General features: G+C 43.4%; 84 protein-coding genes and 1 tRNA gene (1 of these 85 running past the window's edge). 68 read left to right on the top strand and 17 right to left on the bottom strand.

Annotated features, from left to right (window positions below; all coding sequences use genetic code 11):
- On the top strand, positions 1–190 hold a 190-nt coding region (locus NPE20_RS22745; RefSeq protein ID WP_256541002.1), incomplete at its 5' end, for a transposase.
- Positions 191–349: 159 nt separating this feature from the next.
- On the opposite strand, the gene NPE20_RS22740 is transcribed toward NPE20_RS22745, so the two are convergent.
- The 3 genes from NPE20_RS22740 to NPE20_RS22730 all read right to left on the bottom strand — a co-directional run bounded on the left by NPE20_RS22740 (position 350) and on the right by NPE20_RS22730 (position 2089).
- Positions 350–760, bottom strand: a complete 411-nt coding sequence (locus tag NPE20_RS22740) for a VOC family protein (protein ID WP_256541001.1) — start codon at positions 758–760, stop codon at positions 350–352.
- A gap of 152 nt (positions 761–912) precedes the next feature.
- Positions 913–1353 carry a hypothetical protein gene (locus NPE20_RS22735; RefSeq protein ID WP_256541000.1) on the bottom strand — a complete coding sequence of 147 codons (441 nt, stop codon included), beginning with the start codon at positions 1351–1353 and terminating at the stop codon, positions 913–915.
- Between the two features lie 7 nt (positions 1354–1360).
- Positions 1361–2089, bottom strand: coding sequence for a hypothetical protein (locus tag NPE20_RS22730; protein ID WP_256540999.1), 729 nt, complete (start codon positions 2087–2089; stop codon positions 1361–1363).
- 220 nt (positions 2090–2309) lie between these two features.
- Here NPE20_RS22730 and NPE20_RS22725 point away from each other — a divergent pair, with 220 nt between their 5' ends.
- Positions 2310–3569, top strand: a complete 1260-nt coding sequence (locus NPE20_RS22725) for a prephenate dehydrogenase (protein WP_256540998.1) — start codon at positions 2310–2312, stop codon at positions 3567–3569.
- A gap of 21 nt (positions 3570–3590) precedes the next feature.
- Here the strand turns inward: NPE20_RS22725 and NPE20_RS22720 are convergent, their stop codons facing one another.
- Positions 3591–5123 (bottom strand): rhomboid family intramembrane serine protease, encoded by a 1533-nt coding sequence (locus tag NPE20_RS22720; protein ID WP_256540997.1) that lies wholly within the window; start codon positions 5121–5123, stop codon positions 3591–3593.
- 235 nt (positions 5124–5358) lie between these two features.
- Between NPE20_RS22720 and rplC the strand changes: the two genes are divergently transcribed.
- The 29 genes from rplC (at position 5359) to rplQ (ending at position 20601) form a co-directional block, all read left to right on the top strand.
- Positions 5359–5976, top strand: a complete 618-nt coding sequence (gene rplC / locus NPE20_RS22715) for a 50S ribosomal protein L3 (protein WP_129876531.1) — start codon at positions 5359–5361, stop codon at positions 5974–5976.
- A gap of 1 nt (position 5977) precedes the next feature.
- Positions 5978–6610 carry a 50S ribosomal protein L4 gene (gene rplD, locus NPE20_RS22710; RefSeq protein WP_256540996.1) on the top strand — a complete coding sequence of 211 codons (633 nt, stop codon included), beginning with the start codon at positions 5978–5980 and terminating at the stop codon, positions 6608–6610.
- Positions 6611–6612: 2 nt separating this feature from the next.
- The gene (rplW, locus tag NPE20_RS22705; RefSeq protein WP_121245911.1) at positions 6613–6903 is read left to right on the top strand and encodes a 50S ribosomal protein L23; all 291 of its coding nucleotides are present in this window, start codon (positions 6613–6615) and stop codon (positions 6901–6903) included.
- An 8-nt stretch (positions 6904–6911) separates the two neighbouring features.
- On the top strand, positions 6912–7739 hold the full coding sequence (gene rplB / locus NPE20_RS22700; protein WP_256540995.1) for a 50S ribosomal protein L2: 828 nt from the start codon (positions 6912–6914) through the stop codon (positions 7737–7739).
- Positions 7740–7741: 2 nt separating this feature from the next.
- On the top strand, positions 7742–8008 hold the full coding sequence (rpsS, locus tag NPE20_RS22695) for a 30S ribosomal protein S19 (RefSeq protein WP_067059750.1): 267 nt from the start codon (positions 7742–7744) through the stop codon (positions 8006–8008).
- Between the two features lie 3 nt (positions 8009–8011).
- Positions 8012–8440: a 50S ribosomal protein L22 gene (rplV, locus tag NPE20_RS22690; protein WP_256540994.1), complete on the top strand. Its 429-nt coding sequence runs from the start codon at positions 8012–8014 to the stop codon at positions 8438–8440.
- 6 nt (positions 8441–8446) lie between these two features.
- The gene (rpsC, locus tag NPE20_RS22685) at positions 8447–9337 is read left to right on the top strand and encodes a 30S ribosomal protein S3 (protein ID WP_256540993.1); all 891 of its coding nucleotides are present in this window, start codon (positions 8447–8449) and stop codon (positions 9335–9337) included.
- Positions 9338–9384: 47 nt separating this feature from the next.
- The gene (rplP, locus tag NPE20_RS22680; protein ID WP_129876197.1) at positions 9385–9807 is read left to right on the top strand and encodes a 50S ribosomal protein L16; all 423 of its coding nucleotides are present in this window, start codon (positions 9385–9387) and stop codon (positions 9805–9807) included.
- 80 nt (positions 9808–9887) lie between these two features.
- Positions 9888–10097: a 50S ribosomal protein L29 gene (gene rpmC, locus NPE20_RS22675; protein ID WP_256540992.1), complete on the top strand. Its 210-nt coding sequence runs from the start codon at positions 9888–9890 to the stop codon at positions 10095–10097.
- 19 nt (positions 10098–10116) lie between these two features.
- Complete coding sequence (gene rpsQ / locus NPE20_RS22670; RefSeq protein ID WP_129876199.1) at positions 10117–10371, top strand: 30S ribosomal protein S17; 255 nt, start codon at positions 10117–10119, stop codon at positions 10369–10371.
- A 1-nt stretch (position 10372) separates the two neighbouring features.
- Positions 10373–10741: a 50S ribosomal protein L14 gene (rplN, locus tag NPE20_RS22665; protein ID WP_073405786.1), complete on the top strand. Its 369-nt coding sequence runs from the start codon at positions 10373–10375 to the stop codon at positions 10739–10741.
- A 1-nt stretch (position 10742) separates the two neighbouring features.
- Complete coding sequence (gene rplX / locus NPE20_RS22660) at positions 10743–11084, top strand: 50S ribosomal protein L24 (protein ID WP_256540991.1); 342 nt, start codon at positions 10743–10745, stop codon at positions 11082–11084.
- Entirely contained in the window at positions 11084–11653 is a 570-nt protein-coding gene (rplE, locus tag NPE20_RS22655) for a 50S ribosomal protein L5 (RefSeq protein WP_290427229.1), read from the top strand. The genes rplX and rplE overlap by 1 nt, the downstream gene beginning before the upstream one ends.
- A complete protein-coding gene (gene rpsN / locus NPE20_RS22650; RefSeq protein ID WP_067059741.1) occupies positions 11646–11915 on the top strand; it encodes a 30S ribosomal protein S14 in 270 nt (89 codons plus the stop codon). The genes rplE and rpsN overlap by 8 nt, the downstream gene beginning before the upstream one ends.
- A 156-nt stretch (positions 11916–12071) precedes the next feature.
- Entirely contained in the window at positions 12072–12470 is a 399-nt protein-coding gene (rpsH, locus tag NPE20_RS22645; RefSeq protein ID WP_191175906.1) for a 30S ribosomal protein S8, read from the top strand.
- A gap of 17 nt (positions 12471–12487) precedes the next feature.
- Positions 12488–13045: a 50S ribosomal protein L6 gene (gene rplF, locus NPE20_RS22640; protein WP_256540990.1), complete on the top strand. Its 558-nt coding sequence runs from the start codon at positions 12488–12490 to the stop codon at positions 13043–13045.
- A gap of 5 nt (positions 13046–13050) precedes the next feature.
- A complete protein-coding gene (gene rplR, locus NPE20_RS22635; protein WP_256540989.1) occupies positions 13051–13398 on the top strand; it encodes a 50S ribosomal protein L18 in 348 nt (115 codons plus the stop codon).
- 12 nt (positions 13399–13410) lie between these two features.
- Positions 13411–13929 carry a 30S ribosomal protein S5 gene (gene rpsE, locus NPE20_RS22630; RefSeq protein WP_129876205.1) on the top strand — a complete coding sequence of 173 codons (519 nt, stop codon included), beginning with the start codon at positions 13411–13413 and terminating at the stop codon, positions 13927–13929.
- A gap of 6 nt (positions 13930–13935) precedes the next feature.
- Positions 13936–14115, top strand: coding sequence for a 50S ribosomal protein L30 (gene rpmD, locus NPE20_RS22625; RefSeq protein WP_067059736.1), 180 nt, complete (start codon positions 13936–13938; stop codon positions 14113–14115).
- 4 nt (positions 14116–14119) lie between these two features.
- Positions 14120–14566 (top strand): 50S ribosomal protein L15, encoded by a 447-nt coding sequence (rplO, locus tag NPE20_RS22620; RefSeq protein ID WP_256540988.1) that lies wholly within the window; start codon positions 14120–14122, stop codon positions 14564–14566.
- 6 nt (positions 14567–14572) lie between these two features.
- Complete coding sequence (gene secY, locus NPE20_RS22615; protein WP_256540987.1) at positions 14573–15916, top strand: preprotein translocase subunit SecY; 1344 nt, start codon at positions 14573–14575, stop codon at positions 15914–15916.
- Between the two features lie 8 nt (positions 15917–15924).
- Entirely contained in the window at positions 15925–16716 is a 792-nt protein-coding gene (gene map / locus NPE20_RS22610; protein WP_256540986.1) for a type I methionyl aminopeptidase, read from the top strand.
- Positions 16717–16779: 63 nt separating this feature from the next.
- Positions 16780–16998 (top strand): translation initiation factor IF-1, encoded by a 219-nt coding sequence (gene infA, locus NPE20_RS22605; protein ID WP_022833270.1) that lies wholly within the window; start codon positions 16780–16782, stop codon positions 16996–16998.
- A 7-nt stretch (positions 16999–17005) separates the two neighbouring features.
- Positions 17006–17122 (top strand): 50S ribosomal protein L36, encoded by a 117-nt coding sequence (rpmJ, locus tag NPE20_RS22600; RefSeq protein WP_082855993.1) that lies wholly within the window; start codon positions 17006–17008, stop codon positions 17120–17122.
- A 72-nt stretch (positions 17123–17194) separates the two neighbouring features.
- Positions 17195–17572: a 30S ribosomal protein S13 gene (gene rpsM, locus NPE20_RS22595; RefSeq protein ID WP_256540985.1), complete on the top strand. Its 378-nt coding sequence runs from the start codon at positions 17195–17197 to the stop codon at positions 17570–17572.
- 135 nt (positions 17573–17707) lie between these two features.
- Complete coding sequence (rpsK, locus tag NPE20_RS22590; RefSeq protein WP_256540984.1) at positions 17708–18097, top strand: 30S ribosomal protein S11; 390 nt, start codon at positions 17708–17710, stop codon at positions 18095–18097.
- Positions 18098–18163: 66 nt separating this feature from the next.
- Entirely contained in the window at positions 18164–18772 is a 609-nt protein-coding gene (gene rpsD / locus NPE20_RS22585) for a 30S ribosomal protein S4 (RefSeq protein WP_256540983.1), read from the top strand.
- 96 nt (positions 18773–18868) lie between these two features.
- Positions 18869–19861 carry a DNA-directed RNA polymerase subunit alpha gene (locus tag NPE20_RS22580; protein WP_256540982.1) on the top strand — a complete coding sequence of 331 codons (993 nt, stop codon included), beginning with the start codon at positions 18869–18871 and terminating at the stop codon, positions 19859–19861.
- A 164-nt stretch (positions 19862–20025) separates the two neighbouring features.
- Positions 20026–20601: a 50S ribosomal protein L17 gene (gene rplQ / locus NPE20_RS22575; protein ID WP_256540981.1), complete on the top strand. Its 576-nt coding sequence runs from the start codon at positions 20026–20028 to the stop codon at positions 20599–20601.
- A gap of 107 nt (positions 20602–20708) precedes the next feature.
- Here the strand turns inward: rplQ and NPE20_RS22570 are convergent, their stop codons facing one another.
- Positions 20709–21026, bottom strand: a complete 318-nt coding sequence (locus NPE20_RS22570) for a hypothetical protein (RefSeq protein ID WP_256540980.1) — start codon at positions 21024–21026, stop codon at positions 20709–20711.
- A gap of 76 nt (positions 21027–21102) precedes the next feature.
- Here NPE20_RS22570 and NPE20_RS22565 point away from each other — a divergent pair, with 76 nt between their 5' ends.
- The 3 genes from NPE20_RS22565 to NPE20_RS22555 all read left to right on the top strand — a co-directional run bounded on the left by NPE20_RS22565 (position 21103) and on the right by NPE20_RS22555 (position 24899).
- Positions 21103–22839 (top strand): thiamine pyrophosphate-dependent enzyme, encoded by a 1737-nt coding sequence (locus tag NPE20_RS22565; protein WP_256540979.1) that lies wholly within the window; start codon positions 21103–21105, stop codon positions 22837–22839.
- 3 nt (positions 22840–22842) lie between these two features.
- Entirely contained in the window at positions 22843–23508 is a 666-nt protein-coding gene (locus tag NPE20_RS22560; protein WP_256540978.1) for a phosphatase PAP2 family protein, read from the top strand.
- Positions 23509–23708: 200 nt separating this feature from the next.
- On the top strand, positions 23709–24899 hold the full coding sequence (locus tag NPE20_RS22555) for an acetyltransferase domain-containing protein (RefSeq protein WP_256540977.1): 1191 nt from the start codon (positions 23709–23711) through the stop codon (positions 24897–24899).
- A 2-nt stretch (positions 24900–24901) separates the two neighbouring features.
- On the opposite strand, the gene trxA is transcribed toward NPE20_RS22555, so the two are convergent.
- The 7 genes from trxA to NPE20_RS27055 form a co-directional block, all read right to left on the bottom strand.
- Entirely contained in the window at positions 24902–25204 is a 303-nt protein-coding gene (trxA, locus tag NPE20_RS22550) for a thioredoxin (RefSeq protein WP_256540976.1), read from the bottom strand.
- A 109-nt stretch (positions 25205–25313) separates the two neighbouring features.
- Positions 25314–25655, bottom strand: coding sequence for a hypothetical protein (locus NPE20_RS22545; protein ID WP_256540975.1), 342 nt, complete (start codon positions 25653–25655; stop codon positions 25314–25316).
- Positions 25656–25660: 5 nt separating this feature from the next.
- Positions 25661–26536 (bottom strand): alpha/beta hydrolase, encoded by an 876-nt coding sequence (locus tag NPE20_RS22540; protein ID WP_256540974.1) that lies wholly within the window; start codon positions 26534–26536, stop codon positions 25661–25663.
- 13 nt (positions 26537–26549) lie between these two features.
- Positions 26550–27548, bottom strand: a complete 999-nt coding sequence (locus NPE20_RS22535; protein ID WP_256540973.1) for an MBL fold metallo-hydrolase — start codon at positions 27546–27548, stop codon at positions 26550–26552.
- 77 nt (positions 27549–27625) lie between these two features.
- Positions 27626–28456, bottom strand: a complete 831-nt coding sequence (locus NPE20_RS22530) for an alpha/beta hydrolase (RefSeq protein WP_256540972.1) — start codon at positions 28454–28456, stop codon at positions 27626–27628.
- 113 nt (positions 28457–28569) lie between these two features.
- Positions 28570–30096 (bottom strand): bifunctional GNAT family N-acetyltransferase/carbon-nitrogen hydrolase family protein, encoded by a 1527-nt coding sequence (locus tag NPE20_RS22525; protein WP_256540971.1) that lies wholly within the window; start codon positions 30094–30096, stop codon positions 28570–28572.
- 118 nt (positions 30097–30214) lie between these two features.
- Positions 30215–30415, bottom strand: a complete 201-nt coding sequence (locus NPE20_RS27055) for a DoxX-related protein (RefSeq protein WP_494337230.1) — start codon at positions 30413–30415, stop codon at positions 30215–30217.
- A 336-nt stretch (positions 30416–30751) separates the two neighbouring features.
- On the opposite strand from NPE20_RS27055, the gene hemA reads away from it, so the two are divergent.
- The 9 genes from hemA (at position 30752) to NPE20_RS22475 (ending at position 40167) form a co-directional block, all read left to right on the top strand.
- Positions 30752–31978, top strand: coding sequence for a glutamyl-tRNA reductase (hemA, locus tag NPE20_RS22515; RefSeq protein WP_256540969.1), 1227 nt, complete (start codon positions 30752–30754; stop codon positions 31976–31978).
- Positions 31979–32148: 170 nt separating this feature from the next.
- Positions 32149–33723, top strand: coding sequence for a hydroxymethylbilane synthase (gene hemC, locus NPE20_RS22510; RefSeq protein WP_256540968.1), 1575 nt, complete (start codon positions 32149–32151; stop codon positions 33721–33723).
- Positions 33724–33823: 100 nt separating this feature from the next.
- The gene (hemB, locus tag NPE20_RS22505) at positions 33824–34795 is read left to right on the top strand and encodes a porphobilinogen synthase (RefSeq protein ID WP_256540967.1); all 972 of its coding nucleotides are present in this window, start codon (positions 33824–33826) and stop codon (positions 34793–34795) included.
- Positions 34796–34912: 117 nt separating this feature from the next.
- A complete protein-coding gene (gene hemL / locus NPE20_RS22500; RefSeq protein ID WP_256540966.1) occupies positions 34913–36220 on the top strand; it encodes a glutamate-1-semialdehyde 2,1-aminomutase in 1308 nt (435 codons plus the stop codon).
- Between the two features lie 78 nt (positions 36221–36298).
- Positions 36299–37174 carry a sensor histidine kinase gene (locus tag NPE20_RS22495; RefSeq protein WP_256540965.1) on the top strand — a complete coding sequence of 292 codons (876 nt, stop codon included), beginning with the start codon at positions 36299–36301 and terminating at the stop codon, positions 37172–37174.
- 13 nt (positions 37175–37187) lie between these two features.
- The gene (locus NPE20_RS22490) at positions 37188–37895 is read left to right on the top strand and encodes a response regulator transcription factor (RefSeq protein WP_256540964.1); all 708 of its coding nucleotides are present in this window, start codon (positions 37188–37190) and stop codon (positions 37893–37895) included.
- 3 nt (positions 37896–37898) lie between these two features.
- Positions 37899–38423: a tetratricopeptide repeat protein gene (locus NPE20_RS22485; protein WP_256540963.1), complete on the top strand. Its 525-nt coding sequence runs from the start codon at positions 37899–37901 to the stop codon at positions 38421–38423.
- Between the two features lie 90 nt (positions 38424–38513).
- A complete protein-coding gene (gene hemE / locus NPE20_RS22480) occupies positions 38514–39539 on the top strand; it encodes a uroporphyrinogen decarboxylase (RefSeq protein WP_256540962.1) in 1026 nt (341 codons plus the stop codon).
- Between the two features lie 94 nt (positions 39540–39633).
- Positions 39634–40167, top strand: a complete 534-nt coding sequence (locus tag NPE20_RS22475) for a CopD family protein (protein WP_256540961.1) — start codon at positions 39634–39636, stop codon at positions 40165–40167.
- Positions 40168–40339: 172 nt separating this feature from the next.
- Here the strand turns inward: NPE20_RS22475 and NPE20_RS22470 are convergent, their stop codons facing one another.
- Complete coding sequence (locus tag NPE20_RS22470) at positions 40340–41614, bottom strand: metal-dependent hydrolase family protein (protein WP_256540960.1); 1275 nt, start codon at positions 41612–41614, stop codon at positions 40340–40342.
- Positions 41615–41727: 113 nt separating this feature from the next.
- Here NPE20_RS22470 and NPE20_RS22465 point away from each other — a divergent pair, with 113 nt between their 5' ends.
- The 4 genes from NPE20_RS22465 (at position 41728) to NPE20_RS22450 (ending at position 45058) form a co-directional block, all read left to right on the top strand.
- Positions 41728–42297: an RNA polymerase sigma factor gene (locus tag NPE20_RS22465; RefSeq protein ID WP_256541003.1), complete on the top strand. Its 570-nt coding sequence runs from the start codon at positions 41728–41730 to the stop codon at positions 42295–42297.
- Positions 42287–43045: a hypothetical protein gene (locus NPE20_RS22460; RefSeq protein WP_256540959.1), complete on the top strand. Its 759-nt coding sequence runs from the start codon at positions 42287–42289 to the stop codon at positions 43043–43045. Before NPE20_RS22465 ends, NPE20_RS22460 begins: the two co-directional genes overlap by 11 nt.
- Positions 43046–43136: 91 nt before the next feature.
- Complete coding sequence (locus NPE20_RS22455) at positions 43137–43943, top strand: outer membrane beta-barrel protein (RefSeq protein WP_256540958.1); 807 nt, start codon at positions 43137–43139, stop codon at positions 43941–43943.
- Positions 43944–44059: 116 nt separating this feature from the next.
- Positions 44060–45058: an ABC transporter ATP-binding protein gene (locus NPE20_RS22450; protein WP_256540957.1), complete on the top strand. Its 999-nt coding sequence runs from the start codon at positions 44060–44062 to the stop codon at positions 45056–45058.
- A gap of 91 nt (positions 45059–45149) precedes the next feature.
- Here the strand turns inward: NPE20_RS22450 and NPE20_RS22445 are convergent, their stop codons facing one another.
- Positions 45150–46067: a PfkB family carbohydrate kinase gene (locus NPE20_RS22445; protein ID WP_256540956.1), complete on the bottom strand. Its 918-nt coding sequence runs from the start codon at positions 46065–46067 to the stop codon at positions 45150–45152.
- Positions 46068–46153: 86 nt separating this feature from the next.
- On the opposite strand from NPE20_RS22445, the gene NPE20_RS22440 reads away from it, so the two are divergent.
- From NPE20_RS22440 to NPE20_RS22370, 15 genes are all read left to right on the top strand, one after another.
- A tRNA-Asn gene (locus NPE20_RS22440) sits at positions 46154–46227 on the top strand.
- Positions 46228–46795: 568 nt separating this feature from the next.
- The gene (locus NPE20_RS22435; protein ID WP_256540955.1) at positions 46796–47413 is read left to right on the top strand and encodes an RNA polymerase sigma factor; all 618 of its coding nucleotides are present in this window, start codon (positions 46796–46798) and stop codon (positions 47411–47413) included.
- Between the two features lie 457 nt (positions 47414–47870).
- A complete protein-coding gene (locus NPE20_RS22430) occupies positions 47871–49052 on the top strand; it encodes a FecR family protein (RefSeq protein WP_256540954.1) in 1182 nt (393 codons plus the stop codon).
- A 286-nt stretch (positions 49053–49338) separates the two neighbouring features.
- Complete coding sequence (locus tag NPE20_RS22425; RefSeq protein ID WP_256540953.1) at positions 49339–52746, top strand: SusC/RagA family TonB-linked outer membrane protein; 3408 nt, start codon at positions 49339–49341, stop codon at positions 52744–52746.
- 12 nt (positions 52747–52758) lie between these two features.
- Positions 52759–54498: a RagB/SusD family nutrient uptake outer membrane protein gene (locus tag NPE20_RS22420; protein ID WP_256540952.1), complete on the top strand. Its 1740-nt coding sequence runs from the start codon at positions 52759–52761 to the stop codon at positions 54496–54498.
- Positions 54499–54625: 127 nt separating this feature from the next.
- Positions 54626–55972, top strand: coding sequence for a DUF3863 domain-containing protein (locus tag NPE20_RS22415; protein WP_256540951.1), 1347 nt, complete (start codon positions 54626–54628; stop codon positions 55970–55972).
- 107 nt (positions 55973–56079) lie between these two features.
- The gene (locus NPE20_RS22410; RefSeq protein WP_256540950.1) at positions 56080–57726 is read left to right on the top strand and encodes a hypothetical protein; all 1647 of its coding nucleotides are present in this window, start codon (positions 56080–56082) and stop codon (positions 57724–57726) included.
- Between the two features lie 51 nt (positions 57727–57777).
- Positions 57778–58803, top strand: coding sequence for a GntR family transcriptional regulator (locus tag NPE20_RS22405; protein WP_256540949.1), 1026 nt, complete (start codon positions 57778–57780; stop codon positions 58801–58803).
- A gap of 214 nt (positions 58804–59017) precedes the next feature.
- The gene (locus NPE20_RS22400; RefSeq protein ID WP_256540948.1) at positions 59018–59608 is read left to right on the top strand and encodes an RNA polymerase sigma-70 factor; all 591 of its coding nucleotides are present in this window, start codon (positions 59018–59020) and stop codon (positions 59606–59608) included.
- Between the two features lie 203 nt (positions 59609–59811).
- Entirely contained in the window at positions 59812–60999 is a 1188-nt protein-coding gene (locus tag NPE20_RS22395) for a FecR family protein (RefSeq protein WP_256540947.1), read from the top strand.
- A 204-nt stretch (positions 61000–61203) separates the two neighbouring features.
- Positions 61204–64554, top strand: a complete 3351-nt coding sequence (locus NPE20_RS22390) for a TonB-dependent receptor (RefSeq protein ID WP_256540946.1) — start codon at positions 61204–61206, stop codon at positions 64552–64554.
- A 26-nt stretch (positions 64555–64580) separates the two neighbouring features.
- Positions 64581–66380 (top strand): RagB/SusD family nutrient uptake outer membrane protein, encoded by a 1800-nt coding sequence (locus tag NPE20_RS22385; protein WP_256540945.1) that lies wholly within the window; start codon positions 64581–64583, stop codon positions 66378–66380.
- Between the two features lie 16 nt (positions 66381–66396).
- Positions 66397–67362 (top strand): BT_3987 domain-containing protein, encoded by a 966-nt coding sequence (locus NPE20_RS22380; RefSeq protein WP_256540944.1) that lies wholly within the window; start codon positions 66397–66399, stop codon positions 67360–67362.
- 286 nt (positions 67363–67648) lie between these two features.
- Positions 67649–69535, top strand: coding sequence for an SGNH/GDSL hydrolase family protein (locus tag NPE20_RS22375; protein ID WP_256540943.1), 1887 nt, complete (start codon positions 67649–67651; stop codon positions 69533–69535).
- A 30-nt stretch (positions 69536–69565) separates the two neighbouring features.
- On the top strand, positions 69566–70201 hold the full coding sequence (locus NPE20_RS22370) for a glycoside hydrolase family 78 protein (RefSeq protein WP_256540942.1): 636 nt from the start codon (positions 69566–69568) through the stop codon (positions 70199–70201).
- Here the strand turns inward: NPE20_RS22370 and NPE20_RS22365 are convergent.
- Both NPE20_RS22365 and NPE20_RS22360 read right to left on the bottom strand, forming a co-directional pair.
- Positions 70191–70544 carry a winged helix-turn-helix transcriptional regulator gene (locus tag NPE20_RS22365; RefSeq protein WP_256540941.1) on the bottom strand — a complete coding sequence of 118 codons (354 nt, stop codon included), beginning with the start codon at positions 70542–70544 and terminating at the stop codon, positions 70191–70193. The two genes, NPE20_RS22370 and NPE20_RS22365, sit on opposite strands and share 11 nt — an antisense overlap.
- Before the next feature lie 558 nt (positions 70545–71102).
- On the bottom strand, positions 71103–71354 hold the full coding sequence (locus NPE20_RS22360; RefSeq protein ID WP_256540940.1) for a hypothetical protein: 252 nt from the start codon (positions 71352–71354) through the stop codon (positions 71103–71105).
- Positions 71355–71647: 293 nt separating this feature from the next.
- Between NPE20_RS22360 and NPE20_RS22355 the strand changes: the two genes are divergently transcribed.
- The 3 genes from NPE20_RS22355 to NPE20_RS22345 all read left to right on the top strand — a co-directional run bounded on the left by NPE20_RS22355 (position 71648) and on the right by NPE20_RS22345 (position 75121).
- Positions 71648–73162, top strand: coding sequence for a glycoside hydrolase family 32 protein (locus NPE20_RS22355; protein ID WP_256540939.1), 1515 nt, complete (start codon positions 71648–71650; stop codon positions 73160–73162).
- A gap of 38 nt (positions 73163–73200) precedes the next feature.
- On the top strand, positions 73201–74796 hold the full coding sequence (locus NPE20_RS22350; RefSeq protein ID WP_256540938.1) for a glycoside hydrolase family 172 protein: 1596 nt from the start codon (positions 73201–73203) through the stop codon (positions 74794–74796).
- Positions 74797–74929: 133 nt separating this feature from the next.
- A complete protein-coding gene (locus NPE20_RS22345; protein ID WP_256540937.1) occupies positions 74930–75121 on the top strand; it encodes an HAD hydrolase-like protein in 192 nt (63 codons plus the stop codon).
- 66 nt (positions 75122–75187) lie between these two features.
- On the opposite strand, the gene NPE20_RS22340 is transcribed toward NPE20_RS22345, so the two are convergent.
- Positions 75188–77965: a substrate-binding domain-containing protein gene (locus tag NPE20_RS22340; protein WP_256540936.1), complete on the bottom strand. Its 2778-nt coding sequence runs from the start codon at positions 77963–77965 to the stop codon at positions 75188–75190.
- A 337-nt stretch (positions 77966–78302) separates the two neighbouring features.
- On the opposite strand from NPE20_RS22340, the gene NPE20_RS22335 reads away from it, so the two are divergent.
- From NPE20_RS22335 to NPE20_RS22325, 3 genes are all read left to right on the top strand, one after another.
- The gene (locus tag NPE20_RS22335) at positions 78303–79637 is read left to right on the top strand and encodes a sugar porter family MFS transporter (protein WP_256540935.1); all 1335 of its coding nucleotides are present in this window, start codon (positions 78303–78305) and stop codon (positions 79635–79637) included.
- Between the two features lie 12 nt (positions 79638–79649).
- Positions 79650–80576: a carbohydrate kinase family protein gene (locus NPE20_RS22330; protein ID WP_256540934.1), complete on the top strand. Its 927-nt coding sequence runs from the start codon at positions 79650–79652 to the stop codon at positions 80574–80576.
- A 136-nt stretch (positions 80577–80712) separates the two neighbouring features.
- Positions 80713–81579, top strand: the 5' end (the start) of a protein-coding gene (locus NPE20_RS22325) for a SusC/RagA family TonB-linked outer membrane protein (RefSeq protein WP_256540933.1). The gene runs 2154 nt beyond the window's last position; 867 of the gene's 3021 nt are visible here — the first part of the coding sequence; its start codon is at positions 80713–80715; its stop codon lies off the right edge, out of view.

The raw sequence follows: 81579 nt of genomic DNA, 5'->3' as shown, positions 1-81579 counted from the left end.
TTTAGCTGAGCGCATAAATGGTATCCTGAAAGAGGAGTTTCTGATCGTAAAGCCTGGTAATATCCAACAAGCCAGGAAAATGATCGGACAAGCTGTGAAATTGTATAATCAACGCAGGCCTCACTTAGCTTTAAACTATCTAACACCAAACACTATTCACCAACAAAAAATCCTTGCCAGTATTACCTGACAAGGACTATATTTATTCTTTAATTATTGTCAACTTATTTCAGGACAACTCATTGTGTATTTTTACTTGTCATCCTGAGCGGTAGCGAAGGATCTAATGTACACCATGCAAATAGGCGATAGATGCTTCGCTATCGCTCAGCATGACAAATTTAATGTGTTATCCCTGGTGCGGCGGTGGCCCTGCAGGATCCATCCAAACATATTCCCAAAGGTGGCCATCAAGGTCTTCAAAGCTGGCGTGATACATCCATCCGTAGTCCTTTTTGGGTTTATCTGCAGCGCCGGCAGCAACAGCTTTGTTCACTATATCATCTACCGCTTCTTTACTGTCTGCAGATAGGGCTATGGTGCATTCCTGCGCTTTGCTGGTATCCACAATATCCTTTTTAGTGAAACCCTGGAAGAAAGGTTCTACCAGTAGCATCGCAAATATATTATCACTGATAATCATGCAGGTGGCATTTTCATCGGTAAATTGCGGGTTAAAGGTATAACCAAGTTTGGTGAAAAATGCTACCGACTTATCCAGGTCCTTAACATGTAGGTTTACAAAAATTTGAGTTGCCATAATTGTTGAGTTTATTTGTTTATCCAAAAGTACGGTCGTAAACTGATACTACATATGTGTAAAAACGACAAGTTACGGGGGCGTTTGCGACAAGGGTTTAATTTTATGGCTTTATCAGAATTAATATATCCGAATTGTGAACCTTAGTGCCATTAGTAGTCCTCCTTATTAGCTAAAAAATCAAGCCAAACGCCTTCCAGTTCATCAACCAAATGTGGCCTTATAGATATACCGGATGCTTGCGGCGCCCAGGTTTGTTCGGCAAGGTTGCCGGTTTTTAAAATATCAAAAGTGAGTATGCGCTCTTTATCAGGGTTCAGCAATACATCAATACTGATGTTAATGCGGTGATAGATGCGCCCTTTGCGTGATGCCAGGTAAGGCGCTGATTCGATCGTTCCCGATGCGAAAATCCCTTTCGGATCTACCCCAAGTCGTACGATATAAGCCCTATCGCCGGGGCGGATAGTTTTGTGGCTGGCAACACTCCAGTTATCAACTAATTTGCCGGTTGTTTTAAGCTTTTTAATATCGGCATCAATATTCTCCCATTTAAACTTAATAGGGTTCCATCCAAAAAGATAGGCGTTCATATCAAATTTACCCGTTCCCGTTTAACTCATCCAGCTTATTACGTTCGGTTTGCAGTTCGCGGGCAAGTTTCTTTTCCTTTTCGTTTGCTTTAGTTTTGTAGGCTTTGTATTCTTCTTCCAGTTCGTTGTAAAGCTTAATACGGTAATGGGCCTCGCGGCTGTGGCTGCCAGAGCGGGCAATAACTATTGCAGCAATAACACCAAAACCTATCACTAAGCCCCACATTATTAAATTGTAGGTAGATTTTGAAAGCGGCATCCCTAACAGGCTTACCTCGTCAACTTTTGCTTTTGACTCGGCAAGCGCCTGGTCTTTTGTGGCCGATGATGCCTTTAACGTGTCAATAGTTTTAGTTTGTACTACAAGCGTAGCCCGGGCATCTGCCAGTTGCTTGCGTGTTAGCTTAAGTGTATCGTTGTAGTTTTTAAATAGTGCCGCTACCAATGGCTGTTGATAATTATAAACCTTGGTTAACAGGTATTGATATTGGCCACGTAAGCTTTTATCAACCGGGCGTTGTTGTACAGGTGTAGTTGCAGCATTGGTTGGTGTTTGTACTGCGGGCGTAACAGGTTGTTTATATGAAGTTGGTTTTGCAACAGACGGATTTGGTTTTACAACGGCAGTTTTTACCGCGGTAGTTTTTTTTGTTGAATCTTGAGCATAACTAAAGTCTGCATTAACTAAAATAAGCAATACTAAAGTAAGTGTTCGTAATTTAAAAAGCTTCATCATATAAATGTTAAGTTCGGGGAAAGGTTGATGTTTATTAACTAACCATTATTCCACTTAAACGTAGTAATTTAATTTAAAGTTTGTAAATATTGTTTAGATTAATACAAACATCAATATCATCTTTACAATAACCGCTTTTAAAGCCTTGAAAATTTGTTAATTATATATAATATCAACGTGTAATTATCAAAAGCATATATTAGCCTTTTTAATTTATACTATGCGCATAGGTATTATAGGTTTGGGTGATATGGGCAAATTGTACGCCAAAGCTTTTTCAAAAGCGGGTTATACTGTTTGCGGTTGCGATATGCCCGATAACCGGGCACGATTGGAAGATGAACTTGACCCGTTAGGCATTACCCTTATGGATGATGGTAAAGATGTATCGCGGGTAAGCGACCTTATCATTTATTCGGTTGAGGCAGATAAGCTGGAACAAGTGGTAGCCCAGTATGGCCCTGCAACTAAGTATGGTGCTATTGTGGCCGGACAAACGTCAGTTAAACACCCCGAGATTGCCATTTTTGAAAAATATTTGCCTGCCGATGCGCAGATCATTACCTTCCATGCTATGCATGGGCCGGGCTTTGAGCCTAAAGGGCAAAAACTGATCCTGATAAACCATCGCAGCGAGCCGGATGCTTATAAGCGCATGTTTGATTTATTTACGGCTCTGGAAACTGATATTGTAGAGATTCCCGACTACCATGAGCACGATAAGATAGTTGCCGATACACAAGCCGTTACCCATGTAGGTTTCGAAAGCATGGGCACAGCATGGAAATCGGCCGGCTTTTTCCCATGGGAAAATGCTTCTTATATAGGAGGTATTGATAATGTGAAGATCCTGACCACCCTGCGCATATTTAGCTACAAGGCGCACGTATACGCGGGCTTGGCCATCCTGAACCCTTACGCCCGCCAGCAGGTTAAGCGTTATTCCGAATCAGAATCGGAATTGTTTAAGCTGATGATCAAGGAAGAGGAGCAGGAGTTTAAGAACCGCCTTTACCGTGCACGCGATTTTGTTTTTCACGAAAGCCGCAAGCCCATTATGTTTAACGATGCCGTTATGCGCGAGTTTTCGCTGGCGCGGGATGCAGGGCACCAAAAGCCAAATTCGCACTTAAGTATATTAAGTATGGTTGATGCCTGGTACCATCTGGGCGTAAACCCTTATGACAACCTTATTTGCCAAACCCCACCATTCCGCCTGCGCTTAGGCATTGCCGAGTATCTGTTTAAGAACGAGGAATTGCTGGAGGAATCCATCGAAACGGCACTGTACGATAAAACTATCCGTGGCGATGATCTGGAGTTTCACTCCGCGGTAAGGGAATGGAGTGCCATTATTGGTTACGGCGATATGGAAGGCTACAAGAAGCATTTTAACGAGGTACAGGCATTTTTTCAAGGCCGGCTGGAAGAAGGTAACAAACAAAGCGCCGAGTTGATAAGAAGGCTGATGACGGGGTAGGGGTGCTGAGGGTAAAGGCATTTAGTCGCCGTTTTCCTCAATTTTCCCCCATTCGATACGTAAAGTGTTTATTTTTTGAGTAGCACTATTAATTTCGTTTCGATATTTAACACGGTCGTTATCAATAAATTCTTTATAAATTAAAGTATATAGCTTACACTCCTCCAATATAATTTTCGATTTTATTGTGGCTATTTGCTTTTGCTTTTTTGGTAGGCTGAGCTTATCTATACGTATCCCAACCTTTCTGAGAGAATCTATTTCGGGCAGGGCCTTGTTCTTAAACATGGCTAAACGCTGATCGTGCGTAAGCTCATAATTTCTATAAAAATCATTGGCCAGCGTAATTGATAGTTTTTGGGTTCGGTCTGATAGCTGTTGCAGTTCCTTCAATTCATAAATGGGTGCAAGCCAGATACAGGTTGAAGTATATACAACCGTAATGAGCAAAGCAGCTGCGGCAACTAAATTTTGTTTTTGATACTTTATTCCCCAATAAGCGATCCATCCAAAAGCATAGCCGGATATTAACCCGCTAAAATGTGCGGCATGGTCAATTTGGCGGCCAATAGGTATAATATTATAGGCAACAAAAATGGTAGTGCTTATTAATAATGCACGGCGTGCGTTAGTTTCATAAAAGGTAGTGCTAAGTAAGGCTAGTAACACACCAAACAATCCAAATATAGCGCCCGATGCCCCGGCACTTATGCCCTGATCATGCCATATTACGGAGGTAATACTGGCAAACACCCCAGTCATGAGATAAATAAACAAATAGTTCCATCTGCCTATTTTGCACTCTATGAGCGAACCAATATAAATAAGGGCTATCATATTACCGGCAATATGCATTATAGAAAAATGCAGAAACGTATTAGTTACCAGGCGCCATACCTGCCCGCTAAGTACCTGCGTGCGGCTGCCAAATCCGAGTGATAAATAGATATCTTCCCAGTTGTGTACTGCGTTTTGTTGAAGATTAGCATGTTGGGCGGTTTGCATTGATAAAGCCACAGCCATGGCGGCCATAATTATCATAGATATTAAATAAACCGCAATATTTGATAAAACCAATACAGGTGTTATAGTGTAGCCTTTATTAGGAACGAAGGCTGATAAAAAGCTACGAAGTTTTTCTTTATAGCCTAAAGGCGGGTTGTCAAAGCTAATAAATTGCCGGTCGGGGATATTATCCATCAGCTCCCGGGTTGTTTCCTGCAGGTTTTGCTTTAAGTGGTATTCTACATAAGTAATTTCGCCATATAGCAGTTCAAGGTTTTTTTCGTTTTTCTCATAATCTGTAAAAAGCCCCTGGTAGCCAACACATTCGCTTTTAATAATAGCCTGGTTATTAACTATGTGTACCGAAAGCTCTTCGGCGTATGAAGCCCATGATATATTTGTATAAGCAATAATACCATCGGTGTTAAAATACCCAATACGCCAGCCAAGATTGTTAAATGCGTGATAAACGAGTGTAAGATAATGATCAGCACTATACTCGTTAAGGGGAATGATCGCAATTTTACGTGGAGATATGCCCCAAGCCATAATTAAGATTTAGGTGTAATTGGTAAATATACATCATCGGTTTTAATACACAAGCAATAGCTTAATAATCATTATTCTAAATCACAAAACGGGTTACCGAATATTTATTTAAAAATAACTTACTAACTATTTGAAAATTAATGTAAAGTTTCTATCTTTGCCCTCCCTTAAGGGGGAAATAATATGCCTTGAACGAAGCCCTACTGCTTCGATGGGCACAAATAAAATAAAGAAAATGTCAGGAATTATTGGTAAAAAAGTAGGAATGACCAGCATTTTCGATGAAGCGGGGAAAAACATTCCTTGTACTGTAATCGAAGCTGGCCCTTGCGTAGTAACCCAGATCAGGTCTGTAGAAACAGATGGATATGCAGCTGTACAGTTAGCATATGGCGAGAAGAAGGAAAAAAACACCTCCGGTCCGTTAAAAGGCCATTTCCAAAAAGCCGGTACTACTCCAAAACGTAAACTTGTTGAATTTAAAACATTCGAAGACGAAAAAGCTCTTGGTGACACTGTTACTGTTGAGATTTTTGCCGCAGGTGATTACGTTGATGTAGTAGGTACTTCAAAAGGTAAAGGATTTCAGGGTGTTGTAAAGCGTCACGGTTTTGGTGGTGTGGGTATGCAAACTCACGGTCAGCACAATCGTTTACGTGCTCCAGGTTCATTGGGTGCATCATCATGGCCTTCACGTGTATTTAAAGGTATGCGTATGGCGGGTCAAATGGGTAATGTTCGCGTTAAAGTACAAAACTTAGAAGTAGTTAAAGTATTTGCTGAGCAAAACCTAATTGTGGTTAAAGGTTCTATCCCCGGAGCTAAGGGTTCATTCGTAATAGTGGATAAATAAGATGGAAATCAACGTATTAAATCTATCAGGTAAAGAAACAGGTGCCAAGGTGCAACTGCCTGAGTCCGTATTCGGAGTAGAGCCTAACGATCATGCTATTTACTTAGATGTAAAGCAGTTCTTAGCTAACCAACGCCAGGGTACGCACAAATCAAAACAACGTAATGAAATTGCAGGTTCAACCCGCAAATTACATAAACAAAAAGGTACAGGTGGCGCCCGTGCAGGTAGCATCAAATCTCCATTATTTAATGGTGGTGGACGTGTGTTTGGCCCGCAGCCGCGCGATTACAGCTTTAAATTAAACAAAAAGCTTAAATCATTAGCCCGTGCTTCAGCTTTATCATACAAAGCAAAAGATAACAATATATTGGTTCTGGAAGATTTCAACTTTGATGCTATCAAAACCAAAACATACATTAAAATGGAAGCTGACCTTAATGTTACTAACGATAAAACGTTATTAGTATTAGCAGGTGTAGAAAACAACAACGTGTATTTATCAAGCAGGAACCTGAAAAAAACTAAGGTTATTTCGGTTGAGCAGCTTAACACTTATGATGTGTTAAACGCTGGTAAACTAATCTTAACTACAGGTGCTGTTAAAACTTTGGAGGAAGCATTAGCTAAGTAATTATGGAAATTTTAAAGAAACCCTTACTTACTGAAAAAGTAGCTCAACTAACTGAGAAACTTAATCGCTATGCGTTTAAAGTTGATCACAGAGCCAACAAAATTCAGATCAAAGGCGCTATTGAGGCTATGTATGGTGTTAACGTTACAGCAGTTAACACAATGAAATACGTAGGAAAACTTAAGACCCGCAATACAAAAGCAGGTGCAGTATCTGGCCGTGCCGCTACGTATAAGAAAGCCATCATCACGCTGAAGGATGGTGAAACAATAGATTTTTACAGCAATATATAATATAAGACATGGCAGTAAAGAGATTTAAACCGGTTACACCGGGTACCCGCTTCAGAATTGATGTATCTAATTCGGATATTACAACAAACGTTCCTGAAAAGTCGTTGGTTGTATCTGCGAACACAAGATCGGGCGGTCGTAACCACAGCGGTAAAATGACTATGCGCTACCTGGGTGGTGGCCATAAACAAGCATACAGGTTGATTGATTTCAAACGTAATAAATTTAACATCCCGGCAAAAGTTGCAACTATTGAGTATGATCCAAACAGATCTGCGCGTATAGCCCTGTTACATTTTGTTGATGGTGAAAAACGATACATGATAGCTCCGGAAGGCTTAACAGTTGGAACGGTAGTTGTATCTGGCGAAGGTGCTGCACCAGAGGTTGGTAATACCATGCCTTTGAAAAACATCCCGTTAGGTTCTATCATTCACAATATTGAGTTAAACCCAGGCCAGGGTGGTATTATTGCCCGCAGCGCCGGTACTTATGCTCAGTTATCAGCGCGTGATGGTAAATATGCCATCATCAAATTGCCTTCAGGCGAAACACGTATGATACTGTCAACTTGCTTGGCAACTATTGGTACCGTTTCAAATGGCGAAAAAGCAAACGCGGTGTTAGGTAAAGCCGGCCGCAAGCGCTGGTTAGGTCGCCGTCCGAGAGTGCGTGGTGTAGCCATGAACCCGGTAGATCACCCTATGGGTGGTGGTGAGGGTAGAGCCTCAGGTGGTCATCCACGCTCACGTAAAGGTTTATTAGCTAAAGGCTACAAAACCCGTGACAAGAAAAAAGGATCAGATCGTTACATCATTGAAAGAAGGAAGAAATAATAATGGCACGTTCAATTAAAAAAGGACCTTACATAGATCATAACCTGGAAAGAAAAGTTCTTACCTTGAATGATGCAAGTAAAAAATCAGTTGTAAAAACATGGTCACGTCGTTCCATGATCTCTCCTGATTTCGTTGGTCATACATTCGCAGTACACAACGGTAACAAATTTATACCTGTGTATGTAACAGAAAACATGGTTGGTCACAAGTTGGGAGAATTTGCACCAACCCGCACATTCCGCGGTCACGCAGAAAAGAAAAAATAAGGCATGGAAGCAACAACTAAAATTAAAAAGTCTGTATTGATCAGGCAACAAAAAGAAGCTGCGAAAGCCGTAATAGGTGGCGCTTCTGTTGCTAAACTACAGAACTGTCCAACTTCACCACGCAAAATGCGTTTGGTGGTTGATCTGATCCGTGGTGAAAACGTTGAGAAAGCGTTATACATCTTAAAGTTTACAAACAAGGAAGCGGCAATACGTGTAGAGAAACTTTTGTTATCAGCAATTAAAAACTGGGAAGCAAAAAATGAAGGTAAACGCGTTGAAGACAGTGCTTTATTTGTAAAAGAAGTATCAGTAGGTGGTGGCCGTCAGTTAAAAAGATTACGCCCTGCACCGCAAGGTAGAGGGTTCCGTATCCGCAAACGCTCAAACCATGTAACTCTGATTGTGGATAGTAAAAACGATAACAACTAATTTGAAATGGGACAAAAAGCACATCCAATAGGTAACAGGTTAGGGATAATCCGCGGTTGGGATTCTAATTGGTTCGGTGGAAATAACTACTCCGACAAATTAGTTGAAGACGAAAAGATCCGCAAATACTTATCAGCACGTATAAACAAAGGTGGTGTATCTAAAGTAGTTATAGAACGTACTTTAAAACGCATCACTGTTACTATCCACACTGCCCGTCCGGGTATTGTGATTGGTAAAGGCGGAGCCGAGGTTGATAAGATCAAGGAAGAGTTAAAGAAATTAACAAAAAAAGATGTTCAGATCAATATCTTCGAAATAAAACGCCCTGAGCTTGATGCCCAGTTAGTTGCCGAAGGTATTGCTAAACAACTTGAAGCACGTATCTCTTTCCGTCGTGCCATGAAAACTACAATTGCTTCAACCATGAGAATGGGGGCTGAAGGGATTAAAGTGATGACATCAGGCCGTTTAGGTGGCGCTGAGATGGCACGTACCGAGCAATATAAAGAAGGAAGAATTCCTTTGCACACTTTCCGTGCCGATATTGACTATGCTTTGGCAGAAGCCTTAACTACTTATGGTAAAATAGGTGTTAAAGTATGGATATGTAAAGGTGAGGTTTACGGCAAACGCGATCTATCTCCAAACATTGGTGGTACAAGCAGCGCAAGCGGTAAAGGTGGACGCCCAGAAGGATCTGCAGGTTTCGGTGGCCGTGATAATGCACGTGGCGGCGAAAGAGGCGGTGAGCGCAGAGGCGACCGTAAACCAGGTGGTAACGACCGCAGAGGCGGTGGTGCACCAGGCCAAGGCGGTAACCGTCCAGGTGGACAAGGTAACCGTCCGGGAGGACAAGGTGGTGGTAACCGCCCAGGTGGCCCGGGAAGAAGATAACAAGAATTAGAAAAGACATATCCGTGAGGATATAAAAGCTTAATAAAATGCTACAGCCAAAAAGAACGAAGTTCAGAAAGATGCAAAAAGGCAGGATGAAAGGTTTAGCCAGTCGTGGTACTGAGCTTTCATTCGGATCTTTCGGTATAAAATCACTCGAAGCCGCTTGGATAACAAGCCGCCAGATCGAGGCTGCACGTATTGCTGTAACACGTTTCATGAAACGTGAAGGCCAGGTGTGGATCAGGATATTTCCTGACAAGCCTGTAACCAAGAAACCAGCAGAGGTACGTATGGGTAAAGGTAAAGGTGCACCAGAATACTGGGTTGCAGTTGTACGCCCGGGCAGGATGATATTTGAAGCAGAAGGTGTGCCTTTAGATGTTGCAAAAGAGGCATTACGCCTTGCAGCACAAAAGCTACCGGTGCAAACCAGATTTGTAACACGTAGGGATTACGTAGAAGCATAAATAAGTTAGCGGTTTTAAGTTCTTTTTATCAGTAAGATATTTGAGCTTGGAACTAAAAACTCAAATAACTAATAAGAAAAATGAAGAACTCAGAAATTTTAGAGCTTTCAACCGAAGAATTGTCAGCAAGACTGAGCGAGGAAAAAACCACTCTTACAAAACTGAAATTTGCACATGCAGTTTCGGCTATTGAGAACCCAACCCGCATTACAAAAGTGCGTAAGGATATTGCTCGTTTGACTACTGAATTAACAAAACGCAAGGCGGCGTCAGCTTCTGAACAGAATTAATTTTAAGCGTCGGAAAACAATGGAAAGAAATTTAAGAAAAACACGTACCGGCCTGGTAGTAAGCAATAAGATGGAAAAATCTATTGTGGTTGCTGTAGAGCGGAAGGTGAAGCACCCCATCTATGGTAAGTTTGTTAAGAAAACTACCAAATTTATGGCTCATGACGAAGCAAACACTTGTGGTGTTGGCGATACCGTATTGATTATGGAAACCCGTCCGTTGAGCAAAAACAAAAACTGGAGATTAGTTCAAATTTTAGAGAGGGCTAAATAACATGGTACAACAGGAATCAAGATTAAATGTAGCCGATAACAGCGGTGCTAAAGAAGTTTTAGTAATACGCGTATTAGGTGGTACCGGTAAAAGATATGCTTCTATTGGCGATAAGATAGTAGTTACCGTAAAAAGCGCTTTACCATCAGGTAACGTAAAAAAAGGTACTGTATCTAAAGCAGTAGTGGTTAGAACCAAGAAAGAGATCCGCAGGAAAGATGGTTCATATATCCGCTTTGACGATAACGCAGCCGTTTTGTTAAACAACCAGGATGAGCCAAGGGGCACACGTATCTTTGGCCCTGTTGCCAGAGAATTACGTGAAAAACAATTTATGAAAATTGTATCATTAGCACCGGAGGTATTGTAATATGGAAAAGAAAAACACAAAACCAGCTAAATTAAAGATCCGCAAGGGTGATTTAGTTAAGGTAATAGCCGGTGATTCAAAAGGATCACAAGGTAAAATAGTTGAAATTATCATTGATAAAAACAGGGCTATTGTAGAAGGTGCCAACATGGTATCTAAACACACTAAACCTAATGCAGCCAACCCTAACGGCGGAATTGTAAAGCAGGAAGCTGCTATACACATTTCTAACCTGGCACTGGTTGAACCTTCAACAGGTAAAACAACCCGCGTTGGCCGTAAATTAAACGATGCCGGCAAATTGGTTAGAGTATCAAAAAAATCAGGGGAGGAAATTAAGTAATGACTTACATACCAAGATTAAAAACAAAATATAAGGAAGAGATTCGCACAGCGCTTAAGGACAAGTTTGCCTACAAAAGCGTAATGCAGGTTCCTAAATTGCAGAAAATAGCTATCAACCAGGGTGTTGGCGGTGCTACTACCGATAAAAAACTTATCGAGAACACCATCACCGAGTTAACAACCATCACTGGCCAGCAAGCGGTTTCTTCAAAATCTAAAAAGGATATCTCTAACTTTAAATTGCGTAAAGGTATGCCAATTGGTGTACGTGTAACATTACGCGATAATACAATGTATGAGTTTTTAGACCGTTTAATTGCTGTTGCCCTGCCACGTATACGTGACTTCAAAGGTATCAACGATAAAGGTTTTGACGGACGCGGAAACTATACTTTAGGTATATCAGAGCAGATAATATTCCCCGAGATTAATATTGACAAGATCAATAAAATTCAAGGTATGGATATTACCTTTGTAACCTCGGCAACAAACGATGTTGAAGCATTGGAGTTACTGAAACAATTTGGTTTACCATTTAAAAATCAAACACCAACTAACAATGGCTAAAGAAGGCGTAAAGGCTCGTGAAGTAAAACGTGCCAAATTAGTAGCAAAATTTGCTGAAAAAAGAGCAGCGTTAAAAGCAGCTGGCGATTACATAGGTTTAGATAAATTACCTAAAGCTTCATCACCGGTAAAATTGCATAACCGTTGTAAATTAACAGGCCGTCCGCGTGGTTACATGCGTCAGTTTGGTATATCACGTGTTACATTCCGTGATATGGCATTAGCTGGTAAAATACCGGGTGTTAAAAAAGCAAGCTGGTAATTAAAATATAATTCGTAAGAAATTAAGAATTCAAAACATACCTTAAATATGTTTTGAATTTTTTGTATTTTCGCGGCTCGAATTTTAAAAAGAATTAACCGATAGAAGGTCGCCCGGGATGTTACCGGAAGGAAACCACTATCATAAACAACAATAATGAATACAGATCCAATCGCAGATTATCTTACAAGAGTAAGGAATGCTATTAAAGCCAACCATAGGGTTGTTGAAATTCCTGCATCAAATCTGAAAAAGGAAATCACTAAAGTGCTTTTCGAAAAAGGTTACATTGCTAATTACAAGTTTGAGGACAATGGTCCACAAGGCACTATCAAAGTTGCTTTGAAATACCATCCAATAACTAAGATCCCTGCTATCCGCAGCATTTCACGTATTAGTAAACCAGGTTTGAGGAAATACGCAGGTATGGACACCATGCCACGTGTGTTAAATGGTTTAGGTATCGCTATCTTATCGACTTCTAAAGGTGTAATGACCGATAAAGAAGCTCGTACACAAAATGTGGGTGGCGAAGTTTTATGCTACGTTTATTAATAGGAGGAAATTAAGCAATGTCAAGAATAGGAAAAGCACCTATTGCGTTAACCGCTGGAGTTACCGTTACTGTATCAGCAGATAATGTTGTTACTGTTAAAGGCCCAAAAGGTGAATTGCAACAGGCAGTTGATAGAGATATCATCATTGAGCAAGAAGAGGGTAACTTATTAGTTAAGCGCCCGTCTGACCAGAAACGTCACAAAGCATTACACGGTTTATACCGTTCGCTTATCAATAACATGGTAGTTGGTGTAACCACAGGTTACAAAATTGAGCAGGAATTAGTAGGTGTGGGTTACCGCGCAACTAACCAGGGCAATACATTAGATTTAGTGTTGGGTTTTTCTCACCACTACGTATTTCAATTACCACAAGAAATTAAAGTTACAACCACTGCTGAGAAGGGTAAAAACCCAACCATCATCCTGGAATCAAACGATAAACAATTGATTGGACAGGTAGCGGCGAAAATACGCTCGTTACGTGCACCAGAGCCTTACAAAGGTAAAGGTATCAAGTTTGTTGGCGAAGTATTGAGAAGAAAAGCAGGTAAATCAGCATCTAAAAAATAATCGTCATGAAACTATCAAGAAGAGACAGGATTAAAAAAGGTATCAGAAAACGCCTTTCAGGTTCATCAGCACGCCCACGTCTATCTGTATTCAGAAGCAACAAAGGCATCTATGCACAAATCATTGACGATGTAACAGGAAAAACTATTGTATCTGCTTCATCATTATCAAAAGATTTTGTAGCAAGCGGTACAACAAAGTCAGACCAATCAGTAGCTGTAGGTAAATTAGTAGCTGAGAAAGCTATTGCCGCAGGTATTAAAGATGTGGTTTTTGACAGGAATGGTTACCTGTATCACGGCCGTATCAAATCATTGGCTGAAGGTGCACGTGAAGGTGGTTTAAACTTTTAATCGAAACAGGAAATGTCAACAATCAACATAAAAAGAGTAAAAACCAGCGAGATCGAATTAAAAGATCGCCTGGTAAGCATACAACGTGTAGCCAAAGTAACCAAAGGTGGCCGTACATTCAGCTTTTCTGCCATTGTGGTAGTAGGTGATGAGAACGGTGTTGTAGGTTACGGTTTAGGTAAAGCAAAAGAGGTTACCGAGGCTATTGCAAAAGGTATTGATGATGCTAAAAAGAACTTGGTAAAAGTTCCTATCATTAACAGTACTATCCCTCATGAGCAAATTGGTAAATTTAGCGGTGGTTTTGTTTTCATAAAACCAGCAGCTAACGGTACCGGTGTAATTGCAGGTGGTGCAATGCGTGCAGTATTAGAATCAGCCGGTATACACAATGTATTGGCAAAATCAAAAGGTTCATCAAACCCGCACAACGTGGTTAAAGCAACCGTATCTGCATTATCACAATTACGTGATGCACATACAGTAGCTCAGCAACGCGGTATTAGTTTAGGTAAAGTATTTAACGGATAATCAGTTATGTCGAAAATTAAAATAACACAAATTAAAAGCGTTATCGACAGAAGCGAGCGCCAGAAAAAAACCGTTGAGGCCTTAGGTCTTAAGAAAATTAACCACAGCGTGGAAGTTGAAGCCACTGCAGCTATTATAGGAATGGTTAGAAAAGTTAACCACTTGGTAGCAGTAGAAAATATTTAATATCATGAATTTAAGTAATCTTAAACCTGCAGAAGGTTCTACTAAAAATAGGAAAAGAATTGGCCGCGGTACAGGTTCTGGCCGTGGCGGTACATCAACCCGTGGCCATAAAGGTGCCGGTTCACGTTCAGGTACATCTACCAAGGTAGGTTTTGAAGGTGGCCAGATGCCATTACAGCGCCGTGTACCCAAGGTAGGTTTCAAAAACCATAACCGTGTAGAGTACGTTGGTGTTAACCTTGATGTATTACAAGCTTTAACTGAGAAATTTTCATTAGCATCAGTTGATTTTGATACATTAAAAGAGCATGGCCTGGCATCACGTAACGATCTTGTTAAAATATTAGGTCGTGGCGAGTTAAAAGCCAAGTTAGAAGTTAAAGCACACGCATTTACTGCTACTGCGCAAAAAGCTATTGAGGCAGCCGGCGGAACTATTGTAAAGTTGTAAATTTCGATGAAGAAATTATTCACCACATTATCCAATATTTGGAAAATTGAAGATCTAAGAGTGCGTATTATAAACACACTCTTATTTCTTTTGATATATCGTGTTGGTTCGTTTATTGTTTTGCCGGGTGTAAACGCGGCAACACTTAATGCTACACAAAATAAAGAGGGGCTTTTAGGGCTGTTAAACATGTTTGCCGGAGGATCGTTTTCACGTTCGTCCATCTTGGCATTAGGTGTTATGCCTTATATATCAGCTTCAATTGTGGTGCAGCTATTGGGTATTGCAGTACCTTATTTTATTAAACTGCAAAAAGAAGGCGAAAGCGGCCGTAACAAAATAAACCAGTGGACACGCTACCTAACCATTGCTATTACTGCAGTGCAAGCGGTTGCGTATCTAAAATCGCAGATCACACCGGATGCAATGCTTATCAGCAATCCTTACTTCACTGTATTAAATACTTGCGTATTAACAGCGGGTACCTTATTTGTAATGTGGTTAGGAGAGAAAATTACTGATAAAGGTATTGGTAACGGTATCTCTTTGATTATCATGGTGGGTATTATTGCCCAGTTACCAAGCGCGTTTATTGTAGAGTTTCAATCACGTACAGGCGGGCCGGGTGGTTTAATTACCTTTATTGTTGAGATTGTGGCGCTGCTTGGTGTAGTAATGTTTACTATACTAATAGTGCAAGGAACCCGCAAAATTGCTGTACAATACGCAAAACGTATTGTTGGAAATAAACAATATGGCGGTGTGCGCCAGTATATACCGTTAAAGGTAAATGCTGCGGGTGTTATGCCAATTATATTTGCACAGGCGTTAATGTTTATACCTGCAACAATTTCAAGTTTCTTCCCTACTGTAGCAACCAATAGCTTTTTAATGGCATTGGCAAACTACAACTCGTGGCAGCATAACCTGGTGTTTGGTATATTAATTATACTGTTCACTTATTTTTATACAGCTATTACAGTTAATCCTAACCAGATGGCTGATGATATGAAAAAGAACGGTGGCTTTATCCCGGGTATCAAACCAGGTAAAACCACAGCTGATTTTATTGACGGAGTAATATCTAAGATAACATTGCCGGGTTCTATTTTCTTAGCCATTATCGCTATTGTACCGGCCTTGGCCAGTTTAGTTGGAGTAAGCAGCTTGTTTTCAAGATTTTTTGGTGGAACATCATTGATCATCCTTGTGGGTGTAGTGTTAGATACTTTACAGCAGGTAGAGAGCCATTTATTAATGCGTCATTATGATGGGTTAATGAAAACAGGCAGGATAAAAGGCCGTGCAAGTATCCCTACAGCTTCGGGTGCAACTCCGCCGGTTATCTAATAATATACATGTCAAAGATCATTTATAAGTCTGTCGAAGAGATAGAACTGATAAGAGAAAGTTCTTTACTTGTTTCCAAAACACATGGGGAGATAGCTAAAGTTATTGGCCCTGGTATAACTACTATTGAATTAAATAAACTTGCCGAAACCTTTATCCGTGATAATGGAGGGGTTCCGGCATTTTTAAATTATAACGGCTTCCCTTATTCATTATGCATATCGCTGAATGATCAGGTGGTGCACGGTTTCCCGGGCAAACATGTTTTAGTTGAAGGGGATCTGGTATCGGTTGATTGTGGTGTGATCCTGAATAAATACTACGGCGACTCTGCTTTTACCTTTGCCATTGGCGAGGTTGATGAGAATACAAAAAAACTAATGCGCGTTACACGCGAGTGTTTGGATCTGGGTGTTGAAAAGGCTGTTGTAGGCATGCGCATTGGCGATATTGGTTACGCGGTACAGGAACACGCCGAGAAGAACGGCTTTGGTGTAGTAAAAGAGCTTGTTGGCCATGGTGTAGGTACACGCCTGCATGAGAAGCCAGAAGTTCCTAACTACGGTAAACGCGGTGCAGGTATTAAATTAGAGGAAGGAATGGTGATAGCCATTGAGCCGATGATCAATGCAGGCCGTGCGGGTGTTAAGTTTTGGGATGATGGATGGACCGTATCAACGGTTGATAAAAAACCATCAGCACATTACGAACATACGGTTGCTGTAAAAAGGGGAAAACCAGATGTTTTATCAACGTTTTCATACATTGATAAAGTTTTAGAAGAAAAGAATAATTATTAAATAATTTTTATTAATTTTGCATCCCGCTTTCAGGGCGGATAATTAAGTAATAATCAGTAAAATATGGCAAAACAATCCTCGATTGAGCAAGATGGTACAATTCGCGAAGCATTATCAAATGCGATGTTTAGGGTTGAACTTGAAAATGGCCACGAGATTATTGCACACATATCCGGAAAAATGCGGATGCACTACATCAAAATATTACCTGGCGACAGAGTGAAATTAGAGATGAGTCCGTATGATTTAACAAAAGGAAGAATAACCTACAGATATAAATAAGAACGAGATGAAAGTTAGAGCATCCATTAAAAAACGTAGTGTTGATTGTAAGATCATCCGCCGTAACGGGAAACTTTATGTGATAAACAAAAAGAATCCTAAGTTTAAGCAACGTCAGGGATAATTAAAAAGGAATTGTAATAAACCGTACAACGGTGGCCCGCCGTTCGGTATTACTTAAAAACAAAAAACAAATATGGCAAGGATCTCAGGTATTGATTTACCAAAAAATAAAAGAGGTGTTATAGGTTTAACCTATATCTACGGCATTGGCCGCTCTACTGCTCAGGAAATTTTAGACCAGGCAGGTATCGACGTTAATATCAAAGTTCAGGATTGGGATGATGATCAGTTAACCGCTATCCGTACAATCATCAACGATCAAATTAAAGTTGAAGGTTCACTACGTTCAGAAGTTCAACTTAACATCAAACGTTTAATGGATATAGGTTGCTACAGAGGCACACGTCACCGTAAAGGTTTACCATTACGTGGTCAGCGCACTAAAAACAACTCACGTACCCGTAAAGGAAAACGTAAAACAGTTGCTAACAAAAAGAAAGCTACTAAATAGTAAGTGATTAGTGATTTGAGGATAGAGATTAGTTTCTGTCCTGTTAATCATTAGGAATATAAAATTAAAACGATTAGTGGGTCCGAGCTAAAGCATTAACTCAGTAATTCACTAAATCAATAATTAAAAAACAAAATGGCTAAAAGCAAAAAAGTTACCAAAAAGCGTGTTGTTGTTGTTGACGCTGTAGGCGAAGCACACATCAACGCAACTTTTAACAATATCATTATCACCCTTACCAACAAAAGCGGACAAGCTGTATCATGGTCGTCTGCAGGTAAAATGGGTTTTAAAGGTTCTAAAAAGAACACTCCTTATGCTGCCGGTCAGGCTGCTGCCGATTGCGGTAAAGTTGCCTATGATTTAGGTTTACGTAAGGTAGAGGTATTTGTTAAAGGTCCGGGTTCAGGCCGCGAGTCTGCTATCCGTACCCTGCAAACTACAGGTATCGAAGTAACTACTATAAAGGACATCACCCCGCTTCCGCACAACGGTTGCCGTCCATCTAAAAGAAGAAGAGTTTAATTAACCCAATTTTTAAAGCTAAGATTCGACAGCTGCGGGCTGTTTGATACTTTAAAACACACAACAATGGCAAGATATACAGGCCCCAAATCAAAAATTGCGCGTAGGTTCCGCGAGCCGATCTTCGGTCCGGATAAAGCGTTAGAAAGAAAAAACTACGGACCAGGTATGCATGGTGCTTCTAAAAGAAGAGGAAAGCAATCTGAGTACGCGGTACAGTTAATGGAAAAACAAAAAGTTAAATACACTTACGGTGTATTAGAGCGTCAGTTCGAAAACTTATTCCATACAGCTTCTGCTAAAGAAGGTATCACCGGCGAAAACTTATTAAAGTTTTTAGAAGCACGTTTAGATAATGCAGTTTACCGTTTAGGTATTGCTCCTACACGTTCTGGTGCTCGCCAATTGGTAGGCCACAAACACATCACTGTTAACGGTTCGGTAGTAAACATTGCATCATATGCATTGAAAGCTGGTGACGTTATTGCAGTACGCGAAAAGTCAAAATCACTTGAAAGCATTACTAATTCAGTAGCAGGCCGTAAAGTAAATAAATATAGCTGGTTAGAGTGGAACGCTGATGAATTATCAGGTAAATTCCTAAACTACCCAAATCGCGATGAGATTCCTGAGAACATCAAAGAGAACCTAATCGTCGAGTTATACTCAAAATAATAACGATAATTTTCCCGAGGGTGATTGACATATTCTGTCAATCATTTTCGTGGTTAAAATCAATTCAAATTAGTTAACAATAAACAAAAGATATAAATGGCAATTTTAGCATTTCAAAAACCAGACAAGGTTATCATGCAGAAATCAAATGATTTTGATGGCACGTTTGAGTTTCGTCCGTTAGAACCAGGCTTCGGTGTAACCATTGGTAATGCTCTGCGTCGTATCTTACTTTCTTCATTAGAAGGTTATGCTATTACATCGGTACGTTTTTCGGGTGTGATGCATGAGTTTTCAACCATCAAAGGTGTTGTTGAAGACGTAACTGAGATAATCCTTAATTTAAAACAAGTTCGTTTTAAAAAGACAGGTGAATCGGGCGATAATGAGAAAATATTTGTGATCATTAACGGTCAGGATGCTTTTACAGCAGGTGACATTACTAAGTTTTCAAACAACTTTACAGTATTAAACCCTGATCTTGTTATTTGTAATATGGATTCATCAGTAACGCTTGAAGTTGAGCTTACTGTTGCTAAAGGCCGTGGTTACATCTCTAACGAGGAAAACAAAAATCCTGATGCTAACGTAGGTGTGATAGCTATCGACTCTATCTTTACACCTATCAAAAATGTAAAATACACTTTAGAAAACTATCGTGTTGAGCAGAAAACAGATTACGAGAAACTGATCCTTGATATCTCTACAGATGGCTCGATCCATCCTGAGGATGCATTGAAACAAGCTGCTAAGATCCTTATCCAGCACTTCATGTTGTTCTCTGATGAGAACATGATGCTTGAAGCACAGGCTAAAGAAGAAACTAAAGAAGTTGACGAGGAAATTTTACATATGCGTAAGATCCTTAAAACAGAATTGGTTGATCTTGACCTATCAGTTCGTGCATTAAACTGCTTAAAAGCTGCTGATATCCGTAGCCTTGCAGACCTGGTTTCTTACGATGTTGCTGATATGTTAAAATTCAGAAACTTTGGTAAAAAATCATTAACTGAAATTCAGGACCTGGTTAAATCAAAAGGTTTATCTTTTGGTATGAACTTGTCTAAATTTAAGTTAGACGAAGAATAATATCCGGATGTGAGACGTGAGATATGAGTATTGAGATTTTAAATCTTATGTCTCAAATCTCACATCTAATATCTACAATCTAAAATAACAGTAAGCGAGGGCATAATTCCGATGGCTTGATTAAGTTCGCCTGACGGTATGCACGTGCACAAATTAACAAACAAATGAGACACGGAAAAAAAGTAAACCATTTAGGTCGTACAGATAGCCACCGCAAAGCGATGATGGCTAACATGGCGTCTTCGCTTATTCAACACAAGCGTATTACAACAACTTTGGCAAAAGCAAAAGCCCTGCGCGGTTATGTTGAGCCACTTTTAACTAAATCAAAAAACGATACTACTCACTCTCGTCGTACAGTGTTTAGCTATTTACAAGACAAAGACACAGTGAACACCTTGTTCCGTGAAATTGCTGAGAAAATTGCTAACCGCCCGGGTGGTTACACACGTATTGTTAAATTAGAGAACCGTTTAGGCGATAACGCTGAAATGGCGATCATTGAATTAGTTGATTACAATACTGTTTACGGTAAAGATGTTGATGCTAAAGCTGAGAAAAAATCAACACGTCGTCGTGGTGGTGCTTCTAAAGCTAAAGCGGCTCCTGCTGCACCTGTAGCTGAAGAAACTGTAGCTGAGGCTCCGGTTGCTGAAGCAGCACCTGCTGTAGAAGAAACTCCTGCAACTGAAGCTCCTGCAGCTGATGACAAGGAAGAAAATGCTGAAAAAGGCGTATAATTAGCCTTTAATCATACAGGAAACGGCTTCGATTTATCGAAGCCGTTTTTGTTTTATAACGATTTGGGATAATCGCTGTGCTATATATCTCCGGATAGTAAAAACAACTATACCACAGGTGTAAATTCTGCGAACATATTACCTGTTTCACTCAAAGTATTTAACGGAACATAAATACAGACGGCATCAAACTCCGCCCACATTTGGTGCACTGCTTTGTTTTGGTGCGCCTGCTGTATAGCTTCTGCCGATAGCCATTCAAAGATCTCTATAATAGTACCATTGCTGGTTTCTAATGTTACCGGTTGCCTGTCGGTTACCAGGCCTTCCTGCTTTAAACGGGGAACGTGCGTATTTATCAATTCCTTCAATTGATGTGCCTTGCCCGGTTTGGGTTGATAGGCTACTATTACAATTCTGCCCATGATCTTATTTAATTAATTTATTAAATTTTAAAACCCATACATATTTATTGAGTTAAGATAAGTATAAAACGTAACTATGGCAAAGGTAGCAGACCAGATGGTTGAGATGTTGGTGAACGCGGGTATTAAAAGGATATATGCCGTAACTGGTGACAGTTTAAACGAGGTAAACGATGCTGTAAGGCGCGATGGTAGCATCCAATGGATCCATGTTAGGCATGAAGAGGCTGGTGCTTATGCCGCGGGCGCAGAGGCGCAGCTTACGGGCAATTTAGCCTGCTGTGCAGGTAGCAGTGGCCCCGGGCATGTACATCTTATCAACGGCTTGTATGATGCCCACCGTTCGGGTGCCCCGGTTATCGCCATAGCATCTACCGTTGCCAGCTTTGAATATGGTACCGAATATTTCCAGGAAACCAATACCATAAAATTGTTTGATGATTGCAGCCATTACAACCAGGTTGCTACAACACCCAAACAGTTTCCACGTATGCTGCAGGCCGGCATACAGGCAGCATTACATCGCAAAGGTGTTTCAGTTATTGGCGTACCCGGAGACCTAACCAGTATGGATTCGGAAGAGATAACCACGTCCACCCAAAACTTTGACCCCATAGCAGTAACAAGGCCATCTGACGAGGATTTGGCTAAACTGGCCGAATTACTTAATCACCATAAAAAAATTACCATGTTTTGTGGTATAGGGGCCGCCGATGCGCACGATGAAGTAGTTGCCTTATCGCAAAAACTTAAGGCGCCGGTGGCCTATTCTTTCCGCTCCAAAATGGATATCCAATATGCCAACCCTAACGAAGTAGGTATGACAGGTTTATTGGGCTTACCATCGGCTTATCATAGCATGCACGAATCTGATCTGCTGTTATTGTTGGGGACAGATTTCCCCTACACACCGTTTATGCCTACCGATTGTAAGATTGTGCAGATAGATATTAAGCCCGAACGCATTGGCCGCCGTGCAAAGGTTGATGTTGGTTTAAGCGGATCGGTAAAAGATACTTTGACCGCGTTGCTGCCACAAATTGATCAGCAGGAAGACGACAGCTTTTTAAAAGCCCAATTAGAGTTTTATGGTCATGTTAAAAAGAACATGAAGACCTATATAGATGACACAGGCAAAAAGGAGAACATCCACCCCGAATATATTGCCAGCCTGATTGATGAATTAGCTGCTAACGATGCTATATTTACAGTGGATACGGGCATGTCGTGTGTTTGGGGCTCGCGCTATATTAATGCTACAGGCAAGCGTAAAATGATCGGCTCGTTCAATCATGGTTCAATGGCTAATGCTATGCCGCAGGCTATAGGCGCTGCTTTGGCAATGCCGGGCAGGCAAGTAATTGCTTTATGTGGCGATGGGGGCATATCCATGTTGCTGGGCGATCTGGCAACTATAACGCAATACAACCTGCCTATAAAGATAATTGTGTTTAACAACCGCTCGTTGGGGATGGTGAAGCTGGAGATGGAAGTTGCCGGCCTGCCCGATTGGCAAACCGAAATGCACAACCCCGATTTTGCCATGGTAGCCAAAGCAATGGGCATAAAAGGTATTACAATTAAAGACCCCGACGAGGCCAAACAAGGTTTAATAGAGGCTTTAATTTATAAAGGCCCGGCCCTAATTAATATATTTACTGATCCTAACGCTTTGGCCATGCCGCCAAAGGTTGAAATGGGGCAGGTGAAGGGGATGGCTTTATCTATGACCAAATTAATGCTAAATGGCCGCATGGACGAAGTTATTAATACCCTAAAATCTAACTACAAACATTTAAAAGACCTGATTTAATAAATGAATATACACAGGCGGCATATACTGCTGCTGGTACTAACTCTTATCACAGCAGGATTTATTGCCTTGTCTATACTGGTCGTAATATATCCCAGCCTGGCTATTGATCTGAAATTTTCTGAAGAGATCCAGGAACATCAAAACCCATTTATTGATAAGGTGATGTACCTTATAAGTACGCCCGGGTATATGCCCGAGTCGGTCATATTGGTTTTAGTAACCAGCTTGCTGTTTTTTTTGTTCAAATATAAAAAGGCGGCTTTGTTCGTGCTTTTAACAAGCGTTGCCGGGTTGATAAGTACAATAGTAAAAGGGGTAGTTAACCGGCCACGGCCATCAAAAGATCTTGTTCGCATCTTACATGAAACCGCCCAACAAAGTTTCCCCAGCGGGCATATGTTATTTTATGTGGTGTTCTTTGGCTTTCTGATCTTGTTGATGATCCAATTAGAGAATGTTCCAAAAATAGTTAGATATGTGGTTGGGCTTATAAGTGCCTTCTTCATCTTTACCATCCCTTTTTCGCGCATATATTTAGGCGCACATTGGTTTACCGATGTGCTGGGTGGCTTTTTATTAGGCTTACCTTCTCTATATCTTTTATCGTGGTTGTATTTACGTAAACGTGCCGGTAAAACGGAAGCGCCCGTTGCAGAAACCACATAAGTTTGCACCCTGCATTTGGCTAAAGCCATTCTGATCTTCATGTTATCCGCCCCATAAATGGGACGGCAATGAATTTGCTTTCATTGCCGTTGGCTTTAGCCAACGGATTAATAAAAGTAGTTTGCGGCTTTAGCCACATCCGGAATTTTTATTGAATAAGAATTTTCAGTAATTTCAGATCGTAAATCCTGATTACAATTATGACCACAAGCTTATCCACCAAACAGCGGGTGCAATCTATTGATATATTACGCGGCGTTATAATGCTGATAATGGCGATAGATCACACACGCGAATATTTTCATATCGGTGCCATAAACAGCGACCCAACAAATCTGGCAAATACAACACCTCTGTTATTTTTTACCCGTTGGATAACCCATTTTTGTGCCCCTACGTTTGTTTTTCTGAGTGGCCTTTCGGCATACTTGGCCGGTACAAGGCGTACCAAAAAAGAGTTGAGCGGCTTTCTTATTAAGCGTGGATTATGGCTCATATTTGTTGAACTGGCTATTGTTACACTGGCATTAACGCTTAACCCTTTGTACAATGCTTTTGCTTTGCAGGTAATTTGGGCCATAGGTGTTAGCATGGTTATACTTGGTTTATTAATTTGGCTGCCCTTACCGGTTATCGGGGCTATCGGCCTTATCATCATTGTTGGGCACGATTGGCTCAATACCGTTAAACTTGCCCCAAATAGTACGGAGGATGTACTGATGAAAATATTTTTCACCGCGCGGGGCACCGTTTTTTTCCTGGACAAAACCCACATCGTGTTTGCCCTGTACGCCGTAATCCCGTGGACTGGCATGATGCTTTTAGGTTACGCTTTTGGCAGTTTATATCAAGCTAAATATAAACCGGTAAACAGGAAGGTTCTGCTAATATATGCATCGGCATTATTGTTCCTGGTGTTTTTTGGTTTAAGGCTTGTTAATGCTTATGGAGACCCCGCGCCATGGTCGGCACAAAAAAATGGGATTTTCAACCTTATGTCATTCCTTAATGTGAGCAAGTATCCACCATCGCTGCTTTATAGTAGCCTTACCCTATCTGTAGCATTGCTGGTACTGGCTTTAACAGAAAAATCAGCAGGCAAACTGGCCAACTTTTTTAAAGTTTTTGGCAGCGTACCTTTCTTTTATTATGTGCTGCATTTTTACCTGATCAGATTATTAACTATGGTAGTGTTCTTTCTGCAAGGTTTTAAAACATCGCAGATAGCAACGCCGAACAATCCATTCCTGTTTACCCCGCCTGGCTTTGGGTTTAGCATAGGTTGGGTGTATATAATCTGGCTGGCAATTATACTTTCGCTTTACTATCCATGCCGGTGGTTTTCTAATTACAAGAAAACACATAAGCAATGGTGGTTAAGCTATTTGTAATATTACGGTTTAATGTACTGCTGAATAATTTGTTGCAATTGATTTGCCTGCATAACACCGCTTTGGCGCCATTTGCTTTCTCCATTTTGGAAAACCATTAAGGTAGGCACGCTTTGTACCCGGTAAGCACTGGCAGCAGCGGGGTTTTTGTCGATATCTATTTTGATGATGGTGACCTTATCACCCAAAGCATCTTTAACCTGCTTTAGTATCGGCGGCATCATTTTACAAGGCCCGCACCACTCTGCCGAAAAATCAACCAATACGGGTTTCTCTGATGCTATAATATCCTGAAAGTTTGCCATGGCATATCTCCTTTTTAATATTAACTATAAAGATGAGAATACGTTTTTACGAATTGATCATTTGTATGCCACGTTTGAGATTGTTCTATGGGAACAAATTTACGGTGACTTAAAAGAAGAAATATATTCCTGTTTTGCGGTTAAAAGCTTCAGTAAATAATTCTTTAATTCGATATACAATTTCATAAAGCTCGGTATCATATTTATCTCGATCGAATAAATCGCTATTGATAACTTTATTTAGTAATTCTTCTTGTACGATTTCTTGATCCTCAAAATCATCAATCATTGAATTAGTGAGTTGGTTTATTGAATTGAAAAAGCCTATCGCAAATAGTTTAGAAAGAATATTGGTCTCTAAATTTAATTCGATCAACTCCGTCGAATCGCATGAATCGTAATTCAATCGATTTTGCGCAATTGAATCCTTTGGAACAGTTATAGTTTTCATACCTGTTAATGCAGAACCTTCTTACGCTCTGGCTGCAATATATTACTATCCGTTAGCCAATCAGCTAAACGTTGTGGCCAGTTATTGATAGATACAAGCTTGCGATTGGTGCCCATATTAAAGGCATGGTCGCCCCTGGCATACATATGCATCTCTACCGGTACTTTTGCTTCGCGATATCGCTGTAGTAATTGTATCAGGGGTAAGGAGCAACAGGCATCGTCATTAGCTGCCACCAAAAATGCCGGCGGGGCATCTGTCGGGATAGTTTCCGGCACATAACCCGGACCCGGGTAAACCTGTACAATAAAATTTGGTTTGGCATTGGTGCGATCTATCGGGTCGGCGGCTTTTGGGTCACCTTTCCATCCGCTAAAGGCAACCATATCTACCACCTCGCCACCTGCCGAAAACCCCATCATACCTATCCGGTTGGTATCAATAGCAAACTCCGCTGCATGGTTGCGAACCCAGCGCATGGCACGGTAAGCATCTTGCTTTGGATGGATATCAACTTTATAAGGCGACGGGGTATCCCTGCCTAAACGGTACTTTAATATAAAAACGGTTACACCTAAACTATTATAAAACTTAGCAGGCGCTACACCTTCAGCATTAAAAACCAATAAGCGGTGCCCGCCACCGGGGCAAATAACCACCGCACTGCCATTGGCTTTATCAGCAGGAGGGCGATAAACGGTTAGGGATGGGTTATGAATATTTTTTACCCAGTAATCTTTTGCCTGCTCTGGCTCATTCCGGCGATCTTCAAATCCCGGTGCGCCTTTTGGCCACAGGGAGATAACGGTTTGTGCCTGTAATACCGATGAACATAACATCAGCATAAACAAAACTTGAAAAAATGATACCGGGTTTTTCATTATGCAATTTAAGTTATTTACTCATAAAACGTTTCCACCATTCAGAATTATATGGGCCGTTCATTTCGGTTGGTTTACCCGGTTCGGGCATAAATAGTTTGATATTTTTTTCTTTTGCAAATTTCACCAGCTTTTCCGCGGGTTCGAACCAGGCATGGGGCGCCAGGCTAAATGTGCCCCAGTGTAATGGCATCATAATATCGCCCTTAAGGGCAATGTGGGCGTTTGTGGCATTATCAGGCCCCATATGTATATCTGGCCAGTATTTGCCATAAGCGCCAATTTCCAACATGGTTAAATCAAACGGACCATAAGCCTCGCCAATTTCTGCAAAGCCCGGAAACCAGCCCGAATCGGCACCGAAAAATATATTATGCTGAGGGCCTTTTATTACAAATGCCGCCCAAAGTGTTTCATTCCGATTGGTAATGCCACGACCCGAAAAATGCCTTGAAGGTGTTGCTGTGATATTGCAGTTACCTATCATTACACTATCGCCCCAGTCAACCTCGTGCATGTAATTTTTAAGGATGCCCCATTCTTCCAGGTAATTGCATACACCCATAGGGGTAATAAAAGGGATTGGCTTACCCGCGAAAAATTTGATGGTGGCTTTATCCAGATGGTCATAGTGGTCATGCGATACGATAACGGCGTCCAGCTCCGGCAGATCTTCTAACGCGATGGGTGGCTGGAAAAACCTTTTTGGGCCAAATGATTGAGAAAAGGAAACACGCTGGCTCCAAACCGGGTCGGTTAAAATACGGATGCCATCAATTTCAATCAGCAAGCTGGAATGGCCAACCCAGGTTATACGCAAGCCATTTGATGGGGGCGTTTGGTAAATTGAGGTATCGGTTTTAAAAGGGCCTAAAGTAATCTTTGGGATATTCTCGGCCTTGTTATTCATGTATTCCCTTAAAATAGGGATCATTTTTCCAAAACCAGCCTCTTCAGTAGGTATGGGGTTTAGAAATTTTCGTCCTTTCTTTTTTGCTCCGGATAAACTCATAAACAATTATAAAGCTTGTATCTCTATTTTTGTTATAACGATGGTAAAGATTGCTTACAGATGGCTTGCAACGATCCCTACTTCTTAAAAAAACCTATAGCGGCATCGCAAAAGGCCAAAAGCTGTGCCGGCAAATTGGGCAATTGGTAAGGATGGCTTGCGTTAAAGGTATGATCGGCACCCGGTATAACCAAAAAGCCGGCATTAGGCTGTGCCGCATGTAATTGCTCGGCATGGCTTAGGGGCACACTGGTATCGGCATCGCCATGTATAATAAGCCAGGGTTGTTTTATTTCGGATGCTTTAAGCGGGATATCTAACCTTACCGAGTTAAGATCCAGATCGAGCAGCAGCGATGATTTATACGGCATGTTTTGCCCGGTACGCGAATTTTTCAGATACATTACACCCTGCAGGCGCCATTGTTTTTCGGCTTCTTTAGGCCAAAGGTTATGAAAATTAGATATAGCCGCCATTGTAACCAATTTTTTAATGCGCTTATCCTCAGCTGTTTTTACTATGCCGATACCACCACCCAAGCTATGGCCTATCAGGTAAACGCTGTTTACCCGGGGGATAGCCGATCCGCCGCAGGCAAAATCAATAACTAATTGAAGATCTTCCAACTCGAAAGAAAAGGTATTGTCGCTGAAGGCGATCAGGTCGGCAAATTCGGTGGGATTGTCTGCCGTGGTACCGTTGTGCGAAAAGTTAAACTTTAGAAAGCGGAAGCCATTTTCGGCAAAGTGCTGTGCAACCAGGTTATGCGCGCCCCAATCTTTAAACCCACGAATGCCATGGGCGAAGATCACCAGCGGTGCATAAGGGTGTAAGGTGTCGTAGGTAATATCGGCTGTCATGCCACGGCCTTTTGCACCGGGGATGGTATAGTGTTGCTTAACGATCATGTGATACAAAAATACTAATGTATCATTTAGTTTTGGCTAAAGCCGGAATTGAATTGTTTTGTTCCGTCAGAAATTGAATCATTGCCGCCGGCTTTAGCCGACGGTTGAATATGCTATACTTTCTTCCCATTAAATGTAATACCATACAAATCGGTTCGGCGGTCTTTTAAGTTTTGTACACTGCCGTATTCATGTAATTCACCCAATGTAGAAAGGTCTACATCGGCAATCACTATCATTTCGCTGTTTGGCGTAGCTTCAGACTGGATGCCGTTTGTAGGAAACCCAAAATCTGAAGGGGTAAACACCGCCGATTGCGCATACGAAATGTCCATGTTATTCACATTAGGCAGGTTGCCCACACAACCGGCAATAGCCACATAACATTCATTCTCGACAGCACGGGCCTGGGCACAAAACTTAACCCGGTTATAGCCATTCTGTGTATCAGTTAGGAAGGGTACAAACAAGATCTGCATATCCTGACTGGCTAAAATGCGAGATAGCTCCGGAAACTCTACGTCATAACAGATCAGGATGCCTATTCTGCCGGCATCGGTTTCAAAAACCTTTAGGTCGTTACCACCACGCATCCCCCACGAATTGATCTCGGAAGGGGTAGGGTGTATTTTTACGCTTTCCTCCATACTCCCATTGCGCCTGAACAGGTACGATACATTGTATAACGAATCATCTTTTATTACAGGCATACTGCCCGATATAATATTTACATTGTATGATACAGCCAACTTAGTAAATGCCTCGGTAATAGGCTCGGTATATTTAGCCAGTTCACGCATAGCCTTAGCCGCGTCCATATGGTTATACTCGGCCATTAACGGTGTATTGAACAACTCGGGGAATAAAACAAAATCCGATTGGTAATCGCTAACGGCATCCACAAAATATTCGGCATGCTTCATTAACTCGCTAATATTGTTGTATGGCCGCATTTGCCATTGCACCAAACCAATACGCACAACCGTTTTCTGATTTATTACCGAGCTAATTTCTTCGTAATAAACGTTGTTCCATTCTATCAGCGTAGCAAAACCTTTTGAGCGGTTATCCTCGGGAAGGTAATTACGCAGTATTTTACGCACGTGGAAATCATTTGATAGCTGGAACGATAGGGTGGGGTCAAATATCTCTTTATACTTTACCTTATCTATATATTGCTTTGGCGTAAGATCGTTTTGGTATTTTTGATAGTTAGGGATTCGGCCACCGGCGATAATGCTTTTCAGGTTCAGCTTTTCGCATAGTGCTTTTCGGGCGTCATATAAACGCCGGGCCAGGCGTAAGCCCCGGTATTTGGGGTGTACAAATACTTCTATCCCGTATAATACATCGCCCTTATCGTCGTGGGTTTTAAATGTGCCGTTACCGGTAATTTGTTTATAGGTATGGCTGTCGCCAAATTTGCTGTAGTCAACAATAATGGATAAGGCGCAACCTACTACTTCTTCATTCACGGTAACACAAACCTGCCCATCGGGGAAAAGCTTTATCAGTTTTTTTATGGAGTTGGCATCCCAATGATCGTCTTCCATATCCAGGTAGGCCGACTTCATTGATTTTTTAAGTTCCTGATAATCCTGTACTTCCAGTGTGCGTAGTTCTATACTTTGCAGATCCATTTTTCTGTAACCCGCATTTAGCTATAATGTTTGTTTTAGTACATAGTAGTTAGTATCAAGTACCAAGACTTTTAATGATGGATATAAAATCTAACTACCTGATACTTGATACTCAAAGCTACTTCCTATGCCACCAGGCCCACAACATCAGCACCGGCTGCAGAAGCAATCTTATCCATGCGATAGTTGGCGTAACGGTTAAGCTGCCCAATTTAATGGGGGCATCAATTAGCATGATAATATGCACCGGCAGGAAAGCGATCAGCATAAGTATTATGCCATACGAAGCAACCTTACGGGTTTTTGGCCGTATCAACATTAACACGAAAAGGCCCTCAAAAAATCCGGCAATATATTTATTGCAACAGGGAAAGGTAAGTAGGTTGGAATGATGCGATAATAGCTTTGCGGATGCATAAAATGATTAGCACCGGCAACAAGGTAGCTGATCGTTAAAATGGCAAGGCTAATGTTTTTAAAAATTCGCATTTTTAGTTGTTCAATCGATTGATTAAAAGAGAATATCGTAAAAATATGGCTTTTTATTGAAGAAAACGCATTATTTATAATCATTCTAAATGCGCCTGTTTGACATATCCTTGACATTGCATCACCATTGGTGTGTTACTTTTGTTGGGTCAAAATATAAACTGCTTTGAAGTATTTAAAAGTAATTGCTTTTACACATAAACAGATTGAGCTGAAGGAATTGGGACGATTGGTGTTATGCCAGGAAAATCTGACTGAAAAACTTCATGAAGTTAAAGCACGTTTTGGCATAGACGAGATTTTTTATCTTGCTACCTGTAACCGTGTCGAGTTTATTATGTCGACGCCGCAAATAGTTGATAAGGCATTTGCACATCAGTTTCTGGAAACAGTAGGAATGAGCCTGTGCTCGCATTCCACCAATACCTTTGTAGAAGCTGCTGCTATTTATGAAGGCCAGGAAGCAATGAACCACCTGTTACGCACCTCTTGCTCGTTAGAAAGCCTTATAGTTGGCGAGAAAGAAATTTTAGCTCAGCTACGTAAAGCTTATGAAGATTGCAGGGAAGCAGGCTTAACCGGCGATTGTTTACGCGTAGTAATGAACTGTGTTGTAAAAACAGCTAAAGAGGTTTATACGCATACCAATATTTCAAAAAATCCTATCTCGGTTGTATCATTAGCATACCGTAAACTAAAGGATCTGAAGCTGTGCTCAAATGCCCGTGTACTAATCATAGGCGCAGGCGAAACTAACCGCAACATTTCTAAATATCTGCAAAAGCATAAATTCTCTAATTTTTCGGTGTTTAACCGTACGCTTTCCAAAGCACAGCAATTAGCTGCCGATTTAGGTGGCGAAGCTTTTGAGTTAGACGAATTAAAGAACTACAACAAAGGGTTTGATGCCATTATCACCTGTACATCTGCAGTTGAGCCCATTCTTACTCCCGAAATATACACCTCGCTGTTAAACGGCGAAACCGACAAGAAAACTATTGTCGACCTGGCTATCCCTAACGATACCGCCCCTGAAGTGCTTGAACGTTTTGATGTAAACTTTATTGAAGTACACAGCCTTAACGAAATTGCTAAAAAGAACCTGCAGGAACGCTACCAGGAACTGGTACATGCCGAAGCTATAATTGAGCAAAACATTGCTGAATTTTTGGTGATGCTGAAACAGCGTAAGATTGAGCTGGCTATGCGCCAGGTTCCCGAGAAGATCAAAGAGATCCGTAACAACGCCGTGAACACTGTTTTTGCCGAAGAAGTACAAAGCCTTGATAAGGAATCGCGCGAGATACTGGAGAAGGTGATGAACTACATGGAAAAAAAATATATCAGTGTGCCCATGATCATGGCGAAGGATATATTGATCAATAATAATTAAGCTCTCATTTCTTTAACATGCTGCCGCGAGTTTAGCGCAGCGTAACTCGTGGTGTAGCACAAGTTAAGCTTTCAGCTTAACAAATAATAGTCAGCCCACAATCATATCCTTAATTAATACTATATTACTGTGCATAAAAATTTAAATTTGTGCTGTAAAAATTTATCCCTTTGGACAGAACAGTAATAATAGGAACGCGTGGCAGCGAATTAGCTTTATGGCAAGCCAACTTTGTAAAAGATAGCCTGGCCGCAATAAACATTACCGCCGAACTTAAAATTATAAAAACACAGGGCGACCGTATCCTTAACCTTAGCTTTGATAAGCTGGAAGGTAAGGGGTTTTTCACAAAAGAATTAGAAGAAGAATTATTGGCAGGTACTATAGATCTGGCTGTGCATTCGCACAAGGACCTGCCAACAGAAAACCCTCCGGGACTCATTATCGCAGCAGTTTCAGAACGGGAAGACCCGGCTGAACTGTTGTTGATCTTGAAAGACTGTGTTGATGTGCGCCAAAAGCTATCCGTAAAATACGGTGGTATGGTAGGTACATCATCAAACAGGCGCAAGGCACAGCTATTGGCCATACGCCCCGATCTGGAGATAGAAGAACTGCGCGGCAACGTACCCACCCGTATTAATAAACTACGCGACGAAAACTACGACGCCATTATGCTGGCCAAAGCAGGTGTTACTCGTTTGGGGATAGACCTGAGCGAGTTTCATGTAGAAGAATTAACGCCAACTGAATTTATACCCGCACCTGCTCAGGGTGTGCTGGCTATCCAGATCCGCGAAAGCAATACCGATTTGTTTGAAGCTTTACAGGCATTGCACCATCCCGAAGTTGCTGAAGATCTGGCTTTAGAACGTGGCGTGTTAAAAATGTTTGGTGGTGGTTGCCACTTGCCGCTTGGCGTTTATTGCCGCCGGGACGATGGCAAATTTCAGGTGTTTACTTCAAAAGCTGAGGCTGGCGATGAATTCCCCGACAGGTTTTTTATTGAAAGTGATACCCTTGATGGTGTTGCAGATAAAATTGTAGCCCGCTTTGCAAAAGGCCGCAAATTCCCTTCAAAAGTTTTTATATCAAGAGATATCTCGGCCACAAGCTATTTCCGCAAAGCGTTGGAGAAACATAAGATTGAGATAGAAGCGCGCTCACTGATCCGCACTGTGCCGGTCATCACCAAATTTGATTCTTATATCTTAAAAAATATAGACTGGGTGTTTTTTACCAGTAAAAATGCTGTTGAGTACTTTTTCAAATTAGGGCCGCAGTTCCCTAAAAAAATAAAATTTGGGGTGATGGGTAGTGGATCTGAAGATATGCTGCGCCGCAACGGCCACTTTGCCAATTATGTTGGCGAAAGCAATGATACCGCCGAAGTAGCTGAAGATTTTGCTGCATTGGCAAACGGTACAGTAATACTGTTCCCCGGTGCTGATAGCCCAATGAGAAGTATCCAGCAAGGCTTATCTGCCGAAACAAAAATAATAGACCTGCCGGTTTACGAAACCGTACTGGAAGAAGAAGTAGAGCCAAGCGGTGCTGATGTTCTGGTATTTACCAGCCCAAGCAATGTAGAAGCTTACTTTGCCGATAACCTGCTGGAGCCCGGACAAAAGGTGATAGCCATTGGCAAGTCAACCGGTAAAAAATTCGACGAAATGGGTGTTAAATATACCCTGCCTTTCTCGCCCGACGAAGTTGGGCTGGCAGAGGCAGTGTTTGGAATATAGGAAAGTCAATAGTCGATGGTCGATAGTCCATGGACTGATTTTCTAATTATATAATTTATATGACTATGGACTATCGGCCATGGTCTATGGACTCAAAGAAATGTTACAACGACCAAGAAGAAACAGGAAAAGTGAAGTTATCCGCCAGATGGTGCAGGAAACGCATGTTAGCGCGGCTAATTTGATATTCCCGCTATTTATTGTGGATGGCGAAAATCAAAAAACCGAAGTAGCATCTATGCCGGGTATCTTTCGGTACTCTATAGATAATTTGCTGCGCGAGATAGAAAGCTGTATGAAGCTTGGCTTGCACTCGTTCGATCTGTTTCCAAATATCGAAGAATCACTAAAAGATAAATTCGCTACCGAAAGTTACCGTGATGAAAGCCTTTACTTACGCGCCATACGTGCCGTAAAAAAGGAATTCCCGGAAGCCTGTGTAATAACCGACGTAGCTATGGATCCATACAGCAGCGATGGCCATGATGGCGTTGTTGAAAATGGCGAGATACTGAACGACGAAACACTGGAAATATTAGGAAAAATGGCTTTAGCCCATGCCCGTAGCGGTGCCGATATCATTGCCCCATCTGATATGATGGACGGCCGTGTGGGTTATATTAGAAACGTGTTAGATGATAATGGATTTACCAATGTATCTATCATGTCTTACTCGGCAAAATATGCCAGTGCTTTTTATGGCCCGTTTAGGGATGCGTTAAACTCAGCGCCAAAGTTTGGTGATAAAAAAACTTACCAAATGAATCCGGCAAACCAGCGCGAGGCTTTAATTGAAGCTAACCTGGATGAGTTGGAAGGGGCCGACTTCCTGATGGTAAAACCAGCTTTGCCTTACCTGGATGTCATCAAACTAATAAAAGATAATACCGAACTACCGGTTGCAGCTTACAATGTAAGCGGCGAATATGCCATGATAAAAGCCGCCATACAAAACGGCTGGCTAAACGAGCAACGTGCCATTACCGAAGTGCTTACCAGCATCCGCCGGGCAGGCGCCAGCGCGATATTAACCTATCACGCTAAGGAAGTGTTGTTGAATAAGTGGTTGTAAATAGTGATTAATACAACCCGTCATTGCGAGGTACGAAGCAATCTCAGAACTATGCATAGCCGATATGCTTAAAGGGAGATTGCTTCGTACCTCGCAATGATGGATGGAAAATATAAAATGAGTAAACCTGATATAAGCAGAGCAAAATCTGCAGAACTGTACGAAAAAGCGAAAACCTATTTCCCGGGCGGGGTTAACTCACCGGTTAGGGCATTTAAATCTGTTTATGGTACGCCGCTTTTTATCGAAAAAGGCGATGGCAGCCATATTTGGGATGCCGATGGTAACGAGTTTATTGATTTTTGCTGCTCATGGGGCCCGCTTATTTTAGGGCACAATAACGCAGCGGTTCGTAATAAGGTAACCGAAGTAATGCAGAAGGGTATGTCATTCGGCGCGCCTACAGCATTGGAGAATGAACTGGCCGAGCTTATCCTTGGTAACAACAAGTTCATCGAAAAAATACGTTTTGTAAGTTCGGGTACTGAGGCGGTTATGTCGGCCATTAGATTGGCAAGAGGTTATACCAAACGCGATAAAATATTAAAGTTTGAGGGCTGTTATCACGGTCATTCAGATAGTCTTTTAGTTAAGGCAGGTTCTGGATTGGTTACCTTTGGTGAAACCTCGTCTGCGGGCGTACCAAAGGCTTTTGCCGATGAAACGATAGTTGTATCACTGGACGATAAAAAAGCCTTACAAGAGGCCTTTGAAGAGTTTAAGGGGCAAATTGCAGCGGTTATCATAGAACCTGTCCCTGCAAATAATGGCTTACTGTTACAAACACAGGATTATTTAAATTACCTGCGCCAGATCTGTACCGAAAACGGCGCTATGCTCATCTTTGATGAAGTAATCTCGGGTTTCCGAATAGGCTTTGAGGGGGCGGCTGCTTACTACGGCATCCAGCCGGATATTATTACTTACGGCAAAATTATAGGTGGCGGTTTACCGGTTGGCGCTTACGGTGCATCGGCTGAAGTAATGGATCATATATCACCCGTTGGTTCAGTTTACCAGGCGGGTACCTTATCTGGTAACCCGGTTGCTATGGCAGCAGGTATCGCGCAGCTAAGCGAATTGCTGAAACCCGGCTTTTATGACGAGTTGCATGCCAAAACGGCGGGATTTGTAAAAGATATACAAGATTTTGTTGCTGAACGTGGTTATACCTTAAAGGTATTTAGTATCGGCTCTATCTTTTGGTTCGCTTTTACCGATAAGGATAACATAACAACTGCCGAAGAAATAGACCCGGCAAGCATGCTTAAATTTAAAGAAATGCACCGCGAACTGATAAACAGAGGCATTTATTTAGGCCCATCCGGTTACGAAGTTGGCTTTATATCTGCCGCCCACACATCGGCTGACTTAGAAACAACAAAAACAGCTATATTTGATAGTCTGGACATCGTGTTTAAATAATTTTGGCAGTTTCCGGTTAGCAGTTTGCACCATGCATGCTGCCAACTGTAAACTTCCAACTGCAAACTTGAAGTAATTATGAAAAAATCGCTTGTTATATTTTATGCCATCATCATTTACGCCGTTGCGGAACTGGTATGGTGGGGATATATGCTGGTACACTTAAATCCCAGCCGTAAAGGGATGATACTGGGCGAAGGCTCCATGTTTGTAGTGGTATTTTTGGTAGGGGCTTATTTCCTGCATAAATCCATCAATCGCGAGCAAAAGCTACAGGAGCAAAAAAAGAACTTCCTGTTATCGGTAACCCACGAATTAAAATCGCCCCTGGCATCTATAAAAATATTACTGCAAACCATCCAAAAACGTGATCTTACCAAAGCGCAGGTATTAAACTTTATTGATAAATCCCTGTTGGATGTAGAGCGCCTGGACGATATGGTAGAGAATATGCTGCTGGCATCAAAAATTGATAACCGCTCATATACTTTCCCCAAGGCTAAATTTAACATGTCGGTTTTGGTGGATAGCATTGTAAACCGCCTGCAAATAAGCAAGTGCGATTGCAACCAGCAGATTATCAATGCCGAGATTGAGCCCAAAATTGAAATAATAGGTGACAAATTTGCATTAACATCTGTAGTAACCAATTTGGTTGAGAATGCTGTAAAATATTCAAGCCCTTGCGAGACGGTTAATGTGAAGCTTTTTGAAAAAGAAGGTAAAGTTTACTTTCAGGTGGCAGACCATGGCATAGGTATTGCAGATAGTGAGAAGCCCCGCATTTTTGACAAATTTTACCGTGTAGGCAGTGAAGATACACGTAATACAAAAGGGACCGGCTTAGGCTTATACATTGTAAAAGAAGTATTAGATAAACACCAGGCCAGCATAAAAGTTAAAGATAACCGCCCTGCCGGTAGCGTATTTGAAGTAGTATTTGCATTAACCTAAACAATTAGAGACCATGCCTAACAAAAAAAGAATTTTATTAGCCGAAGACGAAGATCATTTGTTAGAGGCCATTAAGTTAAACCTGGAGCTGGAAGGCTACAAAGTTTCAACAGCGAACAACGGTAAAAAAGCCCTTCAGATATTTAAGGAAGAGCGTTTTAACCTGGTGATATTGGATGTGATGATGCCCGAGATTGACGGTTTTGTGGTTGCAGAAACCATAAGGTTAGAAAACTCTGAAGTGCCTATTATGTTCCTTACTGCCAAAAACACCAACGAAGATAAAATATCGGGCCTTAAAAAAGGTGCTGATGATTACCTGACCAAACCTTTTAACCTGGAAGAACTGATACTGCGTGTAAACAACCTGGTAAAACGCAGCCTTAAAGGCGACGACCTGAAAGAGTTTAACAGTTACAAAATTGGTGATAAAACCATCCATTTTAACTCGTTTGAATTGGTTAATGGTGACGGAAGCGTTACCCCGCTTACCAAAAAGGAAACCATGCTGTTGAAACTGTTGATAGAGCGCCGTAACGAAGCTGTATCGCGCGAGCAGATCCTGGAAACTGTTTGGAATTATGATGTGTACCCATCAACCCGTACCATTGATAACTTCATCCTTACCTTCCGTAAGTATTTTGAACCAGATCCTAAAAACCCGGTTTATTTCCATTCAATCCGCGGTGTGGGTTATAAGTTTACAGATAACCAGCACTAATTAATGTTTACAAACAGGGCACGAATATTAGTAACCGGGCTTTTTGTAATACTGCTGGCCGTTATACTTAAACTTAAGGTTTATGAACTGGCAGCGGTATGTGTAATGTTTATTGGGTTTCTGATATGGGGCTATTTTAAACAGGGTACCATTGTATTGGCAGCCAGGGCTTTCCATCAAAAAGATTATGATAAGGCCGAAAACCTGCTGAAACAGGTGCCGAAACCAGAATGGTTAAGCAAAAGGCGGCGCGGATTTTACGAGTTTATATACGGTGGGGTATGCCTGCAGAAACGCGAGTATGCCGAAGCCGAGCAACATTATGAATTAGCCGCCCTGTACCCGCTGCGAAGCGCTAACGACCACGTAGCCGCGCTGGTACATGTGGCAAACATAAACGTACGTAACGGTAACTACGAAAAAGCCAGGGCATACCTGCAGCTTACCGAAAAACATAAAGACAATATAACTGCCAAAATGAAGGATGTTATCCAAAAGGTTGAGCAGGAACTAAAGAAACACAAATAATAGAATCAAGAGGTAAGAATCAAGAATCAAGAAAAACCGACAGGATCGGCTCTTGGCTCTTGATTCTTGTTTCTTGACTCTCAAAGAAACATGAAAGATTCGTTATTTATTAAAGCCGCATTTTCAGAGAAAACAGAACGACCACCCGTATGGATGATGCGCCAGGCAGGCCGTTTTATGCCCGAGTATTGGGAGATCAAGAATAAATATTCTTTCCTGGAGATGTGCAAAACGCCCGAGCTGGCTGCCGATGTTACCATGCTGCCGGTTGATCTGCTGGGTATTGATGCCGCTATTTTATTTTCAGACATACTGGTTACCGGCGAAGCCATGGGTGGCGACCTAAGCTTTACACAAGGCGTAGGCCCCAAGTTTGCCAACCCCGTACGTACACAGGCCGATATTGATAATCTGCAAACCAATGTGGGTGACAAACTACAATACGTGGCCGATGCTATCAAAGTAATTCAGCAACGTTTAAATGGCAGCATCCCTCTGATAGGTTTTGCAGGCGCACCATTTACCGTAATGAGCTATTTGGTAGAGGGCGGCTCATCAAAAGATTTTAAGCTGACCAAACTGATGCTGCATAACCACCCGGAAATGGCGCATCAGCTTTTATCAAAAATTGCTACCGTTACGGCAGATTACCTAAACCTGCAAATTGCAGCCGGTGTTAATGCCGTACAGATTTTTGACAGCTGGGCGCAGGCTTTATCGTGGGATGATTATACCGAGTTTTCGCACCGTTATATTGTTGAGATCATTAGCAAGCTAAACAGGAAGGATATCCCGGTGATATCGTTCTGTAAAGGCAGCTCGGTATTTGCACCGCTAATGGCCGAGGCCAAACCGGATGTAATATCTATCGACTGGAACGTTGACCTGCTGGATATCAAGAACCGGTTACCAAAAAATATCGCCGTACAAGGCAACCTTGACCCGCATATTCTTTATGCCGATAAATCGGTTATTAAAGACCGCATCCACCGTCTGTTCGAACGTATGAGAGGTGAGAACGGATTCATATTCAACCTTGGACACGGCATTATGCCCGATATTCCGTTTGATAATGTGAAGTACGCGGTAGAGGTGATAAAAGAGTTTAAGTACTAAAGGCTGTCACCCTGAGCCTGTCGAAGGGAAGCGCGTAGGCCTTTGCCCGCATGCTTCGACAGGCTCAGCAGGACACCCGTTATAACAGGGGTATATGTACCAATACGTTTTAGCCATACATATCATATTTGTAGTCTGCTGGATGGCAGGGCTATTTTACATTGTGCGCCTGTTTATTTACCACCGCGAAGCACAGGACAAGCCTGAACCTGCCCGTACTATTCTGTCAGAGCAGTTTGAGATCATTGAGAAAAAGCTTTGGTGGATAATAGCTACGCCAAGCATGTATTTTGTGATTGCCGCGGGAGCCACCATGCTGCATCTTAACCCGGGCTTATGGAAAATGCCCTGGCTGCATGTAAAGCTCACTTTTGTAGTAGGCTTAATTGTTTACCACTTCATCTGCCAAAAAATAATGAAGCAAATGGCCGGTGGCGTGTTCAAATGGACATCCATCCAGCTCCGTTTATGGAATGAGCTGGCTACCATTATCCTCTTTGCTATTGTGTTCCTGGTGGTGCTTAAGAGCGCCCTTAACTGGATCTTTGGGGTAATTGGGATAATAGCTTTCAGCCTAATTCTTATGTCGGCGGTTAAGATCTATAAGTATTTTAGGGAGAAGAAATAAAATTCAACTTGTACCCGTTTTTTTGAAAAATAGGACAAAATTTATCGCCCAAAAGCGCCTTTAATTCGTCCTTATTCGTCTTTCATTCGCCCTGTTTTAGGTTATCAAATATCACGATTTGAACATTGAAACGCTTTATCTGATTTATGACATATTGTCAGGATGTTTGAGGCTACTTCTGCAAATAAACCACTCCATCTTTCATTACCAACTTCACCTGTTTTACCGTTTTTATATCCTCAGCAGGGTTACCATCAACAGCAATCATATCGGCTAAATAACCTGCCTTAATATTCCCCAGATTTTTTAATTTAAATACCTCGGCGTTTACGGATGTAGCAGAGCGTAATACATCAATAGGTTTCATACCATACTCCACCATTAATACCATTTCCCGGGCATTATCGCCATGGGCAAATACACCAACATCACCGCCCATACATATGGTAACACCAGCATTTAATGCGTTCCTAAACATGGTACGTTTCGCCTTCACATTTTCCGGGTCAACATCAACACCTTTTTTCCATCCGCGGTAAATATCATTGGCTTCCGTTGCCGCCAGCGTGGGGCATAAAGCGATCCCTTTGGCTTTCATTTGTTTAAATAATTCCGGCGTGCCGCCGTCACCGTGCTCAATGGTGCTGGCCCCCGCCAATATCGCGCGGCGCATGCCTTCTTCAGAACCCGAATGCACAACCACTTGCCTGCCGCGGCTATTAGCCACTGCGACAGCAGCCTTTAGCTCGTCAACCGTAAATGTGGGGGTGGCACCCTCGTCTGTAGCCCAGTAATCGGCGTAAAGTTTCACAACATCGGCCCCATAGCCTATCTGCGAACGCACCACTCTTGATACGCCTTCAACGCCGTCGGCCTCTTCGGCGCCAAGCAGCGGGTGCGATTCGGCAACGTTGCTCTTTGGCCCGTAAGCGCCTGTGGTAACAATGGCGCGCGTAGCTACCAGCATCCTGGGGCCAGGTACAATCCCTTTATTGATAGCCGTTTTTAAACCAACATCGTCATATGCAGCCCCTTCGGTTCCCAGGTCGCGTACTGTGGTAAAGCCGGCCATTAAGGTAGCTTTTGCGTGTTCAACCGCACGGGCCGTACGCTCTGCACGACTTTCGTTCATTACCTGATCGTTCCAACTCGTTTCATTATAGGGGTGCAAAAACAAATGCGAATGGCCTTCTATTAGCCCGGGCATTAAAGTCATGCCTTTTAGTTCTATAACTTTTGCAGATGCGGGTATTTTTATTGATGATGCTTCGCCGGCGGCTTCAATATGTTTATTCTTCACTAAAACATACCAGTTGGTATGCATTTGCTGGCCGTCGAAAACACGATCGGGTTTCAGAAGAACATATCCGGTAGATGAGGTATCCTGCGCGATGCCCTGCAGGCAGGATAAAAAGATACTGATAATTACAAGCTGAATAATTTTCATTATATATAAAGTTAACTTACTTTGACCGATGTAATGTATTCCCGAAATTTAGTTAAAATTATTTTACACCCCATGCAACCAATTCTATATAGAATACATCTTAGTTTAAAATGATGTTTTTGGAAGCTAAACCTACTATTGATGATCTGGTAAAATGCTGTAAGGCCGGGCAACGCAAGGCGCAGGAAATGCTGTACAAGCAATTTGCCTCAAAAATGCTGGGCGTTTGCATGCGCTACGCTACCGATAGGATGGAAGCGGAGGATATGCTGCAGAATGGGTTTATTAAAGTATTCCAAAAAATTGCTGATTACCGGGGCGACGGATCATTTGAAGGTTGGGTGAGGCGTATTATGGTGCATAGCTCAATTGAGTATTATCGCCGCCACCATAAAATGATGCAGGTAGTTGATATTGACAATACCGGGAACGAGCCATCTGTAAACGCCGTGGCCGCCAGCAGCCTGGAGGCAAAAGACTTGCTGATATTGATAAAAGCCTTATCGCCGGGTTACCGCATGGTGTTTAACTTATATGCCATTGATGGTTACTCGCATAAAGAAATAGCCGAATTTATGGGCATTAGCGAGGGCGCTTCAAAATCGCAGCTTTCAAGGGCCCGGGCTATTTTAAAGGAACAGATATTAAAAATGGAGAACAAAAGCTATGGATATGCAGGATAAAGAAATTGACCAAATATTCAGGTCGGGTTTTAATGATTTTGAGGTAGAGCCGTCTGCCAAAGTTTGGGGAGGTATTGCATCCGGCCTGGATAGAAGGAAGAGATCGCTAAAAATGTATCTCGGCATAGCCGCAAGCTTGCTGCTATTATTATCAGCGGGGCTGTATTTTGTATCTCATGTAAAGGATAATACCAAAAAGCCGGTACAATTGGCCAATGTTAAAAACAATAGGCCTGCAAAATCAATTATAACACCTGTAATTGCATCGCCAAAAACCGAACAGGTACAAAAGGTTGCACAGCCACAATTAGAAAAGACTATAGCGTTTAATACAGCATTGAAATCGCGTAAGCAAAAAACAAAAACGGTTAAAGTATTACCGGTAAGGGACATAGAAATAATAGAACCTGCACAACAACTGGCACAGGTGGTTCAACCTGCACAAGATATAAAGTTTGTAGTGCCGGATAGAGAAATACCGCTTAACGAAAAAATTGAAATACCCGAAGATGCATCATTTAAAGCTAATATATTAGCCGCCCAACCGCCGGTTACTAAAGCCATAGCTGCAACGCCTGTTAAAAAACACCGCATACGCAACTTAGGAGATTTGATAAATGTGGTGGTAAGCAAGGTTGACAAACGTAAGGATAAGCTGATAGAATTTTCGAGCACAAACGATGAGGACGACTCAGTAGTATCGGGACTGAACCTTGGCTTTATCAAAATAAAAAAACAAGATAAATAGATATGCAAATGCGGATTTCAGATGTGCAGATGAAATAAATAAATATGCAGGAAATCACTAAATCACTAATTCAATAATTCACTAATTATATATGAAACGCCTGATTTTTACCACAATAATATGCCTCGCAGCAACCGTAGTGTTTGCACAAACGGATTCCGTTAAAAGGGATACTGCCAAAACCCGCCATACCAGGATCAGACTTGGTTTTGGGGACGATGTTAGCCAGGTATCTATTAATGATACAACATCTTACAATTACACTTCAAAGGCACCGGGTTTTTCTTTCGGGCTTACCTTTACCCGGTTCGATATTGGTTTAACCACCCTGGTTGATAATGGCAGCTTTACGCTATCGCCAACTAACCAGTTTTTAAATTATCGGTCGTGGAGGAGCAGCAATATTGGTTTTGATGTATTACAGTTGAGCTATAGGTTTAACAGTTCATTCAGGATATACACCGCGGGCGGGTTCGACTGGACAAACCTGCGCCTGCGCGAAAGTGTAACTATCCTGCGCGATCAGCCGGTGCTAACCTATCAGCGGGATGATATAAAATACGATAAGAACCGCCTTACGGCAGCGTACATTCGTGTGCCGGTGGCTTTTGATTTTCGTACACATAACGATGAGGAAGGCAGAAGGTTCCATTTTGTTGCCGGGGCGGAGATGGGTGTGCTGATAGGCAGCAACACTAAGCAGGAAAGTAAAGAAAATGGAGATGTAAAACTGGGTGGCAATTATCACTTTACTAAGTTCAGATATGGCGCATCGGCCCGTGTTGGTTACGGATCAATCGGCGTATTTGCCAAATATTACTTTAACGATATGTTTGATGACAGCCCGGCGCAAAACGGACTTAGAAACTTCTCCTTTGGGATGAGTATTGGGTGGTAAACCATGACCGGGATTTTCACCGTTGTTTATATTTTGGTGTTCAAGAATGCTACGTTGCTATTCAAAATCCATATAAATCCGAATAATCTGCTTAATCCCGGTTATCTTTGTCCGCAATGGCAGATGTACCTTTTTTACAGGCAAATTTAGTAAGCAAAACCTACAACGGCGCAGAGGCATCGGGGGTTAAAAATATCAGCCTTGATATTGAACCCGGAAAAATAACCGCTATAATTGGCGAAAGCGGCAGTGGTAAAAGTACCTTGTTGCGCCTATTATATGGGTTGCTTTCGCCGGATACAGGCACGGTAAATTTTAAAGGCGAACGTATTTGGGGCCCCGAAGAAAAACTTATACCGGGCCATGATGCCATGAAAATGGTAACCCAGCATACCGATGATCTAAATCTTTTTGCCCGTGTGTGGGATAATGTAGCTGCCATGCTGCCCAGCACCAACGTAAAGCTTAAGGAAGAAAAAACCGAACAGGTACTTACCCAGCTAAATATGATGCAACTTGCCTACAAACGGGTTGCAGATTTAAGCGGCGGCGAAAAACAACGCGTAGCCATAGCCCGTGCCATTATTACCCGCCCCCAGGTATTATTGCTTGATGAACCCTTTAACCAGGTAGATACATCGTTCCGTGAGGGCTTACAACACGATATAAGGCAGATTGTAAAGGAAACCGGCCTTACGGTAGTTATGGTATCGCATGACCCTGCAGAGGTGCTTTCTATGGCCGATGAGCTGATCGTGTTGAAACAGGGAGAGATAGTGGAGCATGGTCATCCAAAAACGCTGTATCATAATCCCCTTAATTTATATACGGCCGAGCTGCTTACTAATTGCAATGTACTAACCATCCACCAGGCAAAAGCTTGTAGCATTGAAGCTAAAAAAGAATTTGTAGTGATATACCCGGATTGGATCCGTTTGAGCGATATCCTTAAAACCAGTAACTGGACGATAAAACAAGTGCTGTTTAAAGGGTTTTATGAAGATCTGATATTGGAAAACAACGGCGCTATTCTGCGCGTAGTGAACTACGAAAGCGGAAAATATACCGAAGGTGATATAACAGGCCTTAAAATAAAAAAATGGCTGGAGTATTAACAGGCCCAAGCCTCACCCAAACCCTCTCCAAAGGAGAGGGCTTAAGCTTGCTTTAAAATCTCCCCTCTAAGGAAGATTTAGTGAATTCATATTATATTATCTCGAAAGAAGACAGTTGTACAAACTCTTGTACGCGTGCCGCGATTTCCTGCTCGCTAAGGTTTCTTATTTTCTCGGTACCAAACTTTTCTACACAGAACGATGCCAGTGCCGAACCAAATATGATAGCGTTTTTCATGTTATTGAAATTAACGGTGCCTACTTTAGCCATATAGCCTATAAAGCCACCGGCAAATGTATCGCCGGCGCCGGTTGGGTCAAATACTTCGGCAAGCGGAAGGGCAGGGGCAGAGAACACACGATCTTCGTGAAACAGCAATGCACCGTGTTCGCCTTTTTTAATGATAAGGTATTTAGGGCCCATAGTTAATATTTTTTTTGCCGCTTTAACCAAAGAGTATTCGCCTGATAACTGACGCGCTTCGGCATCATTAATGGTTAACACATCTATCAATTTAATAGTATCCAGAAGGTCATCCATTGCAATGTCCATCCAGAAGTTCATGGTGTCCATTACAATAAGCTTAGGGCGGTTTTTAAGGCGCTTAATAACCGTTTGCTGTACTTGTGGGGTAAGATTGCCCAACATTAGATATTGGCAGTCCTGGTAAGCCTCGGGGATGATAGGGTCAAAATCAGCCAGTACATTTAACTCCGTTGTTAAAGTATCGCGGCTGTTCATATCGTTATGGTACTTTCCGCTCCAGAAGAATGATTTTTCGCCCTGTTTTATCTGCAGGCCTTCGGTATCAATATGGTGATTGTTAAAATCTTTTATTTCTTCCGCAGGGAAGTCGTCACCCACCACAGCAACGATTTTTATTTTATCAAAAAAGTACGAAGCGGCTAAACTTGCATAAGTTGCGGCCCCTCCAACAATTTTATCCGTCTTCCCAAAGGGGGTTTCAATTGCGTCAAACGCCACAGTACCAATAACTAACAAACTCATGTAAAATATTTTTAATTTTTTTTGTGCAAATATTGTGAAATTACATCAGAAATCATACTTTTGCACCACTCCAAACCGGAAAACACTCCTGAGTAGCTCAGCTGGTTAGAGCATCTGACTGTTAATCAGAGGGTCGCTGGTTCGAGCCCAGCCTCAGGAGCCTCAATGGGCAAGCACGTTTTACGGTCGCTTGCCCATCTTTTTTTACCACCTCTGCGAGACTAATCGCTGTAACAGGCGCCTCAGCAAGCTTAGCCTCTAAAACCGCTATTCGATGTTCACTTTCTGTTTTGATAGTTTTATAGTCAGAACCTTCCAAATCTCCGGTCAATAATAATTCCCTCGCTTTTGTATTATTAGCGGTAGACAGTTATACATCCTAAAATTCGCTCCTCTTATAAAAGTTCCTAAACCAAATCCATTTACTGTATCCATCTGACTATCAGTATAGTTACATATAAGTAACTATTTGACTATCAATGATTTGTTGATAAATTGATAATATAGTTTGAGATTTGATCTGGAACGGCGGAAAATTCTCAGATGTTGACTTGTCTTCACCTGACGGCCGGAACGATATTCTGCGCGCAATTGACCAGGTATTGGAGATGACCTTCGATGTTCAGGAATTTCCAAACGTAATAAGTTATTAAATATTTGAAAAAAATACAGATCATTGTAACTTAGTAGTTACAGTTACGATATACCAGCATACTTGCTCTTAATTAATGCCCCAACAAACGCTAACACCGGATCAGGAAAAAATTCAGTTGGAAAAACTGCTTGATGGCGACGAAAAGGCGTTTGATTTTTTTTATGCCCGTTACAGTTTACCTGTCTACCGCAAACTGCTCAAGATGATCAAGGTGGAATTCGTGGCGGAGGAGATCCTGCAAAACGTGTTTATCAAGATCTGGGAGAAACGTCATCTGATAGACCCCGAGAAAGGGCTTAAGGCCTATATTTACCAGATCGCGCAAAATATGGTGTACGATTTTTACCGGAACCTGGCGCGGGAAGATGAGCTGCAGACCCAGGTAAAATATGTTGTCAAGGACCTTGCCGACGACGCAGCGGCAAATCTGCTGCTTAAAGAAACAAACGAACTCCTTGAAATGGCGATTGAGCGGCTGCCTGAGCAGCAGAAGATCGTATTCAGGCTGTGCAAGCAGGAAGGGAAGAGTTACGATGAGGTCAGCCAGTTGCTTGGCATCTCGACATCGACCATCAACGGGCATATCGTCAGAGCGACCAAGAAGGTCAAAACGTTCATGTTTAAAACCCATCACATTTCCTACGGCTTAACCCTAACAACATTTCTACATTTTTTTCAAAAAAACTTGTGACTTTTCCTTGTTTTTCCTTTCATTGATAAAATTTCCCTTTGATGAGTTTCGCTATACGCTCATAAGTCAAGTAAAAATGTGAATTTCCACTTTTAGGGGCACACTTTTTTCACTTTTGGTGACATATGATTCGTGTGTACGACTTGTGTATATGATAATTAATTATTTGATTGCTAAGTGATTGAATTGAAGAATAGGCTATCGATGTATCAAAAGCGAACAGCGGATCGTTCATTTTTGATCTACTGACGGCAATTTTTAAAAAGCATGACAAGTGAGCGCATTGCTTAAATGACAACTTAAGTCACCGGAACTTCTACTAAATTTTTTTGTGTGTCTTTAAAAGTGGAAATTATGTGCCATTAAAAGAGAAATCTGTCAGAAAAAGATATTTTTTTTCGCATCGGGTAGATGATAAGTCTTTTACAAGCGTATCAGCATAAAAGGACCTACTATCTTGAAAGAGAACCATTACCTGTTGTATCGTAAATTTCTAGACAATGTTTGCAGTGACGCGGAATTGTCTGAACTCTTTCAGCTGTTCGGGACGGCAGATGAAAACGTAATGAGAAATTTAATTACGGAAGAATTACAGTCAGCGAAACCTGAGATGCCCGCCAATGAAAAAGAAGCTGAACGCCTTAATTTCGTTCATCAACAGATCAAAGCAGAGATAAGCCGCCGCAAAGGCAAGATCAGAACGCTTGTATATAAACTTAGCGCCGCTGCCGCAATCATTATCGCTGTAACCTCGGGCATACTGCTTTTGCGGCAACCCGAAATTCATGCTCCTAAAAAAACGCAAACGGCGTCGGTTATTAAACCAGGCCAATTCCAGGCTACCCTGACGCTTGCGAATGGTAAAAAAATTATCCTGAACCGGTCAATGACAGCCACTTTAGAGAAACTTGGACAAACAACAGTTAATGTCAGTCCGGTTAACGGCGTTTCCTACAAGGGCGCTGCGACCGGCCAGTCGCTATCAAATAATGCTAACATCCTTGTTACCGCCCGTGGGGAACAATCACCCTATCCGCTGGTCCTGGCCGATGGCTCAAAGGTATGGCTCAATGCCGCATCCTCCATCACCTTTCCTACGCAGTTCATCGGAAAAGAAAGGGTTGTTACCATTACAGGAGAAGCCTATTTCGAAGTTGCACATGACCGGTCAATGCCTTTTAAGGTGCGTTCCGGGCGCCAAGAAATCACGGTGCTGGGCACCCATTTCAACATTAAGGCTTATGATGATGAGCCGACGATCAGCACAACTTTATTGCAAGGCAGCGTGAAAATAAAAGACCTGACCTCGGGTACGACAGGCCTCCTTATCCCCGGTCAGCAATCCAGGCTGAACAAAAACAGTGGGAATTTTGGGGTTGCCAAGGCAGACATCGAGGAAGTAATTGCTTGGAAGAAAGGATTTTTCATGTTCAACGATCAGCAGATCACCAGTGTCATGAAGTCGATGAGCCGCTGGTATGATGTAGACGTCGAATACCAGAACTTTAACAATAACGATGAGAAATTCGGGGGTACATTTTCCCGCTCATCTAACCTGGCCGATATCCTCAGCAGTTTGCAGAGCCTGGGTCATGTACGTTTTAAAATTGATAAAAGAAAAATCATTGTCAGTAACTGATGCCACCAATCCTCAGCCGCCATTATAATACCTAAAATCCACAATTAATGCAAAAGATCAAACCAGAAAAAGAAAGGAATCGCCTATAGAAGAGAAACAAACATCAAGGATTTACCAAAACCAGGAACGTTCGAACCGTTCCTGGCTGACCAGCGAAGCTGGAATCAGGTAATTAATTATTGAAGCTATCCAATAAACCCAATAACCTAACATTCAAATGTATAAAAAATTTACTGAATTACTTTTCAGGAGGGATTCCTATGTAATTTCCAATCTGATATTAAAAATGAAGCTTACATTTCTTTTCATAGCCGTTGCCCTGTTGCAGGTGCATGCGACCACCCTGGCGCAACGGGTGACTATGTCCGTAAAAAATGCGCCGCTTTCAACTGTTATCGCACAGATCAAGCTTCAAACAGATTATGACTTTGTTTACAACAACGCCGCGATCGAGGGTGCAAAACTCATTACACTGGAGGCAAAAGATCTGGATCTTAAAAGCGTACTGGACCAATGTGTCAAGGGACAACCCTTTGGCTATCGAATCGTTAATAAAGTGATTCTGTTAAACCGGAAGGAACAGACCGAACCGCCGCGCCCGGTCAATAACGTGGTTGAACAGAGAATTTCGGGCGTAGTGCGGGACTCGCTGAGTAATGAGACCTTGCCCGGTGTAACTATCGGTGTCGAGGGAACAAGACTGGGTGTTATATCCGATAACAATGGGGCATTCACGCTGAATGTCCCGTCATCTAACTCGGTGCTCGTACTCACTTATCTCGGCTACCAGCGCCTGCGGGTACCGCTGAACGGAAAAACAGTACTGGATATCCGGATGTCCAGGATAGATTCAAAGCTGAGCGAAGTCGTTGTTGTGGGATACGGAACGAGGGCAAAAGGGGCCGTTACCGGAGCGATTTCCACCGTTAAAGCCGATGTTTTCGAAAACAGGCCGGTCACCAGCAGCTTTGACGCCTTGCAGGGTACAATCCCGGGTTTAACCATAGCCAAAAACAGCGGGCAACCGGGCGGCGGGAACTTCGACCTGAAGGTGCGTGGCAGTTCATCCATTAATGGTAATAAGCCTTTGGTACTTGTCGATGGTATTCCGGGGGATATTAACACGATCAATACCAATGATATCGCCGAGGTATCCGTACTAAAGGATGCCGCCGCCGCCATTTACGGAGCCCGTGCAGGTGATGGTGTGATCATCGTAACCACCAAGCGCGGCAAAAAAGGGCCACCGGAAGTAAGCTACACCGCCAACTTCGGCATTAAGACGCCTACATACCTCAGAAAAATGATGAATACCCTGCAATATGCCGAATTTGCAGACGAGGGTTTAAGAAATGCGGGCCTTCCGGGTTTCCCGCAGGAAGTCTTTGATAAGATAAAAGCAAATGCCGCGCCGGACCTGGACAAGGGCTGGAACTACGGCGTGACCAATTATCCTGGTTTTTACGGTTATACGGATTGGAACAAGGTTGTTTACAAAAGCTCTTCCCAACAGATCCATAATATTGCCATATCCGGCGGCGGGGAAAATAACAATTACATGATCTCTGCCGGTTATAAAAGGGACAATGGTATACTCCGGTTTGGCGAAAACAAGTCGGATGGCTATAACCTGCGCATGAATTACGATTTCCGTATCGGTAGTAAAGTATCCGTAGAAACACGTACGAATTTTGATAATACAAACACGCTGACACCTTCGGAGATCAACGGGGAAAGCCCGTTGAAAAATGTAACCAGGCAGTTTCCCTATGCGCCGCTTTATAACCAGGTGGGCCAGTTTTACAGCTATCAGGGCTATGCCAACCCTGCGGGTTACTTAGCGGAGGGCGGTACAACGACCGACAATTTTTCCCGTTTTGCAACGAATTTCAAAGTCGATTATTCGATCCTTCCGGGACTTAAACTTATCGGTCAGGCAGCGGTACGAATGGATTATCTCAATAATACCGCTATTCATCCGACCATTATCCGGAGCAATTATACCGGCGGCGTGCAGGACATCAGGAACACCCCAAATTCTGCCGCTTACACCAATGCAAAAACGTTAAACAAACTTTATCAGGCTTATTTTGATTATAACAAGGAGTTTGGATCGGATCACCGGTTCAATTTAACAGGCGGCGCTTCGCTGGAACAAACTAATGTTTCCGGTCAGTCGATCACCGGTTATAATTTTCCGAACAACACCATATTCACCCTAAACCTGGCCGACAGGACAAAAGTTGCTTATGCTAACTTTACCGGTAACCTGAGTGATCAGGCGCTTGGTTCTTACTTTAGCAGGTTAAGCTATAGTTATAAAAACAAACTGATCTTAGACCTGACCGCCCGCGCCGACGGAAGTTCCAAGTTCGCGCCTGAAAAGCGCTGGAGCGCCGTATTTCCATCGGCGGCCTTAGCCTATAACCTGTCAGAAGAAAAGTTCATTAAATCGATGAACACCTTTGATCTGTTAAAATTAAGGGTATCCTACGGTAAAATGGGTAATCAGGAGATTGGAAATTTAGGGCTGTATGATTATATTCCCCTTATTAACCAAATAAGAAACAACGGGAATCTTGTAGTTTACCCGATAGGTTCTCCCAACGCAGGTCTTTCCGGTGTAAATGCCAACCCGGCTTCCACCACCAGGACCTGGGAAACGATCACCAATAAAAACATTGGTATCGATGTCGCATTGTTACGTTCAAGACTGAGCTTCTCATTCGATTACTATAACAAGATTAATGACGACATGCTGGTGAACATCGCGGTACCAGCAACTTTCGGCGCTACTCCGCCGTCCAGCAACCAGGGAAAGTTAGTTACAAAAGGCTTTGAAACCATTGTGACCTGGAAAGACAATATCAACGATTTCCGGTATAGTATCTCCCTGCAGCTGAGCGACAGTAAAAACAAACTGGTGGAATTGAAAAACAGCGACAGCTATAATGAAGGCCTGGTAGGAACCCGGAAAGGCTATGCGATCAATTCTTATTTTGGATATGTGTATGATGGCATCATTAAAACTCAGGCACAACTTGACGCCTACAAACAACTACAGGGCGTACCGGCCAGGGTATCAATTGGCGATGTGATGTATAAAGATGTTGATGGGGACGGTAAACTCACCGCGTTTGGCGATAAAAGCAAGGGCCTGGCCGGTGATATGGTCTACCTGGGTAACGTAACCCCGAGATATACCTATTCGTCCAACATTAATTTGGGTTATAAACAATTTGACCTCCAGGTATTTTTACAGGGCGTCGGCCAAAGAAATGTGATCTATGAAAGTAACATCAGCCGGCCCAATACCTTCTTCTGGCCTTCGCTGGCATACTTTTATAATAAAACCTATAGTGCCACCCGACCGAACGCAGAATTTCCAAGATACCTGCCGGGTAATTTAGGCTGGGATGATGTATCGGGCTATAATTACCGCGCCTCGACCAAGACGATCCAAAATGTGGCCTACCTGAGGTTCAAAGTGATTACCATTGGATATAACCTGCCGGATGCAGTCGCCAGAGCAGTTAAACTGAAATCTGCCCGGATCTACGTGAGCGGTCAGGATCTGTTTACATTTTCGAAAGGGACATTCGGCGGCAACTTTGATCCGGAAGACGGCTACCGCCAGGAGGGCACTTACCCTTACAACAAAGTTTATTCCGTGGGCTTAAATGTTAAATTCTAAATGAAAAACACTATGAAACTTAAATATTTAAATCCTAATCAAATCGTGAATAGCACCTCCGGTGTTAACGATATAAAGGCGATACGCGGGATCACAGTTATTTGCATTTTACTTACGGCCGCACTGTGGAGCAGCTGCAAAAAAGACCTGAACCTGATATCGAAGGACAGTATTACAGACGCTACCTTCTGGAAAACAGGTGCTGATTTCAAACTAGCTGCCAATAATTTGTATAACGGACTGGACCGGTTTGGCGAAGAGGATACCGAATCCGATATCGCGTTCAACGTGCCCAATTCCGTTAGTAACGGGCAGTTGGTGCCGGCTGAAACGTCAGACACGTGGAATTCAAGCTATGGTTATATCCGCTCTGCCAATAATATTATGGAAAAAGGTGCCGGAAACGCCGACGCCGAAATCAAAAAGTATGTAGCCGAAGCTAAATTTTTCAGGGCCTGGTATTACTGGAAACTACTCCGGATCTATGGCGGTGTCCCGCTCATTACCAAGGTACTCAAGACGGATGATCCTGAATTGTTCGCGCCGAGGTCAAGCCGTACAGAAACAGCTGATCTGATCTTAAAGGACCTTGACGAAGCTAAAAATGACCTGCCTGTGCAATCGGATGTTTCATCACCCGATATCGGCCGGATCACCAAAGGCGCTGCATTAGCGCTTGCTTCACGCGTAGCCTTGTTTGAAGGAACCTGGCAAAAATCAAGGGGCGGCGCGAATGCCGCCAAATACCTTGATATTGCGACAACCTCTTCGCAGGCCGTGATAACCAGCGGTGTTTATAGCCTGTATACGGGCAGCGGCGCGCAAAGCTACCGCTACCTATTCCTTGAAGCAGGTGACGATGCCAAAGAAACCATTCTCGACCGGAGATATGCCAGAAATATCCTCGGCCATGATGCGCCCTATATGTATGATCAGGATGGCTATAACCCGACGCGCAAAATGGTGGATATGTATTTGGATAAAAATGGCCTGCCAATCACTTCGGCCGGCACCGTTTTCCACGGCTATAGCACCTTTACCTCGGAATTCCAGGACCGCGACCCGCGGATGACACAGACCATGATCATCCCCGGAACGCTCACCAACCGTGTGTTTTTCCCGGTAACGAAAGTGGCCAACTGGCCAGATGCGCCACAGCGTAACTTCAATACCGGTTATATCCTTTATAAATATATGTCGGAAGATCCTATAGCCAATAATTCGGGCCGGGAAGGCGACAACAGCTTATTTGACTATGACCGGCACCTGATCCGTTATGCCGAAGTGCTGTTAAACTATGCGGAAGCCGTATATGAGAAGAACGGATCGATCAGTGATAACGATCTTAACTTATCGATCAACAAGCTGCGCGACCGGGTCGGGATGCCACATCTGACTGCCGCATTTGTCGCTGCCAATAACCTGAACATGCAGACGGAGATCAGGCGCGAAAGAACCGTAGAACTGGCGTTGGAAGGTTTCCGTTATGATGATCTGCGCAGATGGAAAACCGCTGAAACAGAATTGCCGCAGGACGTGAAAGGCATCAAAATAACCGGCACGGATTGGGCAAATAGAAAGCCCTATAACGATCCGAGTTATGCGGGTAAAGTGGATGCCAGCGGTTTCTTGATCGCCGAGAGAAGCAGAAAGTTTGATCCGGCGAAAGATTATCTGCAGCCGCTACCGACAAAGGAGGTTGCTTTTTACCAGGCCAACGGTCATACGCTGGAACAAAATCCTGGATGGTAATTAAGTAAATAATCGGGCCGGTTATACGGCCCGATTATTTACTTAATTACCTTTATTGGATAATATTATTAAGACCATGTATAACATCTAATCACTAAAACATTTGGCTACAAAAACATATCCATATATGAACTTTAAAATCATACTCCGTTTGATGTTTCTGCTTCTTACTTCATTTTCAGTTGCGGAAGCTCAGGATAATAAGTTGAAAAAGGCGACAGACTTAATGGGACATCGTTTTCTCACATTCAATACCGTTATCCGGGTGAACCAAATAGAGGTTTCGAGAAACCGTAACCTTGGCGAGGATGAACGGGCGCTACATACCCCTGCACGGGTCATTGCCTTTAGAAATTCACTGGCAGAAGGGTTTCCGGGTGGAAAAATGACATGGTCATTCAGTTGGCTTGCATTGAATGATACAACTTCGGATTACAGGAAAATCAGAAACCTGGTTGTGGGTTATCATTATAAATATGGCGATGATGTTACATTTATACCGGGTGCTTATTTTGCCAATGCCTATAACACAACCAAACAAGTAAATAAGGACGTACACGATGCGCTGAAGATAATAAGCAGAATGGTTGGCAATGGGTATAGGCCGCTAAGTATTGTAGCAGGATTTATGTCTGCAGCTAACCAGCAATACCTTGCAGAGAAGGAAGGCATACATGTATGCCAGGGAAATATCTGGAGCCAGTTCAGTATTGACAATCAGGATGGAGACGGGGCCGTAGTTTATCCTTTTTATCCATCAAAAGAACATTTTTGCAAACCGTCGCAAAACAAAAAAGATTTTATTGATTGTGTGAATTTAGATGGTTGGTCGGTTGATTTTCTTGCCGGCAGGCGGGAAGGTTTCAAAGATGGATTCAATAGCCGTATGGGTGTTGGGCCTATTGAAACACTTGGCAAGTATGGTAATGAAACCGGGTTGAAGGAAATGATGCATACCACAGCCATTCATTTTGATAAAGGCTTTGCACTTAACGGATTTGGCTGGGTTACTAATTGCTGGGAATTGAGCCTGCCTTATGATCCTGTTTCATTAAAAAACTGGTTAAAAGCCATCAGAAAACGCTGGCCTGATACGAAGTTGATCACTCAGGGCGAATTCGGTTTACTATGGCGTAAACATTATAAAAGCAACAGTTTCAATTACCGGTTTGTAGAACGCGGCTCTGGTATTGGCGGCTCGGATGCAAATAATGAGATCAGGTGGTTTATGAATAAAGATTTTCGTTTGGCATTACTAAAAGACTGGAAAAATAACACCTCTGAAAAAGTCATAGATTTTACACGTTATGATCTTAAAGCGCATGAACCCAAAGGGATGACGCGAAAATGGAGCCTGTTGGGTGTCATCAATCAAAAGCAATCACGCCCACAGGATAAACCGATCCTTATTGATTCGCTATCGGCCGGCGCGCGTGCAATTATAGCTGCCCGATACAAATATCTGATTAAATAACAGCAAGATCACACCGCTTTCTCCAATGTTAGGTCAGCCTATATATCTGCTTGCTCAACTTTTTAAAATCAAAAACACTTTAGAAGTACGCTAAAATAATTATCAAGATGAAATTAAAGCCACTTATTACTATCGCCATAACGGCAGCAATATTTATTATCACTTTTTGTTCGTTTGATCCCCAACCAAAACCCTTGAGCGAACCCAGGATAATCAATATTGTTAATTTTATCCGTGATATCGAACCCCGGGATGTTAACATTACAAAAGATGTGCTGTACCAAACCGTTGTCAATCAGATCAAACTGATGGAGCAATATCATCTTGGCGGAACTTTTTTATTGCAGTATGATGCCCTGATTGATAAACGTTACCAGGAATTACTAAAAAAACTACCTAAAGATCAATTTGAAATTGGTGGCTGGTGGGAGCTGCCGCAACCGCTGATCGAAAAAGCCGGTATCAAATGGCGGGGGAAATATGCCTGGGACTGGCACTCCGACGTGGGTTTTTCCGTGGGCTATACCCCTGCCGAACGGGAAAAGATCATCGATGTTTATTTCACCGATTTTAAGCAGATATTCGGATACTATCCCAGATCGATCGCTTCGTGGGTAATTGATGCCCACTCCCTGAATTACATGTACGATAAATATAAGATCGTTGCATCGGCAAACTGCAAAGATCAGGTCGGCACCGACGGCTTTACCCTTTGGGGAGGTTACTGGAACCAGGCGTATTATCCGAGCCGTGTAAACGCCTACATGCCTGCGCAGCATACCGACAAACAACTTCCGGTACCGGTATTCAGGCTGCTGGGCAGTGACCCGATCAGGCAATATGCCGATGGACGGTCAGTAACCACGCTGGAGCCGGTTTATCCTCATGCGGGCGGGAACGAGCAGTGGATCAACTGGTTCTTTCAGGCATTCGCCAACGATCCGGCGCTCGGCTATAACTATACACAGGCAGGCCAGGAAAATTCGTTCACCTGGGATGCGATGAAAAAAGGCCTGGAATGGCAAATGCCAATTATTGCCCGGCTAAAAAGTGAAGGAAAGGTACGCGTAGAGACCATGGCGCAGTCCGGCGAGTGGTTTAAAAAAACCTACAAAGTTACCCCTGCTACAACTTTTACCGTAAGCAAGGACCTCGGCGAAAGTGATAAGAAGACCATCTGGTACAACAGCCGGTTTTACAGGGCTAACTTGCTTTGGGAAAACGGGAACCTACGTATCACCGACATCCACTTGTTTAACGAAACGGTTCCGGACAAATACCTGAAGGACGTAACTACTATTAATCAAAGTTTCTTTTACACGCTCCCGGTGGTGGATGGTTTTCAATGGGGTAAACGCGGTAAGCCCGAAGGCTTTCGTTTAATGATGAACGAAGGTGGCCGGGAAGTCGCGGTACATGGTGGCGATCCGACCTTTACAAATATGAACAAAACCACGGCACGCGCTTCCTGGCCGGTGGGTGGAGGTTCTTTCGAAATAGATATGAACGAAAAGTTCATGACCATCACCGCGAAAAACAACCCGGCCGGCGACTGGTTTCTGGACCTGTATGTCGCCGAGGGCTCTAAAACCGCATTCAAAGCCGCAACTGATAATAGCGCCCGGTATGAATTTGACGGTCATGCCTACCGAATGACAATAACACAGGGCACGATCGAAAAAACGACAAATGGTAGTTTATACCGTATCAAGCCACAAAATCAACGTATCGTTTTAATACTGGCAGATCAATAAGATCTGCTGGTATTGTACATGTAGTTCCACCAATCATTATAACCGACATTCATGAAGAACTATCTGAAGATATTACACCTTGACGATCATTCGTTGACACCATATCATCAGCAATTGTCTGACGCAATCATGCTGGCCGTTGAGCGTAAGCAGATTGAAATGAATGACGTGCTGCCTTCCATCAATGACCTCAGCATAGCGCTGGATGTGTCGCGAAATATAATTGCCAAAGCCTATAGCACACTTAAAGAACGGGGGGTAGTCGGTTCGGTTCACGGCAAAGGACATTTTATAAAACAAGTTGACACCGGCCGCTCAAGGCGTATATTAATGCTTTTCAATAAACTGAGCAGCCAGAAAAAGATCATATACGATGCTTTTGCCACCAGCCTTGGTGAAGGCAACTACATTAATTTTTTTATTTACAACAGCAATTTCAACCTCTTTAAAAAAATACTGTTTGATAAAATGGACCAGTTCGACAAGATCGTGGTTGCTCCTCATTTCGTTTGCAGTGATGAACCGCCTGCTGATGTGCTGAACAAGATACCGGAAGGTAAGCTGATTTTGATCGGCGGTTTTTTGGAAGGTATAAACGGGACGGTTTCGACCGTGTATGAAGATTTTGAGCAGGATATTTTTGATGCGTTGAGCAGCATGCTCAGTTATATCCGCAATTATCACGGGATCACCATGGTGTTCCCTAAGGATAGTTATTACTCAACAGGGATATTCCTGGGTTTTCTGAATTTTTGTAAAAAATTCGGCTGCCATTATCATATCATGCCAACGGCCAGTAGTGAACGGATCACCAAAGGCATGCTCTATATTACGCTTACTGATGATGACCTGCTCGATCTGATCGCGCAAGCGAAAGAAGAAAAGCTGGTCTTAAAGGAAGATTTTGGCGTGATATCGTACAATGAAACGCCCTTTAAAAAATTCATTCTGAACGGCATTACTACGATTTCAGCGGATTTTAGCTTCATGGGCGTCAAAGCCGCAGAACTGGTCAAATCAGGTGTGCCGGAAAGAATCAAAGCTCCATTTTATACGACGATCAGACCATCAATATGATGCTTCGTATTATTAATCATAAAGCATATGTGTGTGGCGGTGAAACACTTGGGTACAGTACAGCCAATATTAAAAATAACTTTGTAGAAGGGCTTAACAGCCTGAGCAGCAGTAGCTGCCGCCTGCCCGTGGTGTAAACCAATTATAAATTAAAAAAAGCAGTCGTTTGAAGTTCGCATATTATTAATGATGCCTGAACGTTTATTCATCCGTCGTGAGTAGTATTTTAAACCAGAGCACAGATATGATCACCCAATACAAAGATGAGGAGTTACTAACTTCGTTGAGAAACGATGATGAGGATGCTTTCAGGGAGATTTACAACAAGTACTGGAGAAAGTTGTACATCGTGGCGGCTAATCGTGTCGACAACGAGCAGGATGCGGAGGAAATAGTCCAGGATATATTTGCGGCTTTGTGGGTACGCCGCAAATGTATTGTGATCACAGATAATGGCCTGGGTAAGTATCTAACTTCTTCCGTTAAATACCGCGTGATTAAAACTTTGGGTAGGTATGCCTTGAAGCAGAACTATCTGAATGCTATTCCTGCAAATAGTTGTATCGATGACTCCACCCAGCAATGGCTTGCCTTTGAAGAGTTGAAAGAAGAACTAGCCAAATATGTAAGCCAATTGCCCGAAAAATGTCAGATAGTATTCAAAATGAGCCGCGAACTTGGTTATTCGCAAAAGCGAATAGCCGCCGAATTATCGATATCCGAAAAAACGGTAGAGGCACATTTACAAAAAGCCTTTAAAGTTCTACGTTCCAAATTAGCAAGCATTGTGCTTACATTGCTTTAGCGAATTGAATGGCAGTAAGCCCTGTCTGTCCGTAACATCTGCTACCCGCTATTCAGATTATTACTCTGCGATCCGGTCCCCTTTGCCGTCATTAAGCAAGGGGATGAAATTCTCCATCTTGCTCCTGTTACTGTCCCCTCAAAAAAAATTACCGCGGAGTAAGGGATTGCCTTGAGCAAAGGGATATATATATAAGACCAATTATGACAGAAAACAAGCGAATACTTGAACTGGCCACCAAATGGCTTGCCGGCACGATAACTGACCGGGAAAAAAAGGAGTTTGCAAGCTGGTACAACAGTTACGACGACACGTATTTTCAATCATCAGCTACAGGAGAAGATGCACTTAAGGAGCGCATGTTCTCGAGAATTTCAGCGGAAGCAAAGCTGTCAAATAAAGGGCCCGAAAGCGTACACCGGATAAGGCGGCGGTGGCCGCTCGGTATCGCCGCTTCGTTTCTTATTGTGCTTTCCGTTCTGTTTTTATGCCGGCCTTTTAACAAGGCTGATAAGGTCGTTGCCGTCCAACCAAAAGTGCCTACGCTGACGCTGGCAAATGGACAGACGATCGCGTTAAACACACAGCAAAAAGGGATCACTGCGGGGCATAATATCAGATATCTTAGCGGCGAGCCTGTCGTATTATCGGATAAATATGCCGCTCACAGCAAACAGAAAAGGGACTTCAATCAAAACCTCCGGCTGACCACCCCCAAAGGGCTGATCTACGAACTGGTCCTGCCTGACGGGTCACGCGTAATCCTTAATGCCGGTTCTACGTTGAGCTATCCATCTGAATTTGCAGCGAATGAGCGCGTGGTTGAGTTGGAGGGAGAGGCATTTTTTGAGATCAGTAAATTAAACAGGCCGGCCACAGTTGCCCGTAAAGGTCAAAAAGCCGCGGTTGCCCAGGTTCCATTTAAAGTAAAAACTGCAGGCCAAATCGTCGAAGTTTTCGGCACGAAGTTTAATGTGAACGCTTATATGGACGACGGGGCAACACAAACCACGCTTGTCGAGGGCGTTGTCAGGGTATCGGCCGAAGGAGTCAGTAACGGATCCGCCAGACTTTCGCCGGGCGAGCAGGCGCAATCAGACGCACAGGGAATATCTGTCCGGGTGGTCGACACGGAGCATTACACCTCCTGGCGTAATGGGTATTTCTATTTTGACAATGCCGGTATTCCCGCGGTCCTGGCGCAAATGCAGCGTTGGTATGACTTTAATACCGACTACGAATCGACTATTCCTGACCAGGTATTTTCCGGAAAGATCCCCCGAAACATCAACCTTGCACAAGCCCTGAATATCTTGAGAAGGGCCGGTATCAACATCCGGCTTATCGACGACCATCAGGTCGTTATTACTTCACCAAAAAAAAACCAATAATAAAAAACCAAAATCAATCATTATGAGAAAAATCAGAGACACGTAAATCAAAAAAACAAAAAAAACGGAGGTGTTAAGGCCACCCCCGTTTAAGATTTCGCGAAATACCGGTTCTGGTTAAGGACCGGCCATTCACCTGGAGTTGTTATTCACTTTCATCCCCATTAATGCAAAACTATGCAATTAAAATTTTTATTAAACCAAATGATCAAGAAATGCCGGGACCGTTCAAAGATTAAACACGGTTTCCTGATGCTGTTTTTCTGTTCTGCGCTATCGCTGGAGTTAACGGCGAAGACTTTTGGCCAGCAATTATCCCTGCAAGTGCAGAACGAGCCGTTGGCCAATGTGCTTAAACGAATAGAAAAGCAAAGTACCTACACCTTTTTTTATAATGCTAAAGAGGTCGACGTAAAAACACCTGTATCTATTAATGTAAAAAACAAAGAGGTCACCGAGGTGATCCAAATCCTGTTTGAGGGGAAACCCTACGACCTCGATATACAAGGCAACGTGATCGTCATTAATAAAAAAAAACAGGCGGCGCCTGTCGGAGAGATCAAACGGCCTAAATTAAGCAGCCAGCCTGCGGAACAGGTAAGCGGTCGGATTATAGATTCATTGGGCAAGCCCTTATCGGGTGTTTCTGTGCTGGTCAAAGGCACCTCGCGCGGTACGGTTAGTGATCAAAACGGGTATTATCGGATCTCCGTAGAGAACAACGAGGTACTTGTCTTTAAAATGATCGGTTTCATCAGCAAAGAGATCGGTGTAAACGGCCAAAAAGTTATCGATATCGTCTTGAAGGAACAAACGTCCGGTTTAAATGAAGTGGTCGTCGTTGCCTTTGGCGCACAGAAAAAGCTGACCACTATCGGCGCGCAGAGCACTGTTAAGGCAGAGGATCTCAAGCTGCCGGTGGCCAATATATCCAACCTGATCGCGGGCAGGGTCGCCGGTATCGTGGGTGTTCAACGGAGCGGGGAACCTGGCTATGATAACTCGGAAATTTATATTCGCGGTATTTCGACCTTTACCAGCAGTTCGCCGTTGATCCTGGTAGACGGTGTCGAAAGATCATTTAATAATGTCGACCCTGAAGACATTGCCAGTTTCAGTGTTTTAAAAGATGCTTCGGCAACGGCTCTTTACGGTGTCCGGGGCGCCAACGGTGTGATCATTATACAAACCAAGAAAGGGCGCGCGGGAAAAACAACGATCAATGTTCAGTATGATCAGGGTATGACTGAATTTACCCGATTGCCACAATTTGCTGATGGGGTAACTTATATGGAGATCGCCAACGAAGCCTATAAAAACAGCTTTCCTACCGATCCGAACCCCAGGTATTCTGCAGAGCGGATAGCGGCTACAAAAACGCAATCGGACCCGGACCTTAATCCGGATGTCAACTGGATGAATGTTATTTTAAACCGCTATGGACATAACCGCCGCGCCAGGGTAAATGCCAATGGGGGCTCCGACAAGGCGCAATATTATCTTTCGGTCGGTTATTATGACGAAACTGGCATGTTCAAAACCGACGAACTGGCTAAATATAATTCAACTTTAAAATTCAGCCGGTTCAATTTTACGTCTAATCTCACGCTGAATGTCACCAAAACCACTAAAGTTGATTTTGGTGTTTCGGGCTGGATCAGTAATGGCAATTATCCCGGTTCAGGAACCGGCAGTATATTCAGCGCTGCTTATGTGCTTCCACCCATAACGATCCCGGCGCGTTATTCCAACGGATTGTATTCGAAGATCAGGACAGGAGACGTCAATAATCCCTATACGATACTCACGCAATCAGGTTATACTACGGAGTTCAGGAGCCAGTTATGGAGCAATCTGCGTCTTACACAGAATCTTGATTTTTTAACGCCAGGACTGTCCATCACAGGAATGTACTCCTTTGATAATTATAACACCCATCAGATCGCCCGGTCCAAATCTGTTGACGGGTTCCTGGCCACTGGTCGAAACGCCGCCGGTGAGCTCATTTTTGAGCAAACACAGATCGGGACCAATTATCTGGGATATAGCAGAAATAATAACGGCAGCCGCCAACTTTATCTTGAAGGCGCTATTAATTACACCAAGACCATCAAAAAGCATGACTTCGGCGCTATGCTGCTTTATAACCAAACGGACCGGGTCGATGCTTTCGCCGCTGATTTTAACAGCTCTATTCCATTCCGGTATATGGGACTCGCAGGCAGGGCGACCTATGCTTATGATACCAAATATCTTGCAGAAGTAAATTTCGGCTACAATGGCTCGGAAACCTTCGCACCAAACAAAAGATTCGGTTTCTTTCCGTCATTTGGCCTGGGATGGATTGCTTCGCAGGAGAAGTTCTTTGAACCGGTCAAAGACATTTTCTCTTTTTTAAAGATGAGGTTCTCTTACGGTATCGTCGGCAACAGCAGCATCGGCGGCAGGCGCTTTGCTTATATCAGCACGATCACCGGACAGGGCAGTTATAATTATGGACAAAACAATACAGATAACAAGATAGATGGTCTTAATTTCGGTGATTACGCCGTTAATGTGACCTGGGAGCGTGCCGCAAAATACAATCTTGGCATAGAGTTTAAAATGTTAAATGACGAATTGTCTGTTACCGCAGATGTTTTCCGGGAAAAAAGAACGGGAATTTTCTTGCAACGCGGCGATGTACCAATGTCTGTTGGCATAGGGAGTCTGCCATGGGCCAACCTGGGTAAGGTTAACAATACCGGTGTAGATGTAACCATCGATTACCAGAAAAGACTCGGTGATTTCACCGTTGGTATCAGGGGAAACATCAATTGGAACAGAGCAATCATTATTGATGACGGGAAGGCCCCGTTTCCTTATCCATGGCAACAGCGTATTGGCCGGAAGTTAGGCCAACGGTATGGTTACATTGCATTGGGACTCTTTCAATCCGAGGAAGATGTGCGAAACAGTCCCTACCAACCCGGCGTAAATAAACCCGGCGATATTAAATATAAAGATCTGAATGGCGATGGCAAAATAGATGCCTACGATCAGACCGCTATAGGACACGGTAGTATTCCGGAGATCGTATATGGTTTCGGCCCGACCATCAAATGGAAAAACTGGTCGCTTGCTACCTGGTTCAAGGGGATCAGTAATGTAGATATTTTCCTGAACGGTGACGGTTTGCAACCATTTAGACTTGGCGGGGAACGTGGGAACCTTTTTAAAGCGGTCATCAATCGCTGGACGCCGGAAAATCCCAGCCAGAACGTGCTGTATCCGAGGTTAACCTATGGGAGTGATAATATGAACTATGAAACCAGTACCTGGTGGACGAAGAACGGCGCTTTCCTGCGGCTGCAAACAGCCGAATTGAATTACAGCTTCGCCAACAAAGCATTTCTATCCAAAATCGGCATATCAAACCTAAATGTTTATTTTATTGGTTATAACCTGTTAACCTTTAGTGAATTCAAATTATGGGATGTGGAACTGGGAGATGGAAGGGGCTCGCAGTATCCCCTGCTGAAGACCTATAACCTGGGTATCAGATGTACATTTTGATAAGACAATATCTAACAAAACTTAAGATGAATCGACAAATAAAACTCATATTATTACTGCTGTTATTCAGCGGTATTTCAGGTACAGGGTGCAAAAAATTTCTGGACCAGGTGCCCAACGATCGTATCACGATTGAAGAGGTGTTCCGCAAAAAAGCATCCTCAGAGCAATTTCTGGCCAATGTTTACAGCATCGTTCCTGACGAATCAAATGCGATTGACGGCTTTCCTATGATTGGTTGCAGCGACGAGGCCGACCTGACATGGTCAGGCGGGCCGAATTACGCTGTAAATATTGGTAACTTAAACCCGTCAAATGTTAATAACCTCTTTGATCGTTGGGGTTATTATTACCAGGGTATCAGATCTGCAACTTATTTCATGAACCATATCAATGAGAACATAGAGATCAGATCGCTGAACGGCCAGGCGCTTATCGATCAATATCAGGCTGAAGCACGTTTTTTGCGGGCATATTATTATTTTTTACTCATGAGGCAGTATGGTCCGGTAGTCCTGATGGGGGAAGATGTCACACCGCCCGATGCCGAAGCATCAGCCATGCAGATTCCAAGGAGCTCTTTTGACGAGTGCGTAAGTTACGTTGCCAGTGAACTTGATAAAGCCGCAGAAGGGTTGCCCTTGCAGCCTCAAAGTAACGGACAGGTGAGTGACAGAGAATTTGGACGCATCACCAAAGGGATTTGTCTGGCAGTCAAATCCCGGCTTTTGCTATATGCAGCGAGTCCGCAGTATAACGGGAATACGGATGCATCTTCGTTCAAAAACCAGGATGGCAAAGCGCTCATTGCACAAAGCTATGACGCACAAAAATGGAAAAAAGCTGCCGATGCCGCCAAAGCGGTCATTGATTTGGGGCAATATGCCTTATACAAAGATCCTTCCGGCAATCCGATGAAATCTTTAGACGGGGTATTTTTTAACAGCTGGAATTCCGAGCAAATATTTGTCAGAAAAGCAAACGATTTGGCAAGGTGGGATGTTCACGCGACGCCAAGACAAGCAGGAGGTTGGTGCGGTCTAGCACCAACCCAGGAGAACGTTGATTCCTATTTTATGTCCGACGGGTTGTTGCCATCTGAATCCCCATTATATTCAGAAATTGGTTTTACCACGGTCAATGGCGTTCAGGTATACAATATGTACATGAACCGTGAGCCCCGCTTTTATCATGATGTTACTTATAATAACAGCATCTGGCAGGGCGGTACCATGAATGCACCTGCGCCAGTTACCTTCTTTCTGTCGGGTCCGAACGGCAGAAACGGGCATCCGACCGATTTTTCGAAAACGGGCTACCTGATCCGAAAAAATGTTGGGCCACAAACAAATGTCGGTGCCGGCGGCAACGGCCAGGTACAATCCCGGGTGCTCATATTGTTCCGTTTAGGGGAAATATACCTGAACTACGCGGAAGCATTAAATGAGTTTCAGCCCGGATCAGCCGATGTACTGACTTATCTGAATGCTATCCGGGAGCGCGCCGGCGTTCCGAAGTACGGATCCGGTACAAACTCACTTCCGGTACCAGCAGATCAGGCAGCGATGCGTGCCAAGATACGTGCGGAGCGCCGTGTTGAACTTGCGTATGAAGGACACCGTTTTTTCGACATCCGGCGATGGAAGATCGCTCCACAGGTGATGGGAGCTATGCATGGTATGGACATCAGCAAAGACGGGAATGATTTTTATAAAAGAGTAGTGACAGCTACGCCACACCTTTTCCGGCAATCCTACTATTGGTGGCCTATAACACAATATGAATTAGACAGGAACCGGACATTAGTCCAAAGTCCATCGTGGTAATTAAAATTTAAACAAGATGAAAAATACTATATACGGCAAAGTTATAATTATAGCTTTCCTTATCCTTTCCCAAAGCTGTAAGAATGAGGTTAACCTACCGAATCAGGACGAATCAAGCTACAATCAAATTTACATGCCACAGGCGGCCAACGGCGTGGTCAGTGGTACACTGGAAGTTAAGCCGGCAGAACAATTTTTGATCTATGGTGCAAACTATGGCGGCAGGGGTTATCCGGCGCAGGATATCAAAGTATCCTTTAATGTCGATGCATCGCTGGTTGCTACCTATAATGCGGCCAACAACACTTCCTATAAAATACTACCACCTGAATCCTACCGGCTCGGCGCAACGGAGGCAGTAATCAGGAAGGGCGACCTGGCCACCGCGCCAATAAAAGTAATCGTTAAAACAACCGGTGAAAAAGCGATACCCATGTTCACGACTTACCTGTTGCCGGTGACGCTTAGCGCTGATTTTAAGATCAACGAAAAACTTAAGACTACCTATTTTTTGGTGACTTCCGAACCCAGCGCTGCAGACTATCCCGATTATGACCGGGCTGCCTGGTCGATCGTTGATTTTTCATCGCAGGAGGCGACCGGCGAAGGGCCGAACAACGGCCGGGCCATATTTACATTAGACAACAATATCAATACATTTTGGCATGCGCAATGGAGCAACGGCGGTAGCATTTTACCCCATCATATTACATATGATATGGGCGGAGTTAAATCCTTACATGGTTTCAATTTTACCCAGCGCCAAATAAGCGGCAGCGGAGGTAAAGCTGATTCCGTTGAGATACAAACGAGCCTTGATAAAATTAACTGGACCAGGGCCGCAGGCTTCCATTTACAAACGGTGCAGCCGCAGCAGAAGAAGTGGCTGCCAAACTTTGTGGACGCGCGTTATGTCAAGTATGTCGTCATCAGCACCCATGGTGGTGTCTTCAGCAGTCTTGCCGAATTCGGCGCCTATTAGCAACGCACTGAAGAGGATCTGTTAAACTTTCAGATCATTATTAATTCCGCCTGGCCGGGTATTCCATACCGGCCGGGCGGATTTGAATAGAACACCTGTTAAAGGTTCCTGGAATGCCTATCATTTCCCTAAAAACACCACGGTACAGTTATTTGAGCCTGGTCGTTTATATTTGTTTTCAAACGTCAGAGCCGGGCGGCGTTTGGTAAGGCCAATTCATTAACACTTAACTTTGCGGGAAAATCAAACTGGTAATTCCCCGGGAGATTTTCTTTTGTACAAAAATATGAAAAAGTACCTGTTCGTATTGTTCACGATATTTATCCTGTGTTCGTTTAAGGAAAAGGAATTAACCTGGGTTGCCATAGGTGATTCGATCACCTACCTGAATGATCATCCTGATGAAACCGGGAACAGAGTTAAAAAAGGTTACCTGACGCGCGTAACAGAGCTATTACCCAATCTGCGGTATATCAACCAAGGCCATAATGGTTGGACATCCGGCGCGATCGCCGGGGACATTGAGCATCTGGGCCTGGTCAAAGCCGACGTATATTCTGTGTTTCTGGGCACAAACGACTGGTGGCAAGGCAGGCCTGTCGGAAAGGTGGAAGATTATCAGCATGGTAACGATAATACAACGGCGTATGGCTCCTTCCGGATCATCATCAACAAGATCCGTCAGCTGAACCCGGAAGCTAAAATCGTGCTGATCACGCCCATGCAGCGTAATGATTTTGTTTATATCGCTGACGCCAATAATAATGCCTTTGGTTCCTATCAAAATAAAAACGAACAATCACTGGAAGAATTCGCAAATGCGGTTATCGCTATCGGTCAATATGAGCATGTGCCCGTTGTCGACCTGTATCATCATCCATTATTAAAAATAGAAAACCTGGTTAATTTTAAACGGTTGAAAGATCCCCAAAACGGTAAATACGTTAATTATACTTATCCCCGGTCAACCGGCATACCTTTCGATCCCAAAAACGATGATTATCCATATCCTCCGGAGGCAGTAAATCTAACCTACGATGGCTTACATCCATCGGATAAAGGAAATGCGATCATTGCCACCGCTCTTTCAGCTGCGTTTAAACAACTTGGCCTTGCACCACGTTGGGACAAGTATATCAATCTGGAGAAGTACAACGAACCCTTTTGGAAAGCCGATACGATCACAGACGAACGCACACAGATCATCAAGGATCACGACCGGGCAAGCGGGGCGCTGCTTTTTAATGCGCGGAAGGTACTCTCCGTAAAGTCTGCGGATCAAAGCACGACTTTTGTAAAAGGCAGGGACTGGAGTTATGCGAATGGTAAGATCAGCATTGGTGGAGAATCAAAGATCCCGTTTCTAAAAAAAGAGGAGCTTGTTTTTACAGAAAAGAAGCCTGACTTGTCTATGGCCGGTAAAGCGCCCGGAACTTTTGTGCTGTTTAGTGAAAATGCCTACTTCAGCGCCCGGCAGGTCTCCGTTACTTATATCCCCGAAAAGAGAAGGAAATGGAGTGGTCCGGTACCTGTATACCAGGAAAGCAATCTTCCACTTACCCTAAATAAGTTATCGGCTAAAAAGCAGTTAAATATCGTATTTTATGGCAACAGCATAGAAACCGGTTACAATGCCAGCGGTTTTGAGGATGTTGCTCCGTATATGCCTGTTTGGCCGGAGCTTGTCGTATACCACCTGCGAAGTGTTTATGGGGCACAGGTTACTTATACTAATACCTCTGTAGCCGGCAAGCTCGCCAAATGGGGCCTTGATTCCGTTTCAACACGGGTAACGGCGTACCACCCTGATCTGGTAGTTATTGGATTCGGCATGAACGATGGCAGCGAAAACATATCGCCCGGGCAGTTTCGCGAGCAGATCAACGGGATCATGAATTCGGTTTCAGCCATCAATCCTGAGACGGAATTTATACTCATCGCCCCCATGCTACCCAACCCGGATGCTGTGCAATGCGGCTTGCAGGGGCGTTACAAGGCGGAGTTGGCCAAACTTGTCAAAAAGGGGGTTGCGTTAGCGGACCTGACGGGTGTACATGCAGCATTGCTCAAGCGCAAAAGCTACCAGGACATGACCGGTAATAATGTTAACCACCCTAATGACTACCTTGCGCGCTGGTATGCGCAGATGATCAACGGCCTTCTGGTCAAATAATTTATTTCATCAATTATTTAAAACTAATAAATGAATTTCCGCTGTTTTAAAGGCAGTTGCTTATCGCTGGTTATCTTACTCGTATTAAGCACTATTTTTAATTGCAGCCTGGCCAATGCACAGGCTGGCGCTATTACGCTAAAATGCGAACATCTGAAATCACCCATGGGGGTTGACGAACCGCATCCAAGGCTCTCCTGGCAGATCAATGATCGCAAACCGGGTGCCGCCCAAAGTGCCTATACCGTTGTCGTGTCGAAAGACAGTGCCAGGCTAACGAGCGGTGCAGGTACTGTCTGGAACTCCGGCAAAGTAAGATCAGCAGCATGCCTGATCACGTATAAAGGCAGGACACTTGAACCCTTTACCCGTTACTACTGGAAAGTACGTACCTGGGACAGAAACGGTGTTTTAATGACCGATAGTAAACCCGCGTATTTTGAAACAGGCATGATCGACATGGGTAACTGGACCGGAGCATGGATAAGCGATGGCGGCAGTATCAGCAAATTACAGGCGCCCTATTCCCGCAAAACTTTTAAGACTGTCAAAAGGATCCGCTCGGCGCGTGCTTACATAGCGGTGGCCGGCTTGTATTCTTTTAGCAATATTCCCTTTGATCGTACTGGGTCAAAAGCAAGAGATGCTCGCTTTTTTAGTTTTTAACGATAGTATTCCTATACATAACACCCCACTTTGACATTTCCAGGATCACAGGCTCAAGATCATGCCCCAACTGCGTCAGTTCATATTCAACGGTAACCGGGCGCGTATCGCATACCGTTTTGGTAACGAGATGATTTAATTCCAGATCCTTCAACTCGTTCGAAAGCACTTTTGGCGCTATCCCGTCAATATGTCTTAACAGATCCATAAACCGCATTACCCCCTCAAAATGAAGCGCTGCAATGATCGAGAATTTCCACTTTCCTGCCAAAAGCCCCTGCGCGTCGCGGATGCCGTTCTTGCCCGTCAGGCATTCCTCATCAAGTGTTTTTTTTACTTTCATTTCCGGGAGTAGTTACCAATTAGTAATCATAACACAAAGCTGCTGCATTATGAAAAGCTGTTTCAATCATACGACGATCCGATACCTGATCATATTGCTGATCGCTGTAATGCTAACGCTGTTGCTGCGACGGTTTTATGTAAAATTTGACTTCTAAATTCAATTAGTATGTTGTGGCGTTCATCCATATCGGTAAAGATCATGTTCAGGCGAATATCGGGCCTGTACCCGAGATTGCACCGGAGCCCTGAGGTACAAGTGATTTGTTATGAGCTCTTGCAGCAACTCGAAAACACAACAGCAATGCTGTGACAACAATTTCCGCAGGCTGTGCTTCCGTGTACATCAGATCGAAAACCTGCTATCATGGCATTGCCCCGCATGTGGTGATTACTGTAGGAATTTACGTTTTACCGGCTAAAGCAATGAAGCCGTAGCTAACACTTATTTCTGCAATTAAACAGGCAACAACAACGAGATTCAAGCATGCGTCAATCAAGAATACAGACCTCCTTTACAGATAGAAACTGTGTATCACTGCGGATCATTTTCAAACATTCACTCTGGCTGCATATAATTCGCATACTTTTGACCATTTTGATACTGTAGTGAAATTCGTTTATTTGATGGTAGCGTCTTTTCAAAATCCATTTGCTTTAAATCATAAAATACATCTGTCCCATTTTTACGATATAGGTATTCTTCCAGCTTTAATTTATTCTTTTTATCACCGTTGTTTAGCTTTTTTACTGTCCGACTCGGATAATCTCGGAGTGTTAGACGGGCATTGTTAAGTGGTTTTGCTTCCATACCGATAAAATAACTCTTATGGAAATATTGACTTTTGTTCAACGCTGACTTTCCATAGGGGTACCGAACTCCTTATGTTACAATTTTGAATGCTTTTGAACGGATTTTAAACGCTTTAAATCGAACTACACGATACCTTGCGGCCTTTAAACCAAATATAAAACCAGTTTATTGAACCGATTATGACAATGCCTGCTGTCAGTACCTGCACGGTAATGCGCTATTTGTTCAACGTTTGTAAACCAGTTTGATCCTATTCAGAACAAATAATTATCACTCTAAAAGAAAGCCGTATGTTAAAAGTTTTCAGTTTTATAGCTATGATGGGCTTACTGCCATTTTGTAGCTGTGCACAGGACAGTCCCGTTACCAACAAGGAAAAACACCGCCCTCAGATCCATTTTACACCGGAACGGAAATGGATGAACGATCCGAACGGGATGGTTTACTATAAAGGTAAATATCATCTGTTTTACCAATTCTATCCCGGAGGTACGAAATGGGGGCCTATGCACTGGGCGCATGCAACAAGCAAGGACTTGGTCCATTGGGAGCGCTTGCCGGTCGCTTTATACCCCGACAGTCTTGGTTATATCTTTTCAGGTAGCGCGGTAGTTGATGCCGGCAATACCTCCGGATTCGGCAAGGATGGAAAAACGCCCCTTGTCGCCATATTTACGCACCACAATCCCAAGGCCGAAAAGGCCGGAAGGTCCGATTCTCAGAATCAAAGCATTGCTTACAGTTTGGACGAAGGACAAACCTGGACAAAATATTCCGGAAATCCTGTTCTTAAAAATCCCGGGATCTCGGATTTCAGGGACCCTAAAGTGAGCTGGTATGCCGCACAAAAAAAATGGATCATGACATTAGCGACGAAGGACCGTATCACCTTCTATTCATCCCCCGATCTCAAAAGCTGGACAAAGGAAAGCGAGTTTGGGGAGCGTCTTGGTGCCCATGGCGGCGTTTGGGAGTGTCCTGATCTTTTTCCGCTTTCTCTTAACGGCAAAAAGTATTATGTCCTGCTCATAAGCATCAACCCGGGCGCGCCCAACGGTGGTTCCGGAACGCAATATTTCATCGGTGATTTTGATGGCAGCAAATTCACCCCGTTGGATACGGCGACAAGATGGATCGACTATGGTACTGATAATTACGCGGGCATTACCTGGGCCAATACCGGGGGCAGGAAGGTATTTATCGGGTGGATGAACAATTGGACCTATGCCAATCAGGTACCTACTGAAGAATGGCGTGGTGCGACAACGCTTCCGCGGGAACTCAGGCTGATCAATCTTAACAATCGAATCAGCTTAAGATCAGAGCCGGTCGCGGAACTGTCAGTCCTGGACAAGAGCAGGGTGAACTTACCCGGCGCGTTTCATGCCGGATCTCCAAAAAAAGTTAATAAATCGCCCATCAAAGGACCATACAAAGTACAGTTGCAAACCGATCGCCTTGCGTCATTCTCTGTTGTTTTATCCAATAAAGACAATAACCAGCTACTTGTCGGGTACGACAAAGGGAAGGATAGCTTTTTTATCGACAGGACGGCGGCAGGTCCAAGTGAATTTAATAAAGAATTCGCCAAGATTCATTACGCTCCCCGTATCAGTAAAGGCAAAACGATCACGCTTACCTTATTTGTCGATGTGGCCTCCGTTGAATTATTTGCGGATAACGGCCTGACTGTAATGACAGATGTGTTTTTCCCGGATACTCCGCTGGATGTGATCAGTGTAAAGGCGACAACCAATCTCAACTTAAAGAATTTCAGCTATACGCCGCTGAAGACTATTTGGTAATGCCAGTTATCCATCTAATGAACCTTAAAATCAAAGGCATGAATATATTGAAAGTTTTACTGCTGAATTTGATCAGCTGTTTTTTGATCGTTAATGTTAATGCGCAGGCACCGGTTACGGTTGCGGGCCTGTTAAACGAAATGACCGATCCCGATGCCGTCGCGAAATGGCCGTCACATGCCTATTTTCTCAAACAGGCGAGCAGCTATGACAGGAAATCTGTTGCCCCGGGTTTGCCCGGCTGGTGTGCGAATGCCGACCAGGCGCAATATATAAGGACGGAAGAAACGGAGGGCCGTAAGGAGCTCGTGATGATGGATGCTGACGGCCCCGGCGTCGTTGTGCGGTTCTGGCTGACAACCTTCAAGAGGAACGGAACGATCAGGATCTACTTTGACGGGCAGAAGGTGCCCGAAATTCTTATACCTGCATACGATTTGATGCAAAGCGGCTTACCCTTAGGTAAGGGTTTGCTGAACCCTCATTCTTCCTATCAGCCCCTGGAAAAGGGTGGAAACACACTTTACCTGCCATTACCTTTTGCAAAGCATTGTAAAGTGACCTTTGAAGATAAAGATATCGAGCCCAAACAACCCAGGTATTACCAGATCAATTACCGGCTTTATGAAGAAGGGACAAAGGTACTGTCCTTCACGAAAGCGCAGTTAAAACCATTAACAGGGTTGCTGTCGAAGGTTGAAAATAGCTTATGGTCGCCGCCGGAACGGACAGGCAAACAATTAAATGCCGGAAAACAGCTTCCGCCGGGCAGTTCCTTCTCTATGGTCCTGCCGGCAGGAAACGGATCTATCCGGCAACTTGTTTTCACGGTTAAGGAAGCCGATGCTAAAAAGTACGCCCAGACGCTCCGGTCCGCCGTGTTAAAAATGGAGTTTGACGGGGTGCAAACCGTCTGGTGTCCTATAGGGGACTTCTCCGGCAGTGGGGTAGGCGGAAAACCGGTCAGCAGCTGGTACCGGACGGTTGATGGGAAAGGGATTATCACCAGCAGATGGGTGATGCCTTATCGGTCTTCAGCGAAACTGACCATAGAAAATTTAGGCGCTGAAGCCGTAGATATCCGGGTTGAGGCAACCACGGCAAGCCGGACATGGACAAAGAGCAGCCTGTATTTCTATACCGGCTGGAAACAATCCCGACATGTACAGATCACGCATTTGGAAGACCAGGCGACAGAATGGAATATGAGTACGATAAACGGGAAAGGTATCTACATGGGTAATACCATGGCAGTATATAATCATATGCACACGTGGTATGGAGAAGGCGACCAAAAGATATGGGTTGACAAGGATACCTTTCCAAGCGAATTTGGTACAGGGACTGAGGATTATTATAATACTTCGTGGGCGCCTGTCGTAATATATCAAACACCGTTCGCTAATGCCCCCAGGGCCGACCATGAAGATTCATTCGGCTATAATACCTTCACGCGAACCCGGATTTTGGATGCCGTACCTTTTGTAAACCATTTTAAAATGGATCTGGAAATGCTTGGGTGGAAGACCGGGGATGCGGATTTTGCAGTTACTACTTATTGGTACGGGTCAAAAGACGCCGGGTTTAGCGATAAGCCGATGCCTGAGGAAGCCGCAGCCGTCTTACCGGAATAGCTATTGAAATTTTGCGTGTCATTAAAGGGTCCCCTGGCTTTTTTAAGCAGATTTGAAGATTCGTTTGCTTTAGGGCAAGGAGATGTTTTAGTTTCGGTCGTCATTCGAACAGTGACATGACACCCGGATTAGCGTGAGTACTGTTTCGTCAGAGACAGATATCCGGGGTGGGGTACAAATGGGCTATAAGACGATTTTGGTACTGTCGGGCATTTCGACGCAGGACAGCATGAAATATTACGCTTATAGCCCGGATCTGACAGTCGGGTCGATTGACCAGATCAAGCGTCCGCTAAAATGGTGGCCAAAGGCAATTTTATCATGACCTGTCTTCGTCTGCAGACGAAGACAGGGCGTTTACCCTTAGCCCCGGGGCATGATGAACCGGCTGTCAGCCTTTTTGCTGTTTTCTAAACTCCGTGGGCGTACAACCGTATTTTGCTTTAAAAACCGTTGAGAAATAATTCGGCGTTGAAAAACCGACCATATACGTGATCATCGAAATCGTGTGGTCTTCATTGGTTAACAGGTATTTTGCTTTTTTGAGGCGCCTGTTCATGATGTAATCGGTTATGTTACAACCTAACAGGGCTTTGACCTTGCGGTAAAGTTGTATCCTCGAAACACCGATCGCTTTGGCGATATCGTCGACGTTTAAGTGCTCATTAGCTAAATTTTGCTCGATAAACCCCGCAAAATCATTGATGAATTTTTTGTCGAGGGTTTTTGATACCGGCAACCGCTCTGTCGTTTTTATTTCACTCGTGTAGTGATCTTTCAGAATACGCCTGTTATTCAGCAGGTTAGTGACCGTCTCTAAGAGAAACGGCAGGTTAAATGGTTTGGTGAGGTAGGCATCTGCCATTGTCTTCATCCCGGCGATCTGGTGTTCCAGGCTGCTTTGCGCGGTGAGCAGTATAATAGGAATATGCGAGGTCCTGATATCGGATTTCAGCCGTTCCGCCAGCACTTTACCGGATAGTTCCGGAAGCACGACATCTGAAATAATAAGGTCCGGAACACTCTCATAAGCCTCATTGATACCGGCAGCGCCGTTCGTAGCGGTGAAGATCTCATATCTCTCCGAAAGCTTTGCGGTAAGGAACTGCAGCAAGTCATGATTATCTTCAACGATCAGGATGGAGTGTTCCTTCGGATGCTGAAATGCTTCCGCCGGCACGCTTACCGGGGTGATGTCAAGCTCTGCGAAATAGTGGACGGCTTGTTCTGAAATTGATTTGGGATCAATGAGCTGTTCAAATTTCTCTTCTTTACTTAAATGTTCGTCGCCCAGCGGAAGTTTGATCGTAAAGACGGTGGATTGCCATTTTACACTTTTCACCGTTATGCTGCCGTGGTGTAAGTGAATGATCTCTTTTGTCAGCGCGAGGCCCAGCCCGGAACCTTTAGCCAAACCGGTGTCAGCCTGGTAAAAATGTTCAAATATATGCGTAGCATGCTCATTGGACATACCAACACCGTTATCTTCCACATCGATCTGAACGACGTTGCCATACCTGTGCAGGTGAATATATATACGGCCGCCTTCACTGACAAACTTAAACGCATTGGATATTAGATTGAAGAAGACTTTATCCAGCATGTTCAGATCAAACCAAATGGTGCATTCTTTCTCCTGGGTAAACAGCCTCAGATCTATGTTACGCTTGTGTGCGATGTGTTTAAAGTTTCCGATCACCTCGCTGATCAGATCGATGATGTTATTTGGCGACGCGTGGATCATTTGTTTGTCGTATTCGATTTTCCGGTAATCGATCAGCTGATTAACCAGCTTCATTAGAATGAGTATGTTCTTATGCGCCAGTTTTAAGTTACCAAACTCATCCTGATTTAATTTGGCGTTTTGAATAAGATCATCAATGGGGCCCAGCATCAGGGTGAGCGGCGTACGGAATTCGTGAGAAATATTCGTGAAGAAATTCAGTTTCGCCTCTGTCGCGATCTCGGCTTTTGCTGACATGTCGATCAATTCATTTCTTTGCTTGAGGATCTGTTCATTCTTTGCCTCCAGGCTCCGGTTTATTTTTCGGTTTTCGACCAGAAAATAAAAGGCGAGACCGCCGAAAACCACCACCAGTACCAGCGTAATGATCACCGTGTTCAGTATCGTCGCCTGATCCTTATAAATTTTTCGCTGTTCCTCCAGCAACACCTGTTGTCTTTCAATGTCTTTTTGCTGGCTGCTTATCCTGTCCCACTGCATGGTCATCAGCTCAACATTTGTCGAGTCAATGATCAGTGATTGAAGAATATTTACTTTTTCAATGTTTTCGTTATTTAATATACGGAAGGCAGTTTGAACTGCTTCTTTACCACCTGTAGGATACAGGGCGCTTGCGTTTATGGCTTTGTTTGCGATCATCTCCAACCCGCCCCCTGCGCCGGGTAGGGCGTCAACACCCATAATGAATATACTGTCGGTAAGTTTTAGCTCTTTTAACACGCGCCGCGCCCCGGCCGCCATCACATCATTATGCGCAAAGATCGCATTAACGGATCCCAGCTGGTCTTTGATCTTAAAAAGTTCCGCTTCCGCTGTTTCCTGGGTCCAGGCGCCGTTCAATTTGCCTGTAATATGGATACGGGAGGCGGGTTTTATTCCGTCTGAAAACCCTTTTTCGCGATCGATCGCCGGAGATGACCCGGGTGAGCCGGTGATCTCGATAACGTTAATATTTCCCTTGGTTTTAGACACAAAATAATCGCCGGCCATTTTACCTACCTGGTAATTGTCGGCCCCAACGTATGCCGTGTAACTGTCGGAGGTGGTTTTTCTATCGATAACGACAACAGGAATGCCCTTATTAAATGTTTCCTCAACTACTGTTGTCAAAGGCTGAGCTTCATTTGGAGAAATGATGAGCAAGTCAATGCCTTGTGCCAGCATCTTCCGAACCTGTAATACCTGCTGGCTGCTGCTGCCCCTGGCATCTGTATAAATGAACTTCACATCAGGGTGCAGGGATAGCTCGGTTTTTATTTCATCCAGCATGGTTTTTCGCCACAAATCATTTCCTACACATTGCGAAAAAGCGATAGTATAAGTGTGCGGTTGCTTCGTATTCCGGCAGCCGGTTGCGATCAAACAAAGGAATACAGAGACCAGTATACTGACTATACTTTCAGGTGTTCTGGAGTATCGGAACATAAATAAAATACTTTAATAAAGGTTACAGATCAATTGGTTTTTGAAATCTATGTTAAACTTAGGAAATAGAAACAGAAGCGCAAAAAATGCACGGGACGACATATTTTCCAAACGGCAGAACGATGTATCAAAACCATAAATTTCATGTCATAATTTTGTAAGTGCGGGAAAACAGGCATGTTGTTATTTTTTAAATATTTGATAATCAGCATATTAAATTGTATCAAATCCATACGCTTTTGATACGATAATTATAACCCTCCCTCCGTTTATCCTCTACCTTGCAATCCGATTAATAACCTATTTGTAACCAATTTCTTTATACACCAATTAATTTATGACGAAGAACTCTGTTTTGGCCTGGTCTATGGTCGTGGCACTCGGTGGCTTTCTTTTCGGCTTTGACACGGCGGTAATCTCCGGTGCTGAAAAATCAATTCAACAGTTTTGGCACTTGTCGGTATTCGAGCATGGCCTTACTATTTCCATTGCGCTGATAGGTACCGTGATCGGTTCGCTGCTGGGTTCAAGGCCCTCTGACAAGTTCGGCCGGAAAAATACACTTTATTTTGTGGCCATTGCTTATCTTCTTTCATCACTGGGTACGGCAGTTGCCGATAACTGGACGTTTTTCCTGGTATTCAGGTTTCTGGGAGGACTGGGCGTGGGAACATCATCTGTCACAGCGCCTATTTATATATCCGAGGTTTCTCCGGCTGAAAAGCGGGGTAGCCTGGTAGGGCTGTTCCAGTTTAACGTAGTATTAGGTATTCTTATATCGTACCTGTCAAATTACCTGATCAGCCAGGTAGATCATGATTCCTGGCGCTGGATGCTTGGCGTACAAGCCGTTCCATCCCTTATCTTTCTTATCCTGATCAAATTTATTCCGGAAAGCCCGAGATGGTTAATATTGAGGAAAGGTGAAGATGCTAAAGCCCTCGCGATCCTGCGGATAATAAATCCATTGAATTGTGACAGTGAACTGAAAGCGATCAAAGCCAGCGAAGCGGATAGCTCGTCGCGAACAGCTTCGAGCCGGAATTTGTTTTCCCTCCAATACAGGACCCCGGTTTTTTTAGCCGTCACATTCGCTTTCTTTAACCAGGTTTCCGGTATCAATGCCATCATTTATTACGCACCCAGAATTTTTGAAATGGCGGGATTGGGCGCACATTCTTCCTTATTGTCTACGGTAGGTATTGGCATGATCAATTTTATATTCACGCTGATCGCTATAAATATTATTGATAAGGTAGGGCGTCGGTTGCTGATGCTTATCGGTTCCGTGGGCCTGATCGCTTCCCTGTTTCTCGTCGCTTTTACCTTTTATAGTCAGAATTTAAGTGGTTTTTCAGTGCCCATCTATATCATGATTTTCATAGCCTTTTTTGCCTTTTCACAAGGCGCTGTGATCTGGGTATTTATTTCGGAGATATTTCCTAACCAGGTGCGTGCAAAAGGGCAGACCCTGGGAAGCTCCACCCACTGGATCATGGCGGCTCTTGTGGCTTTCTGCTTTCCATATTTCGCTGAAAAGCTGGGCGGCGCGACGACATTTTTCTTTTTCAGCGGTATGATGGTCCTGCAGCTGATCTTCGTCTGGAAATTTATGCCGGAGACCAAAGGGCGTTCACTGGAACAGATCGAAACGAATATTATTTTACATTAATTACTTATTCCTATGACACCTGCTATCTGTTTTGGCGAAATATTATGGGACGTACTGCCCGCGGGCAAACAACCAGGCGGCGCGCCGCTTAATGTGGCGTACCACCTGAATAAACTTGGTCTGAACACCGGTATCATCAGTCGGATCGGAGCCGATCCGCAAGGTCAGGAGCTGGAAAACCTCATTACAGGCTGGGGTATCACCACAGAATTCCTGCAGAAGGACCAGCAGAACGCTACCAGCGAGGTGATCGCCAGGTTTAACGGGAACGAAGTGACGTATGAAATACTCAGCCCGGTGGCCTGGGACTTTATCGGTGAGGGCGATGTGGAAAACATTAAGGCCAATCCGCCGAAATACCTTGTTTATGGCAGCCTGGCATCCAGAAATCCGACGACCAGAAAGAGCCTTTTTAACCTTTTGGAAACTAATGCCATCAAGGTTTTCGATATCAATATGCGACCACCCTTCGTGAGCCATGAATTGCTTGAACACCTGCTTCAGCAGGCGGACATTGTAAAGTTCAATGAGTCTGAGCTTGCAATGGTCCAGATACTGTTCAAGGGCTCCCATGATAGTGAAGCGAGCCGCGTAAGATTTATCCAGGAGAAGTTTAACATACCAGAAGTTATTGTTACGAAAGGAGAATTCGGTGCATCCTATTATGTTGGCGAAACCGCTTATCATATCTGGGGATCTGAGCTCAAAGTGAAAGACACGATCGGGAGCGGCGACTCTTTCCTGGCAGCGTTCTTAGCCTCGCATTACCGGAACGAGCCCCCTGCCGAGATACTGAAGAATGCGGTTGCTATGGGCGGATTTGTAGCTACCCAGAGTGGCGGCTGCCCGCCTTACACGCTGGCTGAATTTAAATCTTTTAAGGACAAAATGTTTGCTGAAGGCATTTTGGCCAGACCATCAGCAGTTAACAAAAGCTAAACCAAACCAAAAGGCCAATAAATCAGATGTAAAACAGAAAATTTATCAATTTATGACTTAGATGAAAAAGAACCCCACAACAAACCAACCACTTCAACCTAATTATTTCAAATACCAATTTTAACCTTTTTTGATTATGAGAAAACTATTACTAATCGTACCGCTGGTCCTGCTCGCGGTGCAGGTTTTTGCGCAAACGGCCTACAAGGGCAAAGTTTCAGAAGCCAAAACCAGAGAACCGATCATTGGTGCGGTTCTTTTTGTTCAGGAGTCCGGTAAATCAACAGTAACAGACGTCAACGGTAACTTTACCCTTCAGGCCCAGGCGGGGCAAACTGTCCGGATCACTTATATCGGGAAAGAAACCCTGAACATTAAGATTGTTGACGAACAAAGTCTGGCCAATATTCAACTGCAGAATGCAGACACGCAGCTTAACGAAGTTGTAGTAACCGGTTACCAAAGCCAGCGAAAGGTGGATATTACCGGTTCGGTAGCGGTCGTGAATATGAAGGACATCGCCAGTATACCTACAGGTAACATTATTTCAACGCTGCAGGGCAGGGTGCCCGGTGTTAACATCGCCAGCGACGGAACGCCCGGCGGAGTTGGAACCAGTGTGGGTATCCGTGGCATTACCACCATCAATAACGGTACACCGTTATATGTGATCGACGGTATCCAGACGAGAGATAATATCGCCACGCTGTTAAACCCGAATGATGTAGAGTCCATTCAAATACTGAAAGATGCGGCATCAGCATCCATCTACGGTACTCAGGCTGCAAATGGTGTAATTATTATCACGACCAAAAGAGCCAAAAAGAACGATACCCGGATCGATTTCAGCGCACGTGTTGCATCGCAGAATTTCCATACCGGCATCGGTATGTTAAACGCGCAGCAATGGGGTGATGCGTATTGGGCGGCGTATAAAAATGATGGTGTTAAACCCAGTCATGACCTTTATGGCAATGGTGATACGCCGGTTATCCCGGAGTTT

The organism is Mucilaginibacter aquariorum (assembly GCF_024498135.1).
Classification (GTDB): Bacteria; Bacteroidota; Bacteroidia; order Sphingobacteriales; family Sphingobacteriaceae; genus Mucilaginibacter; species Mucilaginibacter aquariorum.
This window is presented reverse-complemented; position numbering and strand designations above follow the sequence as displayed.

What these genes read in the sequence shown, in the direction of transcription:
- NPE20_RS22735 (WP_256541000.1), bottom strand. Translation starts at nt 1,353, where the DNA reads ATGAACGCCTATCTTTTTGGATGGAACCCTATTAAGTTTAAATGGGAG.
- NPE20_RS22560 (WP_256540978.1), top strand. Translation starts at nt 22,843, where the DNA reads ATGAATATACACAGGCGGCATATACTGCTGCTGGTACTAACTCTTATC.
- NPE20_RS22385 (WP_256540945.1), top strand. Translation starts at nt 64,581, where the DNA reads ATGAATCGACAAATAAAACTCATATTATTACTGCTGTTATTCAGCGGT.
- NPE20_RS22535 (WP_256540973.1), bottom strand. Translation starts at nt 27,548, where the DNA reads ATGAGTTTATCCGGAGCAAAAAAGAAAGGACGAAAATTTCTAAACCCC.
- rplD (WP_256540996.1), top strand. Translation starts at nt 5,978, where the DNA reads ATGGAAATCAACGTATTAAATCTATCAGGTAAAGAAACAGGTGCCAAG.
- NPE20_RS22470 (WP_256540960.1), bottom strand. Translation starts at nt 41,614, where the DNA reads ATGAAAATTATTCAGCTTGTAATTATCAGTATCTTTTTATCCTGCCTG.
- rplN (WP_073405786.1), top strand. Translation starts at nt 10,373, where the DNA reads ATGGTACAACAGGAATCAAGATTAAATGTAGCCGATAACAGCGGTGCT.
- NPE20_RS22370 (WP_256540942.1), top strand. Translation starts at nt 69,566, where the DNA reads ATGAATTTCCGCTGTTTTAAAGGCAGTTGCTTATCGCTGGTTATCTTA.
- NPE20_RS22445 (WP_256540956.1), bottom strand. Translation starts at nt 46,067, where the DNA reads ATGAGTTTGTTAGTTATTGGTACTGTGGCGTTTGACGCAATTGAAACC.
- NPE20_RS22365 (WP_256540941.1), bottom strand. Translation starts at nt 70,544, where the DNA reads ATGAAAGTAAAAAAAACACTTGATGAGGAATGCCTGACGGGCAAGAAC.
- NPE20_RS22725 (WP_256540998.1), top strand. Translation starts at nt 2,310, where the DNA reads ATGCGCATAGGTATTATAGGTTTGGGTGATATGGGCAAATTGTACGCC.
- rpsK (WP_256540984.1), top strand. Translation starts at nt 17,708, where the DNA reads ATGGCTAAAAGCAAAAAAGTTACCAAAAAGCGTGTTGTTGTTGTTGAC.
- rpsM (WP_256540985.1), top strand. Translation starts at nt 17,195, where the DNA reads ATGGCAAGGATCTCAGGTATTGATTTACCAAAAAATAAAAGAGGTGTT.
- NPE20_RS22340 (WP_256540936.1), bottom strand. Translation starts at nt 77,965, where the DNA reads ATGTTCCGATACTCCAGAACACCTGAAAGTATAGTCAGTATACTGGTC.
- rpmJ (WP_082855993.1), top strand. Translation starts at nt 17,006, where the DNA reads ATGAAAGTTAGAGCATCCATTAAAAAACGTAGTGTTGATTGTAAGATC.
- rplP (WP_129876197.1), top strand. Translation starts at nt 9,385, where the DNA reads ATGCTACAGCCAAAAAGAACGAAGTTCAGAAAGATGCAAAAAGGCAGG.
- rplB (WP_256540995.1), top strand. Translation starts at nt 6,912, where the DNA reads ATGGCAGTAAAGAGATTTAAACCGGTTACACCGGGTACCCGCTTCAGA.
- rpmD (WP_067059736.1), top strand. Translation starts at nt 13,936, where the DNA reads ATGTCGAAAATTAAAATAACACAAATTAAAAGCGTTATCGACAGAAGC.
- NPE20_RS22525 (WP_256540971.1), bottom strand. Translation starts at nt 30,096, where the DNA reads ATGGATCTGCAAAGTATAGAACTACGCACACTGGAAGTACAGGATTAT.
- NPE20_RS22355 (WP_256540939.1), top strand. Translation starts at nt 71,648, where the DNA reads ATGTTAAAAGTTTTCAGTTTTATAGCTATGATGGGCTTACTGCCATTT.
- rpsQ (WP_129876199.1), top strand. Translation starts at nt 10,117, where the DNA reads ATGGAAAGAAATTTAAGAAAAACACGTACCGGCCTGGTAGTAAGCAAT.
- NPE20_RS22565 (WP_256540979.1), top strand. Translation starts at nt 21,103, where the DNA reads ATGGCAAAGGTAGCAGACCAGATGGTTGAGATGTTGGTGAACGCGGGT.
- NPE20_RS22425 (WP_256540953.1), top strand. Translation starts at nt 49,339, where the DNA reads ATGAAGCTTACATTTCTTTTCATAGCCGTTGCCCTGTTGCAGGTGCAT.
- NPE20_RS22460 (WP_256540959.1), top strand. Translation starts at nt 42,287, where the DNA reads ATGCAGGATAAAGAAATTGACCAAATATTCAGGTCGGGTTTTAATGAT.
- rplR (WP_256540989.1), top strand. Translation starts at nt 13,051, where the DNA reads ATGAAACTATCAAGAAGAGACAGGATTAAAAAAGGTATCAGAAAACGC.
- NPE20_RS22395 (WP_256540947.1), top strand. Translation starts at nt 59,812, where the DNA reads ATGACAGAAAACAAGCGAATACTTGAACTGGCCACCAAATGGCTTGCC.
- map (WP_256540986.1), top strand. Translation starts at nt 15,925, where the DNA reads ATGTCAAAGATCATTTATAAGTCTGTCGAAGAGATAGAACTGATAAGA.
- NPE20_RS22530 (WP_256540972.1), bottom strand. Translation starts at nt 28,456, where the DNA reads ATGATCGTTAAGCAACACTATACCATCCCCGGTGCAAAAGGCCGTGGC.
- rplV (WP_256540994.1), top strand. Translation starts at nt 8,012, where the DNA reads ATGGAAGCAACAACTAAAATTAAAAAGTCTGTATTGATCAGGCAACAA.
- rplC (WP_129876531.1), top strand. Translation starts at nt 5,359, where the DNA reads ATGTCAGGAATTATTGGTAAAAAAGTAGGAATGACCAGCATTTTCGAT.
- NPE20_RS22330 (WP_256540934.1), top strand. Translation starts at nt 79,650, where the DNA reads ATGACACCTGCTATCTGTTTTGGCGAAATATTATGGGACGTACTGCCC.
- NPE20_RS27055 (WP_494337230.1), bottom strand. Translation starts at nt 30,415, where the DNA reads ATGTTGATACGGCCAAAAACCCGTAAGGTTGCTTCGTATGGCATAATA.
- NPE20_RS22490 (WP_256540964.1), top strand. Translation starts at nt 37,188, where the DNA reads ATGCCTAACAAAAAAAGAATTTTATTAGCCGAAGACGAAGATCATTTG.
- rplX (WP_256540991.1), top strand. Translation starts at nt 10,743, where the DNA reads ATGGAAAAGAAAAACACAAAACCAGCTAAATTAAAGATCCGCAAGGGT.
- NPE20_RS22540 (WP_256540974.1), bottom strand. Translation starts at nt 26,536, where the DNA reads ATGAAAAACCCGGTATCATTTTTTCAAGTTTTGTTTATGCTGATGTTA.
- NPE20_RS22465 (WP_256541003.1), top strand. Translation starts at nt 41,728, where the DNA reads ATGTTTTTGGAAGCTAAACCTACTATTGATGATCTGGTAAAATGCTGT.
- NPE20_RS22420 (WP_256540952.1), top strand. Translation starts at nt 52,759, where the DNA reads ATGAAACTTAAATATTTAAATCCTAATCAAATCGTGAATAGCACCTCC.
- NPE20_RS22545 (WP_256540975.1), bottom strand. Translation starts at nt 25,655, where the DNA reads ATGAAAACTATAACTGTTCCAAAGGATTCAATTGCGCAAAATCGATTG.
- rplF (WP_256540990.1), top strand. Translation starts at nt 12,488, where the DNA reads ATGTCAAGAATAGGAAAAGCACCTATTGCGTTAACCGCTGGAGTTACC.
- secY (WP_256540987.1), top strand. Translation starts at nt 14,573, where the DNA reads ATGAAGAAATTATTCACCACATTATCCAATATTTGGAAAATTGAAGAT.
- rpsC (WP_256540993.1), top strand. Translation starts at nt 8,447, where the DNA reads ATGGGACAAAAAGCACATCCAATAGGTAACAGGTTAGGGATAATCCGC.
- NPE20_RS22555 (WP_256540977.1), top strand. Translation starts at nt 23,709, where the DNA reads ATGACCACAAGCTTATCCACCAAACAGCGGGTGCAATCTATTGATATA.
- NPE20_RS22390 (WP_256540946.1), top strand. Translation starts at nt 61,204, where the DNA reads ATGATCAAGAAATGCCGGGACCGTTCAAAGATTAAACACGGTTTCCTG.
- rplO (WP_256540988.1), top strand. Translation starts at nt 14,120, where the DNA reads ATGAATTTAAGTAATCTTAAACCTGCAGAAGGTTCTACTAAAAATAGG.
- NPE20_RS22570 (WP_256540980.1), bottom strand. Translation starts at nt 21,026, where the DNA reads ATGGGCAGAATTGTAATAGTAGCCTATCAACCCAAACCGGGCAAGGCA.
- hemL (WP_256540966.1), top strand. Translation starts at nt 34,913, where the DNA reads ATGAGTAAACCTGATATAAGCAGAGCAAAATCTGCAGAACTGTACGAA.
- trxA (WP_256540976.1), bottom strand. Translation starts at nt 25,204, where the DNA reads ATGGCAAACTTTCAGGATATTATAGCATCAGAGAAACCCGTATTGGTT.
- hemB (WP_256540967.1), top strand. Translation starts at nt 33,824, where the DNA reads ATGTTACAACGACCAAGAAGAAACAGGAAAAGTGAAGTTATCCGCCAG.
- rpsN (WP_067059741.1), top strand. Translation starts at nt 11,646, where the DNA reads ATGGCTAAAGAAGGCGTAAAGGCTCGTGAAGTAAAACGTGCCAAATTA.
- rpsS (WP_067059750.1), top strand. Translation starts at nt 7,742, where the DNA reads ATGGCACGTTCAATTAAAAAAGGACCTTACATAGATCATAACCTGGAA.
- NPE20_RS22435 (WP_256540955.1), top strand. Translation starts at nt 46,796, where the DNA reads ATGCCCCAACAAACGCTAACACCGGATCAGGAAAAAATTCAGTTGGAA.
- rpmC (WP_256540992.1), top strand. Translation starts at nt 9,888, where the DNA reads ATGAAGAACTCAGAAATTTTAGAGCTTTCAACCGAAGAATTGTCAGCA.
- rplQ (WP_256540981.1), top strand. Translation starts at nt 20,026, where the DNA reads ATGAGACACGGAAAAAAAGTAAACCATTTAGGTCGTACAGATAGCCAC.
- NPE20_RS22335 (WP_256540935.1), top strand. Translation starts at nt 78,303, where the DNA reads ATGACGAAGAACTCTGTTTTGGCCTGGTCTATGGTCGTGGCACTCGGT.
- NPE20_RS22380 (WP_256540944.1), top strand. Translation starts at nt 66,397, where the DNA reads ATGAAAAATACTATATACGGCAAAGTTATAATTATAGCTTTCCTTATC.
- NPE20_RS22455 (WP_256540958.1), top strand. Translation starts at nt 43,137, where the DNA reads ATGAAACGCCTGATTTTTACCACAATAATATGCCTCGCAGCAACCGTA.
- rpsE (WP_129876205.1), top strand. Translation starts at nt 13,411, where the DNA reads ATGTCAACAATCAACATAAAAAGAGTAAAAACCAGCGAGATCGAATTA.
- NPE20_RS22450 (WP_256540957.1), top strand. Translation starts at nt 44,060, where the DNA reads ATGGCAGATGTACCTTTTTTACAGGCAAATTTAGTAAGCAAAACCTAC.
- NPE20_RS22730 (WP_256540999.1), bottom strand. Translation starts at nt 2,089, where the DNA reads ATGATGAAGCTTTTTAAATTACGAACACTTACTTTAGTATTGCTTATT.
- rplW (WP_121245911.1), top strand. Translation starts at nt 6,613, where the DNA reads ATGGAAATTTTAAAGAAACCCTTACTTACTGAAAAAGTAGCTCAACTA.
- NPE20_RS22350 (WP_256540938.1), top strand. Translation starts at nt 73,201, where the DNA reads ATGAATATATTGAAAGTTTTACTGCTGAATTTGATCAGCTGTTTTTTG.
- NPE20_RS22580 (WP_256540982.1), top strand. Translation starts at nt 18,869, where the DNA reads ATGGCAATTTTAGCATTTCAAAAACCAGACAAGGTTATCATGCAGAAA.
- NPE20_RS22720 (WP_256540997.1), bottom strand. Translation starts at nt 5,123, where the DNA reads ATGGCTTGGGGCATATCTCCACGTAAAATTGCGATCATTCCCCTTAAC.
- NPE20_RS22495 (WP_256540965.1), top strand. Translation starts at nt 36,299, where the DNA reads ATGAAAAAATCGCTTGTTATATTTTATGCCATCATCATTTACGCCGTT.
- NPE20_RS22405 (WP_256540949.1), top strand. Translation starts at nt 57,778, where the DNA reads ATGAAGAACTATCTGAAGATATTACACCTTGACGATCATTCGTTGACA.
- rplE (WP_290427229.1), top strand. Translation starts at nt 11,084, where the DNA reads ATGACTTACATACCAAGATTAAAAACAAAATATAAGGAAGAGATTCGC.
- NPE20_RS22415 (WP_256540951.1), top strand. Translation starts at nt 54,626, where the DNA reads ATGAACTTTAAAATCATACTCCGTTTGATGTTTCTGCTTCTTACTTCA.
- NPE20_RS22740 (WP_256541001.1), bottom strand. Translation starts at nt 760, where the DNA reads ATGGCAACTCAAATTTTTGTAAACCTACATGTTAAGGACCTGGATAAG.
- hemE (WP_256540962.1), top strand. Translation starts at nt 38,514, where the DNA reads ATGAAAGATTCGTTATTTATTAAAGCCGCATTTTCAGAGAAAACAGAA.
- NPE20_RS22410 (WP_256540950.1), top strand. Translation starts at nt 56,080, where the DNA reads ATGAAATTAAAGCCACTTATTACTATCGCCATAACGGCAGCAATATTT.
- rpsD (WP_256540983.1), top strand. Translation starts at nt 18,164, where the DNA reads ATGGCAAGATATACAGGCCCCAAATCAAAAATTGCGCGTAGGTTCCGC.
- infA (WP_022833270.1), top strand. Translation starts at nt 16,780, where the DNA reads ATGGCAAAACAATCCTCGATTGAGCAAGATGGTACAATTCGCGAAGCA.
- NPE20_RS22375 (WP_256540943.1), top strand. Translation starts at nt 67,649, where the DNA reads ATGAAAAAGTACCTGTTCGTATTGTTCACGATATTTATCCTGTGTTCG.
- NPE20_RS22485 (WP_256540963.1), top strand. Translation starts at nt 37,899, where the DNA reads ATGTTTACAAACAGGGCACGAATATTAGTAACCGGGCTTTTTGTAATA.
- NPE20_RS22360 (WP_256540940.1), bottom strand. Translation starts at nt 71,354, where the DNA reads ATGGAAGCAAAACCACTTAACAATGCCCGTCTAACACTCCGAGATTAT.
- NPE20_RS22475 (WP_256540961.1), top strand. Translation starts at nt 39,634, where the DNA reads ATGTACCAATACGTTTTAGCCATACATATCATATTTGTAGTCTGCTGG.
- rpsH (WP_191175906.1), top strand. Translation starts at nt 12,072, where the DNA reads ATGAATACAGATCCAATCGCAGATTATCTTACAAGAGTAAGGAATGCT.